Raw genomic sequence first — 115343 nt, 5'->3', positions numbered from 1 at the left:
TTTTATAAAAGATAAAAAACTTCAGGGATTAATATGTCTTGGAGGAAACTTTATAGATGTAAATGATGAATTATTTGAAAAAGTGAAAATTCCAGTAGTATTGACTTCTGTAAATACAACATATGATAGGCGTCATATAAATTTCTCTACTGTGGGAATAGAAAACGATAAGGCTAGCTATATATCTACTAGTTACTTAATAAGTATCGGTCATAGAAATATAGCTATAATTATTGGTGATGTAAACGATTATGGTATTAGTGGCCTCAGAATGAAGGGCTATATAGAGGCATTAAGAGATAATAATATTCCATATAATAAAAATTATGTTTCTGTTGGTAATTATAATAGTGAAGGTGCTTATAATGCTACTATAGAACTTTTAAAGAAATTTAAAGAGATAACAGCAATTTTTGCTATATCAGATGTTATGGCTATAGGCTGTGCTAAGGCTGCTAGTGATATGGGACTAGAGATAGGAAAAGATATTTCCATCATTGGATTTGACGGAATGGATGTAAGCAAATTTTATGTTCCGGCTATAACAACTACTGTTCAACCTAAGGAAGAAATGGCTAAGGTTAGTATTAATTTATTGATCAAATTGATAAATAAAGAAGAAAGTCATAAACATATTTTATTAAATACCTATTTAGTAAAAAGACAGTCCTGTAGTAAATTAAAAATATTAAACAATAAATTTTGAGAAAGTTATATTATTTTTATTATTAAATGATATAATAACATTGAAAAGTAAAAGTTAAACTGTAATAAAAGAAATTTAACTTACAAATTTAGAAGCGTTAGAGAGGGGATAATATGAAAAGAAGCAGTGGAATATTAATGCATATCTCGTCCCTACCAGGGAAATATGGAATAGGTACTTTTGGAAAGGAAGCTTATGAGTTTGTAGACTTTTTAAAGAAGTCAGGACAAAGTTATTGGCAAATACTTCCTTTAGGCCAAACTAGTTATGGAGATTCTCCATATCAATGTTTTTCAGCATTTGCAGGAAATCCATACTTTGTAGATTTTGATATCTTAGAAAAAGAAGGATTTTTAAGTAAAGAAGAATATGAAAACGAAGATTTTGGTGGGAACGATAAAAGCGTAGAATATGGTACATTATTTGTATCAAGAATGAAAGTTTTAAGAAGAGCTTATGAAAACTCTAAAGGAAAATTAGTTTCTGAAATTGAAAATTTTAAAAAGGAACAAGAACTTTGGCTTGAAGATTATTCTTTATATATGGCAATAAAAAATGATCATAATCTTGAGTCATGGCAAAACTGGGAAGAACCTATTAAATTAAGAGAAGAGAATGCTCTTAATGAGTGCAAAGTAAAATTAAAAGATGAAATCGAATTCTGGACATTTGTACAATATATGTTTTTTAAACAATGGTCAGCACTTAAGAAATATGCTAATGACAATGGAATAAAAATAATAGGTGATATTCCTATATATGTTTCAGAAGATAGTGCAGATATATGGAGTAATCCAAAATATTTTAAAGTAGATGAAAAGATGATACCAACTAAGGTAGCAGGGTGTCCTCCAGATGCATTTGCAGTTACAGGACAACTTTGGGGAAATCCTATTTATGATTGGAATGAATTAGAAAAAGACGGATTTAGTTGGTGGATTGATAGAGTTAGAGAAAGTTTAAAAATATATGATGTAGTTAGAATAGATCACTTCAGAGGATTTGAATCTTATTGGGAAATTCCTTATGGTGATGAAACAGCTATAAATGGAAAATGGGTTAAAGGTCCTGGAATTAAGTTATTTGAAGCTATTGAGAAAGCTTTAGGAAAAGTTGATATAATAGCAGAAGATTTAGGATTCTTAACTGATGAAGTGAAGGAGTTTTTAAGGGCAACCGGTTTCCCTGGAATGAAAATTCTTCAATTTGCTTTTGGTGATGATGATAGTAGTTATATACCATACAATTATCCAAGAAACTGTATAGCTTATACAGGAACTCATGATAATAATACATTCAGAGGTTGGTTTGAAACTATGACTACTGAAGAAGAAAGAAAGAATTGCGTGAAGTATCTTGGATTAAATGAAGAAGAAGGATATGGATGGGGATTCATTAGAGGAGTATGGGAAAGTATTGCTAACCTTTCAATTGCTACAATGCAAGACTTCTTAGATTTAGGAAATGAAGCAAGAATGAATGAACCATCAACTCTAGGTAAGAACTGGAAGTGGAGAGCTACAAAGGATCAGTTATCTGATGAATTAGCTGATAAGATTCATGATTTAACAAAGACTTTTGGAAGAATATAATTATAAGATAATAAAGAGTATTGTGAGGTTACTGTGGTAATTTTACAATACTCTTTTTTTCAGTGCACAGTGCTCAGGAGTGGTTGAAATTCCTGCGGAATTTCTTAAATCTTAGGGGTGGTGTCATAAGGTGTTTATTGAGTCTTATTTTCTTGTTAATATTGGGTTTCTAGTGGTGTTTTACAGGGAGCTAATGAAAGTTGAACTTTCATGTAGCTTGAGGATATTTCTTAGTGGGATAGAGATATAGTTAAAGTGAATATTGGCATCTGTTCTAGTTAAGTAGTGGTGGAGTTCAAGTAACAGGTTGCATGGCACATGGCACAGGTGTTTTTGTTTTAATAACAACACTTAAGTATAACAGTTTTGTATATGAGAAAAATTAATCAATATACAATTGTGAATTGAGAACTATGAAATGTGAATTGTTACTGTAAAGGTTTTAATAATTTTATATTAGTAGTAAATTTTTTTAGTTAAGGTGAGTATAATTATTATATAATCACTTATTTAGTATATTTTCTAAATTTTCAGGGAATACATCTAAGAGATATTATTTTAAAGATACTATAGTTTTTATAGGTGGTGAGGTTTTGCTACAATATATTGTTAGAAATAAAGATCAATTGAGGGAAGCGTATGATTTAAATTCTGTAGAAATAATTGTTAAGGGTAGCTTTGTTGAAAAGATTGCTAAAATTATATGGGGTAAAGATAGAATTTATTATAGTGATAAAAGATTGCTACCATTAATAATGAATGGTAGTAACTCTTCAAGGGTATCTACTTATGAATCATCACTAACTTCTAATATTCATTGTGATTATGTATTATGTATAAAATCTATGATATATAAAATGAAAGTGTTATATAATATTTTGAAAGTATATAAGATAACCTATTATAATGGGGACACAATGAAATTTATCATGAAAAGAAATAAAAGTTAACAAAAGGTTAATGTAGTAGTGATTAGTATTCATAGTATAATATGATAGTAAATAAGGAGAGCTAAATTGGCTTTCCTTTATTTGAATGGAAATTGTAAAGGTGATATAATAGAAATAATTTATAAAAATTAGAAGTTAATAAATAATATAAAACATATAAGGAGTGGTTGGTTTTTGGACCAGAGTAGTATTTTTAAGATAGGAATTTTAGTTATTCTTATAGGACTTTCAGGGCTTTTTTCAGCATCGGAAACAGCACTTATGTCTATTAATAAAATTAAGTTAAAGAAATTAGAAGATTCAAGAAGAAGCAGGGCTTTAAAAGATCTTATGAGTAATACAAGTAAGTTACTATCAACAATATTATTTGGTAACAATCTTGTTAATATATATGCATCATCTTTAACTACATCATTAGCTATTATACTTTGGGGAAATGAAAGTGTAGCATTAGTTACTATAGTATTAACTATAATAATTCTAATTTTTGGTGAGATTATACCAAAAACTTTAGCAAAGAAAAATGCAGAAAAGTTTTCTTTAAGTGTCGCATTAATAATTAAGTGGTTATCAGTTATATTAACACCGATAGTTTTCTTACTAGAAAAGATATCAAATTTATTTGTTAAGATAACAGGTGGGAATGTTGATGAAGATGATTCTGTTACTGAAGAAGAAATAAAGGACATTATAGAAGTTGGAAGTGTAGAAGGTGCTTTAGAAGAAGAAGAGAAGCAAATGATTTATAATGTTTTTGAATTTGGAGATATGAAAGCAAAAGACGTTATGACTCATCGTACTGAAATTGTAGCAGTAGAAAAGGATGCTACATATGAAGAAATCATGGAAGCTTTTTTAGAAGAGCAATTTTCAAGAATTCCTGTATATGATGAAAGTAAAGATAACATAATAGGCGTATTGCATGTTAAAGACTTTGTTTTCAAAAACATAACTAAAGAAAATTTTGAGATGAATAAAGTTATGAAACAACCTTATTTCACATATAAATATGCTTCTGTATCAGATTTATTTAATGATATGAGAAAAGAAAGAGCAGCTATGGCTTTTGTTATGAATGAGTATGGTGGTTTAGATGGTATCGTAACTATGGAAGACTTAATAGAAGAAATAGTTGGAGATATCGAAGATGAATTTGATGATGAGGAAGTAAAAATTGAAAAAATCAATGATAATGAATATATAGTTGATGGAGACATGGAATTAGATGAATTACTTGAAGAATGTAATATAGATATCTTAAGTAATATAGTGGATGAGGAGTATTTTTCTGATACTATAGGGGGACTAGTTATGGAGATACTAGGAGGAATACCTAAAGAGAAAGTTGTAATAGAAGTAGGTAACTATAAAATAAAAGTAGAAAAAGCTACAAGAAATGGAATAAGTAGAGTTAGGATAATGTTAAATACTAACGAAGTTTTTGAATAATAAAAGGGCTGTTGAATAAGAATCTAAGGATTCTATTTCAATAGCCTTTTTAAATATTATCTTATTCTATGTAATAATTTATATTCTTTTTTCTTAAATAAAAATCGTCCTATGGAAGAAACAAAAACAATTCCAAGTGCGATAGATCCAGCATTTATCAAAGTGGAAAATCCAAGTGATATTGCTTTTTCTAGACTTCCTGTTATCGATTCAAACATTGTATTATACATTCCACTACCTGGCACAAGTGGTATAATTCCTGCTATTACATAAATAGTAACAGGATTTTTTAATATACGTGCTAGAATTTCTGATAATAATGATACTGCTAAAGAGGCACCGAAGAGACTAACATTAATAGAATTTCCATTATCTATTAACATTAAATAAGTTAACCAACCAAACATCCCTGATAGTCCGGCAAATATTAAATTTTTTCCTCGTACATTGAATAATATACCGAAGGCGAATGAACCGAGACCAGCGTAAAAAGCGTATAGTAAATTCATTATATATTACCTCCTAGTGATATCCATAATTTAAATGCCATACCAGTACCTACGGCAATTGCAATAGCTATAAAGAAAGCCTCTAATGCTCTACTGATACCAGATACTAAATCACCAGCGATAGTATCACGGATTGCATTAGTTATAATAAGTCCTGGAACTAGAAGCATTATTGATGAGATTATAACAGTATCCATAGAAGATACTAACTTTAATCTTGAAAGTATTATTCCTAAAGTGGCGGCAACAGCGCCTCCTATTAAATTGATAAAGAAGTCGTTGAATTTTATTCTTGATAAATATGAAGTTATCAAATTTATTATCACACCAATAAAAAAGGCAAAGAAGCTGTCTTTTATAGTAGCACCTAATAGAAGGGCAAAAGATGTAACAGCAAAACCAGATATAAGTACATTTGTTAGTGGTTTATACCCAGGTGCTTTTTCTAATAGATCTAATTCCATCTTTACTTCGTCAATAGTAAGAGCCTTAGAAGAAATTTTTCTAGATAAGTCATTTACTTTAGAAATTTTATCTAGATTTACTTTTCTACTATGTATTCTTTTAATAATGGATATAGGTTTGTTATTTTCATCGGTAGCAGATATAAATATACCAGTGGGCATCACGATAGCTTCAGGATTATTAACATCGAAGGCCTTACAAACTCTGATTATAGTATCTTCCACTCTATAGATTTCTCCGCCATTTTCTAAGATTATCTTCCCTGCTTTAGCTGCAATTAATACTATTTCATTAACATTCATATGTACAAGTATCCTTCCCAATTAGTAGTTTAATTTTATTAACAATATTATATCAAAAAAACTATTCACCATTCACTCTTACTTCTTCATTACCTAGTCTTACTTCTTCACTATTAAATTATCAATTAATATTGTTAAATGTACGTTCTTGGATTATAATTACATATAAATAGCGTACTTTTTACATTACATAGTTTATAGGGTGCAAGTGCACAATTAGTAGTATGTGGTGTATATTAAAAAAATATTATAGGAGGGGCTAAAATGAATTTTGATAATTTAAAAGAAATAGATCCTGCCATTTATGAAGTAGTGGAAAAGGAGCATAATAGACAAGAAAGTAATATAGAGCTTATAGCTTCTGAAAACTTTACATCTAAAGCTGTTATGGAGGCTATGGGATCATTTTTAACTAATAAATATGCTGAAGGATATCCAGGAAAAAGATATTATGGTGGATGTCATGAAGTTGATATAGCTGAAAATATTGCTAAAGAAAGAATGCTTCAATTATTTGGTGGGGATCATGCAAATGTGCAACCACATTCAGGATCTCAAGCAAACATGGCTGTATATTTTTCAGTACTACAACCTGGTGACGTAGTTTTAGGAATGGATTTAAGTAATGGCGGTCACTTAACTCATGGATCACCAGTTAATTTTTCAGGAAGACTTTTTGATTTCAAGTCTTATGGTGTAGATGATAACGGAGTTATAGATTATGAAAATGTAAGAACCATAGCTAGAGAAGTAAAGCCTAAGCTTATTGTAGCAGGTGCCTCTGCTTATAGTAGAACTATTGATTTTGCAAAGTTTAGAGAAATTGCTGATGAAGTTGGTGCAATGCTTATGGTAGATATGGCTCATATCGCAGGGCTTGTAGCAGCTGGTGTTCATCCAAATCCAGTACCTTATTGTGACTTTGTAACAACTACAACTCACAAAACTTTAAGAGGTCCAAGAGGTGGAGCTATAATTTGTAAGGAAAAGTATGCGAAAGTACTAGATAAAAACATATTCCCAGGAATTCAAGGTGGACCATTGATGCATATCATTGCAGGTAAGGCAGTATGTTTTGGAGAAGCTTTAAAAGATGACTTTAAGGAATATGGAAAGAATATAGTTTCAAATGCTAAGACTTTAGCAGAAGAACTTATGAATTATGGATTTAATGTAGTTTCAGGTGGAACAGATAATCATCTTTTATTAGTAGATTTAAGAAATAAGGGAATTACAGGTAAAGAAGCAGAAAAACTTCTTGATTCAGTAAGTATCACAACTAATAAGAACACAGTACCAAATGAAACAGAAAGTCCATTTGTTACTTCAGGTATAAGAATAGGAACTGCAGCTGTAACTACAAGAGGTTTTGGTGAAAATGAAATGAAGGAAATAGCTAGATTTATAAACGATGCTATTGAAAATAGAGATAAAGATTTATCTGCATTAAAGGCAGAAGTTAATGCACTTTGTGCAAAGTTCCCTATTTATTAGTCATTTTATAGTGTAAAATATATGTGTGGTATCATCCACACATATATTTTTTATTTTTTTGAGGTGGAAAGATGGCATTAAATATAATTTTAGGGGCATCTGGTAGTGGAAAAACTACAAGGTGTTTTGAAGAGATAGATAAAAAAATTAAAAGCGAATCAAATAGTAAAATGTTTATGCTAGTGCCAGAACAATTTACTTTTGAAGGTGAAAAGAAACTTATTGATACATTAGGAGAAGAAGTCCTTCTTCGTGCAACAGTGATAAATTTTAAAAGATTAGGGCATAAAGTTTTTTCAAAAGTCGGTGGAGCTAAAGAAAAGTCTCTTGATGATTGCGGGAAAGCAATGCTTATTTATTACATATTAAATAGTGATAGGCTTAAGTTTGCAACATTTGGCACAGTAGCTCATCAAAAAGGTTTTGCTGCTTTAATAGGTGATATGATAGGGGAATTTAAAAGATATAATGTTACTTACGAGAATTTAGAAGAAGCATATGAAAAAATGAGCTCTAAGCCTACATTAAGAGACAAACTTTTTGATCTTAAAGAAATTTATAAAGTTTTTAATAATGAAACAGAAGGAAAATTTTTAGATAGAGATGATGAACTGAATGTTTTGATGAAGAAACTAGAGGAATATGACTATATAAAAGATAGTTATGTTTGGATTGATGAATTTTCATTTTTTACTCCTCAACAGATGAAAATAATAGAGAAGTTACTTGATTTATCTAAAGATGTGTATATTACATTGAACTATGAAAAATTAGAAAATCAAAATACTTTTTATTTAACAGAGACTACCTTAAACAAACTTCAAAGAATGGCAGAGAAAAATAATGTTCCTATTAATATTGAAGACTTAGATGGTAGAGGATATAAATTTTTATCTCAAGAGCTTAAGCACTTAGAAGAGAATATTAATAGTATCAATGTTGTGGCTAACAAAGAAGCTACAAAGGATATAGAGTTAAATGTTGCTTTTAATAGTTTTAAAGAAATAGAAATAGTGGCTAGGGATATTGTAAAAGAGGTACGAGAAAAAAATATAAGATATAAGGATATAGCAGTTATTTCAAGAGATATAGATTCTTATACAGAATATATAAAAGGTATTTTTAATCAATATGATATACCTTTTTTTATAGATAAAAAAACTAGTACAGAAAATAATAATTTTATTGTTTTTATTTCTTCTGCATTAGAGATAATCAATAAAAATTGGAGTTATGAGACGGTTTTTAGATATTTAAAGACTTATATTCTTGATATTGATATGGAAGATATAGATATCCTTGAGAATTATGTTTTATGTCATGGGATAAAGAGAAAGTCCAAGTGGGTTGATAAAGTATGGGATTATCCAGTTTATAATGAGTATAATCCTTTTGAAACTGATGAGGAGTTTTTAGAAAAAATAAATGAGATAAAAGAGACGGTGGTGGCTCCGCTTAGAAATTTATTAGAAATATCTAAGACAAAGGATACTGTTAAGAATATCGGAGAAAAACTATATCATTTTCTAGAAGAAGCTAATGTTAAAGATCATATAAAAGAACTTGTAGATAGCTATAGTGAAGAAGGAGAAATTGCTCTTAGTGAAGAATATTCCCAAATATGGAATAAAGTAATGGATATTTTAAATTCTTTTGTAGAAGTATTAGGTGAAGAGGAGATGTCTCTTAATGAGTTCGTAAAAATTTTTGCTGTGGGAGTTGATCATGCTGAAGTAGGGATTATACCTACGGCACTAGATCAAGTATTTATTGGTGGTAGTGATAGGTCAAAAAGTCAGGATGTAAAAAGAGTATATCTTATTGGGTGTAATGAAGGTGTTTTTCCTATGGTTTCAACTAATGAAGGTATTCTTAACGATACGGAAAGAGAAGAGCTTAATAGTATAGGTATGGAGCTGGGCAGTGACACTTTATCTAAAACTTATGAGGAAGAGTTTCTAGTATATACATCTCTTACAACAGCAAGGGAATCTTTAGTTATAAGCTATCCTGTTTCGGATCTTAATGGTAAAGGCAGACGACCATCAAGGGTAATTTCAAAGATAAAGAGAATTTTTCCGAAGATTACAGAAAATAATTATGTTTTAAGTGATAAATTTACGGATAAGATTTCATCACCAAAAGCAACTTTTAATGAAATGATATTACAAATAAATGATTGTGATGAAGAAGATTATCCTTATTTAAGAGATTTATACAAATGGTATGAGAATAGCAAAAATTATAATGAGACATTGAGTAAAATGGAAGAATATTTCTTGTATAAAAATGATCCAAAAGTGTTATCAAAGGAATCTATAAATAGTATTTATGGTGGCGATATAAAGGCATCAGTAACACAATTTGAGAAGTATGCAGCGTGTCCATTTGCTTATTATGTTACTTATGGATTGAAAGCAAAAGAAAGAAGAACTAATGAAGTATCATATCCTTCTATAGGGTCATTACTACATGAAGGTATAGATAAGTTTTGTAGTGATGCTGTAAAAAACAATATTGATTTTAGAGATATTACTGAAGAATATATTGGAAATGCTGTGGATGAGATAGTAGCAAAGCTTTTAGAAAAGAAGGAAAATTTCTTATTTTTGAATACAGCAAGGATGAGGTTCCTTGTAAGAAAGCTGAAGAGAGTTCTTAGAAGGTCACTAAAAATTATTGTTAAACAACTAGAAAATTCAGACTTTACTCCTATGGGCTTTGAGATGAAGTTTGACAAAGATGGTGAATTACCTCCAATGATAATATCAAAGGATGGTTCAACAATCTATATTGTAGGTAAGGTTGATAGAGTAGATTGTTATAGTTGTGATGGCAATACTTATATTAGAATAATTGATTATAAATTAGGTTCTATGGAGATAGACTTTTCTAAGATATATAATGGATTACAATTGCAACTTTTAACTTATTTAGAAGCAGTAATGGAATCATTAGATAAAAAAGGGGAGAATGCAGTTCCTTGTGGAGTATTTTATTATAAAATGGATGACCCTATTATAGAAAATAAGGAACACCTTACTAAAGAGGAGATTGAAGAGAAGATAAATGAATCATTAAAATTACAAGGTTTATTATTAAAAGACAAAGAAGTAATTTTAGCTATGGATAATGATTTTGAAAAGAGAAAAAAATCTATAGTTGTTAATGCTTCTCTTACATCAAAGGGTGAACTAGCTAAGAGTAATTCTAAGGGACAAATCACTGAGGCGGATTTTAGCTTTTTAAGAGAATTTGTAAAGGATAAGTTAGAAGAATTATGTTCTAATGTTTTATGTGGTGATATTTCCATTACACCATATAAGTTAAAAGAAGAAACTCCGTGTAAGTTTTGTTCATATAAGAGTATATGTCATTTTGATGATACTTTAGAGTTTAATAATTATAGAGTTATTGAAGAAAAGAAAAAAGTTGATGAAATGAAAGGGGAGTAGAGCATTGTGGAAAGAAAATGGACTAATGAACAACAGCTAGCTATAGATCATGATAAAAGTAATATTCTTGTTTCGGCAGCTGCTGGTTCTGGTAAAACTGCTGTGTTGGTAGAAAGAATAATAAAAAAGATTACTAGAAAAGAAAATGCTGTTGATATAGATTCATTACTTGTTATGACTTTTACTAACGCAGCAGCTATGGAGATGAAGGAAAGAATAGCAGCAGCAATTTCTAAGGAAATAGACAAAAATCCATTAGATACTAGACTTCAGAAGCAACTTATTAGACTTAATAAGGCTGATATAACTACAATGCATTCCTTTTGTAATAGACTTATAAAGAAATATTTTCATCTTTTAGATATAGATCCTTCTTTTAGAATTGGTGATGAAAATGAATGTAAGCTTATAAGAAGAGAAGCGGTTTTAGAAGTTATTGAAGATAGATATGATGAAGAAAATATGAGAGAATCTTTTTTACTTTTGGCAGAAGGTTATACAAAAAATAAAAGTGACGTAGAACTTGAAGAAATAGTTTTATCTTTATATAACGATGCTATGGCTATGTCTTTTCCTGAGAGGGATTTAAATAGATTATTAGAAAAATTAGATATTACTGATAAGAGTTTTGAAGAAACTATATTTTGTAAGATAGCTATGGAAGAAATAATAGAAGGATTGAGAGAGTATAGAGAAGGATACAAAGAAGTATTAGAAAGCCTTTATGATTATGGTTACAATGATAAGGTATATGACATAATAAAAAGTGAAAGTGAATTCATAGAAGAGCTTTTAGCAGAAAAAAAAGGCTTTTTTCAGCTAAGAAATGATGTATATAATTTTGAATTTTTAAGGATGCCGACAGTAAAAGGGGTAGACGAAGAAGGGAAAGCTATATTATCAGGTCTTAGAGATGGATTTAAAAAGTATATCAAAAGTATAAGTGAAAAATATTTTTATTTTTCTACAGAAGAAGAAATAAGTGAAGAAATGACATTCTTACATACTGTTTCAAAAGGTATTATAGAATTAGTTATAGATTTTAAAAAAGTCTATGAAGATAAAAAGAAAAAAAGAGGAATATTAGACTATAATGACTTAGAACATTATGGCTTAGATATATTAGTAGATTATAGTGAGGAAGGGGAAGTGATCCCTTCAAACGTAGCATTAGAACTTAGAGAAAAGTATAGTGAAGTGTTAATAGATGAATATCAAGATACTAATGAAGTACAAGAAACTATTATTAAAATGATAGGTAGAGTTGATGTTCCAAATATCTTTATGGTTGGTGATGTAAAGCAAAGTATTTATAGATTTAGAAATACAAATCCACAATTCTTTTTACAAAAATACTATGATTATAGTGAAGATACTAATGAAAGAGATGTTAAAATATTATTATATAAGAACTTCAGATCTAGAAAAGAGGTTCTTACAGGTATTAATTTTCTTTTTAAGAGAATAATGAGTAAGGAACTTGGTGATGTGGATTATACCGATGTAGAAGCATTGAATCCAGGAGCAAGTTTTAATGGGGAAGGTGAACCGATAGATTTAGTTCTTTTAGATTATAAAAACATAATAGCTGAAAGTGACGATGAGGATAAAAAGGAATTAGAAATAGAAGCAAAATATATCTGCAATAGAATCGAAAATATAGTAAGTGGGAAAGAACAATTGTATATTGATGATGCCTCAGTTCCAGATGGAAGACGTATACCAACCTATAAAGATATAGTTATACTACTTAGAGCCACTGCAGGGCATGGAGATATTTTAAAAGATGCGTTGATGGAAAGGGAAATACCAGTATTTTTAGATTCATCAAAAGGGTGTTTTGATTCTTTTGAAATTAATATAATGATGTCGCTTCTTGAGATAATAGATAATCCATTAAACGACATACCACTTATAGGGGTACTTAGATCTCCAATAGGGTCTTTTGATGAAGAAGAGCTTATAAAAATAAGAGGAGAAAAAGCAAAAGGTGGATTTTATAATTGTTTGAAGAAGTATAGCAAAGAAGAAAATTTCCTAGGAAATAAAGCTAAGATATTTTTAGAAAAATTGAAGATGTATAGAGAAAAAAGTATTAAGATGACCTTAGTTGATTTTTTATGGTACTTATATTTAGATACAAATTTCTATTCTTTTGTAGCAACTCTTAGCAATGGGGATATTAGACAAGAAAATTTAATGCTGTTATTACAAAAAGGTAGGGAATTTGAAAATACATCATATAAAGGATTATTTAATTTCATAAATTTTATAAATAAGATAAAGATATCTAAAGGTGACTTTGGTTCTGCAATAACTATTGGAGAAAATGAAAATGTAGTTAGGATAATGAGTATACATAAGAGTAAGGGACTAGAATTTCCTATTGTATTTATGCCTCATTTAAATAAAAAATTTAATATGATGGATCTTAGAGAAAATATACTATTTCACCCGAGACTTGGGTTTGGCCCTAAATATATAAGTGGTGAAGAAAGAGTTGCTCATGATACATTAGTTAGAAGTGTTATAAAGGATTCTATAGAAACAGAAGTAAAAAGCGAAGAGATGAGAATTCTCTATGTTGCCCTAACAAGAGCAAAAGAAAAGCTGATTTTGATATCTGCTAATAAAGATATTGATAACCTTATTAAAAAAGGTAAGGAAGCACTAAAAAGTAGTGATATTAGGTTACCTAGTTATATTGTAAAAAAATGCTCTAGTTATTTGCAATGGATAATTATATCTTTAATGGCTCATAGAGATGGTAATATTCTTAGAGAAAGAATAGAAGGGGACTTAAACTTTCCATCACCAATAGAAGATGAAAGTAAGTGGAATATAGAGATAATAGATTCTTATAATGATGATGATAGTGATATTGAAGAAGAAAATTCACTTACAGTAGTAGAGAAGCTTAAGGGAGAAGAAATAGGGGATAAGTATACAGGTATAGATAATATACTTAATTTTAGATACAAATATAAAGATGTAACTAACATATCACCATATATAACAGTTTCAGAAATAAAGAGAAAGTATCTTGAAGGAAATATTAAAATAGATAGTAATGGAGTTTTAACAAAAGGAAATTATATAGAAGAAATAGTAGCGCCTAAGTTTTTAAGAGATGAAAAATCTTTAACTAGGTCACAAATAGGTACTGCACATCATACTGTTATGGAGCATTTACCACTTAAAATGGATTCATCGGTAGAAACAGTAAAAGAATTAGTAGATATATTAGTAAATAAAAATATATTGACTGAAGATGAAGGAAAAGTAATAAATTGCAGTAAGATTTCAGATTTCTTAAGAAGTGATCTATGCAAGGATATGGTAGAAAATGAAGATACACTTTTAAGAGAATTTCCTATACAGCTAAGAATATCTCCAAGTGAAGTCTATGATGTAGAAGACGATGATGATAAATTGGTTTTAAATGGTATAGTAGATGCTTTTTATGAAAAAGATAATGAATTAATTATAGTTGATTATAAAAGTGATTATTATGTTGAGAAAAAGGAAATGGTAGAAAAATATCAAGTTCAGTTAAAGCTTTATAAAAAAGCCTTAGAAAAAATCACAGGTAAAAAAGTGAGAGAGTGTATATTATATTTATTTTATAAAAGTGAGTATGTAAAGATATATTAGGAGGAAGACGATGGGCATTAGTCAATTAAAAACTGGTGATAAGGTAGATGATTATTTTTTAATAAAGATTTGTAATGTTAAGGTTTCTACAACAAATAATAATAAGTATTTAGATATAGTAGTAATGGATGAAAGTGGAGAAATTGACGGTAAGTTTTGGAGATACAAAGATGGTGATGAAGAAAAATTTAAATCTGGAACTTTAGTTAAAATTAAAGGAGCTATTGTAAGTTGGATGAATTCTAATCAACTTAGAATTGACAAACTTTCTGAAGTAACAAAAGAAGATAATATATCTATAGAAAAATTTATTCCTTCAGCGCCATTTAAAGGTGAAGATATGCTAAAGGAATTAAAAGAATATATAGAGAAAATTAAAAATGAAGATATAGCAACTATTGTTGAATTAATAGTAGAAAAGAAAGAGGAAAAACTACTTATAGCACCAGCGGCTATGAAAAATCATCATTCTATAAGATGCGGATTATTGTATCATACAGTAACAATGCTGAAAGCAGGAGATGCATTAAGTAAAATTTATACTTACATTAACACTGACTTATTATTTGCAGGAATAATTCTACATGATATCTGTAAAATTGATGAGATGCATAATAATGAAGTGGGATTAGTAGATGAATATACAGTAGAAGGTCAACTTCTTGGACACATAATTCAAGGAATTAAAGAAATAGAAGTTATAGGTGATAAAGTTGGAGCTGATAAAGAAGTGATGATGATGTTAGAGCATATGATTTTATCTCATCACTACAATCCTGAATACGGTAGCCCTAAGAAACCAATGTTTCCAGAAGCTCAAATGCTTCATATTTTAGATTTATTAGATGCATCATTGTTTGATATGAAAAAAGCTATAGATGGTATTGAGGTAGGAACAATTTCAGAAGGAATATGGTCTCTTGATAAGAGAAGAGTTTATAAAAGCAAGATCAACAATTAAGTAGGGCACAAGTATGAGGGCACAAGGCACAGGGATATGTCAGTGCACAGTGGTGGAGGAAATTCCTGCGGAATTTCTTAGATTATTGTTTTAACATGTTGAGTTGAATGTTATAAGTTAGATTGTGTCTTTTATTTAGATTACAGTTGATATAAAAGTCATTACAGAGGGCTCATGAAAGTTGCACTTTAATGAAGCTTTGAATATATATTTGCATAGGATTATATAAAGAGAGTTAAGTTTATATTAGTACCTGTTCTAGTTAAGTAGTGGTAAAACTGTATTTCTCCCATAAAATACACTAGCTATCCGCAAGATTATAATAAAATTCCTCGCAAAGAGGAATTTTTACCTTACTTGTGCCCTGTGCCATGATTTACTTTGTTAAATCTTTATTAATGTTCAGACAATTCTGTTTAATAAATGATAAAAAGTAAAAATATTCAAAAACAAAGTAAGAGGTGGATTTCTTTAGTGAAAGATAGCTATAGAAATATTTCTAAAATATAGATAAATGAATAACATAAAAATACAAAAATGTATTAGTAATAGTTTACAAAAAAGAAATATGAAAAGTTGTATAAAAGTATTTAAAAAGGAAAATAGTTGTGTTAAAATAATAACAAGGTCAGAAATGACTGGGAAATTTGCGTGAAATGAACGATGATATGACATTATAATTGATGTTATAAAGTGTTCATATAATAAAATTTTTTTTAAAAATTAAAGGGGGAACTTATTAATGTTTAGTCAATGGGATGGATTTAAAATGGGACATTGGTGCGAAGATATCGATGTTAGAGATTTTATAGTTAAAAACTATACTCAATATAACGGAGATGAATCTTTCTTAGCACCTATTTCTGAAAAGACTTCTAAGGTTTGGGAAAAAGCAGAAGCTTTAATAATCGAGGAAATCAAGAAGGGTATCATCGATGTAGAGACAGACAGGGTTTCAGGAATCAATAATTTCGAACCTGGTTATATAGATAAAGAAAATGAAGTAATTGTTGGATTACAAACAGATGCTCCATTAAAGAGAATTATAAATCCATATGGTGGAGTAAGAATGGTAGAACAAGAATTACAAGAATATGGATATACTTGGAATCCAGAAGTACAAAAATATTTTAAAGCATTCAGAAAGAGCCATAATGAAGGCGTATTCGATGCTTATACTTCTGATATAAGAGCTGCTAGAAGTGCAGGTTTATTAACTGGTCTTCCAGATGCATATGGAAGAGGAAGAATCATAGGTGACTACAGAAGAATACCTCTATATGGAATAGATTACTTAATTGAAATGAAGAAAGCAGATTTTGCTGAAAAAGAATCTTTAGATGCTTCAGAAGATGTAATTCAATTAAGAGAACAAATTAGAATGCAAATTAAAGCATTAAATGAAATTAAGGCAATGGGATTAAGCTATGGTGTAGACATGTCTAAGCCAGCATCTAATGCTCAAGAAGCAGCACAATTCTTATACTTAGGATATTTAGCTGGTATTAAAGAAAATAATGGTGCAGCTACTTCAATAGGAAGAAATACTACATTCCTTGATATATTCATAGAAAGAGATATGGCTAAAGGAATATTAACAGAAGAACAAGCTCAAGAAATAATTGACCAATTAGTTATTAAATTAAGACTTGTTAGACATTTAAGAACTCCAGAATATAATGAATTATTCTCAGGTGATCCTGCTTGGGTTACAGAATCAATCGGAGGTACTACTATTAGTGGTCAATCATTAGTAAGTAAGACTTCATACAGATTCTTACACACATTAACTAACTTAAATCCAGCACCAGAACCAAACATGACAATTTTATGGAGTGAAAATCTTCCAGAAAACTTTAAGAAATACTGTGCTAAGATGTCTATAGAAACAGATGCAATTCAATATGAAAATGATGATATTATGAGACCAATTTATGGTGATGACTATGCAATTGCTTGTTGCGTATCTGCTATGGAAGTTGGTAAGAGAATGCAATTCTTTGGAGCAAGAGCTAACGTTGCTAAGACATTATTATACGCTATCAATGGTGGTGTAGATGAAAAGAAGAAGACTCAAGTTCTTAAAGGATTAGAACCAATAACTGGTGATGTATTAGACTTCGAAGAAGTTTTACCAAAATATAAGAAAGCATTATCTAAAGTTGCTAATCTTTATGTTAATACAATGAATACAATCCACTACATGCATGATAAATATGCTTATGAAGCAGGACAAATGGCTCTTCATGATACAGATGTTAAACACTTCATGGCATTTGGTATCGCAGGATTATCAGTTGCAGCTGACTCTTTAAGTGCTATTAAGTATGCTAAAGTTACTCCAATCAGAGATGAAAATGGATTAGCTGTAGACTTTAAGATAGAAGGAGATTTCCCTAAATACGGAAATGATGATGATAGAGTTGATGATTTAGCTGTAGAATTAGTTAAATACTTCTCAGATGAATTAAAGAAGACTCCAACTTATAAGAATGCAGAACATACATTATCAGCATTAACTATAACTTCTAACATTATCTATGGTAAGAAGACTGGTAATACTCCAGACGGAAGAAAAGCAGGAGAACCTCTTGCACCAGGAGCTAACCCAATGCATGGTAGAGATGTGAACGGAGCTTTAGCATCACTTAACTCAGTTGCTAAGATTCCATATAGAACTTATTGTCAAGATGGTGTTTCTAACACATTCTCAATCGTTCCAACTGCATTAGGAGCTGATAAAGAAACTCAAATTAATAACTTAGTTAATATGTTAGATGGATATTTTGCACAAGCTGCATTCCATTTAAATGTAAATGTATTAAACAGAGATACATTATTAGATGCTATGGAAAATCCAGAAAAATACCCAACACTTACAATCAGAGTATCAGGATATGCTGTTAACTTCACAAGACTTACAAGAGAACAACAATTAGAAATAGTAAAGAGAACATTCCACGAAAAGATGTAATAAATGAAGGGTAGAATACATTCTTTTGAATCTATGGGCCTTGTTGATGGCCCAGGTATCAGATCAGTGGTTTTCTTCCAAGGTTGTAACCTTAGATGTAAGTTTTGCCACAATCCAGATACATGGACCTGCGATGGAGGAACAGAAACAGATTCTTCAGAACTTGTTGCAAAGATAAGTAGGTTTAAAACCTATTATGATAAAAGTGGAGGGGGCGTCACCTGTTCAGGGGGTGAGCCCCTTCTTCAACCTTCGTTTTTAATTGAATTGTTTAAAGGTTGTAAGGAAATTGGAATTAATACATGTTTAGATACTTCCGGTGTTGGCGTTGGAAATTACGAAGAAATTTTGAAATATACAGATTTAGTTTTACTAGATATTAAGCATTATGAAAAAGATGGATATAAAGAAATAACTAGAAGAGATTTAGACGAATTTAATAATTTTTTAGAAGCTTTAAATAAAACTGATGTTAAGGTATGGATAAGGCAAGTAATTGTTCCAGGCTTTAATGATAGTGAAGAGTATATGAAGGGATTAGCGAACTATGTTAAGAACAACGTGAAAAATTTTGTTAAGTTAGAAGTGCTTCCTTATCATGTATTAGGAGTTTCTAAATATGAAGGATTAAATATTCCATACCCACTAGAAGGTGTTGAACCTATGAATAAAGAAGATGGAAAGATTTTCAGTGATTTCTTTTATAAATATTATTAGTAGAAAGTGCCGTAAGATAGCAACAGTTATCTTGGGGCACTTTTTTATTATTAGGGCACAAGGCACAGGGCACAGGGAAGGAAGAAATTTCTGTGGAATTTCTTGGATTGTAAGTGTTTAAGTTGAAGGTATGGAGTATACTAGTTTTTTTAAATTAGTTATGTTTAATAAAAAAGTCATTATAGGGGTTCATGAAAGTAGCACTTTCATGAAGCTTGGATTTAAATTTTTGCATTTATAGTAAATATGAAAACACATTGCCGTCCGCAGGACTTATAATATTTTCCCAGCAGGGGAAAATTAACCTTACTTGTGCCCTGTGCCTTCTAACCTGTGCCATAATAAAGGAACTATCGCTCACAAATTCTCATTTGTTAAATGACAGCTATATCCCCAAACTGTGCACCGATAGTTGTAAATTAATTTAAAACAATTTAAATTTAATACTATTAAAATAATATTTAGTATATAATATATAGTAATAAAATTATATTGAGGTGAAGAATATGAATGGTAATGTTGCTTACGATTCTGTAAGAGAACAGAATAAATACATAGCCAAGGTTTTTTCATGGATGGGAATAGCACTTTTAATATCAGCTATAAGTGCTCTTTATGTAGGTACCAATCCAACAATTTTTTATAGAGTTAATCCATTTGTAATATTAATTCTTGAAATAGGATTAGTTATGATATTAGTTGGTATGCTAAATAAAATATCACCAGTAACTGCTACAGCCTTATTTATAGTTTATTCTGCTATTAATGGAATATCGTTATCAGGTATATTTATGATGTATTCACAAGGAACAATAACTTCTGCATTTATAACAGCAGCTGTTATGTTTGGCGTTTTTGCAGTAGTAGGTTATACAACAAGAGTAGATTTATCTAAATACTCAAGTATACTTTTTATGGCATTAATAGGATTGATGATAGCAGGGTTAATAAATATATTTATAGGAAGTTCATTTTTATCTCTAGGTGTTTCAGCTGTAGGAGTTGTTGTTTTTGCAGGACTTACAGCATATGATATACAAACACTTAAAGAACATCAAAGAGTATTTGGGCAAAACCATAACATGGCTATATACGGTGCCCTTCAACTTTACTTAGACTTCATAAACATATTCTTATATTTACTTAGAATATTTGGATTTATGAATAGTGATGATTAATATTTAGAAGATAAAGCACTACGAAACAAAAGTTTCGTGGTGTTTTTTTTATAAATTAGTGAATAGGGGACATGTAACAGGGCATAAGGCACAGGAAAGGTTAATTCTTATTGCATCAATCTTTCAGAGATGTGCACTGTGCACTGATAATTGTGCACTGCTTACATATTTGTTACAATTACAGTAATAGAATTAATTATATGGATGTGATTTTAATGGAGCCTTTGGCTAGTAAACTTAGGCCTAAGACATTAGAGGATGTTTTAGGACAAAAACATTTATTTGGTGAAAATGGATCGTTAAGTAGCGCTATAAATAAAGGATTTATTCAAAATATGATATTTTATGGTCCTTGTGGTTGTGGTAAGACAACAGTGGCAAATATAATATCTGAAATGACTAATAAGACTTTATATAAAGTGAATGGTGCTACAGATACGTTGAAGGATGTAAAGGAAGCTATAAATGCTAGAAGTACTCTTATGGGAGCTAGGGGGATTTTATTATATATTGATGAGATACATTTATTTAATAAGAGAGCACAGCAAAGTCTTTTAGAGGTGTTGGAAAGTGGGGATGTAACATTAATTGCTTCAACAACAGAAAATCCGTATTTCTCTATATTCAAGGCATTACTATCAAGATGTGTTATATTTCAATTTAAGCCACTGGAATTTGATGACATAAAGAAAGGGTTACAAAGAGGTATAGATTATCTAGAAAAAGATTTGAATAGAGAAATAATTACATCAGATGAGGTTTTGAAAGATATATCTTATAGATGTAATGGAGATATGAGAAATGCATTAAATACCCTTGAATTTTTAGTATATTCTTTGAATAATGGAGAAAAAATAGAAATAAGTAAAGAAGTTGTTGAGAAAATCACGGGGAAAAAGATAATTTCTTTTGATAGAGATGGAGATAACCATTATGATTTACTGAGTGCATTTCAGAAGTCTATAAGAGGAAGTGATGAGAATGCAGCGATATTATATTTAGCAATGTTGTTAAAGGGTGGAGATTTACAATCTATATGTAGAAGATTATTAGTTATTGCTAGCGAAGATATTGGATTAGCATATCCTGCTGCAATTTCTATAGTAAAGGCTTGTGTTGATTCAGCTTTAATGATAGGAATGCCTGAAGCAAAGATACCATTAGCTGAAGCGACTCTTTTATTGGCAACAGCTCCAAAATCTAATTCTTCATGTGTCGCTATTGATAAAGCTATGAGCCTATTGGAAAAGAAGGATCTAGGTGAGATACCTAGTTATCTAAAAGATGGGCATTATTCAGGAGCTGGAAAACTTGGAAATGGTATAGGATATAAATATCCTCATAATTATAAAAATAATTATGTTAAACAGCAATATATGCCTTCAAATTATATAAATGAAGAATTTTATGTAGCAGGCGATAACAAATTTGAAAATAGTATTAAGAATTACTTATCAAAAATAAAATAAATAATTAAAACAATATGTATAAAATTACACTTAAGAAGTAAAAATGCACTTTTAGGAAATAAATGTAGAAATGTATCAAAAATTATTATATTATAGTGTCAAGATGAAACGGAAAGTAGGAGAAAAAGTCATGATGATTAATACTTGGGAAATGAAACGAAAGTTAAAGATTAATAAAAATATATTATATGTAACATTAGGAATAGAGTTAATAAGCTTAATCTTAATGATTTTTATTGATAAGTTATTTGCCATTATATTTGTTCCAGCTATTATAGTGCTATTTACTTCTTATATACAGGCACGATCATTAAAAAGAGAAATATCAGACTTGACATTAAATAGATACCCTATTTAATGTAGATTAAATATTGTAGAAGGTGTTAAAAGATATAGAGGGCTGCTATAAAGTAGAGTCATAATGATTCTCTTTAGGCAGTCTATTTTTATATTAGGATATTATTATTATTATAGATCATAGGATACATAAATAAATTTATAATATATAAAAAAAGGGCTGTGACAAATACAGAGCCCTTTTTAATATAACCATATGTATATATAATTATTTTAAAATTTCTAAAACTTCAACGTCATAATCACCATCTGGAGATGCAACGGTAATTTTTTTACCGATTGGCAATTTGAATAGTGCTTTACCTAATGGAGAATCGATAGAAATTTTCATATTCATAGTATCAGCTTCTACAGAAGATACTAAAGTAACTTCTTCAACCTCATCTAAATCATAAAACTTAACTTTAGCTGTTTTGTTAACATCAAAGATATTTTCATCTTCACTACCTTCTATAACTCTAGCACGTTTTAAAATGCTTTCAAGTTCTTGAATTCTAGTTTCAGTTATAGATTGATCATCTTTAGCGGCAGAGTAATCTGCATTTTCACTAAGATCTCCTTGAGCTCTAGCAGCTTTTAAAGCTTCTTTAATTTCTGCTCTTTTAGTGTTTTTAAGGAAATTTAATTCGTCTTCTAATTTTTGCTTTCCAGCTTCAGTTAATATAACTTCGTTATTCATAGTTCACCTCTAAATTATTTTCATATTACTCTTAATATATTATTATACCAAATAATTATCATAATATTAAATAATCAGAAAATTTTATAAATTGAGAAAAATCTATTGAAATGGAAATATACTAAGTTATAATAAATATATAGATATCGAGGTGAGGAATATGTGTAGAATTTATCTGGGCAAAGGGGTGGAAAAAATAGATTTTGAAAAATATTTCTTAATCCACTTAGAACAATCTAAAGAAAGTACTGTAAACGTTGTAAAAATAGTTTGGGATTATGATTTGACTACATTTGATTTTTTAAATACTACAGTTAAATATTTAGAAACAAATTTTCAAAATGTGAGAGCATTAGAAAATGGATATATTGATATCGAAGAAGAAATTATTTTAATAAAAGATTTTTATAAAATACCTTTAAGATCACAGAGAAAGATAGTAGATAATATCATGAAAGGAAAATTTCACAGAACTTTTATATTGATGGATAAAAAATGCAATATTAATAAGTATAATGATGATTTACTGGATGAATTTATACATTATAATGTAAAAGCTAGTATGTAGTAAGAAGGAATAGTGAATAGGAAATAGCTTAAGAGATATAATTGTTTCTTAAGCTACTTCTTTATAATCCTAAAGAGCGTTGAAATAAGTAATCTAAATCATATTCTGTATATATGACTCCACCCATAAGAGTAAGTATAATATCTTCCTTTTTATAACCTTCTTTATACTTTTTATATGGTGCAAGTGATTTTTTTAATTGTCTACAATTTATATCTAAAAGTTCTGATATTTCAGCAATTGTATAATACTGTTTATTTAGTAATAAATACAGAGTGTCCTGTAATTCAAGTTTGTATTTCATGTCTGTAAGTTTATCATTATGAGGACCATATTTTCCACGATGATGTTTATCACAAAGAAATTTAAAGTTTAATGGAAAATTCAGTCCACCTTCACTTCTAAATATAATATGATGTTTATCCGCATTAGCGCCGCAAATTTCACATTTACTCAATAAAAATCCCCCCACTATATACTTATATTAATATAATTATATGAATATATTTTACTACTTTCAATTGGAAAGTTAATGTATAATTGTAAATATACACAGGCCAACAAGTGTATGTGTATAAAAAACACTTGACTTTTTTAGAGAAACATAATATGATAATAAATAGAAAATAATACCGGGGGGCTATATTTATGTTATATAAAAGTACTAGAGGAAATACAGAGGTAGTTAATTCACAACAAGCTGTTGTAAAAGGACTTTGTGATGATGGGGGCTTATTCGTACCAGTTGATTTCCCAAATGTAAAATTAGATTTAGATGAGATGAGTAAGTATTCTTACAAAGAAGTAGCTTGTAAGATACTTGAAATATTTTTTGGAGATTTCTCTAAAGAAGAGATAAAAAATATTGTTGATAATAGTTATGATGGTAAATTTTCTTGTGAAGAATTAGTAGATGTAGTTAAGGGTGGAGATGGATTTTTTATAGAATTATATCATGGTCCAACTAGTGCATTTAAGGATATGGCATTATCAGTTTTGCCACATTTAATGATTGAAAGTTCAAAGAAAATTTCTGGAGATAAAGAAATTGTTATATTAACTGCTACTTCAGGGGATACAGGAAAAGCGGCATTAGAAGGATTCAGCAATGTAGATGGAATAAAAATTGTTGTATATTATCCAAGTGAGGGTGTATCACAAACTCAAAGACTTCAAATGGTATCTCAAGAAGGAAACAATGTTAAGGTATATGGGATAAATGGAAATTTCGATGATGCTCAAAGGGCTGTTAAAGAAATTTTCGTAAATAAAGAATTAAGAGAAGAAATGGCCCAAAACAATAAAGCGTTTTCTTCAGCAAATTCTATAAATATTGGTAGATTAGTGCCACAGATTGTTTATTATATATATAGCTATTTACAATTAGTAAATAGAAAAGAAATATCTTTAGGAGATAAGGTAAATGTAGTTGTTCCATGTGGAAATTTTGGTAATATATTAGCAGCATATTATGGAGAAAAATTAGGATTACCTGTTAATAAGTTTATTTGTGCATCAAATACAAACAAAGTTCTAACTGATTTCTTTAATACTGGAGTATATGATAGAAATAGAGATATGGATATAACAATATCTCCATCAATGGACATATTAGTTTCATCAAATTTAGAAAGATATTTATATGAAATAAGTGATAATGATGAAAATTTTGTTAAATCAGCTATGGAATCTTTACAAAAAGATGGACGTTATGAAGTAAGACCAGAACATATGGAAAAGATGAAGAAATTTTATGGTGGTTTCTGTAATGATGAAGATACTTTAACTGCAATTAAAGAAATGTATAATAATAATAAATACTTAATGGATACACATACAGCAGTAGCTTATAAGGTTTATGAAGATTATGTAAAAGAAACAGGGGATAAAACAAAAACACTAATCGCTTCTACAGCAAGTCCTTACAAATTTTCAGAAGCTGTTTGTAAAGGACTAGGAATATATGAAGATGGGCTTACTGATGATGAGATGATGGATAAACTTCATGAGTATACATCAGTATCTATTCCTAAAAACTTGTTTGAGTTAAGAAATAAAAAAGCTATTCATAATGACGTTATAGATAAGAGCACAATAATAGAAAATCTAAAAAAATATTTAGAATTAGGTGAGTAAAATGATAAAGATTACAGTACCAGCTACTAGTGCTAACTTGGGGCCAGGCTTTGATTGCTTGGGACTAGCTTTAGATTTGTACAATGATTTTTATATTGAGGAAATAGAAGAAGGCCTAGTTATTGAAGGTTGTTTAGAAGAGTTTAAAAATGAAAACAATTTGTTTTATGTTAGTTTTCAAAAAGCTTTAAGCGAATTAAATGAAGAGGTTAAGGGGATAAAAATTATTTTTGATTCAAGAATTCCTTTAAAAGGAGGACTTGGAAGTTCAGCTACTTGTATTATTGGGGGAATACTTGGAGCGTTCGCTATTAAAGGGATAGAAATAGATAACGATAAAGTGCTAAAGATAGCTAAAACTATAGAAAATCATCCAGATAATATTGTACCAGCTTTGCTAGGTGGAATAACTGTTGCAGTAATTGAAAATGAAAAGGTGTATTATGAAAAATTTACAACTAGTGAATCTTTTCAATTTATTGCGCTAAGTCCAGATATTGAATTATCAACAGAAGAAGCGAGAAGTATATTACCTAAGAATATATCTTTAAGTGATGGAGTTTACAATGTTAGTAGAGCAGCACTTTTAGCAATGTCTTTATCGAAGGGAAATAAGGAAAATATAAGAGTTGCTTGTAATGATAAGTTTCATCAAAATTATAGGGGAAAACTAATACCAGACTTCTTTGATATTTTAGACTTTGCAAAAGAAAATGGAGCAATTACATCGTTTTTAAGTGGAGCAGGCCCAACAATTATGATAATAAATGAAAAAGCTAATAATGAATTAGAGGGTAAATTAAAAGAGTATTTAAATAATTGCAAGAGAAAATGGAAGATATCTGTTCTAAATTTAGAAGTAGATGGGGCAAAAATTAATAATTATAAATAAGGGGGCTGAAAATATATGGGAAAATTAAAAGTAGCTTTATTAGGACTAGGAAATGTAGGTTCTGGAGTGTACAAAATATTAACAGCAAATAAAGCGGTTATAGAAAAACGTAGCGGATATGAAATTGAAGTAGGCAAAATTCTTGTAAGAGATAAAAATAAGCCAAGACCTGTAGATGTAGATGAGGATATAGTAACTACTAATATTGATGATATATTAAATGATGATGAAATTTCAATTGTAGTAGAGCTTATGGGTGGAGAAGAACCAGCTAAAAGTTATATTTTAAGAGCTATTGAAAAGAAGAAACATGTTGTTACAGCAAATAAGCTACTAATGGCTAAATGTGGAGTTGAGGTTTTTAACAAGGCTAAAGAAGTTGGTGGAGTTCATATACATTATGAAGCTTCTGTAGCTGGTGGAATTCCTATAATACAAGGTATAAATGAAGCATTGACAGGTAATAAGATAGAAAAAGTTATTGGTATAATTAATGGAACAACAAATTATATATTAACTGAGATGGAGGATAAAGGTCTTTCTTTTGAAGAAGCTTTAAAAGGGGCTCAAGAGAAAGGGTATGCAGAAGCAGATCCTACTTCAGATATAGAAGGATTCGATACATTATATAAACTAGATATATTAACAGCATTATGTTTTAATAAGAAAGTTCCTGTTGATACTATATACAGAGAAGGAATAACTAAAATATCAAAAGGTGATATTGAAATAGCTAAAGAATTCGGATATAAAATTAAGTTACTAGCTATAGGTTCTGAGGTAGACGGAAAAATTGAAGCAAGAGTGCATCCAACAATGATACCAGCAAAACATCCTTTGGCTAATGTAAATGATTCATTTAATGCAATCATGCTGAAAGGTGATGCTGTAGGAGACTTAATGTTCTATGGAAGAGGTGCAGGAGATTTACCTACAGGATCAGCAGTCGTTGGAGACATAATAGCTGTTGCTAAGAATTTAAATAATGAACCAAGTGGATTAGATTTATTTGAAGAAAATAATAAAAAAGCCTTAAAGGATATGAAAGATGTTGAATCAGAATATTATTTAAGATTGAATGTTTTGGATACACCTGGTACTTTAGCAGAGATATCAAGTATATTTGCTCTTCATAAGATATCTATTTTATCACTTATTCAAAGAGGAGATAGAAAAGAAGGAATGACAGATATAATTTTCATTACTCATAAGGCTAAGGAAGAGGCTATTAGAAATTCAATTGAGGCTTTTGAAAATTTAGGCGATAAGTATAAGGTAGAAAATATAATTAGAATAGAGAATTTTAATTAGGGGAAAGAGGCGAAAGCCTCTTTTTTTAATTCACAATTCGCAGTTTACAATTCACAATTATGGAGGAAATTCTTATCAGTGTACAACATCAAGGCACAAGTATGAGGGCACAAGGCACAGGTATGGATGAAATTCCTGCGGAATTTCTTAGATTATAAGTGTGGTGTCTTTAATTCATTATTAAGACTTATTTCATAATTAGAATTGAGTTTATAATACCGTCTTACGGGGCTAATGAAAGTTGCACTTTCATGTAGCTTGAGGATATATCTTTGTGAGATCGAGATATAGTAAAAGTTCATATTGAAACCTGTTCTAGTTAAGTAGTGGTAGAATTCAGATCACAGGTGCAGGGCACATGGCACAGGTAGATTTATTTAACAACACTTAACTATAATAGTTTTATATATGTATTTGATGTATAAATACATAGTATATATAATAAATTTCCATGCCAGCCGCAGGATTATAATAAAATTCCTCGTAAAGAGGAATTTTTACCTTATTTGTGCCCTGTGCCATGTTACATGTGCCCTGATAATATTTCCGATTAAAATACTCAGATTTTTTTAGTTTTAAAGTTGACAACTTTACTCAGATTTGATAAGATAAGTTCAAAAGTTAGAACTGGGGTGTTAAAGGTGAAGCTTTCTACAAAGGGCAGATATGGGGTTAAGGCTATGTTTTGTTTAGCAACTGAATATGGAGATGAACCTGTATCTATAAAAAGTATATCAGAGAAGCAAAATATAACTGTAGCATATTTAGAACAACTTTTTGCACCACTTAGGAAAGCAGGGCTAATAATAAGTATAAGAGGTGCTCAAGGAGGATATAAGCTTGCTAGAGAACCAAAAGATATAACAGTTGCTCAAATTATGGATGTTTTAGAAGGACCTATTGAGGTGTCAGAATGTCTAGAAGATGAATCTAAGTGTTCAAACTTAGACTGTTGTGCTACAAGAAGTTTATGGGCTAAAATTAAGAATTCAATAGATAATGTAACTCAAAATGTTACGTTACAAGACATGATAGATGAATCAAAAAAATTAATGGAGAAGAGGAGTGAGTAGAGTGAATGATGTAATTTACATGGATTATTCAGCAACTACGCCAACGAGAAAAGAAGTCATAGATGCAATGATGCCATATTTTGAAGAGAATTTTGGAAATCCTTCATCATGGTATTCAATAGCAAGAAATACTAAAAAAGCAATAGATGAAGCTAGAGATAAAGTTGCAAATGCTATAAATGCAAAGGCAGAAGAAATATATTTTACTGCTGGTGGTTGTGAAGCTGACAACTGGGCAATAAAAGGTGTAGCTTTTGCCAATAGAAAAAAAGGAAATCATATAATCACTACAACTATAGAACATCATGCTATTATGAATACTTTTAAGTATTTAAGTAAGCAGGGGTTTGAAGTAACTTATCTTCCAGTAGATAAAGATGGGTTAGTAAATCCAGAGGATGTAAGAAATGCTATAAAAGATACTACTATTTTAGTTTCTGTAATGTATGTTAATAATGAAATTGGTGCTATAGAGCCTATTAAAGAAATTGGTGCTATTTGTAGAGAAAAGAAAGTGTATTTCCACTGTGATGGAGTTCAAGCAGTAGGTCATATACCAGTAGATGTTGTTAATGACAATATTGATATGTTATCTATGGCAGCACATAAGTTTTATGGTCCAAAAGGTGTTGGAGCTTTATACATCAAGAAGGGTGTTCGCATAGATAACCTTATTCATGGTGGAGGACAAGAAAGAGGTAAGAGAGCTACTACAGAAAATATACCTGGAATAGTAGGTATGGGAGTTGCTATTGAACTTGCTGTTAAAGAAATGGAAGAAGAAAGCAAGAGAATAGGCGCATTAAGAGATAGATTATTAAATGGTTTAGTTGAAAGAATACCTCATACAAAAGTAAATGGACCTATTGGAGAAAAAAGATCATATAATAATGTCAATTGTTCATTTATAGGTATTGAGGGAGAAGCTATGTTACTTCTTTTAGATAGTAATAAAATATGTGCTTCTACAGGTTCAGCTTGTGCATCAGGATCTCTTGATCCATCACATGTATTACTTGCAATTGGATTACCACATGGTATAGCGCATGGATCTGTTAGATTAAGTTTAGGTAGATCTAATACTGAAGAGCAAGTTGATTACGTAATTGATAAATTAAGTGAAATAGTAAATAGATTGAGAGAGATGTCACCATACTGGGAGACATTTGTTAAAGGAGGAGAAAATTATGATGACTTATTCTGATAAGGTTATGGATCATTTCCAAAACCCTAGAAATGTTGGAGAAATAGAGAATGCCAGTGGTGTTGGTGAAGTAGGAAACCCAAAATGTGGAGATATAATGAAAATATATTTAGATGTTGAAGATAACATAATCAAAGATGTTAAATTCAAAACTTTTGGATGTGGATCAGCTATAGCATCTTCATCAATGGCTACTGAACTTATAAAAGGAAAGACAATAGAAGAAGCTTGGGAACTTTCTAATAAGGCCGTTGCTGAAGCTTTAGATGGTCTTCCACCAGTAAAAATGCATTGTTCAGTTTTAGCAGAAGAAGCTATTCATAAAGCAATAAATGACTATAGAGTTAAACATGGTTTAGAAGCTTGGGATACTAAAGAACATTCAGAACATATACATGAAGAAGTTCATGGAGAGTAGTAAAAATTAAATAAACTTTTGTGAAAAGTAGATGGGAGTAAGCATGAAAAAGAAGGTTTTACTAGGCATGAGTGGTGGAGTAGATTCCTCCGTTGCAGCTTATTTACTTATGAAACAAGGGTATGAAGTAATTGGTGCTACTATGCAAGTTTGGCAAAATGATGATTATTACGAAGGTATGGAAGGGGGCTGTTGCTCCCTTTCAGCTGTTGATGATGCTAGACGTGTAGCACAAAAATTAGGAATACCTTATTATGTTTTAAATTTTAGAGAAAAATTCAAAAGTTCAGTTATAGATTATTTTATTGATGAATATATGGAAGGAAGAACTCCGAATCCATGTGTCATGTGTAATAAAGTAATGAAATTTAAATACTTTCTTCAAAAAGCAAGAGAAATAGGTTGTGATTATGTAGCAACAGGTCATTATGCAAAAATTGAAGAGAGAGAAGGAAGACATTATTTAGTTAGATCTGATGATGATAGAAAAGATCAAACTTATGCTTTATATGGTATTACTCAAGATGAATTAAAACATACTTTAATGCCATGTGGAGAGTATACAAAGGATGAAATAAGAGAAATTGCTAAAGAGATAGGATTAGCAGTTCATAATAAGAAAGATTCCGAAGAAATATGCTTTATTCCAGATAATAATCATGGTGAATTCATAAAGAGAGCAAAGCCAAATCAAATTAAACCTGGGTATTTCGTTGATAAGGATGGAAATAAATTAGGTAAACATAAAGGTATTGTATTTTATACAATAGGTCAAAGAAAAGGGTTAGGATTAGCTCTTGGAACTCCAGTATTCGTTACAGATATAGTTCCTTTTAATAATACTGTTGTAGTTGGTAGTGAAGAAGATATATTTAAGACAGAACTTCTTGCTAAGGAAGTAAACTTAATATCTATAGATAAACTTGAAGCACCTTTAGAGGTAGAAGCAAAGATAAGATATTCTGGTAAACCAACAGCAGCTACAATATATCCATTAGAGGATGATAAAGTTAAAGTTGTATTTAAAGAAAAAGTTAGAGCTATTACTAAAGGGCAATCAGTTGTTTTTTATAAAGATGATTATGTTGTCGGTGGTGGCGTAATAGATAAGATTTTATAGTAAATAGAGCTGTCGTACGAAAGTACGATAGCTTTTTTTGTAAGCTTGATAGAGCAAAAATAGGGTGCAGGGTATGTAAAGGCACAAGTATGAGGGCACAAGGCACAGGTATAGATGAAATTCTTGCAGAATTTCTGAAATTTTAAGTGTTAAGTTAAATGTTATAAGTTGGACTATGTTTCTTATTTGGATTATAGTTGATATAAAAGTCAATACAGAGGGCTCATGAAAGTTGCACTTTCATGAAGCTTTGAATATATTCATCCACAAGAGGAATTTTCACCTAAATTACGAATTGTGAAATGTGAATTAAATATATGATATTTTTAATAGTTTTGGATATCATAATCATAAGGTGATGAATTATGTATAGTATTAATGATCTTCAAAATTTGAGAGTATACAATTTAAAAGGAAAATACATAGGATCAGTTTGGGATTTAGTGTTATCGTTTAAGGAAAATAAAGTAATTGGTTTATATATAAAAAGTAATGGAATGAAAAATAAGAAGGTTATGGCTTGCATAGAAGATATATTAGCTATAGGTGATAGTATCATAGTAAATAAAGTGGTAGATATAGAAGGGGTATTGTTTAGAGAAATAAAGTTTAAAGAAGTAGTAGATGATAGAAATTTTATATTAGGTATCATAGAAGATATTTATATAGATGAGATAGAGTTTAATATCTTGGGAGTAGTAATATCTACGGGAATAATTCGAAATTTTATAGAAGGAAAGAGAATAGTATTACCTTATGAAATTTTTATTGGGGAGGAACAATGTATATATAAGCCTAGAGTTGATATGGTTTTTATAAGAAAAGGTGGTGAGTTTAATGACTGTATTACCATTGACAGGAAGGAAAAGAGAAATATTTAAAATTGCAAAAAGAGTATTAATTATTGTAGCCACTATTTTTATTTTATATCTTTGTTTCAAAATAAAAATAATTAGAAGTTTATGCGAAATTGCAGTAATATCTTTCTTCTTGGCTTATCTTCTAAAGCCATCTGTAGAGTATTTAAATAATAAAGGATTAAATAAAAAACTAGCATCAATGATAATAGTAGGTACTTTAATAGGAATTTTTGCAATAACATTAGGTTTTTTTATACCTGAGGTCATTAGGGAAGCAAGTAATTTAAGAGAGGCACTTTACTCTATAGAAGGTACTATGGAAAAAATTGTGACTTCTTTTGATGACATACATAAAAATAAGTTCATTGGTAATATAGTAGATAAAGGATATATAAAGGCCCAACAATATGTACTTTTATTTAGTGAGAAAATCATAGATAGTGTTGTGAAAATAACTTCATATTTTATAGAATTGACAGTAATTCCTGTTGCTGTTTATTATTTTTTAAGTGAAGGAAAAAAGATGTTCAATAGAACTATGGTTCTAGTTCCAATAAGATATAGAGGTTTTTTTAAAAAGATAGCTAAAGATATAGATGTAAGTCTTACAAAATATATTAGTAGTCAATTAATTTTATCATTAGTAGTTGTCGTATTAACTTTTATATTATTAGTAGGATTTAAAATAAAATTTCCATTGATTTTATCAATAATAAATGGAATATTAAACATAATACCATATTTTGGACCTATAATAGGAACTATACCTATATTAATAATAGCTCTTATTAGCTCAAGAGGAAACTTTATATATTTACTAGTAGGATTATATATAATTCAAATGATAGAAAGTAATATAATTTCACCTAAAGTTACAGGAGACTCTATAGATATGCATCCTTTACTAATAGTAATTGTATTGTATATAGGTGGAGAAGTAGCTGGATTTATGGGAATGGTACTATCAGTTCCTGTAGCTGTTTTAATAAAAGTTATATATCAAGATGTAAATAGTTATTTTTAATATATTTGCAGAATATTAACAGAAGTTTTATTGAATAGAAATATTACGTATGCTAATATGAGGATATAGAGAAAAGGATGGTGGGATGTAAATGTTTTTAAGCAAATTATCAGTAAAGGAACAAAAATCATTTTTAGATTTAGTTGAAATAATTAATGATGAAAATATTAATGCAGAAGAAGAAAATTTAATTGCAGAATATAAAGAGGAGTTGGGATTAGATTATACTCCAAGTAAGAAAAATTATGATGAAGTAATATCAACATATAAAAATAGCTCAAAGGAAAATAAAGTTATTGTATATTTTGAGCTTATGGGATTAGCTCTTTGTGATGGAAATTATGAAGCTGATGAAAAAACTTTTATGGAAAATGTAAAAAAATCTTTTGAAATAAGTTATGATATAGAAAATAGAGTTTTTAATTGGTTTGCAGCAGTGAAAAAACTTTATGATGAAACTGAAATAGATTGGGTTTCAGCTATAGGAAGATTAGAAAGAGAAGCAGAAGACATTATTAGTATGTTAAAGTAATAGAGAATAGGCAAAAGTTTAAGAGGATTTCGTCTTGAGACGAATCCTTTTTATTTTTAGCATTACATAGAAAGACTATTTAACGATAAATTGAATTTTGTTAAATAGTCTTTTTTCAATAATAAAATATTTTTTGAGAAGTTTAATTTTTAACACAGAAAAAAATAAGTATTCTAAAGATGTATTTAGGTATAAATTTTATATAGATGGGGTAATAGTTGAGAAAGTGGAAAAAAGGAGTATATCTGATTAAAAAAATAAAATATGAAGATATTATGGGGATTATAATATATATTTTAATAAGTGTAGTAAAAAAAGCAATTGGTGTAGGAAGTTCTAAAAAAGGGATGCTAAAAATAGAACAAAATAAAAATACTAAGGAATTTTTTTATGGGCAATATTTTTTTTATGATGAATGGGTTTATATAAAAAGTATTGTTAATGGTGAAGAAAATGAGATGAAATTTCAATATAATGCAATAATAAATATAAAAGAAAAAAATAGTACTACAATATTAAAATTAGCTAATGGAGCAATAGTATGTATTGATAAAAATCAATGTGCTGAGGATTTTGATTTATTAATGGAGTTTTTAAGAGAAAAAACTAAAATGTTGCATATTAACACTGGGATGGTGAAGTGAAGGAAATTGGTAATTTAACACAGTAATAGACAATTTTTATGATAAGAAACATATAATATGAGATATGACTATACATTTAATAATGAAGAATTCACAATAGTAGCTGTTTCTAGTGGAAGTAAATCAAGTTCTATTGTTAAGTATGAAAAACTTAATAAAGTAAAAGAATCTAAGAATAATATACTTATATATATTACAAGAGAACAATTCTATATTCTAGATAAGAAGCAATGTGATGAAAATATACAAGAAGTTATAAAGTTACTAAAAGATAAAGTTAAGAAATATAAAACTATTTAGAAAAATTGCATTAACTGTGCACTGTGCACTGAAAACTGTGCACTGTGCACTGAAAACTGTGCACTGACCCAAAATTCTTCTATTGACAGAAAATATTCATATAATTATAATTTTAATAGATAATTTAAAAAAGACCATGATAAGAAGGAGTAGTTAGTGAGAGTTATTTAGAGAGGAAGTGGAGGGTGTAAACTTCTTAACGTAGCTAATGAAGGCTGTCTTTAGTCTTATTACTTTAAGTGACACTATTTAATATAGTGTAATTAGGGTGGTACCGCGGAATTATAACTTTCGTCCCTTAGTGTGGATGGAGGTTTTTTTGTTTATAGAAATATTTAGGAGGAAAAGAAAATGAAAAACATGGGTTTAAATGAATTAAGAGAAGCATATCTTAAGTTCTTCGAAGAAAAGGGTCATTATAGAATGCCATCATTCTCTCTTGTACCTAAAAATGATAAATCTTTATTATTAATAAATGCAGGTATGGCACCGTTAAAGCCATATTTTACAGGGCTTCAAACACCACCAAGTAAGAGAGTTACTACTTGTCAAAAGTGTGTAAGAACTGGGGATATTGAAAATGTAGGTATAACTAGTAGGCATGCAACTTACTTCGAAATGCTTGGGAACTTCTCTTTTGGAGATTATTTTAAAAAGGAAGTTATTCCATGGGCCTGGGAATTTGTTACTGAAGTTTTAGAGTTACCTAAGGATAAGTTATTTGTAACTATTTATTTAGAAGATGATGAAGCATATAAATATTGGACTGAGCTTACAGACGTTGATCCAAGTCATATTTTTAGATTAGGAAAAGAGGATAACTTCTGGGAACATGGTTCAGGTCCTTGTGGTCCATGTACAGAAATTCATTTCAATAGAACTGATGAAGAAATAAATACAGTAGAAGAGTTTTTAAAGGCTGCTGATGAAGATAAAGTAGTTGAATTCTGGAACTCAGTATTTACACAATTCGATGGAGATGGAAAAGGAAATTATACACCACTTGCTAATCCAAATATTGATACAGGTGTTGGTCTTGAAAGATTAGCTACTTTAATGCAAGGTAAAAACTCTATATTTGAAGTAGATACTATGGAAAATATCTTAAATGAAGTTTGTAAGATTTCTGGTGTTAAGTATGGTGCTGATAAGAAAAGTGACATATCAATAAGAATTATAACTGATCATATCAGAAGTGTGACATTTTTAATATCTGATGATGTAATGCCATCAAATGAAGGTAGAGGGTATGTACTTAGAAGATTACTTAGAAGAGCTGCAAGACATGGTAAGACTTTAGGAATAAAGGATGCCTTTTTATGTGAACTATGTGATGTAGTTATTAACGATTCACATAAGGCTTATCCAGAACTTATGACTAAGAGAGAGTACATTAAAAAGGTTATAAAGAACGAAGAAGATAAATTCAGAGAAACAATAGATAGTGGTATGGATATATTAAATGGATTTATTTCTGAGTTAAAAGAAAATAATAGTAAAATTTTAAGTGGAAGCAATGCATTTAAATTATATGATACTTATGGTTTCCCAATAGAGCTTACAAAAGAAATATTAGAAGATGAAGGTTTTTCAGTGGACGAAGATGGCTTTAAAGATGAAATGAAAGAGCAAAAAGAAAGAGCAAGAAGCGCTAGAAAAACTTCAAACTATATGGGTGCTGATGTAAAAGTATTAGATATGATTTCTAATGATATTGAAACTGTGTTTGACGGTTATAATAATGAAGTATTAGATTCAGAAATTAAAGTTTTAATTGATGCTGAAGGTTTTGTAGATGTATTAAAATCAGAAGATAAAGGTGTTATAGTTACAGCTGTTACTCCATTCTATGCAGAAATGGGTGGGCAAGTAGGAGATACTGGATTTATATATAATGATAACTTTAGAGCTAAAGTTGTAGATACTAAGAAAAATATCGGTGGAAAGTTTGTTCACTTTGTAGAAGTTATAGAAGGTGAAGTATCTGTTGGTGATACTGTAACATTAGCTATAGATAGTGAAAGAAGAGAAGCAATAAAGAAAAATCATACTGCTACACACCTTTTAGATGCAACTCTTAGAACAGTGCTAGGTTCTCACGTGCATCAAGCAGGATCATTAGTAAAAGCTGATGGATTAAGATTTGATTTCTCTCATTTAGAAGCATTAAGTCATGAAGAGATAATGAAAGTAGAAGAACTTATAAATGATGCAATAGTTAGTGTGACACCAGTTGAAACAAAAATCATGTCATTACAAGATGCTAAAGAATCAGGAGCTATTGGTATTTTTGATGATAAATATGCAGATGAAGTAAGAGTAGTATGCGCTGGTGAATATTCAAAAGAATTATGTGGTGGTACACATATTGAAAATATAGGTAAGATTGGATTATTTAAAATAATTTCTGAAAGCGGTGTAGCAGCAGGTGTAAGAAGAATTGAAGCTGTTACAGGAAAAGATGCATATAAAGTTATTAATGAAAAGAACGATGTATTAAGAGAGTTAAGTTCTAAGCTAAAATGTTCGGAAAAAGAAATTGTATCTAAAATAGAAAATCAAATAAAAGAATCAAAAGAAAAAGATAAAGAAATAGCAGTATTAAAATCTAAGTTTGCATCAATGGGAATAGATGATATCATAAAATCTAAGAAAGTAGTTAATGATATAAATGTAATCTCATATAAAGTTAACGATGTAGATGGAGAAGCATTAAGAAATCTTTGTGAGCAAGTAAGAGATAAAGTTGAAAATTCAATTGTATTACTTGGAAGTGATATAGATGGAAAAGTAGTTTTATGTTCTATGGCTACTAAAGATGCTGTATCAAAAGGAGCTCATTGTGGTAAGCTTATAAAAGAAGTTTCTGCACTTGTAGGCGGCGGTGGTGGTGGAAGACCAGACATGGCGCAAGCTGGTGGTAAGAAGCCAGAAAATTTAGGTGCTGCTGTAGAAAAGGTATATGAAATTGTTTTAAATTATACTAAATAAGTATACTTTTAAGATTTTTTCTTATATAATAGTATTATAAGATATGAAGGGGTGAATGTTATGAGTAATACCAACGAACATACAATTCAATTTGATGCTATAAAAACAAAACAAGAATTAACAAAGGGTATACTAAGTGAAGTTTATACATCTCTGGTAGAAAAGGGTTATAATCCTATAGATCAATTAGTTGGTTACTTGATTTCAGGGGACCCTACATATATAACTAATTATAATGGGGCACGTTCATTAGTTAGAAAATTAGAAAGATATGAAATACTAGAAGAAGTTATTAAATCGTACCTAAATATAGAAGATATTAAATAATAGATGGAAACTATAGAATAAATTATTAAAGATATGTCGCTCTAGTTCCTTACAATATTTAGGGATTAGAGCGATTAATTATAGTACGGAAAAAGTTGCTTACTACATCCTTTGATAAGAACGTATTACATAAATGATTATAAAGTGATAGAAACAGGAATCTTATATGGAGTTTAGTTCCATATAAATCTTAAAATATATATATTATTGTTAGAGATAATAAATTTTAATAAGATAAAGGTAAATATAGATACAATATATGAAGGATGGTTAAAATGAGAATATTAGGATTAGATTTAGGCGATAGAACTATAGGTGTTGCGGTAAGTGATCCATTGGGATTTACAGCTCAAGGAATAACAACAATAAGGAGAAAATCTTTGCAATATGATATAGAAGAATTAAAAAAGATATGCAAAGAATATAATATAGAAAAAGTTTTATTGGGGTATCCTAAGAATATGAATGGCACAGAAGGGCCAAGATGTGAAATAGTTAGAGAATTTGCAGAAGTTATAAAAGAACAGCTAGATTTACCTATACAGTTTTGGGATGAAAGATTATCAACAGTAGCTGCACATAGAGCTATGTTAGAAGCAGATCTTTCTAGAGCAAAAAGAAAAAAGATTGTAGATAAAATAGCTGCTGTATATATATTACAAGGTTATTTAGATAGTATTTAATTTATACCTAAAAAATAAGGAGGAAAATTTATGAAATATGAAACAATTCCACTATACGCAGAAGACGGAACTGAAGTATCAGCGAAGGTGCTTTCAATGGTAGAGAGAGATGGAGAAGAGTATTATTTAGTGACTCCAGATGATTCTTTAGATGAAGTAGATCTATATATATTGAAAGTAGTAGAAGATGAAGATGGCTCAAAATGCTTTGCAGAAGTAGAAGACGAAGACGAATATGATGAAGTTGCAGCTGCATTTGAGGAAGCTATAGAGGTTCTTAATGAAGAAGGACTTATAGAAGAGAATTAGGTATGTAGTATGTCAGAGATAATAAATGAAAAATTAGAAAAATTAAAAGTTCAATTAAAAGAAAAAGGGTATAAATTAACACCACAAAGAAGAGCAGTTCTTATTAAAATAATGGACTGTGAAGGAATGCATCTTACAGTAGAAGAATTGTATGATCTCGTGAAAAAGGAATGTCCAGAGATAGGATTAGCTACAGTTTATAGAACTATGCAACTTTTGGAGGAACTTGGATTTATATATAAGTTAGACTTAAGTAATGATGGATGTTCACGTTTTGAACTTGTTCATGATTGTGAAACACATCAACATCATCATCTTATTTGTACAAAGTGCAATAAGATTATAGAAGTTGAAGAAGACCTTCTTGAAACTCTTGAGACAAAGGTAGAAACAAATTATAAATTTAAGATAACAAATCATAGTGTTAAGTTTTACGGTATTTGTAATGAGTGCAACAAAGATGAAGAAGAGAATGGTAGGAGGGTAATTGATGAGAAAGGTAAGAGCTAAAGAAGCGGAAAGTGAAAAGGATATAATAAAAATCATACCACTTGGTGGTCTAAATGAAGTAGGAAAAAATATGACTGCTTTTGAATTTAGAGATGAGATTATAGTTATAGACTGTGGTTTGAAATTTCCGGATGATGAGATGTATGGTATAGATTTAGTTATACCAGATATAACTTACTTATTAAAGAATAAAGAAAAAATTAAAGGAATTTTCTTAACACATGGACATGAAGACCATATAGGGGCATTGCCGTATGTGTTAAAAGAAATTAATGTACCAGTATATGGAACAAAATTAACTTTAGGAATAGTGGAAACTAAATTAAAAGAGCATGGATTATTAAGTGTAGTTAATTTAGTTAAAGTTAGATCAAGAAATATTATAAAACTAGATAATATGGCAGTAGAATTTATAAGAGTATCTCATTCTATAGCAGATGCATGTTCTATTGCTATACATACACCAGCAGGTGTTATATTCCATACTGGAGATTTTAAAATAGACTATACACCAATTGATGGTGGAATGCCTGATCTTGCTAGATTTGCTGAACTAGGTAAAAGAGGAGTTTTAGCAATGCTTGCGGATTCTACAAATGTTGAAAAACCAGGATACACAATGTCTGAATCAAGTGTTGGAGATACAATTGTAGAGATATTTAGAAATACAAAAGGAAGAATAATTGTTGCTACATTTGCTTCAAATGTTCATAGAATCCAACAAATTATAGAAGCGGCTGAAATGTTCAATAGAAGAGTTGCAGTATCAGGAAGAAGTATGGAAAATATAGTTGCTGTAGCTATGGAACTTGGATATATAAAAGCTGAAAAGAACACAATGATACCTATTGATGCAATAAATAAGTATAATGATGAGCAAATAGTAGTTATAACTACTGGAAGCCAAGGAGAACCTATGTCTGCATTATCTAGAATGGCATCATCAGATCATAAAAAAATAAATATAAAACATGGAGATAAAGTTATAATATCAGCAACTCCAATTCCAGGAAATGAAAAATTGGTATCTAATGTGATTAATCAATTATTTAAAAAAGGTGCTGACGTTATTTATTCAAAACTTGCCAATGTCCATGTTTCTGGTCATGCATGTCAAGAAGAATTAAAGCTTATGCATACTTTAATAAAACCAAAGTATTTTATTCCTGTTCATGGAGAGTACAGACATCTTAAGCAACATGGAGAACTTGCTGTTAAGCTTGGTATGAAGCCGGAAAATGTATTTATTGGTGAAATTGGAGACGTAATTGAAGTTTCAAGAAGTGCTGTTAAAAAGAGTGGTACTGTTACTAGTGGTCAAGTTTTTGTTGATGGCTTAGGTGTTGGTGATGTTGGAAACATAGTTCTAAGAGATAGAAAGCATTTATCTAAAGATGGTATTCTAACAGTAGTTGTTACTATAGAAAAAGGATCAGGAAATGTTGTTGCAGGTCCAGATATAATTTCAAGAGGTTTTGTATATGTTAGAGAATCAGAAGATCTTATGGATGAAGCTAGAGAAATTGTAAAAGAAGCTCTAAGATATTGTGAAGAAGAACACTTAACTGAATGGTCTACTATTAAAGGTAACATAAAAGACTCTTTAAGAGATTTCTTATATGAAAGAACAAAGAGAAAACCAATGATACTACCAATAATAATGGAAGTATAAAGTTTATTTTACAATATAAATACAACAAAACATTAAAAAAAATCAAATTATACCAAAAGTATACTTAAAAAGAAATCAAATTAATTCTACTAAAGTTGACTTTTATTTCACATAATAATAAAATTAATAGAGATAATTATTATTGGATACTTTAAAGTATCCAATTTTTTTTAAAAAATAGGAGCTGGATTTTAATGATCTATGTATAACGATGTAGATTGTACGAAGTATTAGTTCTTTATTATATAAAATACTGGAGGAAAAATAATGAAAAATTTTAGCAGAGAAAATATTAGAAATATAGCTATAATAGCTCACGTTGACCATGGTAAAACTACATTAGTAGATGCACTATTAAGACAAAGTAATATTTTCAGAAGTAATGAAAGAGTTGAAGAAAGAGTAATGGACTCTAATGATTTAGAAAAAGAAAGAGGAATAACTATTCTTTCTAAGAATACAGCTGTAACTTATGGAGATACAAAGATTAATATAGTAGATACCCCTGGACATGCTGACTTCGGTGGAGAAGTTGAAAGAGTACTTAAGATGGTAGATTCAGTACTTCTAGTTGTTGACTCTTATGAAGGTCCAATGCCTCAAACAAAATTCGTATTAAAGAAAGCTTTAGAATTAGACCTTAAGCCAATAGTTGTAATAAATAAAATCGATAGACCAGATGAAAGAGCAGAAGAAGTTCTAGATGAAGTTTTCGATTTATTTGTTGAGCTTGGAGCAAGTGATGAGCAAACAGATTTTGAAGTTATTTACGCATCAGGAAGAGCTGGATTTGCTAGATATGACAAAGAAGATGCTAACGAAGATATGAAGCCACTTTTCGATACTATAATTAAGAATGTATCTGCACCACAAGGTGAATTAGATGCTCCACTTCAAATGCTTGTTACTACAATTGATTCTAATGAATATGTTGGAAGAATTGCTATCGGTAAGATTCATAGAGGAAAAGTTAAAAAGAATCAAAATATTGTAATTATGAGAAAAGATGGTACAACTACTAATGGAAAGATAGTAAATGTATATACTCATGAAGGATTAAATAGGGTAGAAGTTGAAGAAGCTACAATTGGAGATATTGTTGCAGTATCTGGTTTAGCAGATGTAAATATTGGAGAAACTATAGCTGATGCATCATGTCCAGAAGCATTACCATTTGTTGATATAGATGAACCTACACTTTCAATGCACTTTATGGTAAATAATTCACCATTTGCAGGAAGAGAAGGAACATTCTTAACTACAAGACATATAAGAGATAGACTTATGAAAGAACTTGAAACTAATGTTTCTTTAAGAGTTAAAGAAACTGAATCTCCAGATGTTTTTGAAGTTTCAGGAAGAGGAGAACTTCACTTATCTGTTTTAATCGAAACAATGAGAAGAGAAGGATATGAATTCCAAGTTTCTAAAGCAATGGTTATTTTCCATGAAGAAGATGGTAAGAAGTTAGAACCTATCGAACATTTAACTATTGATGTACCAGAAGAATTTATGGGAGTAGTTATGGAAAAGCTTGGACCTAGAAAAGGTGAAATGATAAACATGACTTCTGCTCAAAATGGATATACAAGATTAGAGTTTAAGATTCCAGCAAGAGGTCTTATAGGATTTAGAAATGAATTTATGACTGATACTAAAGGTAATGGTATAATGAACCATGTGTTTGAAGGATATGAGCCATATAAAGGTGAAATTCCAGAAAGAAGCAGAGGTTCTATAATTGCTTTTGAAACAGGAACTACTTTAGCTTATGGATTATTTAATGCTCAAGATAGAGGTACATTATTCGTTGGACCTGGTGTTGAAGTATATGAAGGTATGGTTGTTGGTGAAAGTTCAAGAGCTGATGATATAGAAGTAAATGTATGTAAGAAGAAACATTTAAGTAATACAAGAGCTTCAGGATCAGATGATGCATTAAAGCTAGTTCCAATTAGAGAAATGACTCTAGAAAGAAGCTTAGAATTTATAGCATCAGATGAGTTAGTTGAAGTTACTCCAGAAAGCGTAAGAATAAGAAAGAGAATTTTAAATAGTGACGAAAGAAAAAGAGCATCAAGAAAAAAATAGATTTTAGTTATGGGGTGTGAGAAGTGGGTAAAAAAGTATTAAGAGGTTTTTTAATTACTATTGTTTTTATAATAGTAGCATTAGAAATTGGATGGTATTTATATTCCAGTGCCATAAATAAACCTTTCATTAATATTGAGAAAGATGAAGTTATTGAAGTTAAGGAAAATGATACTTTAAATACTGTCTTATCAAGATTAAATGAAGAAGGAAAGATGAAAAATTTACTTATGGTGAAGGTTTATACTAAATTTTCATCTGGAGACAAGACTGTAAAAGTTGGAACATATGAGATTCACGAAGATGATAGCATACATGACTTTTTAGACAAACTTGTTTCAGGGAAGGATGGACAATATGCTCATAAAGTTACAATACCTGAAGGTTATGATATTGAAAAAATAGCCACAGCTGTTGATGAAGCTGGTATTGTTTCAAAGGATGAATTTTTAAATGCAATTAAGGAATACCCACTTCCATCTTATGTGAAAGAAAATCCAGAAAAGAGATACAATCTTGAAGGATATTTATTTCCAGATACCTATGGCTTTGATAAAGATGTGTCTGCTAATGAAGTAATAGAAAAGATGATAAAGAGATTTGAGTCAGTATTATTAGAGATTGAAAACGAGGAAGGCATAACATTAAGTGATGATGAAATAGAAGATATAATTATTCGAGCTTCTATAATTGAGAAAGAAATTAAAGTAGACGATGAACGTCCTATAGTTGCTGGGGTTATTAATAATAGATTAGAGCAAGGTATGAGACTTCAAATGGATGCCACTACAGTTTATGCAACTCAAAAAACTGCAGATACTGTTACAATAGAAGATACAAAAGTAGAGTCACCATATAATACTTATTATGTAAAGGGGTTACCAGTAGGACCTATTGCAAGTCCTGGAAAGGTATCTATTGAAGCAGTATTAAATCCTAAGAAATCAGACTATATATTTTATGTTCTTAAAAAGGGTGGCAATGGGGAGCATGTGTTTACTGATGATTATGAAGAACATAAAAAAAATATGGAAGAAAACGGATATTAATTGGAGGATAATATGGGTGGAATAACCTACGATTATATGGAAAGGTATATAAGAGATTTAATACCTGAAAATAATGATTTTCTTAAAGAGTTAGAAGAATATGCTACTGAATACAATGTGCCTATTATTCAAAAAGAAGGTGCACAGTTTTTAAAGACGATTGTGGCAATAAAAAAGCCTAAGAAGGTTTTAGAATTAGGAACGGCCATAGGATATTCTGCACTTACTATATACCAAAGCAATAAGTGCAAAATAACAACTATTGATAGAAGTGCTGATATGGTTGCTAAAGCAAGAGAAAATATAGAAAAAGCTGGTGCCAAGGAAGATATAAATGTAATAGAAGGCGATGTATTAGAAGTTGTAAAAGGACTTGATGAGAAATTTGATTTGATATTCATGGATGCGGGAAAGGGACATTATAATCATTTACTAGATGATATTTTAAGATTACTTTCGGAAGACGGCGTTATAGTTGCAGATAATGTTCTTTTTAGAGGAATGGTAGCTAATGATGACCTAGTTATAAGAAGAAAAATAACTATTGTGAAAAGAATGAGAGCATATCTTGAAATGATAAATGAGAGAGAGGAGTTAGTGACATCTATTATTCCTATGGGTGATGGTATTGCACTAACAACAAGGAGGAAATAAAAATGATTAAAAAACCAGAACTTTTAGCTCCGGCAGGAAACTTAGAGAAGCTGAAGGTTGCCATAAGATATGGAGCAGATGCTGTATATTTAGGTGGAAGTAAGTTAAATCTAAGAGCTTTTGCACATAACTTCGATAATGATCAATTAAGAGAAGGGGTAAAATATGCCCATGATAGAGGTAAGAAAGTTTACGTTACTTTGAATGTTATACCTCATAATGGAGATTTTGCCGGTATAGAAGATTACTTAAGAGATCTTTATGAAATTGGTGTTGATGCAATAATTGTTGCTGATCCAGGTATAATTGCTACAGCTAAGGAAGTTGTACCAGATTTAGAATTACATTTAAGTACTCAAGCTAATGCAGTTAATATAAGAACGGTAAAATTTTGGCATTCTATGGGTATAAAGAGAGTAGTTCCAGCAAGAGAAATGAGTATGCAGGAAATAAAAGATCTTATAAGAGAGATACCAGATACATGTGAAGTTGAATCTTTTGTTCATGGTGCAATGTGCATGGCTTATTCAGGAAGATGTATTATCTCTAATTATATGACTGGAAGAAGATCTAATAGTGGAGCTTGTGCTCAACCATGTAGATATAAGTATCATTTAGTGGAAGAAAGACGTCCAGGAGAATACTATGAAGTTAAGGAAGATGAAAGAGGTTCTTACATCATGAATTCAAAGGATTTATGTATGATTGAGCACATTCCAGACTTAGTAGAGGCAGGAATAGATTCTTTCAAAATAGAAGGAAGAATGAAGAGTTCTTACTATGTTGCGTCAGTAGTAAAAGCATATAGGGAAGCTATTGATACTTATTTTGAAGATCCTGAAAATTATAAATTTAATGAAAAATGGATGGAATATCTATTAAAGCCAAGTCATAGAAGATATACAACAGGATTCTATTATAATGATGAAGATAGACAATACTATGAATCATCTTCATATCTTAGAAACTTTGATATTGTGGGTATAGTTAAATCTTATGATAAGGAAACAAAGATTGCTACAGTAGAACAAAGAAATAGATTGTTTGCTGGAGATAAGGTAGAAATTCTAAGACCAAAGGGAGAATGCTTTGAAGTTACTATAGAAGATATGAAAAATGAAAATGGGGAATCTATAGAAGTTGCTCCAAATGCTCAAATGATATTTACCTTTAAGTGTGATGAGGAGTTAGAGGAAGATTACATGCTTGTAAAAGGTAAGGAGGAAAACTAATGAAAAAGCCTATAGTAATTGGTATAACTGGTGGAACTGGTTCGGGAAAGAGTACAATAGCTCGAGAAATCTATGAAAGTTTTAATGAAAAAAATATAACTATGATAGAACAAGATTCTTATTATAAGGATCAAAGTAATTTAGAGCCAGAAGAAAGAGTTAAAACTAATTATGATCATCCTAAAGCATTTGATAATGATCTTCTAATAGAACATATTAAAGCTTTAGTGGCTGGAGAAACAATAGAAAAGCCTATATATGATTTTTCTATTCATAATAGAGTTAAAGAGACAATAACCGTTGAACCAAATCAAATCATAATAGTTGAAGGAATACTTATATTTGAAAATGAAAGACTAAGAGATCTTATGGATATTAAGATATTTGTTGATACCGATGCTGATGTTAGAATAGTAAGAAGAATTGTTAGAGACATTAATGAGAGAGGAAGAACTCTTGAAAGTGTTATTAATCAATATCTTACTATGGTAAGACCTATGCACTTACAATTTACTGAGCCATCTAAGAGATATGCAGATTTAATAATACCAGAAGGTGGCGGTAATAAAGTAGCCATCGATCTTTTAGTTGCTAAGATAAAAGAAATTATAAATAATAAGTAATAAAAAAGCTTATGTACAATAAATTAACATTGTGCGTAAGCTTTTTTTATAATTCACAATTCACAAAGGGCAATTCACAATTAAGGTTAATTTTCCCCTGATGGGGAAAATATTATAGTCCTGCGGACAGCAATGAATAGGGCACAGGTTTGACGGCACAAGGAACAAGTAAGGTAAAATTCTGCGGATGGTATGGAAATTTATTATATAGACTATATATTTATACATCAAATACATATATAAAACTATTATAGTTAAGTGTTGTTAAATAAATCTACCTGTGCCATGTGCCCTAATACTTGTGCCTTGATGTTGTGAACTGACAAGAATTTCATCCATAATTATGAATTGTGAATTGAGCATTGTGAATTATCTTTAAGATTTCTATCATTTTTTTATAAGAGGTTAAATAGAATAATATAGAGCAATAAAAAAGGGGTCTCTTAAATGTTTATTGATGGACTTCTAAATATGTTAATAAATATGAATTTTGTTACAGGATATCTTTCTAATTCAAATTCCTTTCCTAAGCCTTTAGATGAGGAGGAAGAACGATATTATATTGCAAAATTAAAAGAAGGAGATATACATGCTAAAAGTGTATTGGTAGAAAAAAATTTAAGATTAGTAGCTCATATTGTAAAAAAGTATACATCTACAGGAAAAGATAATGATGAGCTTATATCTATTGGAACTGTCGGTCTTATAAAAGCAATTGATTCATTTCAACCTAATAAAGGGACTAGACTTGCAACATATGCAGCTAGATGTATAGAAAATGAGATACTTATGCTTATAAGAAATAATAAAAAGACTAAAGGAGAGGTATTTTTACAAGAACCTATAGGGGTAGATAAAGAAGGTAATGAAATATCTCTAATGGATGTATTAAGTGCCACAGAAGATTCAGTAATAGAAATTGTAGAAAATAGGGTACAAGTAAAAAAGTTATATGAAGAAATAGATAAGTGTCTTAAAGGCAGAGAAAAGACAATAATAATGATGCGATATGGATTATTAAATGGGAAGCCAAAGACACAACGAGAGATAGCTATGCATTTAGGGATTTCTAGATCTTATGTATCTAGAATAGAAAAGAGAGCTTTGAAGAAATTGTATAAGGGGTTAAATGCAGTTAATAAAATATAAATATAAACATCACAAGTATAATTTAACTTGTGATGTTTAACTTTTTTTATAAATATTATATAATTATAAATATAATGAAATAAAGAAGGTGAGATATTTGGCTACATTAAAAGATTTATTAAGAGAAATCGTTACCAAAAAAGGGTCGGATTTACATTTAACTGTGGGAGTTCCACCAGTGATAAGAATGAATGGTAAATTAGTGCATACTGATCATGACCCATTAACACATAACGAATTAGATGGTTATGTGAAAGAAATTTTAACCTTGGAAGAGTATAGAAGATATAATAATAAAGGAGAATTAGACAAATCATATTCACTTAATGGTGTAGGTAGATATAGAGTTAATGTATTTAAACAAAGAGAGCATGATGCTATAGCAATAAGACTTATAGGTTTAAAAGTTCCTGAATTAGATACTTTGAATTTGTCACCAGTAGTCAGGGACTTAACAACTAAAAAAAGAGGACTAGTTTTAGTAACAGGTCCAACAGGAAGTGGTAAGTCTACTACTTTAGCAGCTATGATAAATGAAATCAATGACACAAGAGCTGAACATATTTTGACACTGGAAGATCCAATAGAATATTTACATAGACATAAAAAATCTATAGTAAATCAAAGAGAAATAGGTAATGATAGTGCAAATTATAATAATGCATTAAAAGCTGCATTGAGAGAAGACCCAGATGTTATTCTGATAGGAGAAATGAGAGATTTAGATAGTATATCCATTGCTATAACTGCTGCTGAAACAGGTCACTTGGTATTTTCAACATTACATACCATAGGAGCAGCTAAAACAATAGATAGAATTATAGATGTATTTCCTCCACATCAGCAACAACAAGTTAAAGTACAATTATCAGGAGTATTACAAGGAGTAATTTCACAGCAATTGCTACCACTTACAGAAGGTAGAGGAAGATGTGCAGCGCTAGAAGTTATGACAATTACTCCAGCAATACAAAGTTTAATAAGAGAAGGAAAAACACATCAAATTCAGTCATCAGTTCAAACTGGATCAAAGTATGGCATGCAGACAATGGATATGGCTATTGCAGATTTATATAGAAAAAATGAAATTACGATTGAAACTGCTATGGAATATGCAGTAGACCTAGATGCTTTACAAAGAATGCTATATATTTAGAATATAATTATAATAATTAAGAATAGTGGATAGGCAATAAGGACATAATGTTAATAAAGACATTATGTCTTTATTATTTTTTACAGAAGAAAAAGTTGGAGAAAATATAAATTATATTGGCTCGATGAAGAACTAGGGGGAAAATAAATTGATTATTATAAGACATATAATTTCTTTTGTTATTGTTATTATATCAAAAATAACATTTATGTATTTGATATATCAATTAATTATGAGTTTGATGGGAATCTATATGAAAAAAGATGAAGAAGAAGTTAAAGAAAAAAAATCTTTTGCGTTATTAGTAGCAGCTCATAATGAAGAAAAGGTAATATCAGATATAATAAAGTCGTTAAAGCTTATGGATTATCCCAAAGACAAATATGATATTTTTGTAGTTGCAGATAATTGTGATGATAAGACGGCTAAGATAGCAAAAGACAATGGAGCGATAGTATATGAACGACATGATTTAAAAAATCAAGGAAAAGGATATGCTATGGAGTGGATGTTTAAGAAAATATTTAGTATGGATAAACAATATGATTCTATAGCAATTTTTGATGCGGATAATTTAGTATCAAAGAATTTTTTAAATGCAATGAATAAGAAGTTGTGCCAAGGGTATAAGGTTGTACAAGGATATTTGGATAGTAAAAACCCAGAAGATTCTTGGATAACAGGATGTTATTCATTAGCGTTTTGGCAGAATAATAGGACTGTACAATTGGCAAAACAAAATATAGGTTTATCTGCACAACTTGGTGGAACGGGTTTTTGTATAGATATTGATACTCTTAAGTCTTTAGGATGGGGAGCAACTTGTCTAACAGAAGATTTAGAATTTACTTGTAAGTTGGTAAGCAAAGGAGAAAGGGTAGGATGGGCTCATGATGCAGTAATTTATGATGAAAAGCCTCTAACATTAAGACAATCATGGAATCAAAGAAAAAGATGGATGAAAGGCTTTGCAGATGTATCATCGAGATATTTTGTAAAACTAATAAAATATGGAGTGACACATAGAAGTTGGACTGCTATAGATTGTGCTATATATAGTATTCAGCCATATTTTACTGTTGCTATGGGAGTAACATTAATATATAGTTTATATCAAGGTTTGGTAACTATAATCACATATGATGTAATGGATATTATAAATATAAAATTAAATATTGCAATGATATGTATGACGACATCAATGTTATTTTTATATTACATATATTACTTATTTATAATGTCATTAGATAAGAAATTGTCGTGTAAGATGATTTTTTATTATGTTGTGTTATACTATTTCTATTTATTAACTTGGATGCCTATTTCTTTCCTTGGAATAATAGAAAAGAATAATAAAGAATGGTGCCATACGATACATACTAGAAGTGTGGATATATCGGAAATGGATATTTAGAATTTGAATATTTTTATATAAAAAAGGAATTAAGAAGCAAATTATATTAAGGACCGAAGGAGGTCCTTTTATTATGGGGTATTTTAATTAATATAATTTAACTTATTTTACTAAATAAATTTTTTACTAATAAGAAGGAAATTAAAGGTTTGTGTTGAATAAAATATAAAGTGGGTTCTCTATAGAGAGGTGAAACTAAATGAAGGAAATGATAGTTGTGTTGGATATCGGGACAACTAAAATATCAATGACATATGGAGAGATAAATAAAGAAGGAGAATTAAGTATTTCTGGATATGAAGAGGTTACAGCAACTGGATTATCAAATGGAGTAATAGTAAATATAGATAAAACAGTAGAAGAAGTATTATTAGTTAAGAAAAAGCTAGAAAAATTTATTGGAATATGTATAGATAAAGTATATTTACTGCTGTCAGGAAATATTTGTAGTATATATAAAAACAGAGGGATGATAGCTATATCATCAGAAGAAAAGGAAATAACTCCTAATGATATAAAAAGGGTTATAGACGTTACTACAGCAATACCTACTAGTAAACATAATACTATTATTGGTGTAGATCCTTATGAGTATGTTGTAGATGGAATAAGAAATGTATCAGATCCAATAGGTATGATTGGTCATAGATTAGAATTAAAAGCTAATATTATTATATCAAAGACATCTATTATTACAAATTTGGAGAAGGTAGTTGAAAAAATAGGCCTAAAAGTATTAGGAAGAGTATTGCAACCTATTTCAATTTCTAATATTATATTAAGAAGAGAGAAAGTTAATTATGTGACTTCAATAGTAGATGTTGGAGGAGAAAGCACAGGAGTTTCTATTTTTGAGGGAAGTAATTTAGTTGATATGTACACAATTCCATTAGGTGGAAAGAATATAACTAAAGATATAGGTTATTTTTTTAAATTATCTTTCAATACAGCAGAGGCTATTAAGAAATCATTAATAGATTTTTCTATAGGTTACGATGAGGAAGAAGAAGTCTTAATTGAAAATTCATTCCACGAAAAGGTAACTATAAAGAAGTCTTTATTAAATGATGTAGCATATGATAGAGTTGAAGAAATTCTAAATATGATTAAAGATAGTTTTAAAAGATACGATAAATCTATAAATAGGGTTGTTCTTGTAGGCGGTGGACTTGGAGAATTCCCTGGGATAGAAGAAATTATTAAATATAATCTTAAGATACCGTGTATGGTATATAAAGAGAGGTTATTTGACGAAGAAAAAAGTCTGTTAGCACCGTCGATAGCGGCGATTAAAGATGAATATAATAATTACTTTCCTTTAAAAGAATTAAATCAAAAACATGGAGATAAGGAAGTTGAACAACAAGAGGTAAGTGGAAAAGTGGGAATAGTAACCAAATTAAGAGCTTTTATTGATGAGTTTCTGTGAGGAAGAGGAGGATAACATAGTGCTAGATTTTGATGTTGATGTAAGTGCATTTGCGCAAATAAAAGTAATTGGATGCGGTGGCGGAGGAAATAATGCCGTTAATAGAATGATTGAAGAAGGACTTAAAAATGTTGAGTTTATTGCTGTTAATACAGATAAGCAAGCATTAGCTTTATCAAAAGCAAGTCAAAAAATACAAATTGGAGATAAATTAACTAAAGGATTAGGAGCAGGTGCAAATCCTGAAGTTGGTGGAAAAGCTGCTGAAGAAAGTAGAGAAGAGATAGAAGCATCACTTAAAGGAGCAGATATGGTATTTATAACTGCCGGTATGGGTGGTGGAACAGGAACAGGTGCGGCACCAGTTGTTGCTGAAATTGCAAAATCAATGGGTATTCTTACTGTCGGTGTTGTAACTAAACCATTCCCATTTGAGGGTAGAAGAAGAATGATGCATGCAGAAATGGGAATAAAAAATTTAAAAGAGAGAGTAGATACATTAGTAACTATTCCTAATGAAAGATTATTATCAATAGTTGATAAAAAGACATCATTAGTGGATTCTTTTAAATTAGCTGATGAAATATTAAGACAAGGGGTTCAAGGTATATCTGACCTTATTACTATACCAGGACTTGTAAATCTTGACTTTGCAGATGTTAGAACTGTTATGTTAGATAAGGGACTAGCACATATGGGTGTAGGTACAGGAAAAGGTGATAACAGAGCAGAGGAAGCTGCTAAACAAGCAATATCATCACCACTTTTAGAAACTTCAATTAAAGGAGCTACAGGTGTACTTATTAATGTTACTGGTGGATCTGATTTAGGTCTATTAGAAATTAGTGAAGCGGCAGAAATAGTTCAAGATGCAGCAGATCCAGATGCACATATCATATTTGGTGCAGTAATAAATGAATCTATGAAAGATGAAATTAGAATTACTGTAATAGCTACTGGATTTGATGAGGCAAGTTCAATAAATAAAGAAAAACCAAGTTTATTTGGTAAACCAGAAAGAAAAGAAGAAGTAGAAGAAAAGAAAACTGTTCAAGAAGAAGTAGCAGCTACATCAACATCTTCTGAAAGAGATGATATAGATATACCTACTTTCTTAAGAAAGAGACATAGATATTAATAGAGTGATATAAAAAGGTGATTCATCGAGAGATGAATCACTTTTTTTAATTCACAATTGTGGTGGGAATTCCTGAGGAATTTCTTGGATTATAAGTACATAAGTTTGGGGTTATAGAGTAGACTAGTTTTCTTAAATTAGTTATTTTTTATACAAAAGTCAGTACGGGGGCTAATGAAAGTTGCGCTTTCATGTAGCTTGAGGATATATCTTTGTAAGATCGGGATATAGTAAAAGTTCATATTGAAACCTGTTCTAGTTAAGTAGTGGTGAGGGAAGAATGAATTGTTGTTTTATAACAACACTTAAGTATAACAGTTTTATATATGAAAAAAATTAAAGAATGATTAGGAAATCATATAATTACAATATATAACATTAATTTTGTATTAGTATGAAAAACAATCTTTATTGTAAATCATGAATTAATTCTAGTTGAGGATTAAGAAGTGATAATAATCAATTGATTTTAATTGTAGCTTGTGAATGGTGAATTATGAATTTTATTGATAAGTCAGTCGAAATAGAAAAATAAATAAAAAATAAAAAAAAAAGATTATTTCCAATAATTTACAAATTTTTGATTTAGTATAAACTATAATATATACAAAGGGAGGGAGTAAGATGATTGTTTACTTAGACATTTTACTCATAGAAAATTTTATTGTTAATTTTTTTCTCCTTTATATAACTATAAAAAGTTTATCTATAGAAATTAATTACAAAAGATTATTGGCTTCGTCTATGTTAGGAGCATTATATGTTATCACCTATTTTTATAATTTTAATGGAATTTTAACTAGTTTACCTTTTAAGATTATTGTGGGATATTTATTAGTTGCAATAGTTCTTAAAAAAAATACAATAAGGATGAAGATAAAAGGAAGCGTTTTATATCTTCTTTATACTGTATTGTTAGCGGGGATATGTTTTTTTCTAGCGCAAAATTCAAAAGTATATATATATAGGGGATTCATATTTAATTTTTCTTCGAAAAAATTACTGTTGTCTTTAATACTTATATTCTTTTTGTTAGATCGTATGTATAAATTTATTAAAGATTCTTTATTTGTAAATAAGTTTATATATAATATGGAATTAATTCTTGGAGATGAGATTATAAAGTTAAAAGGTTTTTTAGATACAGGTAATGAATTAAGAGAGCCCATTACTAATTTACCTGTAGTTTTTATAGAATCTACTCTAATAGATAAAAATTTAATTGATGAAGATCAAATGATAACAATAAGTTATAAAGTAGTAAATGATAGGAATTTGGAAGTTAAAGCCTTTAAGCCAAAGGCGCTAATAGTTCATAGAGGGGAAGAAAGAAAAGTAGTAGATTGTTTTATTGCATTATCTGAAGGTAGTTTAAGCAATGAAAATAAGTTTAATGCCCTTCTCTCAAGAGGAGTAATTTATTAGCGGGGGGAGTTATGATTAGATTAGTAAGATTTATAAAGAAGATATTAAAAGTTCTTAAAATAGAAAATATATTAGAAAAAAAGTCAGTACACTATATTGGAGGAAGTGATACACTTCCTCCACCATTATCTAAAGATGAAGAAGAAGAACTTATAGAAAGATTAAAAGCAGGGGAAGAAGATGTAAGAAGAATATTAATAGAACGTAATTTAAGACTTGTAGTGTATATTGCAAGAAAATTTGAAAATACAGGATTAACTATAGAAGATCTTATTTCTGTAGGAACAATTGGACTTATAAAAGCTGTAAAGACATTTGATCCAACAAAAAAAATAAAATTAGCAACCTATGCTTCTAGGTGTATAGAAAATGAGATATTAATGTACCTAAGAAGAAATTCTAAATTAAAGTCAGAAATATCTTTTTATGAGCCTCTTAATATAGATTGGGATGGAAATGAATTGTTATTATCAGATATATTGGGAACAGAAAATGATGGGGTATATAATGTTTTAGAAGATGAGGTAGATAAACAGTTGTTAGTTTTAGCATTAAAAAAATTAAATGTAAGAGAGAAAGAAATTGTAGAGTTAAGATATGGACTTAATGGGAAAGGTGAAAAGACGCAGAAGGAAGTGGCCGATATGCTTGGTATATCACAGTCTTATATATCTAGATTAGAAAAAAGAATAATTAAACAACTGAAGAAAGAAATTAATAAAATGGTTTGATGAATAAAAGTTGGCTTTAGAGGAGATAATGTAACTGTCATTACTCTTGAGGAGCTGATTATATGATAAACAAAGTGGAAATATGTGGAGTTAATACTGCGAAGCTTCCAGTTTTAAAGGAAGCAGAAATGACTAAACTGATTTTAGAGATGAAAGATGGCAATATAGAGAGTAGAGAGAAGTTTATTAGAGGGAATTTAAGACTAGTATTAAGTGTTATTCAACGATTCAATAATAGAGGAGAAAATGCAGATGATCTTTTTCAAGTTGGCTGTATTGGCTTGATAAAGGCTTTAGATAATTTTGATTTAAGTCAAAATGTTAAATTTTCAACTTATGCAGTTCCTATGATTATTGGAGAAATAAGAAGATATTTAAGAGATAATAATTCTATACGAGTTAGTAGGTCGTTAAGAGATATAGCATATAGAGCATTACAAGTAAGGGATAGACTTTTAAGTGAGACTAATGAAGAACCAACAGTATCTGTAATAGCTAAAGAGCTTGATCTGCCACGAGAAGAAGTAACATATGCTTTAGATGCAATTCAAGATCCTGTATCATTATTTGAACCAATTTATAACGATGGCGGAGATGCAATTTTTGTTATGGATCAAATAAGTGATAATAAAAATTTAGATGATTCTTGGTTAGAAAACATATCTTTAAAAGAAGCTATGAAGAAGCTAACAGATAGGGAAAAGATGATTTTAAATATGAGGTTTTTTGATGGGAGAACTCAGATGGAGGTAGCCGATGAAATCGGTATTTCTCAAGCACAAGTAAGTAGGTTAGAAAAGACAGCATTAAAACATATGAAAAAACATATCTAAATTAAATCTGAATATAGAAGAAGCTGTTGCACGAAAAGAAGTGTGGCAGCTTTTTTTCAGTGCACAAGTATAAATCAGTGCACAGCAAAAAACAACACTTAAGTATAATAGCTTTATATATGCGTTAAATATATAACTTTAATTGATAATTGTAATTTGACGTCCGCGGGACTATACTATTTTCCCCACAGGGGAAAATTAACCCTCACTGTGCACTGAAATTGTGAATTGTGAAATGAGAATTATCATATATATTATAATGGAGGTGAATAATATGGGAAAAGTGAATCTTAGTTACCTTAGAGAGTTAGAAGTAATTGAGCTAAATAGTGGTGTTAGACTTGGAAAAGTTGAAGATTTAATAATTGATACAGAAATGCACAAAGTTGTATCAATTTTAGTATCCAAACCAAAAGGTCTTTTTAAAATTAATGATTGTTTAGAAGTACCATGGAATAAGATAAAGAGAATTGGTAGTGATGTTATAATAATAGATGGTGTGGAATATATTGAAAAGGCTATTACTTAATGGCTAAATATTGTATAATGTAAAAAAGTAAACAAAAGGGAGTGAGGAATATGAAATGTCCTTTTTGTGGATATTTAGAAAGTAAAGTTATTGACTCAAGATCTACAGAAGAAAGTAATGCTATTAGAAGAAGAAGAGAATGTTCAAAGTGTAATAAGAGATATACTACATATGAAAAGGTAGAAGATATACCTTTGTTAGTAGTAAAGAAAAATTCCACTAGAGAGTATTTTGATAAAAATAAAATTATAAATGGAATATTAATAGCAGCTCAGAAGAGACCAGTTTCTAGAAATCAAATAGAAAAAATATCGGAAGATATTGAAAAGCAGTTATCGAATTCCATGGCTACAGAGGTCAAATCACAAGAAATTGGTGAAATGATAATGGATAGATTAAAAGAAATTGATGAAGTTTCTTATGTTAGGTTTGCATCAGTATATAGACAGTTCAAGGATATTAATACTTTTATGGAAGAAATAGAAAGTTTGATGAAGAAAAAATAGTCCTAGGGGCTATTTTCTTTTGTTAAATAAAAGTTAAATATAAATTTTAAATATTAAAAATATGTTATATTGAAGAGGTGGATAGTAATGTTAACTACTATAGAAGGTAAAAGATTTTTAGTTGAGAAGGATGATAATATAGATGTAGTAATATCAACTATAGATAATAATTTTAATATCAGTAGTGATAGTTTTCAGAGTAATATGGAGTTTTTGAAAAAGGCTCTAGCTGTGGATGAAATAGGATATTCAAGACAAATACATTCTACAATAGTTAACCGCTGGGATGGGGAGATTAAGGAAGGGGATGCGCTTGTATGTGAAAATAAAAATACAGCTATAGGTGTTTTCACTGCAGATTGTGTTCCTATTTTAATTTATTCTAAAAATAAAAATGTCATAGCAGCTGTTCATAGTGGATGGAGGGGAACTTTCGAAAACATTCTTAAAAAAACTATAGATAAAATATATAGTTGTTACGGAGAAATAGAGTTAAATGCTGTTATAGGTCCACATATAAAAAAATGTTGTTATGAAGTTTCAGAAGAATTAATAGATAAGTTTAAATCTATAGATTATCTTAAAGATAGAAATATTAATAACGGTAGAAATTTGGATCTTACAGCTATAATAAAAATACAATTAGAAAATTTAAATGTAAAGACTATAAAAGATTTATCTATGTGTACTTATTGTAGTGAAAGTATTAAATTCCATTCATATAGAAAAGAAAAAGAGAATAGTGGAAGAATTTTTTCAACTATTGTTATTAGATAAGGGGGATTATTATGAATAATGAAAAAGTACTTATTGTAGATGATGAAGAGCATATTGTAGAGCTTATAAAATTTAACTTAGAGGCTAATGGATATAAAGCAATAACAGCATCAAATGGATTGGAAGCTTTAGAATTAGCAAAGGATGAGAAACCAGATTTAATTCTTTTAGATATAATGCTACCAGGTCTTAATGGCAATGATGTATGTAAAGAAATAAGAAAAGACACAGAGATTTCTACTATTCCTATTATTATGATAACAGCTAAAGGAGAAGAATTAGATAGGATATTAGGCTTAGAATTAGGTGCAGATGATTATGTAACGAAGCCTTTTTCAGTTAGGGAATTAATGGCTAGAATTAAAGCAGTTTTAAGAAGGACTAAAGTTGAGGCTGTTAATAACACTTATAGTTTTGGTAATGTGTTTATAGATTTTAATAAACATGAAGTTGTGAAAAATGGAGAAAAAGTAGAATTAACACTTAAAGAATTTGAATTATTGCAGATTCTAATTAAGAATAGAGGAAGAGTATTAACAAGGGATTTGCTTTTAGATAAAATATGGGGTTATGAGTTTATAGGTGAGACTAGAACTATTGATGTTCACATAAGATATCTTAGAAAGAAGATAGAGGACGATGATAAAAATCCTAGATTTATTGAAACTATTAGAGGAATAGGATATAGGTTTAATAGAGATGGAGAATAGAAAATGAAAAAAAAACTTAGTATATATTTTATAAGTATTTTGATGATAACTACAGGTTTTTTATCAAGTATATTATATATAGGATCTAATTATGTAGTACAAAAAAATGAAGAGAAAAATTTAAAAAATATTAATGGATTGCTATGCAAAGTAGCAGAAGAAAATGAGGGAAAAAATTTTAGTGATATTTTTGACCCTATAATGAAAGAGAGAGAACAAAGATTAACTATCATAGGGAAAAATGGTGATGTTCTCTATGATTCAAAGAATGATATAAAAGAGTTAGAAAATCATAATGACAGACCAGAAGTTATCAATGCAAGAAAAAATGGTGAGGCAAGAAGTATAAGATTATCAGATAGTGATAATGAACAGACAATTTATGTTGCAAAGCTTATCAAAGATGACATAGTAGTAAGATTATCTATGCAGAATGTAAGTTTAAAAACAATAAATAATGTTTTTCTAAAATATTATTTATATACTTTCGTAATTATATCACTGATATCGGTGATCATATCTATGAAACTTTCTAATATATTCATAGTTCCAATAAAAGATTTAGAAGCCACTACATCTAGAGTAGCGAAAGGTGATTTCGAAAGAAAAGTAAAAGTATATTCCAATGATGAGGTTGGTCAATTAGCTACTACCTTTAATTATATGTCTGAACAGTTAAATAAATTATTGCAAGAGTTAAATGAAAAACAAACTAAACTAGAAGCAATTTTAAAGTCAATGGATAGCGGAGTTATAGCTATTGATAGAGAAGAAAAAATCATAATGATAAATCCTTACTGTGAAAAGATATTTGGTATCAAGCAAGATATAATTGGAGAAAATATAATCACCGCTATAAGAGATGCAGATTTATATGCAGTATTTAAAGATAGTACTACAGATGTTAAAGAGATAAAGGTTTATTATCCCAAGGAAAGGGAGTTTAGAATAAAAACAACAGAAATTATTAATGGATATGAAGTTATAGGAAAAGTTGCAGTACTTCAGGATATAACTGATATAAGACGATTAGAAAATATGAGATCTCAATTTGTTGCCAATGTATCTCATGAACTTAAGACTCCATTAACTTCTATCAAGGGGTTTGCAGAAACATTGAGGATTGTAGAGGATAAGGAAACAAAAGAAAGATTCTTAGACATTATAAATGGAGAAGCAGATAGGTTAACGACATTAATAAATGATATATTGACGTTGTCAGATTTAGAACAGGCAAAGGAAATGAATAATGAAGATGTTGATGTAAATAATATAATAGAATCAGTCTATATGATGTTAAAACCTTTGGCAGAAAAGAAAAATATAAGTATTACTAAAGAGTTGATAGGTACTCCTGTTATAGAGGGAGATGCCAATAAATTTAAACAGATGTTAATAAACTTAGTGGAAAATGCAATAAAATATACTGAAGATGATGGTGATGTGAAAATAATAACAAATGTTATAAATGAAAAAGTTATTATTAAAGTGCAAGATAATGGGATTGGTATATCAGAAGAGCATATTCCAAGGTTATTTGAAAGATTTTATAGAGTAGATAAGGCGAGATCTAGAGAGAAAGGTGGGACAGGATTAGGCCTTGCAATTGTAAAGTATATTGTGATTAACCTTGGAGGAACAATAAAAGTAGAAAGTAAGATTCATGAAGGAACAACGTTTACAACGGAATTTAATACTAAATAATGGAATGTTAAATTTATTTAACATTGATATAATATTTTCTTAACTTTAGTAACTTACAATGATAATTGTCAAAGGGAAATAATACAGCGATGTGAAAATGGAGGTAAGTTTTAAATGAGAAAAACTTTATTAAAAATAGTAGTATCAGCTTTAACAGTTACTATGTTAGGAGCATTTGTAGGATGTGGAGGCGGATCAGATCAAAGCGCTGACGGAGATACAATATCAGGTTCAATAATTGCAGGTGGATCAACAGCATTAGAACCATTAGTTAAGAAGACAAAAGAAGGATTTGAAGAAAAATATCCAGATGCAATTGTGGATGTACAAGGTGGAGGTTCAGGAAAAGGAATTTCAGGAGTACAAGAAGGAACTTTTCAAATAGGAAATTCCGATGTACCAGTAGCAGATAAGGTTACAGATGAAGCAGTATTAAAAGAATTAGTTGAAACAAAAGTTTGTGGAATTGGATTTGCTATGGTTGCAAACACAGATGTAAAAGTAGATTCATTAACAGTAGATCAAATTATAGATATATTTACAGGAAAAATTACTAACTGGAAAGAAGTTGGAGGAAATGATAAAGAAATTACAGTTATCGCTAGACCAACATCTTCAGGAACAAGAGCAGCATTTAAGAACACTATCTTAGGTGATGCAGAAGAAAAGAAAGATTTCCAAACAGAGGAATCATCAGGAGCTGTTAGTTCAAAAGTTCAATCAACTCCAGGTTCAATCTCTTACTTAGCTTTATCATATGTTGGTGATGGAAAAGACCTAAATGTATTAAAAATCAATGACGTTGAAGCAAATACCGAAAATATAGCAAATGGATCATATCCTTTCTGGTCTTATGAATATATGGTTACTAAAGGTGAGCCAACTGGAACTACAAAGGCATTTATAGATTACTTAATGTCAGATGAAAATAAGTCAGTTGTAGAAGAAGAAGGATATATTCCAATGAGTGAATTAAAATAGTAGGTAACTTTTAAATGTATAGCTAGGCTTGGGAGACATAAAAACTCATGCCTAGTATTATGTTACAAAAATATATCATAGGAGAAGTGACTATGAAAGAAAAAAATATGTTGTACAAATTAAAAACAGAATACTTAGGAAAAGGATATGCTGTATTTTGCGGTTTGCTAATAGTAGTAATGACTATAACAATAATGGGATTTATAATTTCAAAAGGTATGGCAACATTCACTAAAAATGGCGTATCATTAGGAGAGTTTTTATTATCATCAAATTGGTCACCTGAATCAGAAACTGATCCTAAATATGGAGCTTTAATATTTATAGTTGGATCAACTTTCGTTTCTGTAGGAGCAGTAATCATATCTGCACCTGTAGCTATAGCCTTAGCAATATTTATGAATATTATTTCACCGAAGTTAGGTAAACAGGTATTACAACCAGCTATAGAATTATTTGTTGGAATTCCATCAGTAGTTTATGGTCTTATAGGTGTTACAGTATTTGTACCTTTTATTAGAAATACATTAGGAGGTACAGGTTCATCACTATTAACTGCAATAATCATTTTATCAATTATGATTTTACCGACAATAACTTCTATTGCATATGATTCTATTAAGGTTGTTTCTAAAGATTATATTGAAGCATCATATGGACTTGGTGCTACAAGATGGCAAACTATTTATAAGGTAGTTGTACCAGCAGCAAAAAGTGGGATACTTACAGGAGTAGTTTTAGGTATAGCTCGTGCTTTTGGCGAAGCATTAGCAGTATCAATGGTTGTAGGTAATGCAATAAAATTTGCAAAAACATTAACAGAACCTACAAGTACATTAACAGGTATTTTGACTATGGATATGACTAACACTGTATCAGGAACAGCTTGGAATGATGCAATATGGTCTTTAGCTGCATTACTTTTAATAATATCATTTATATTCATATTAATTGTTAGAGCTATAGGAAAAAGAGGTGAAATGAAATAATGAATTCAAAAACAGTTGATAAAATTTGGACTTCGGTTTTATACGTAATATCTTTTGCAGTAGTTGCCTTATTAGTTTTCCTTTTAGCTGAAATATTTATAAAAGGTTTTGGATTTTTAAATCCTAAATTTTTATTTGGAACTAAAGGTGACGATGTAATAGGAATACAGCTTTTTAATTCTTTTTATCTTTTAATTTTATCATTAACAATAACTATAATTTTAGGCGTAGGAGCAGGTATATACTTAGCTGAATATGCAAAACCAGGTAAGTTTATGGATTTTGTTAGATTATGTATAGAAGCTATGGCTTCATTACCTTCTATAGTTGTTGGATTATTTGGATATCTTATTTTTGTTGTTTATACTAAATGGAGTTTTACTTTATTTGCAGGGGCAGTAACATTAACAATTTTAAACTTGCCTTCAGTGACGAGAGTTGCAGAAAACGCGATAAGAGATGCATCAGCAAATATTAAAGAAGCCTCTTTAGGACTTGGTGCTACAAAATGGCAAACAATTGTTAAATTAATATTACCAACAGCGTTTCCGCAAATATTAACTGGTATTATTTTAGCAGCAGGAAGAATTTTTGGAGAAGCAGCAGCGTTAATATATACAGCAGGAACTAATGCATCAAGAATAAATATGGCTGCAAGTATAACATCTAAAGCTAATCCATTTAATATTTTTAGACCGGCAGAAACATTATCTGTTCATATATGGAAGTTAAACGCTGAAGGTACAGCTAATAATGCAGTACAAATTGCAGCTCAATCAGCAGCGGTTTTAGTTGTAATGGTATTAATTTTCAATATATTAGCAAGGGTTTTAAGTAGAGTTGTACATTCAAGGTATACAGGAAGTAAGTAAGGGAGATAAATTATGAGTGAGAAGAATTATATAATAAAAAGTAAGAATCTAAATTTATATTATGGACAAAATCATGCTTTAAAGAATATAAATATGGATATAGAATCAAATAAGGTTACAGCACTTATTGGACCTTCTGGATGTGGTAAGTCTACATTCCTTAGAACATTAAACAGAATGAATGATCTTATTGATATAGTTAAAATAGATGGTGAAGTTATTTTTGAAAATGAAAATATATATAAAAATGATTACGATGTAATTGAGCTTAGAAAAAGAGTAGGAATGGTATTTCAAAAGCCAAATCCATTTCCAATGTCCATTTATGATAATATAGCATATGGTCCTAAAATACATGGAATAAAAAATAAGACTCAATTAGATGAAATTGTAGAAAAAAGTTTAAGAGGAGCAGCTCTTTGGGATGAAGTAAAAGATAGACTTAAAAAATCTGCTCAAGGACTTTCAGGTGGTCAACAACAAAGACTATGTATAGCTAGAACATTAGCTGTTGAGCCAGAGGTTATATTAATGGATGAGCCTACATCAGCATTAGATCCTATATCAACTTCAAAAGTTGAAGAACTTATGGAAAATATAAAAGAGAAATATACAGTAGTAATAGTTACTCATAATATGCAACAAGCAGGTAGAATTGCAGATAAGACAGCATTCTTCTTAAATGGGGAAGTTATTGAATATGGTGACACAGAAGAGCTGTTTAGAAACCCTAGAGATAAGAGAACAGAGGATTATATAACTGGAAGATTTGGTTAAAAATAGGGAGTGGTAATATGTCAAGAAAAGCATTTGATAAAAGTTTACACAATATGCATAATGCATTGTTAAGAATGGGAAGCAAGGTAGAAAAACAACTTAGAACTTCAATAGAATCTTTAGAAAAAAGAGATATAGAGTTAGCTAAACAAGTTGTAAAAGAAGATGATAAAGTTGATGATATGCAAAAAGAGATAGAAAATATGTGTATAAGTTTAATTGCTATGGAGCATCCGTTAGCGAGTGATCTTAGAGATGTATTTTCAGGTATTAAGATAGCAACAGATTTAGAAAGAATGGGAGATCATGCTGTTGATATCGCAAAGATAACTAAAAGAATTAGTGCAGATAATGAAATTGAAATTATGCCTGATCTTGTTAATATGACATCTATAGTAATTGAAATGATAAAAGGATGTTTAGATGCATATATAGATAAAAATTTAGATAAGTGTTATGAAATAGCGAATAAAGATAATCAAGTAGATGATATTTATAAAAAGGTATTTAAAGATATATTTGCTGCTATGGATAAAGATAAATCTTTTATAAATGAGCATTCTCAATTTCTATTTGTATGCAAGTATTTGGAGAGATTAGGGGACAGATGTACAAATATTTGTGAATCTACAATATATCTCATTACAGGTAAAATTGAAGATTTAAACGAATAATAAATTTTAAGATTTTGGGGCTGAAGCACAATGAACTGCTCCCTGTCAAGTAGACAGGTGAAATAATAAAAATATTTAATATAGCTAATCACTTTTGTGGTTAGCTATATTTTATGCTACAGATTTTAATAAATACTCCCTATATTCTAACGGAGTCATAGAGTTGAGACGTTTTTGATATCTACGATTATTGTAATAATCTATGTACTCTATAATTGCTGCTTCTAATTCTTCATATGAATTAAATTTCTTTAAATAATACATTTCTGATTTTAACATACCCCAAAATGCTTCCATTGGACCATTATCAATACAACGTGATACTCGTGACATACTTTGAATCATATTAGCTTCTTCAAGCTTTTTCTTAAATGTTTTTGAAGTATACTGAAAACCACGATCACTATGAAAAATAGGCGTAGCCTGCGGATACTCCCTACGGGCAATATCAAATGTTTGAAACACTAGATTATTATTATTTGAATGCCCAATTACAAAAGAGACAATACTCTTATCAGAAAGATCTAGAATTGCACTTAAATATGCTTTCTTTCCAATACCATACTTCATTTCCGTTACATCTGTGAGCCACTTTTCACCAAATTTATCTGCATAGAAATCTCTATTTAGAATATTATCAGCTACAGTTTCAGGTGTAGATTTTTTATAAGTTTTTCGTTTTCTACGACATACTGACTTTAGATTAAGAATACACATAAGCCTATAAATTCTCTTTGGATTTACATGAAAATCATTTTCACGATTTAATTTTATAGTCATTTGTCTATATCCTAATATTCCGTTTATTTCTTCATATGATTCTTGTATAAGTGATAATAACACCTCATTAAATTTTTCATTCATACTTACTTTGCGATTCGTCCATTTATAATATGCGGAGCGTGCAATACCGGCTATTTCACATAATTCTTTAATAGAAAAAGATTTTTGCTTATGCAACTCTTGTATTGCTAAATAGATAAATTCATTTTTTGTTTTACTTAAAATCGCCTCCTTTCTATTTCGTCTAACTTTTTTAAGAATTCTATCTCCATCTGTTGTCTACGATTTTCGGCTTCAAGTAATTTGTTTTTCGCTTTTAACTTTTCTATTTCAGACATTTCATCGGCAAGCTTTCGCTTTCCACGTTTATCTAATAGTGCTTCAATGCCATTGGTTTCATATTTCTTAATCCAACTATATATTTGTTGATATGATATTTGAAATTTTTCTGCTGTTTTAGCGTAATTTTTATCATTTTCTATATAATACTTTACAATCTCAATACGTTCATTATAAGTTGTAGTTCTACCTTTAGTCATAATTGCTGTCCCTCCAACTCCAGAAGATTTTAGTTTATTATGACTATTATATATTGAAATCCATCTTTGTAGTTGCGTTTTTGAACGTATTTTATATTTTGCACAAATTTCATCTTGAGAATATAAATTTGACAAATAAGCTTCTACTGCTTGTAATTTCAATTCTTTAGAATAGCCCTTATATCCTTCCATCGTAAAGGCTTCCGCGCCTATACTATTGTAGTTACGAATCCATTGACGAAAAGATTCTAAGGCAATCCCCAGCATAGATGAAAAATGACTCATACTATTTTTACTTTTTAGATATTCCTCAACATATTTAACTTTTTCTTCAGCACTAAAATTACGTTTTTTACACATAAAAAAATACTCCCTCTCATGATAGACATTTTAATTATTTTATGTGTCTACCATAAGGGGAGCATATCACAATGAAGTTTGTGTTTCAGTTTCTTTTTTGAGTGAATAAGTAAGAGGGAATGGTGAATAGTGAAGATTTCATCTATACTTGTGCCCTGTGCCATGATACCTGTGCCTTATTTCTGTGCTATGTAAACATAAATTTAGTGTGGGATATTCCCTTTTTTCTTGACTAAAATTATAGTAAAATGGTAAGATTACATGATGTTAATAGTATATAATTATGGATATACTATTAAGAAAACCTATGGAGGTAAGGTAATGAGAAATTTAATTTCTAAGGTACTTGATGGTAGCATTGCTGAAGAGGTTGGAATAGAACAAGGGGATAAATTACTTTCTATTAATGAAAGTGATGTTAAAGATATAGTTGACTATAAATATCTAATTGTAGATGAAGAAGTAGTATTAGAAATAGAAAAAGAAGACGGAGAAATATGGGAAATTGAAATAGAAAAAGAATATGGTGAAGATATAGGATTAGAATTTTCTGAAGGAATTCTAGATAAACCTATGAGATGTCATAATAAATGTATATTTTGTTTCATTGATCAAAATCCTAAGGGTATGAGAGAGACTCTATATTTTAAAGATGATGATAGTAGACTTTCGTTTCTTCAAGGTAATTTTATAACTATGACTAATATGAAGGAAGAAGATATAGATAGGATTATAAAATATAGAATAAGTCCTATAAATATATCAGTTCATACTACTAATGGTGAGCTAAGGAAAAAAATGCTTAATAATAGATTTGCAGATAATGTTTATCCAAGAATGCAAAGGTTAGCAGAAGCTGGTATTGATATGAATGCTCAAATAGTAGCTGTTCCGGGATATAATAACGGAGTGGAGTTAATTAATACAATAGAAGACTTATATAAGTTATATCCTCATATAAACAATGTTGCAGTAGTACCGATAGGTGTTACAAAATTTAGAGAAGGTCTTAAACAGGTAGAGACTTATGATGCTGAGAAAGCAAATAAAGAATTAGATTTAGTAAAAAGGCTACAAGATAAGTATTATAAAGAAATTGGAGAGCCTTTTGTAAGACTATCAGATGAATTTTATGTTGTAGCAGGTAGAGAAATACCTGAAACAGAATTTTATGGAGATTTCGATCAAATCGAAGATGGAATTGGTATGATAAGAACCTTCAGAGATGCCATAGATAATGATATACATAAGTTAAATGGGAAAGGCATAGGGAAGTTTACAATACCAACAGGAGTTTCTGCATATGAAGAAATAAAAAAAGGTGCAGAAAAAATTATGGATAGGAATCCTAACATTAAGATTGAAGTTATAAAGGTTATTAACAAGTTTTATGGAGAGAAAATAACCGTTACCGGGCTTATCGTTGGTGAGGATTTAATTAGTAGTCTAAGAAATAGAGATAATGGTATAATACTATTGTGTAGTTCTATGTTTAGAAAAGGATATGAGCCAGGAGACGAATCAGAAAAAATAATGTTAGATAATACTACATTAGATGATTTAAAAGAAACATTGGACACAAATGTAGTGATCGTTGATTTCACAGGTGAAGATTTAATAGATACTATAAACAAATATTGTCATGAGGAGGAATAAAAATGGCTATAGTTGCAATCGTAGGACGTCCTAATGTAGGAAAATCTACTTTATTTAATAAATTAGCTGGTAAGAGAATAGCTATCGTTGAGGACAGACCAGGAGTTACAAGAGACAGAATATATGCAAAAACAGAATGGTTAGGGAAAGAATTTACTATTATAGATACTGGTGGAATAGAACCACAAAGTGATGATATAATTCTTGCACAGATGAGAAGACAAGCACAAATGGCAATTGAAACTGCAGATGTAATTATGTTTTTAGTTGATGGAAAAACAGGTCTTACAGATACAGATAGAGAAGTTGCTCAAATGCTTAGAAAAAGTAATAAATCTATAGTTTTAGTAGTTAATAAGGTAGACAGAATTATAGAAGAAGAAAATAAATATGAATTCTATAATTTAGGTATTGGGGATCCTATAGCAATTTCTGCAGCACAAGGTCTTGGACTTGGTGATATGCTTGATGAAGTTGTTGCTAATTTCCCAGAAGATGAAGAGACTGAAGAAGAAGAAGAGAATATTAAAATAGCTATGATAGGAAGACCTAATGTAGGAAAGTCTTCTCTTATAAATAAAATTTTAGGAGAAGAAAGAAATATTGTTTCCAATATACCAGGTACTACTAGAGATGCTATTGACTCACCAATAGAAAATGAGTTCGGAAAGTTTACATTAATAGATACAGCTGGACTTAGAAGAAAGAGCAAAATAAAAGAAGAGATAGAAAGATATTCTGTTGTAAGAACACTAGCAGCGATAGAAAGAGCAGATATATGTATATTAATGATTGATGCAACAGAAGGGGTAGCAGAGCAAGACGAAAAGATTGTAGGCTATGCTCATGAATTAGATAAAGGTATAATTGTAATAGTGAATAAGTGGGATCTTATTGAAAAAGATGATAAGACAATGAAAAACTATACAGATGATTTAAGAACGAAATTATCATTTTTATCTTATGCACCATTTTTATTTATTTCAGCTAAAACTGGTCAAAGAACACAAAAAGTACTTGAATTAGCAAAGAGTGTGTATGATAATTACAATAAAAGGGTATCTACTGGGGTATTAAATGATGTAATAGCAAATGCAGTGTTAAGACAAGAGTCGCCATTAACACATGGAAGGAAGATGAAGATATACTATGTAACTCAAGTAGCTACAAAGCCGCCAACATTTGTATTCTTTGTTAATGATCCAAGTGCATTACATTATTCATACCAAAGATATCTTGAAAATCAATTGAGAGAGAATTTTGATTTTAAGGGGACAGGAATAAAAATGATCTTTAGGGAAAGGAAGGAATAATATGGCTGTTTTAACCTTTATAGGTGGAGGAAGCTTTGGCACTGCTCTTGGAGTGCATCTAGCTAAAAATGGGCACACAATAAAAATTTGGGATATAGATGAAAAAAATATAGAAGATATAAATGTGAAAAGGGAAAATATTAAATATTTACCGAAAGTCATGATACCTTTTAATGTAATTGCTTATAATAACTTAGTAGAAGCATTAAGAGATTCAAAATACATATTTTTATCAGTTCCTTCACATGTAATAAGAAGTGTTTGTAAGAATATTAAGCCTTATTTAAGTAGTGATCAAGTTATTATAAATATGGCGAAAGGAATAGAAGATAATACTTTTAAGAGACTTTCAGAGGTAATTTCAGAAGAGCTTACTGATAATAAGGTTGCTATTATATCAGGACCTTCTCATGCAGAAGAAATAGCACAAGATTTACCTACAACTTTTGTAGTTTCATCCCTTGATACAACAGTATCTAAGGAAATACAAGATATATTAACTACACCAAGAATAAGAAGTTATACAAATGATGATTTAGTTGGTATAGAAATAGGAGGAGCTTTTAAAAATATAATTGCTCTTGGTTGTGGTATTTCTGATGGTTTAGGGTTTGGTGATAATACTAAAGCTGCTATAATGACAAGATCTATGAATGAGATGATAAAAGTTGGAGAAGTTCTAGGTGGAAAAGATCAAACTTTTTATGGATTAACAGGTATGGGAGACTTAATTGTTACTTGCACATCAATGCATTCAAGAAATAGAAGAGCAGGAATACTTATAGGAAAAGGTGTAAATGTAGATGAAGCTTGTAAGGAAGTGGGAATGGTGGTGGAAGGTGTAAAAGCTACAAAAGCTTTCTATCATTTAGGACAAAAATATGGATTATCCTTACCAATTACAGAAAATCTATACGCTACACTTTTTGAAGGAAAAGATATTAATAAGGCAGTGTATGACTTGATGTCTAGAGAAAATAAATCAGAGTAAAAAAAGGTTGCTTAAAGGCAACCTTTTTTTTCAGTGCATAGTTCACAGTATCTGAAATCTTAAGTGCTAAGTTGAATATTATAAGTTAAACTATGTAGCTTACTTGTATCTTCTAACCTGTGCTATGATAAAAGGAACTATTGCTCATGAAATTTCATTTGTTAATACGATAGCTTTATAAAATTTAATTTTAATATGGATTAAAGATTAAATTATAAAATTAAACAATATACATACAATCTAAAAAATTCCGTGGGAATTTTATCCAAAACTGTGTACTGTGCACTGCATACTTGTGCACTGATTTCTAAAATAATTGGCATATAATTTTCTTTATCTTAATACATATATATTGTTAATAAAATATAAAACCACCGTTAGGAGGGAAAATATGGAGAATTTCGATATATACAAAGATATAGCAGAACGAACTCAAGGCGATATATATGTAGGTGTGGTAGGTCCTGTTAGAACTGGTAAATCTTCATTTATAAAAAGATTCATGGATCTTATGGTTATTCCTAATATTGAAAATGCATTTAAAAAAGAGAGAGCAAAGGATGAATTACCACAAAGTGGATCAGGGAAGTCTATCCATACAATGGAACCTAAGTTCGTACCCAATGAAGCTGTTAGCATGAGTATCGGGGATGGGGTAAATTTTAAGGTTAGAATGGTAGATTGCGTTGGCTATATTGTAAAGGGTGCTTTAGGATATAGTGAAGGGGAAAAACAAAAAATGGTTAATACTCCTTGGTTTGATTATGAGATACCTTTTGAAGAAGCAGCGGAAATTGGTACAAAAAAGGTAATAAATGATCATTCTACAATAGGATTATTAATTACTACAGATGGTTCAATTACTGATATAAGTAGAGAAGAATATGAAGATGCAGAAGAAAGGGTAGTTAATGAGTTAAAATCTATTAATAAACCTTTTATAATAGTGTTGAATTCTTCAAGAGCATATGAACCGGAAACTGTGGAACTTCGTAAATCTTTGGAAGAAAAGTATGATGTACCAGTTATAATTATGGATGTAATAAATATGAAGCAAGAAGATATAACTGCAATTTTTCAAAGGATACTTAAAGAATTTCCAGTTAAAGAGATCAACATTGATATGCCAGAGTGGATAGAAAATCTTAATATAAATCATTGGTTAAAAGTTAATATCATGAACATAGTAAAAGATATGAGTAAAAATATCTTTAAGGTTAGAGATATTAGGAAAACCATTGATTGTTACAAAGATGTTGATTTTCTAGAGGATACTTATATAGACGAAATGAATATGGGAGATGGAACAGCAAAGGTTACATTTGTTCCCGGTAAGGATACTTTTTATAAAGTTTTAAGTGAATCTTGTGGTTGTGAAGTAAATTGTGAAAGTAAACTTTTAAGTATACTGAATGATTTTCATCAAGCTAAAGTAGAGTATGATAAAATACAAAAAGCGTTAGAAGATGTGAAGGAAACAGGATATGGTCTTGTGGCACCACAACTTACAGAAATGAAATTTGAAATACCAGAGAAGGTAAAGAGAGGTAGCGGTTATGCTGTAAAATTAAAGGCTAGTGCTCCATCATTCCATTTTATTCGTGCTGATATAGAGACAGAAATTTCTCCGATAATTGGTACAGAGAAAGAATCAGAAGAAGTAATTCAATCTCTTTTAGAACAATTTGAAGGGGATATGAGTAGAATATGGGAAAGTAAGATTTTTGGTAAATCTTTGGAAGTTTTAGTTAAAGAAGGATTACAAAATAAATTATATAAAATGCCAGAAGATGTTCAGCATAAAATTCAAAGAGCATTGGAAAAAGTTATAAATGAGGGAAATGCAGATTTAATTTGTATTTTGTTATAGTAATAGAAAAAAGCAATATAAAGCAGTAAAAGGACTTCTGATATGGTAGGAGTTCTTTTATTTTATAGGGAATAATAAACAGGGCACAAGTATGAGGGCACAAGGCACAGGTATAGATGAAATTCCTGTGGAATTTCTTAGATTATAAGTGTTGAGTTCAAGTTTATAAGTTAGACTATGTGTCTCTTTTAGATTACAGTTGATATAAAAGTCGTTACAGAAAGCTCATGAAAGTTGCACTTTCATGAAGCTTGGGTTACGAATTATAATATAAATTCTGTATCTATAGTAAATATGAAAACACTTCACTTGTGCCCTGTGCACTGCCTAATTGTGCATTGATCTAATGATTCTTTCTCCATTCTTATAGAAAAATTTATCAATGATATCTTCGCTGAAGTGTTTTCTAAGTTTATCATGTAGTTTATATATTTCGGTGAAATTTTTCATTTCAACATCGCAATCAATACCATCGTAATCGCTACCTAGAGCTACAATATCAGATCCACCGACGTTATATAGATGAATAATATGCTTTACCATATCATCAATAGTAGATATTTTACTAGTTCCTAAGAATTTATTATAGAAGTTGATTCCTACAATTCCATTTCTATCACCTATAGCTTTAATCATATAGTCTTCTAAATTTCTAGGATGATTTACTAAGGCCCTGCAGTTAGAATGGGAGGCAATGACAATGCCTTTACTTTCTTCTATAACAGAATTAAAGCCACCATCAGATAGATGAGAAACATCTATTATCATATTAAGATTGTCCATTTCTTGAATAAGTTCTAGCCCAAACTTTTTCAAAGGTCTTTCTTTGAATTTATAGTCAATGTTTGGGTATCCAATTTCATTTTCAAAGTTCCATGTTAGAGTTAATAATCTAACACCTCTATTAAAAAAATGATATAGCTTATCTATAGATCCTTCTAAAGCTTCGCCTCCTTCGATAGAAAGAAATGCTGAGGTTTTATTATTACTTTTGTTTTTTAAATATTCATTAAAGCTTGTTGCTTTACAAAGATTATCACAGTCTTTAATGGTAGATTCAAATACATCAATTAAATTATTACAAAATTCAAATGGTCTAGAGGTGGTGTTTTTATCGATATAAGCTGCAAAAAATTGACCTAGTGAATTTTTAAGTTTTTTGCTATCGATAGAATAAGAATTTTCTTTTAAAGATCCTCCTTTTGTTGCAATTTTATATATTGTGTCACAATGAAAATCCATAAATTTCATAAAAATGCTCCTTTAAATTATTAATAAATTGGAGAAAATAATTATAGTTTATATATGATATATATGATATTGATAACAATATATCATTTGTTATTATATTATATTTACCTATGAAAGATAAGAGAATATAATATAAAAAACGGAAGAAGAGGCAGGGGTTTATATGAAAAAGATAGTTGTAATATTTAATGGTGGAACAATATCAATGAGAGTTGATGAAAGGATACAAGCGGCTATTCCTACTTTGAAAGGTGAAGAAGTAATGTCAATGGTTACTGGAATAGAAGAGTTTGCTGAAATAGAAAGTTATGATTTTTCTAATAATCCTGGACCACACATGACACCAAAAATAATGTTGGATCTTTCTAATTATATAAAAAATTTTTTAGAAAGAGATGATGTTGATGGGGTAGTAGTTACACATGGTACAGATTCATTGGAGGAAACTGCATATTTATTAGACCTAACGATAAATAGCGAGAAACCAGTTATAGTTACAGGGGCTATGAGAAATTCTTCAGAACTAGGATATGATGGTCCAGCTAATTTATCAGCCTCTATATGTACAGCAATATCTGATGAGAGTAAAAATCGCGGGGTATTAGTATGCATGAATAATGAAGTGCATTTAGCATCTCAGGTTACGAAAGCACATTCAATGCACTTAGATGCATTTAGAAGTCCAGAGTTTGGATCTATAGGTATTGTTGATAATAATAAGGTTCTATATTATAGAAGAGCATTTATGAAAAGAAAATTTATATCAGACAAAATAGAAGATAAAGTTGCTCTTATTAAGGTTGTTGCTGGCGACAATAGCGATGTTATGAAATACCTTATAAGTATTGGATATAAAGGTTTTGTAATAGAAGGTATGGGTAGAGGAAATGTACCACCAGCAATGTTAGAAGGAATAAAAATGGCTATTGATAATAATCTACCGGTAGTATTAGTATCAAGATGTTTTAATGGAAGAGTTTTAGATTCTTATGGATATGAAGGTGGAGGAAAAACATTAAGAAACATGGGAGTAATTTTTGGTGATGATTTATGTGGTCAAAAAGCCAGAATAAAATTAATGTTAGCCTTAGGAAAAATTAAAGACTTAGATAAGATAAAAGAAATATTTGAAGAAGGTCGTTATTAATAAATAGTATTGTTTTTATTATATATATTTACAATAATAAATATATAAACTATAATTTATTGAGATGGATGTTGCAAAGTGACTTAGGTTGTTTTGCAACATTCTATTTATGACAATATAAGAAACGGAGTAAAACTATAAATTAAAAATTCACAATTTCTACAGTTTTAAGATTATGATAAGTGGATTTAATATTATCAAAATTATGAAATATGAATTAATAATCGATAATTGTGAAATGTGAATTGTGAATTATAAAGAATATGTGATATAATCCATAGTATTGAATGATTTTTGCCAATCGGGAAGGATGGTACCATGCTAAAAAGTATGACTGGGTTTGGACGTGGTATATATTCAGAAGGAGATTTAGGATTTACAATTGAAATGAAAAGTGTAAATCATAGATTTCTTGATTTGAATATTAGAATGCCAAGAAGTCTTATGGCCACAGAAGATAAAATACGTAAAATAATATCTAAAAGTTTAACAAGAGGGAAAGTAGATATTTTTATAACTCAAAATAATAATGGAAAAAATTCAGGTGTCGCTACTTTTAATAAGGAGCTAGGTGATAGTTATTTTAAATGTTTAACTGATATGAAGGAAATATATAACTTAAATGATGAACCGACCTTATCTCTATTATCTAAATTCCCAGATGTAATTACAGTAGAGACTGCGGAGTTAGATGAGGAAGAAGCATTTAGAGTTCTAAAAGTAGCTTTAGATGAAGCAGTAGAAAACATTGTTTTAATGAGAGTTAAAGAAGGGGAAAAGTTAAAAGAAGATTTACTAAAGAAACTTCAAGGTATCGAGAAAAATGTTGACTTATTGTGTGAATTAGGTAAAGATACTGTAGAAAGTTACAGAGTTAAGCTTTCAGAAAGAGTTGAAGAACTTCTAGAAGGATCCAATATTAACGTAGATGAAAATAGAATTGCTCAAGAGGTAGCGATTTTTGCTGACAAAAGTTGTGTAGATGAGGAAACTGTAAGATTATATAGTCATATAAATCAAATGAGGGATAATCTTAATTTAGATGAGCCAGTAGGAAGAAAGCTTGATTTTATTGTGCAAGAGATGAATAGAGAAGCTAATACTATAGCATCAAAAGCTAATGATATTAGAGTAACTAATATAAGCATAAATATAAAAAATGAAATAGAAAAAATAAGAGAACAAATTCAAAATATTGAATAGTTTAGGAGGATTTTCATGGGCATTAAATTAATTAATATCGGATTTGGAAATATAGTATCTGCTAACAGATTAGTAGCTATAGTATCACCGGAATCAGCACCAATTAAAAGAATAATTCAAGAAGCGAGAGACAGAGGTATGCTAATAGATGCTACATATGGTAGAAGAACAAGAGCTGTTATAGTTACGGATTCAGATCATGTAATTTTATCAGCTGTACAACCAGAAACAGTAGCGCATAGATTAAGTACAAAGGGTGAAGAGCAAGGTATAGAAGAGGTTGATGAATAATGCAATACGATAATTACGATAAAGGACTTTTAATTGTAATATCAGGTCCATCAGGAGCTGGAAAAGGAACTATTTGTAAAGCTCTAGTAGAAAAAAAAGATTATTATATATCTGTATCTGCCACTACTAGAAATCCAAGAGCAGGAGAAATTGATGGGAAATCATATTATTTTCTAACTAGAGAAGATTTTATTAAGAAGATAGAATCCGGTGATTTTTTAGAGCATGCAGAAGTTCATGGGAATCTATATGGTACACCTAAATCAAGTGTTTTAGAAAAACTTGATGAAGGAAAAGATGTTATATTAGAAATAGATATACAAGGTGCCCTTAAAGTAAAAGAAACTTATCCAGATGGAGTGTTTATCTTTATTCTTCCACCATCTATGGAGGAACTTAAAAAGAGGCTTATTGGAAGAGGTTCAGAAACACCAGAGTCATTATTGACAAGGTTTAACACTGCATTTAAAGAAATAAATTATATATCTAAATATAATTATGCTGTAGTAAATGATGAAGTTAATGTTGCCGTTGAAAAAATAGAAGGTATATTATTAGCAGAAAGATGCAGAGTAGATAGAGTAAAAGAAATTATGTTGAATTCTAAGGAGGATTTTATAAATGAGTGATGCAATGATCAATCCATCAGTTTATGAATTAAAAAAGAGAACTGGAGATAGATATTCTTTAGTTGTAATAACTTCAAAGAGAGCTAGAGAAATTATAGATGGTGATGAACCACTAGTTAATATAAAATCAAATAAAGCATTAACAATTGCAATTAATGAAGTTAATGAAGATAAAGTTGAATTTGAAAAAGTTGACGAAGGTATAAAATAATACACCAACTTATAGCGTAAAAGAGGGATATTATGGGGAAAACTGTTGTTTTGGGAGTTACAGGTGGAATTGCTGCTTATAAAGCTTTAGATATTGTATCTAGGCTTAGAAAGAGAGATATTGATGTTCATGTAATAATGACAGAACATGCAAGGGAGTTTGTAACTCCATTATCTTTTCAATCATTAAGTTCCAACATGGTTATCTATGATATGTTTGAAGAACCAAGAGCTTTTGAAATACAACATATATCATTAGCAAAAAAGGCAGATGTTATTTTAGTAGCACCAGCTACGGCTAATATAATTGGTAAAATTGCCAATGGTATAGCTGATGATATGTTATCAACAACTATAATGGCTACTAAGTCAGAGGTTATATTTGCGCCAGCAATGAACACAAATATGTATGAAAATCCTATATTACAAAATAATATAGAAAAATTAAAAAAATATGGCTACAAATTCATAGAACCAGATAGTGGAAGGCTTGCTTGTGGAGATGTAGGCAAAGGGAAACTTGCGGATGTTGATGATATTTGTGAGATAGTAGAATCTGCATTATACAATAATAAAGATTTGGTAGGTAAAAGAGTATTAGTATCTGCAGGCCCAACAATAAGTAAAATTGATCCTGTAAGATATATTACTAATAATTCTAGTGGTAAGATGGGATATGAAATTGCCAAAGAAGCTAGAGATAGAGGAGCTAAGGTTACATTAGTTAGTGGACCAACTAATCTAAAGGCACCACTAGGAATTGATGTTATTAATGTATCTACAAATGAAGAAATGAAAGATGCTATAATGGATAGATATGATGAATTTAATATTATAGTAATGTCAGCAGCAGTAGCAGATTACAAACCTAAACATTATAGTGATAAAAAGATAAAAAAAGGCAATGAAGATTTAGTTATTGAATTTAAAAGAGATTCTGATATTTTAAAGCTATTAGGTGAAGTTAAAAAAGAGAATATTTTAGTAGGTTTTGCAGCTGAAAGTAATGATTTATTAGAAAATGCTAGAGGAAAACTTATAAAAAAGAATTTAGATTTTATAGTTGCTAATGATATTTCTACTAATGAATATGGATTTAAAAGTGATTTTAACAAAGTGACTATTATGTCTAGAGATGGAAACGAATTAGTTTTAGATAAAATGACGAAAAGAGAAGTTGCTAAAAATCTATTTGATACAATATTGAAAAAAAGCCTCTAGGGGCTTTTTTTTCAGTTCACTTAATTCAGTGCACTGGAAAAAGGAGGTGTTTATATGGAACTTTATGCAGGTATAGTAATTGAAGTAGATCATTATGGATTGGATAATATATTTACATATAAGGTGCCAAAGGAAATGAATGATACTATTGCTATTGGTAAAAGGGTTACTATTCCTTTTGGAGTTAGTAATAAAAAAATAGATGGATATGTATATGAAATATATTATTGTAGACCAGAAAGTAGTAATGGTTATAGAATAAAGTATATTAAAGAGATAAAAGATGATATAGAGCATTTTACAGAAGAGGATAAGAGGGTTATACAATTTATAAAAGATAAATATCTTGCTACATATATTGATTGTATAAGGTTAATAACACCGCCTGGGGCAGATAAAGGATCGAAGATAAAGATTGAAAAAAAATTATATATAGAAAAACCGTTAGATGGTAAATTTGCTAAAGAACCATATATGTCTATATATAATGAAGTACAATGCAATGAAGGTAAGTATAGTAAGAGTGCTCTTAGTAAGAGTAAAAGTTTATCATTGTCATCTATAAACACTCTGATAAAGCACCAGTATATAAAGGAAGAAGAAAAGAGAATACTTAGATATAGCAGTAGAAATTATATTAGAGAAGAAGAAAAGAATTTAACATTACAACAAAGTATGGCACTGACCACTATAAATGATAGTTTTTACAATAAATTTTTAATACATGGAGTTACCGGTAGTGGGAAAACAGAAGTATTTATAAGGCTTATAGAGGAAAATTTAAAAAAAGATAAAGATGTTATTATATTAGTACCAGAAATTTCACTTACACCGCAGATGGTGGAAAGAATAAAGGGAAGATTACAAATAGAAATCGGAGTTTTTCACTCAAAGATGAGTGTTGGTGAAAAATATGATTTTTGGTACTCTATAAAGAAGAAAGAGATAAAGGTTGCTATTGGACCAAGGTCGGCTCTATTTCTACCGTTTAGTAACTTAGGATTAATTATAATTGACGAAGAGCATGAAAATACATATAAATCTGAAACAGATCCTAAATATGATGCTAGAGAAGTAGCTGAATTTTTAATGGATATGAAGGGTGGAAAAGTTGTTTTAGCATCTGCCACTCCAAGTTTAGAAAGCTATACAAAAGGGAAAAATGGTCATTATAAGCTTATTGAAATGGAAGATAGAATTCCGGGAGCAGTAATGCCTAAGATTGAAGTAGTAGATATGAGGTCTGAATTAAGCAATGGTAATAGTTCTATTTTTTCTAAAAGTTTATATGAAAAGATAAATGATAGATTAGAGAAAAAAGAACAAATAATTTTATTTCTTAATAGAAGAGGGGATTCATCCTTTGTTTCTTGTAGAGCTTGTGGGTTTGTATATAAGTGTCCTAACTGTGATGTATCACTAACACTTCACAGGTCAGAAAATATATTAGAATGTCATTATTGTGGTTATAGAACTAGGCCACAAATTAAGTGTCCAAAATGTAAAAGTAAGTATATAAAGTTTTTTGGTATAGGAACAGAAAAAGTTGAAAGGTTAACTAAAAAGGCTTTTCCAAATGCTAATATAGAAAGAATGGATTTAGACACTATGAAGGGAAGAAATTCTTTTAGTGAAGTTTATGAAAGACTTAAGAATAATGAAATAGATATATTAATAGGGACACAAATGATAACAAAGGGATTTGATTTCAAAAATGTAACATTGGTAGGTGTTTTAGCAGCAGATTTAACACTTAATATTCCACAGTATAAATCTGCTGAAAGGACATTTCAGCTATTGACACAGGTTGCAGGAAGAGCTGGAAGAGGAACAAAGGAAGGGGAAGTAGTGATACAAACCTATACTCCAGGCAATTATGCAATACAGAGGGCTGAAAAAGTTGATTATAAAGGATTTTATAATGATGAGGTAGATATAAGGCAGGCAATGAAATATCCTCCTTTTGGGGAAATTTTATTAGTAAATTTATTTTATAGTAAAGAAGATGAAGTTATAGACACTATAAATGTTTTAGCAAAGGAAATGAAAGCTAAGTTTACTAATTTGTCAATTCTTGGACCGGTTCCTTGTCCTATTTTAAAAATAAATAATAATTTTCGATATCAAATTATTATAAAAGGGGAATTATCTCAAAATATTAATAAAAATATCAAAGATTTTGTGTATAATATAGTAAAGAAAAAAAATAGTAATATAAAAATTTCAGTAGACATAAATCCAAATGATTTACTGTGATAATATAGTATATATATTTTTATAGGAGGCATTAACATGGCAATAAGAAATGTTAGAAAAATAGGAGATCCACTTTTAAGAAAGAAGAGTAAAGTAGTAGAGAAGATAGATGAAAGAACTCTTATTTTAATAGAAGATATGATAGATACAATGTATGAAGAAGATGGAGTAGGTCTTGCAGCACCACAAGTTGGAGTTTTAAAGAGGATAGTTGTTATTGATATTGGAGATGGACCAATGGTATTAATCAATCCTGAAATAATAAAGACAGAAGGAAGCTATAGAGATTTCGAAGGATGTCTTTCAATACCAGGAGAGAGTAAAGAAGTAGATAGACCAATGAAAGTATGGGTAAAAGCTCAAGATGAGAATGGTAAAGTAAGAGAACTTGTGGGAGAAGAATTATTAGCAAGAGCATTCTGTCACGAAATAGATCATTTAGAAGGAATATTATTTGTTGATAAAGCGGTAGAAAGTGAGGAGTAATACTATGAATATAGTTTTTATGGGAACTCCTGAATTTGCAGTTCCTTCTTTAGAAGCTATGATTAATAATCATAATGTATTAGGTGTTTTTACACAACCAGATAGACCAAGAGGTAGAGGGAAGAAACTTGCTTTTTCAGCAGTTAAAGAAGTAGCAGTTAAACATAACATAGATGTATATCAACCTGAAAAACTTAGAAGTGAAAGAGAATATATTGATAAGTTAAAAGAGTTGGCACCAGATTTTATAATTGTTGTTGCATATGGGCAAATACTTCCTAAAGAAGTATTAGATATTCCTAAATATGCATGTATAAATTTACATGGTTCATTATTACCTAAATATAGAGGAGCGGCTCCTCTTAATTGGGCTATTATAGATGGTGAAAAAGTATCTGGAAATACAACTATGCTTATGGATGTAGCTTTAGATGAAGGTGATATGCTTTTAAAACAAGAAGTTGAAATCACAGAAAACATGACAGCAGGGCAATTACATGATATTCTAATGGTAGAAGGTGGAAAGCTATTGCTAGAAACTATAGACAAATTTGTGAAAGGTGATATAGTGCCTGAAAAACAAGATGATAGCTTATCTAACTATGCTTCTATGTTGTCTAAGGAAACTGGAAAAATAAATTGGAATAAAACAGCGGTGGAAATTCATAACTTAGTAAGAGGAGTAAATCCATGGCCTATAGCTACAACTATATATAATAATCAAGTAGTAAAGATATATGAAACAACTCCATTAGATGAAAAATGTAATGAAACACCAGGCACTATCTTAAAGGCTAATAATGATGGAATTCGTGTAGCAACAGGGGATAAAGTGTTATTAATAAAGAAAATTCAATTTCCAAATAAAAAACCTTTAGAAGTAAAAGAATACTTAAAAGGAAATTCAATAGAGGAAAAGGTAGTATTAATATGAAGAGTGGTAGAGAAGTAGCAGTAGAAGTTTTAGATGAAGTATTTTTTAAGAAAGCTTATTCGAATATAGCTTTAAATAATGCATTGAATAAGAGTAATGTTAGAGATATAGATAAAGGATTAATAACAGAACTTGTATATGGAACATTAAAACATAAATATACTATAGATGAGATTATAAAGGCTATAGCAGGTAGAAATATAAGAGATATAGATAAGTTTTCTATAAATATAATAAGAATAACTATATATCAATTAAAGTATCTTAGTAGGATTCCTGAATTTGCAGCAGTAAATGAAGCAGTAGAATTAACTAAAAAAAGAGCTGGAATAAAGATGGCTTCTTTTGTAAATGCAGTAGTAAGAACCTATATTAGAGGAGATAAAAAGCCTACATTTAAAAATATAGATTATAAAGAAGCTTTTAAGTATTCATTAGAACCATGGATGATTCAAAGCTTAAGAAGAGATTATGGAACATATTCTCCAGCTATATTCAAAGGGCTTAATGAGAGACCAGCAGTTACAGTAAGAGTTAATTGCTTAAAAGGTGATTATGATGATATTTTCACTAAGTTAGAAGAGCTTGGTTATGAAGCAAATGAAGGATTTGTATCACCAGATGCTATTGAGATTGTTAGAGGAAAGTCAATAGAAGAAAATCCATTATTTAAGGAAGGATATATAACAGTACAAGATGAATCTGCGATGCTTGTAGCATCAATAATGGATTTAGAAGAAGGCTTTGATGTTTTAGATGTATGTTCTGCACCAGGTGGTAAAACTACACACATAGCTGAACTTATGAATAATAAAGGTAAAGTAGTAGCTTGTGATATTCATGAAAATAAACTTAAGTTAGTAGAAGAAAATGCTAATAGGTTAGGAATCGATATAATTGAAACGAGAACCTATAATGGTGAAGAATTTAATGAAGAATTTGAAAATTCTTTTGATAGAGTGCTTATAGATGTACCTTGCTCAGGACTTGGTATTATAAGAAAAAAACCAGAAATTAAATGGGAGAAAAAAGAATCAGATATTTCTTCTATTCAAAATATTCAAAGAAATATTATGAAAAATGCTGCTAAATATGTAAAGAAAGATGGATTATTAGTATATTCTACTTGTACTTTAAACTTAAAAGAAAATGATGGAAATGTAAAGTGGTTTTTAGAAAATAATCCTGATTATGAAATAGAAAAGGTGTTTTTTGGTACACTAGATAATATGATATATGATAAATTAGGATATGTAACTATACTGCCAAATAAAGCAATGGATGGTTTCTTTATGGCTAAATTTAGAAGAAAGTAATAAAGCAAGGTGAGAGTATGATAAACATATTAGATTTAACTAAAGAAGAATTAAAACAATGGATGGTAGAAAATGGTGAGAGTAAGTTTAGAGGGGAACAAGTTATAGGATGGATTTACAAAAAGGTATTTAACTTTGATGATATGAAAAATATACCTTCATCATTAAAAGAAAAATTAAAGAATAATTTTTCTTTTTCGATACCAGAAATAGTAGAGAAATATGTTTCAAAAGATGAAAGAACAATAAAGTATTTGCTTAAACTTAGAGATAATTATATTATAGAAGCAGTACTTATGAAGTATGACTACGGAAATACAGTATGTTTATCAACTCAAGTTGGATGTAGGATGGGGTGTAAATTTTGTGCATCTACTATAGGTGGTAGACTCAGAAATCTTTCTAATGGTGAAATATTAAGTGAAATATTAGTTATGGAAAAAGATTGTAATGAAAGAGTATCTAATATTGTACTTATGGGAACGGGAGAACCTTTTGATAATTATGATAATGTTATGAAGTTTATAAAGGAAGTTAATGCAGAGTATGGATTAAATATAGGTCAAAGACATATAACAGTATCCACCTGCGGAATTGTTCCTAAAATTATAGATTTTGCCAATGAAAAAACTCAAGTTACATTAGCTATATCATTACATTCAACTACTGATGAAAATAGAAAAAAAATAATGCCTATAGCTAATAAATACTCTATAGAAGAATTATTAGAAGCTTGTAGGTATTATATTAAAGTTACCAATAGAAGAATAACTTTTGAATACTCATTAGTTAAAGGAGTAAATGACTCAATAGAACAGGCTAAAGAACTTAGTTTATTACTAAAAGGAATGCTTTGTCATGTTAATTTGATTCCTGTAAATGAAGTAAAAGAAAGTGGTTTTGTAAGGGCTACAGAAAAAGATATAGAAGGATTTAGAAAAGTATTGGAGAATAATGGCATTGAGGCAACTGTTAGAAAAGAAATGGGTGGAGATATCAATGCAGCATGTGGTCAGCTTAGAAGAGATTATGTGGAGAAAATGAGGGATAAGGATGTTTGGGTTCGTTAGTGATGTGGGAAATGTTAGAACTTTAAATGAAGATTATTATGGTTATTTACACGAGAAAGACTATAGTATTTATGTTGTTGCTGATGGAATGGGTGGACATAATGCTGGTGAAGTAGCAAGTAAAATAGCTGTAGAAGAAACAATAAAAAATTTTAAAGTAAATAAGAGTATAACAGAGTCTATAAGAAAAGCTAATGAAAAAATCTATCTTCTTAGTGTAGAGGATAAAAATTTAAGCGGAATGGGTACTACAATTACAGTAGCTGTAATAGAAAATAATAATATTGAGATTGGTCATGTTGGAGATAGTTCATGTTTTGTAGTAGATGGTAATAATATTATAAAGATAACTAGAGATCATTCTTTAGTTCAAGAACTTATAGAAATTGGGTCTATAACAGAAGAGCAGGCAAAGACACATCCAAATAGGAATATAATAACTAGAGCATTAGGAACTAATGATTCTATTGATATTGACGTATATAAATTAGAGCTTAGTGGCAGAGAAAAATTTATATTATGTACAGATGGATTAAGTAATTATGTCGAACAAGATGAGATGTTATCTATAGTAAGTAAAGAGAACTGTAAAGAAGCTTGTTTAGATATGGTGGAGTTAGCTAAATCTAGAGGAGGTAGGGATAATATTACGGTTATAGTATTTGAAGGAGAGGGTAGAGGATGTTAGGTATAGTTATAGCTGATAGATATGAGCTGTTAGAGAAAATTGGAGAAGGTGGAATGGCTCTAGTTTTCAAAGCTAAAGATTTGAAATTACAACGTGTCGTTGCAGTAAAAGTTTTAAAGGAAGAATATTTACAAGACAGTGAATTTGTAAAGAAATTTAAAGCAGAAGCTGTAGCAGCAGGAAGTATTTCTGATGGAAATATAGTTAATGTTTTTGATGTAGGTACTGATGGCAAGGTTAACTACATTGTAATGGAATATTTGCAGGGGAAAACCTTAAAAGAAATAATAAATGAAAAAGGAAAAATTCATTTTGAAGATGCTATAGAAATTTCAATACAGATAGCAAAAGCATTAGATTGTGCGCATAGGAGTAATATTATACATAGAGATATAAAGCCTCATAATATTATGATTACTGATTATGGTATAGTGAAAGTGATGGATTTTGGTATAGCTAAAGCGGTGAATTCTACAACTATAACAAATACTAATGTAGTATTAGGATCTGTTCACTATATATCGCCAGAACAAGCTAAAGGGCAATATGTAAATAAGACTTGTGATTTATATTCATTAGGAGCGGTAATGTATGAAATGGTTACTGGAGTAGTTCCTTATGACGGCGATACTCCTGTATCTATAGCAATTAAACATATACAAGAAGAGTTAATAGAACCAAAAACACTAAATCCTAATATACCAGAATCATTAAATAATGTTATAGTTAAGCTACTACAAAAAAATCCTGATATGAGGTATCAAAGTGCAAAAGAATTACAAGTAGATCTTATGAAAATCAAAAATGGTGAAACTTTAGATAACAATAATGAAGATGAGTTTACAAAAGTTTTACCTAGAGTAGATGATATAAATAGTATGATGAAAAATAATAATACTAATACAGGTAATAACACTAATGATGTTGAAGATTTTAACAGTGATAAAAGTAATATTGATTATGATGACGATGAGGATGAGGATATTAAAAAGAGAAATGTAGATAAGAAGAAAGCTATGATTTTTGCTATAGCCTTAGCAGCAGTATTATTACTTGTCGTAGGGTTTGTCGTTATGCCAGCATTATCATCAGATAGCAGTAGTGAAAAAGTTTCTGTACCATCTATATTAAATTTGGATAAAGCTGAAGCTAAGAAAAAGGTTGAAAAAGTAGGTTTAACATTTAAAATAGTAGAAAAAAAGAAGAGTTCACAAGAAGAGGGTAAAGTTATTAATGTAAGTCCAAAAGTAGGAACAGAAGTAAAAAAAGGTTCAGTAGTTAAAGTTACAATTTCCCTAGGACCTGGAGATGTAGAAGTTCCAGATGTCACTGGAAAGTCTCAAAAGGATGCAGAAGCAGAACTAGAGGAAGCTGGGTTCAAGATTGGTGATATAACAACAGAATATAGTGATGATGTTACTTATGGATTAGTAATGTCTCAAGATCCTGCAGGTGGAGATAAAGTAGATGAAGGTGAAACTATAAACTTAGTTATATCAAATGGTCCTAAAGCAAGAGAATATAATCTTGTAGGCAAAACTGTAGATGATGCAAAAAATGAAGTAGGTTCTTTTGCTAAAATAAGTGTATCAAATTCAACTACAGCTACAACTGATGAAAGTAAAGATGGACTTATTGCATCTCAAGATAAGACATCTGTTAAGATAAATGAAACAATTACAGTAACACTTTATAAGTATGAAAAAGCAAAAGAGATGGTGCAAGTGCCATACCTTAATGGACAAAACTTAAAGGATGTAATAAATTCATATAAAAACAAACTTACAATAGTGGCAACTGATGAGTATGGTCAAACTATAACTGGAAATTATGGAGACTATACTGTTTCAAAAGGTCCAGACAATGCTGGATCATCAGTAGAAAAAGGTTCTACTATTTATGTTACATGTAGCGGTAAGAATAATAGTAATGGTAATGGCAATAGTGGTGAAATAAATAATCCAGGAGATTTAGCAGGTGATAATTTAGGTGATGTTATATCTCAATATGGAGATAAGTACGATACAGAAATTAGAGACAGTTCTTGGAATCTAGTGACTTCAAATTATAAAAACTATACAGTTGCATCGGCTTGGTGGGGTAGTGATCCTCAAGGAAATAAGGTATTATTTATTCAAACAAAAGAATAAATATAGTGTAACTAAAATTTAAAGTATGGAGGTAACATGGAAGGAACAATAATAAAAGGAATAGGCGGATTCTATTATGTAGATGTTGATGGGGAAGTCATTGAGTGTAAGGCTAGGGGTAAATTTAGAAATGAAAAGGTATCGCCGATAGTAGGAGATAAAGTTAAAATAACTTTAGAGAACGGAAAAGGTGCTATTGAAGAGATTAAAGAAAGATCAAATATGCTGATAAGACCACTAGTAGCAAATGTAACTCAAGCTTTTGTAGTATTTGCTATAAAGAAACCGGATTTAAATATGGACCTTTTGAATAAGTTCCTTCTACTATGTGAATACAATCATATAGAAGCAATAGTTGTTTTTAATAAATGTGATTTAATTACAGAAGAAGAAAAGGAGCATTATAATGAGCTGCTAAAAAAGGCTCATTATAATGTGATATTTGTAGAAGGAAAATCAGGAAAAAATTTAGATAAGTTAAAAGAGCTTATGAAAGATAATATTACTGTATTTTGTGGGCCTTCAGGAGTAGGGAAATCCACCATATCTAATAAGTTAGTGGGAAGAGAACTTATGGAGACAGGAGAAATTTCAGAAAAGCTAAAGAGAGGGAAACATACTACTAGACATTCAGAACTTATAGAGTCAGACCATGGATTTTTAGTAGATACTCCAGGTTTCTCTAATTTAGATTTATCTTTTCTTAAAGAAGAAGAAGTTAAAGATTACATAAGAGATTTTCACGATTTTGAAGGTGGATGCAAATTTACTTCCTGTGCTCATGTATCTGAGCCTAAATGTGCAGTAAAAGATGCAGTAGAAGAAGGAAAAATTTCTAGAGAAAGATATGAATTTTATCTAGATGTTTTAGAAGAAGTTAAAAACAGGAGGAATAAACGATGATAAAAATTGCTCCTTCAATATTATCTGCTGATTTTAGTAGATTAGGAGAAGAAATAGAATTATTAGATAAAAGTGGTGCAGATATTATTCACATAGATGTTATGGATGGTCATTTTGTACCAAATTTAACTTTTGGAATGCCGGTAGTAAAGGCTATTAGAAAATATACTAAATTACCTTTTGATGTTCATTTGATGATAGAGAATCCTGCTATGTATGTTAAAGATTTTATTGATGCAGGAGCAGATATAATAACAGTTCATTATGAAAGTGATAGACATATAGATAGAACAATAAATCTTATAAAAGAAAATGGATGTAAGGCTGGTATAGTAATAAATCCAGGAACAGCTGTAGATGCAATAAAACATCTAATACCTATCGTTGATATGATTTTAATTATGAGTGTAAATCCAGGTTTTGGTGGTCAGAAATTTATAGAATATTCAGTAGAAAAAATTAAGGAAGTTAGAACTATCGCTGATAAGGTAAATAAAGATCTTATGATTGAAGTAGATGGTGGAATAACAACTGATAATATTGGAAAGGTAGTGGCAGCTGGAGCTGATGTTATTGTAGCAGGATCAGCAGTTTTTAGTGGTGGTAAAGTAAAAGAAAATATAGCTGCATTAAAAGCAGAGGTATAATGAGGGGCATCGTAATCTTAGGAGGAGATGCTCCTTCTTTAAAATTATTAAAAAAATATATTACTGATGATACTATAATTATTGCCGCTGATAGTGGAGGAGACTGCCTATATAGATATAATATTCTACCGACATATTTGGTAGGAGATTTAGACTCAATATCACAGGAAGCATTAGAATTTTTTATGGAAGGTATAAATATTAATGTATATCCTAGAGAAAAAGATGAAACGGATGGGCATATTGCTGTAGAACTAGCATTAAAATCTAATTGTAGTGAGATTTATATTTTTGGTGCTATAGGGGAAAGAATGGATCATGTTTTAGCTAACATAGGTCTTTTGAAAATAATTTTAGAATTTGGTGTTAAGGGATATATTGTTGATGAAAATAATTTAATATTTCTTATGAAAGAAAGTGGAGAGATAGAATATAAAAAAGATAAGAGACTTTCATTTACTGCTTTCGGTGATACTGTTAAAGGACTATCGATAATAGGTGCCAAGTATCCATTAGAGAGCTATGATTTAAAATTTGGAGACTCTAGAACTGTGTCTAATGAGTTTTTAGATAAGAATGTAACAGTAAAATTTAGTTCGGGAACATTATTAGTAATGATAACTTTTGATAAAAAATAGAAACAAAGGAATATTACCTACATATAATATAATACAATACAATGTACTTAGATTTATAAGGTGGGGGTATTTATGAAGATAATAGTATGGAAAGTTCCAAAATTCTTAAGCAAGATAATTAAAACTTTTAGAAAAAAATCTTGTTAGACATAATAATAAAGAAAAGTGGTAACCTAAAGGTAGCCACTTTTCTTTATGAACATAAAAAATTAGAACACTTAAAAGTATTCTAATTTATTTAACGCTATTATATAGCACGTTCAATCTTTCCAGAACGTAAGCATCTAGTACAAACATGAACAGTTCTTGGTGAACCTTTAACTATAGCCTTGATCTTTTTTACGTTTGGAGCCCAAGTTCTTTTAGAAGCTCTGTGAGAGTGGCTATATTGTGAACCAGATATAACGCCTTTTCCGCATACATCACATTTTCTTGACATTTAGTTACACCTCCCTTAAAGCAGTGTAGTATTTAAACTGAAATTAGACAATTCATATTTTAACACAAAGTTATTCTTATATGCAAGGGTGAAGAGAAATAATTCTTTATTTCCTTGAATATATCTTAGGTTTAATATAAAATTAGTATTATGGTTGAATATTTAAGGAGGAATCGGAATGATGAATATAAATAATGAAAATGGCAATATTATCTATTCAGATGAAGTTATTGCTAATATAGTAGGAATATCAACTATGGAATGCTATGGCGTTGTAGGAATGGCATCTAAAAGCCCTAAGGATGGATTATGGGAACTTTTAAAAGGAGAAAATCTATCTAAAGGTGTTAAAGTTAATTGCAAAGACGAAATATTAAATATTGAAATATATATTATTGTTGAATATGGCACAAAAATTTCTGTAATTGCCAACAATATTATTCAAAAGGTAAAATACAACGTTGAAAACTTAACAGGACTAAAAGTATCTACTATTACTGTTAATGTTCAAGGAGTAAGAGTTTAAGGAGGTACTACGGTTTGAGTATTAAGAAGATAAGCGGCGAAGACTTTTATTATATGATTATAAGTGGCTGCAATAATTTAGAGGAACAAAAGAACTATGTAAATTCATTAAATGTATTTCCAGTTCCAGATGGTGATACTGGGACTAATATGTCAATGACATTCAGAAGTGCCACAGAAGAAATATTATCTTCAAAACAAGAAACTATAGGAGAGGTAGCTAAAAAGCTTTCTAGAGGAGCTCTTATGGGAGCTAGAGGTAACTCTGGAGTTATCTTATCTCAAATTTTTAGAGGTATTGCTAAAGGATTAGAAGGTAAAAAGGAAGTTACTAGTTTAGATTTAGCTCATTCTATAGAAGAAGGAGCAAAGTCTGCTTATAAGGCTGTTATGAGACCAACAGAAGGTACAATATTAACAGTTATAAGATCAGCAGGAGAACATGCATTAAATTACAAAGGTGACGATGTAGTAGAATTACTTGAAGAAGTTATAAAAGGTAGTGAAGAAACTTTAAATAAAACACCAGAGATGCTTCCAGCATTAAAAGCTGCAAAGGTAGTAGACGCAGGTGGAATGGGACTTCTAGTTATCTTTAAAGGAATGCTTAAAGAATTAAAAGAAGGAAACAAACCTTCTTTAGACGGTGTTGGAGAAACTATAGAAGTTTCATCTAAGGCACAGTTAGATGGAGAAGCTGAAATCACTTTTGGATATTGTACTGAATTCTTTATAAATACTGAGTCAATTACTAGTGAAGAATTCAAAAAAGAAATAGAAGATATGGGTGATTCTCTAATTGCAGTAGGTAGTGATGGATTAATAAAAATTCATATACACACAGAACAACCAGGAGAAGTATTAAGTAAGGCATTAGCTCATGGTAGTTTATCAAAAATTAAAATAGATAATATGAGAGAGCAACATAGAAAAGTTTTAGAAGCTGAATATGAAGCAGGTACTACTGTAGATAATTCTGTACAAGAAGAAAAAGAATATGGATTTGTAGCTGTAGCTATGGGAAGCGGAATAAAGAAAATTTTTGAGAATGATTTGAACGTTGATGTAGTTATTGAAGGCGGTCAAACTATGAATCCAAGTACTCAAGATTTTATTGATGCTGTAGATAAAATTAATGCTAAGAATATAGTTATACTTCCTAATAATAAAAATGTTGTTATGGCAGCTAATCAGGCAAAAGATGTTTGCGAAAAGAATATAATAGTTATTCCAACTAGAACTATTCCTCAAGGAATTGCAGCTATAACAGTATTTAATGGAGAAGCTAGTGCAGAAGATAATGAATCTAACATGAATGAAGCAGTAAGTAGCGTAAAGAGTGCTTCTGTTACTTTTGCAGTAAGAGATACTGAAATAGAAGGTAAAGAAATAAAGGAAGGCGACATTCTAGGATTAATAGAAGGTAAAGTAAAAGTTGTAGGCAAGAATGTTAATGATGTTGTAAAAGAATTATTAGAAAATCTTGTAGATGACGAATCTTCACTAATATCTCTATATTCAGGAGAAGAGGTTAAGGAAGAAGAAAATTCTTTATATGAAGAGTTAGAAGATATATATGATGATATAGATGTTTTAACTTATAAGGGAGATCAACCATTATATTACTACTTGATTTCAGTAGAATAGTTATACAAAGAAATTGAAATAAATCCATGAATTTTACCAATAATATAATTGGATGATTCATGGATTTTTTATTGAGGTGTATAAAATATGAATATTTCTGATGATATAATAACGCTAAAAGGCATTGGAGAAAAAGCTAAGACGGAGCTTAATAAGTGTGGGGTATTTACTATATATGACTTGATGCTCTATTTTCCAAGAACATATGAGAATATTGAAAGAGTAAAATCCATAGATGAAGTAGAAGAAGGAGAAAAAGTTGTACTTATGGGAAGGCTTAAGAGCCTTAACCAAAGAAAGAGTGGATATAAGACTATAACTCATGGCGTTTTAGAAGGTGATGGTGGAACTTTTGAAGTGTATTGGTTTAATGTCACATATATAAGAAATGTCTATAAAGTAGGGAATACTTACATACTTATGGGAAAAGCAAAATTTTTGAGAGGGAAGGTAACGTTATCAAACCCTACAATTTTTAAAGGTGAAGATAATAAAAAAAATATAATGCCTGTTTATCCACTAAAAGGTTCTCTGAAAAATTCTTATATGATCAAGACTATAAAAGGTTTATTAGAAACTGTCAGTGTAGAAGAAAATTTACCAGAAAGAATAATAAAAAAGTTTAATTTTTGTTCGTTGGATGAGGCACTTAAAAATATACATTTTCCAGAAAGTTCAGAATCACTTAAAGAAGCAACAAGAAGACTTAAGTTTCAGGAGTTATTTTCTTATTCTTTAAAGGTATTGATGCTTAAAGATTATATAAATAACAATAAAAAAGGCATTAAATTTAATATAACAAAAGAGCTTTCAGATTTAAAAGAGCAATTACCCTTTACATTGACGTCAGCACAAAGCAGAGCTGTAAGAGAAATATTAAAAGATGAAAAGAAAGATACAGCTATGAATAGGTTATTGCAAGGAGATGTTGGGTCAGGAAAGACTGTAGTTGCCGCTATAGCTGTATTTAATGTAGTTATTAATGGATACCAAGGTTGTGTAATGGCACCAACGGAAATATTAGCTACGCAGCACTATGAGGAATTTAAGAAGTTATTTGCAAATTTTAATTTAAATATAGAATTGCTAGTAGGGTCAAGAACATTAAAAGAAAAAAGAGATATAAAAGAGAGACTTTATAATGGAGAAATTGATATATTAATTGGAACTCATGCATTAATAGAAGATGATGTAGAATTTAAAAAATTAGGAATTATTGTAGCTGATGAACAACATAGGTTTGGTGTAGCACAAAGAAATAAGTTATATTCTAAAGAAAATAAGGCAGATATATTAGTTATGACAGCAACACCAATTCCAAGGACATTAAGTTTATACATATATGGTGATTTAGATGTATCTGTAATTGATGAATTACCACCAGGAAGAAAAAAGATAGATACAAAGTTTATAGATAGTAATAGAAAGTATAAAGTGTATGAATTTTTAAAGCAGCAGTTAGAAGAGGGAAGACAAGGATATGTAGTATGCCCATTGATTGAAGAAGATAAAGATGGAGATTTGACATCTGTAGAGAAGTTGTATAAGGAGTTAAAAGAAGACTACTTTAAAGAAGAACCTATAGAAATTTTACATGGTAAAATGAAGCCAAAAGAAAAAGATGATATAATGAATAGGTTTAAAAATAAAGAGATAAAAATATTGATTTCTACAACAGTAATAGAGGTAGGAATAAATGTACCAAATTCCAATGTAATGATAATAGAAAATTGTGAGAGATTTGGTCTGTCACAATTGCATCAACTTAGAGGTAGAGTTGGAAGAGGTGAATATAAGTCTTATTGCTTTTTAGTAGGAAATTGTAAAAGTGAAAAGACACGTAGAAGAATGGCTATAATGGAAGAATCTAATGACGGATTTTATATATCACAAGAAGATTTAAAACTTAGGGGGACTGGAGATCTATTTGGATTTAGACAAAGTGGAGAAGATGGCCTTATATTAAGTGATATCTTTGAGGATTTTGATCTTTTAAGAGATGCTAATAATGAGGCAAAGGTACTTTTAAATAGTAAAGAAGAAGAAGATATACGAATAAAAGATGAGATGATTTTAAGGTTAGAAAGCTATGATGAGTATATATCTTTCAATTAGAGAATATATAGGGAAAAGTAAAAGGGTGGATAGTACCACCCTTTTATGAGGAGAATTATAGGAAGAGCCATTTGGCATCGATTATATTATTGACAAATTACAAGTATTTATACATATAATTTTGTATAAAATAATTCAATATGATAAAATAAAAAAAGAATGTAAAATAGGGAGGACAAATGATGAGAATAATTTCTGGTAAAGCGAGAGGAAGAAAGATATTATCTCCAGAAAGCATGGAAACAAGACCGACATTAGATAGAATAAAAGAATCAATTTTTAATATAATACAAAATAAAACACCAGATGCTGTGGCTTGTGATATATTCTCAGGAACAGGAAGTTTAGGACTTGAAACAGCTAGTAGATGGGCAAAAAGAGTATATCTTGTGGATAAAAGTCCAAGAGCATATAAAAATCTTCAAGCAAATGTAGAAAATTTAAAATTTCAAGATGTATGTACAACATTAAATATGGATGCTTATGATGCATTAAGAGAATTTAAGAGAAGAGGGGAGATATTTGATTTAATATTTATAGATCCACCTTATGCAAAAGAAATGATTCCTCCAGCTATGGAAATAATACATAATCTAGAGCTATTAAAAGAGGACGGAATAATAGTAACTAAGATAGATTCAAGTGAAGAAATCTATGAAGGATTTGAAAATATAAAGTTATATGATAAAAGAAAGTATGGGAATACTACAGTTATTTTTTATAGAATAGAAAATTAAAATAACTAAATTTATGTGTGGATAGGGAGAAAATTATGAGAATTGCGGTATATCCAGGAAGTTTTGATCCAATAACCAATGGACATTTAGATATTATAGAAAGAGCTCTAAAAGTCTTTGATAAGGTTATTGTTGCGATACTTATTAATCCAACAAAAAAAGGATTATTTTCAGCAGAAGAAAGGGTAGAACTTATAAAGAAGGTCACAAAAGACCTCGATAATGTAGAAGTAGAATCTTTTGAGGGATTATTAGTAGATTTCTTAGAAAAGAAGGAAACTAATATAATAATAAAAGGATTAAGAGCTGTTTCAGACTTTGAATATGAGTTTCAAATGGCTCTTATGAATAATAAATTAAATTCTAATGTGGAAACTGTTTTTATGATGACTTCGGCGGAATATTCATTTTTAAGTTCATCATCAGTTAAACAAGTGGCATTTTTTGATGGATCAGTAGAGGGGTTAATACCATCAATGATAATAGGAGACTTAAAGGAAAAAGTGAGAAAGGTTAAGGAGGCAGAGCAAGATGGAAGTAAATAAATTGGAAGTAGTTCAATTATTAGAGTATTTACAAGAAATTATAAATAATGCAGCTAAAGTGCCTATGAGCGGGAAAATTATGATTAGTAAAAAGGAAATCATGGAGGTTACAGAAGAAATTATAAATTTACTTCCAGAAGAATTTAGAAAAGCGCAATGGATGTTAGGGGAAAAAGATAGAATTTTAAGTGAAGCAGAGGCTCATGCAGAAGAAGTTAGAAGAGATAAAATAGAATACATAAAAAATGAAGTTGAAAATCATGATATAGTAAGTGATGCAAAAAAAGTAGCAGAAGAGATTATAGCAAAAGCTCAGTTAGAAGCAAAAGAAATAAGAATTGGATCTAGAGAATATTCTGCAGAAATAATAGAAGAACTAAATGCTGCAATATCTAGTAAAAAGGAAGAATACTTATCAGTTATTGAAATAGAAAGTAAGAAGTTTAGAGATAAAGTAAATAATATGCTAAACTCCACATCTGTGGAGCTTAGAGAAAATATAAAAGAATTAAAAGGTACAAGCAGTAATGTAACTAAATAAGTTAAATACTACAAAGGCCACTGCACTATTAATTAAACCAAATAAAAATTTATATTTAACGAAATATAAGAAATTTATTTTTAAATCATATATAAATGAATAGCATTGACTAAGTATACTTAATCCACCGAAGGTAAGGAAAAATGCAATTATAGGAATAATAATTTGCATTGAAATTGCTGAGGTGGATATTATTTTACAACCATTTGTCATTTCTAAAATTCCAGCTAAAATTCCTCCGACAAAAGAAAAAGGCAATTTTGAAAAAACTAAATCATTTAAAAAAGTACATAAAACATTAAAAAATATTATAAAACCACCTACCATAAGTACTGTAGATATACTTTGCTCAACAGAATTTAAAAAGCACTTACTAAAAGGAAGACTTTCTCTATTAGTTTTATTAATATTAATAGTATTTCTACTCTTATCTATTTTTAATATAAAAGATAATATAAATGCAGATATGTAAGATGATATAAGTAATATGTATCCTAATGTAACATTGTTTAGCATCAATACTCCAACAGATCCAATAACAAAAATAGGGCTAGGAGTAGAAGCTATAATAACTAGCCGTTTAAAAGTACTAAAATTTATATCACCATTTCTATATAAATCCCCAGAGTATTTTGTACCTAAAGGATAGCCACATAAGATGGAGATAATTACTGCAGTAGCACATTTCCTTGGCAGTCTAAGTGGTTTACAAAGAAGCCCACCAAATAATTTGCTATATAACTCTATACCACCTAAAGAAACGATTAAATTACAAAGAACTGAGAACATAAATAGTGCAGGAAACACATTGAAGAAAAATAATTTAGCACCATTTAAAGTAGCGGTTAAAGCAATAGTAGGACTTATCACCATCATTAGTATGAATATTGATATAAGTAAGATTAACAAGAGCACACCTCCTCTATAGAAATATATGAGAGAGGGATGTGAAAAATTCACGATTCACAATTCACAATTGTGGTGGAAATTCCTGCGGAATTTCTTAGAATTTAAGTATGGTGTCTGTAGGTGTTATTGAGTCGTGTTTTATAATTGAAATTAGGCCTTGGATGGTGTTTTACGGGGGGCTAATGAAAGTTGTACTTTCATGTAGCTTATTTTTTTATGATAGGTTAGATATATGAGTTTAGTAGCATAGTTGACTTTACCACTACTTATCTAGAACAGATGATAAATACGATTTTAAACATATAAAAGTAAATACTTTACAATATATCATTAAATGATATAATATTAAGTGATATATCATTTAATGATATAATAATAAAGAGAGGAAAATTTTATGCCAAGAAAAAATTCTATTGATACGAATCAATTAACAGATGCTGCGTTTTATATTTTATCTAGTGTTGTAAAAGAACAACATGGATATTTAATAATGAAAACTATTGAAAAATTTAGTGAAAATGAAGTTACTATTGGTCCAGCATCGATGTATACAACATTAAAGAAACTTTTAGAGTCAGGTTTAGTGGAACTGTCTGATTCAGATAAAAATAAGAAGATATACAAAATAACAGATAAAGGTATGGAGATGCTTTTAAAAGAAATAGAACGAAAAAAACAAATGATTAAATTTGCTGAAAGATTTTTAAAGTTAGATAAGGAGGGAGATTATGAAAAATAAGTATGTTGGTATTAGCGGGCTTGCATTTAATGAAGAAGAAGATATGAAAAAATTAAGTGAGTATGCTAAAGAAGGGTGGTTATTAGACTCTATAGTAGGTGGATTTTTTTATAAGTTACGAAAAGATACACCTCGAAATATAATATATAGTCTAGATTATCAAGATAATGCAGATGAGGAATACTTTTCGATATTTAAAGAAGCTGGATGGGAACTTGTAGTTTCAATAGGAAATAAAATGAATATTTTTTCAGCTCCAGCTGGGACTAAATCTATTTATAGTGATTTAGATACAGAAATAGATAAGTATTTATTAATGGAATATAAATGCAAAAAAGGAGTAGTAGTTTCTTCAATAATAGCTGTAATATTAACATTATCTATTATAGTTTCCATGGCTATTATAAGACCCATATTTTTCTTTTTAGTAGTCTTGTTTATGGCTGATATTATTGTTCTTATTTTTAATTTAATGCCTTACCTAGCATATAAGGCTAGAATTAAAAATCTGAATGGAAATAGCTCGATATTAAGTAATAAAAATTTCTGGAAGTTACATTTAATCGTTGGCATTTTATTTATTATATTTACAATAGAAGGTGTGTTAAAAAAAGATTATTTAGATTTGCTTTGGCTTTTTCCAAGTATTTTTAGTTTTATTGAGTGTAGAAAATATAAAAAATGCAACTGATATTTTTATGTATAAATAAGTGATAAAAAATGCAATTACTAATTTGATAGAAATTCATTAGTAATTGCTTTTTTTAATACACAAAATTCAACTTACTATATAATGTGCATTTACAATTGTGAAGTGCACATTTATAACTGTGAACTGTGCACTGACAACTGTGCACTGACATAAGGTCCTTTTTTATAGTCATCCATTGGATCAATGTTCTTATTTAGCATAGAATAAGCTTTTGTAGCTAGTAGATCTATTTCTAATGATGGATTTGAATATTTCCTAGGAAATTTTGTGATTATTTCTATATCAGATTTTTTCTTAATTTCTTTTATTATTTCTGCTCCTGTAGAATTAAGTCCTAAAATACGTGCATATTCTACTGGCTTTTTTACTATAGATTGAACATCAAAGTTTTCAAGTCCTATAAAAAGCTTGCAAAGAATACGGGATAGCCTAGTATAAGCATATCTTTTGCTCTTTATATTCATAAGTAATTCTTCTAGAGAATTTGAATTAATAATTTCTTTTAAAATTTTATTATCAATACCTTCAGAAACATCATATATTCTAGAAATACTTTCACTGTTAGTAAGTAGCTTATATTTTATATATGGAAACATATCAGAAGGAAAAACTAAGTTATCTAAGTTTTTGCCTGTTTCTAATATAGATGATTTTGGTAGTTTATCATTAAGAGTATTTATATTACCGCCATCTTTTAAAAATGCCCTTACTCCAGAGGCAGAAGGAAAACTAGATGATACTTCTGTAGAGTTATAACTAGCGCCTAGCCTTTTTATAGTAGTAGGTTCAATTTTACTATTTAAAGTTTTTATAGCTTTAAGGTATTCTAGGGACAATATATTATTTGATTGATTTAATATAGAAATCTCATTAGCTGATAAATTTAAAAAAGTTTTTATAGATTCCATGCGAGCCACAGGATAAGATAAACCACTATTTAAATTTTCTTTTAATAAATTTTTATATTCTAATGGTTCTTTAATAAGCAAATCACTTATTCGATCTATTAATAATAAGTTACCTTCTTCAGAACCAAAAGATATATAATCAATGACATTTAAGTTATTTAATAAAGATACTCCACCGAAAGCAAAATGCTCAGCAGAAGACACTGCAAAAACTGCAGGTAATTCTATTACTAAATCTACTCCTGATTCAATAGCTATTTTTGCTCTAGTCCATTTATCTAATATACTAGGGAGACCTCTTTGAACAAAATTTCCACTAAGAATGCATACGATGCCATCACAATTAGTTTTCTTTTTTGTTTCTTCTATATGATAAACATGACCGAGATGCATTGGATTATATTCGGCTATTATTCCACAAAGATTCATAATAACTCCTTTCAATTCTTTCACTTAAAAAAATAAATTAAACAAAGTATTCTAAATATTTTAACATTATCAAAAACGTTGTACCGCTATATTATAAGGTATATAATTAAAGAATAAAACATTATTATAGGGATTGTAAAAAAATTAAGTATCAAAGAATGCGGAGGTAAGTTTATATATGCAATTTATGCAAGCCATTTGGAAACAAGCAAGAGTTGAAAAGAGAAGAATTGTTCTTGCCGAAGGGGAAGAGAGAAGAAATTTAATTGCAGCAGGTAAGATTATAGAAAACTCTTTAGCAGACCTTATTTTAATAGGAAATGAAGAAAATATAAGAAATAACGCTAAAGAAATTGGAGTAGATATAGATGGAGCTACTATAGCTGACCCTGATAAAAGTGATAAACTACAACAGTATATAGAAGAGTTTTATGAAATAAGAAAAAATAAAGGTATGACATTAGAAAAAGCAGAAAAAATTGTTAGAGATCCATTATATTTTGGAACAATGATGGTTAAAATGGGAGATGCGGATGGAATGGTTTCGGGAGCTATTCATACTACTGGTGACTTATTAAGACCAGGTCTTCAAATAGTAAAAACTGCACCAGGCACAAAGGTGGTATCAGGATTTTTTGCTATGATGATTCCAAACTGTGATTATGGAGAAGCTGGAATGTTATTATTTGCAGACTGTGCAGTAAATCCTAATCCAACAGCGGAAGAATTAGCATCTATTGCAATAACTACAGCAGAAACTTGTAGGACCTTATGTAATACTGAACCTAGAGTTGCGATGTTATCCTTTTCAACTATGGGAAGTGCTTCTAATGAGTTAGTTGATAAAGTAAGATTAGCAGCTGAGATAGCTAAAAAACAAAGACCAGATTTAGATATAGATGGAGAATTGCAACTAGATGCAGCAATTGATAGAGAAGTAGCAGCACTTAAAGCGCCAAATTCACCAGTAGCAGGTAAAGCCAATGTACTTGTATTTCCAGATTTACAAGCAGGAAATATAGGATATAAATTAGTGCATAGATTTGCAAAGGCTAGTGCCATAGGTCCTATATGTCAAGGATTTGCAAAACCAATAAATGACTTATCTAGAGGATGTAGTCCAGAAGATATAGTAAATGTTGTGGCTGTAACAGCCGTTCAAGCTCAAAAATGTAATTAGAAGGAGGAAGACGATGAAGGTATTAGTTATCAATTGTGGAAGTTCATCAATAAAATATCAATTATTTGATATGGAAGGTGAAAAAGTATTAGCAAAAGGACTAGTTGAAAGAATAGGGATAGAAGGATCAATTCTTACTCATAAAGTAAATGGATCAAAATATGAAATAAAAGAAGAAATTAAGGACCATAAATATGGAGTGAAATTAGTTATAGATGCATTAACTAATAAAGATTATGGTGTAATTAGTTCAATGGATGAAATTTCAGGGGTAGGACATAGAGTTGTTCATGGTGGAGAAAAGTATTCTGAATCAGTACTTATAGATGAAAATGTTATTAAATCTATTGAAGAATGTATAGAACTAGCACCTCTTCACAACCCAGCAAACTTAATAGGAATTAATGCATGTATGGAGATAATGCCAAATACTCCAATGGTAGCTGTATTTGATACTGCATTTCATGCTAATATGCCCAAAGAGAATTATATATACCCAATACCATATGAATATTATGAAAAGTATGGAATAAGAAGATATGGTTTCCATGGTACTTCTCATAAATATATTTCTAATAAAGCTTGTGAGTTTTTAGGTGAAGATATTAAAAATTTAAAAATAATAACTTGTCATTTAGGAAATGGTGCTTCTGTAGCAGCAATACAAGATGGGCATAGCATAAATACGTCTATGGGATTTACACCATTAGAAGGTTTATGTATGGGTACAAGAAGTGGAGATGTAGATTTATCAATATTTACGTATTTGATGAAAAAAGAAAATCTTACTTATGAAGATGTAGATACAATAGTAAATAAAAAGAGTGGACTTCTAGGTATTTATGGAAAATCTTCAGACTTCAGAGATGTAAGAGCTGATAAAGTAGCGGGAAAAGAAGAAGCTATATTAGCATACAAAATTTTTGGGAATAGAATTAAAGGATACATAGGAAATTATGCTGCACAAATGAATGGTGTTGATTTAATAATTTTTTCTGGTGGAATTGGTGAAAATGATCCATCTATAAGAGAATATGTATGTGAGTCTTTATCATTCTTAGGTTTAGATTTTGATAAAGAAGCTAATATAGAAGGTGGAGAAATAAAGGTAATTACTAAGAAAGATTCTAAAGTTAAAGCTATGATTGTAACTACTGATGAAGAACTTATGATAGCAAGAGATACCAAAACAATAATAGCGAAATAACTTGACAATTTATCTTACCGTTTATATAATTGATTATGGTTATTTAAATGATAAGTTTTTTTAGGGAGTAACAATATGAAGTTAAATTTAAGAGAACTTAAAGAAAAAAATTCCTATAGTAAAGAAGTGGAATTACAGCTAGATAAAGAAAGCTTTACTTCTTTAAAAAATTACAAAATAGAAGAACCTTTGAAATTTGTAGGTACTATAGGAGAAAAAGATAACTTAATTTTTTTAGACGGGGTAGTTCAAGGAGTGTTAATACTTAATTGTAGTCGCTGTCTTGAAGAGGTAAATTATCCAATAAATGTGGAAATTCACGAAAAACTTTCCCGCAATAGTGGTAATGAGGATGAAGATATCATCTTTATTCATAATGATATAATAGACCTTGCTACAGTATTAGAAAATGATATATTATTTTCTATACCGCTGAAGGTTCTATGTAAAACTGATTGTAAAGGCTTATGTCAACAGTGTGGAACTAATAAGAATTTTGACACGTGCAGCTGTGAAGATTCCTCTATAGACCCTCGCTTTGAAAAGCTAAAAGACTTTTTGAACAACAACTAAGAGGAGGTGTTATTGATGGGAAATCCAGCTAGAAAATTCTCTAAAGGAAGAAGAAACTCTAGAAGAGCTCAAACTTTTAAGTTAGGTCTACCAGGAGTTGTTGAATGTCCAAAGTGCCATGAAATGAAGCTTTCTCACAGAGTGTGCAAAAACTGTGGTACTTATAACGACAAGGAAGTTATTGCTTCTACAGAAGAATAAGATAAAGGAAAGTCGTAAGACTTTCTTTTATTTTTTTGTTATAGAAATATCAATTGCACCTAGGTTAAACAAATAATATAATAGTTATAGAATTATTAATACTTGATAGGAGACGAAGTATATGATATTTGTTATAGATGGAATGGGTGGAGACAATGCTCCAGTAGATATAGTAAAGGGAGCTGTTGATGCTGTAAAAGAAAGAACAGACTTAAATCTTATTATTACAGGAAAAGAAGATGTAATAAAAAAAGAATTAAGCAAATATGATTATGATAAAGATAGAATAACAATAGTACATACAGAAGAAGTTATAAGTAATGATGAAAGTCCTACTGCTGCAATAAGAAAGAAAAAAGATTCATCTTTAGTAAAAGGTCTACAATTGGTGAAGTCAGGGGAAGCTGATGGTATATTATCTGCAGGAAGTACTGGTGCTTTTATATCTGGTTCTACTTTAATTGTAGGTAGAATAAAGGGAGTAAAAAGACCAGCACTAGCACCAATTATGCCGGGGCAAAATGGGCCATTTATGGTAGTAGATGTAGGTGGAAATGTAGATTGTAAGCCAGAATTTTTAAAAGATTTTGCAATGATGGGAAAAGTATATTATGAAAATGTAATGGGAATACAAAATCCATCAATAGGTCTTGTAAATATAGGTGCAGAAGAAGAAAAGGGTAATGAGCTGACAAAAGCCACATATGGGTTACTTAAGACTATGGATATAAACTTCGTAGGTAATGTAGAGCCAAGAGAAATACCTAAGGGAGATGTAAATGTAGTAGTATGTGATGGATTTGTTGGAAATACAGTGTTAAAAATGTATGAAGGTGTAGCATCTACTTTATTAAAAGGTATAAAGGCTGAAATTATCAGTAGCACTAGAGGAAAAATTGGTGGCTTGCTTTTAAAACCTATTTTTAAAAGTTTTCAAAAGAAATACGATTACAGAGAAACTGGTGGATCACCATTTTTAGGTGTTAAAGGAATCTGCGTTAAGGCACATGGAAGTTCTGATGCTTATGCAATAAAGAATGGAATCAATCAATGTATAGCACTATATGAAGGAAAAGTAGTAGATAAAATTCATAAGGGTATTAATGATAATAAAGAAGACAGTACAGATGTATAAATTAACATTTTTTTAGAATATATATTGACGAGATAAATTTATTATACTATTATCATTATAGAGTTAGGAGGTGTTTAGGATGATATTTGATAAAGTTAAGGCTATAATTGTTGATCAATTAGGTGTAGAAGAAAATGAGGTAAAATTAGAATCTTCTTTTGTAGATGATCTAGGTGCAGATTCATTAGATGTAGTTGAATTAGTAATGGCTATTGAAAATGAATTTGAAATAGAAATATCTGATGAAGACTACGATAAAGTAAGTAGTGTTGGAGATGTAGTTGAATACATAAGAGAACGCGTAGAAGGTTAAAATATAAGTCTCGCTTAAATGCGAGACTTAATTTTTATTTAGAGGTTATTCTTGAGATTATATGGTAATTTGAAGAATGGTCTTAAGTTAAAGGAGACATATATGGATAAAAAAATACTAATAGAAGAGTTGAGTAAGAGATTAAAAATAGAATTTAATAACAGACATTTGCTTTTAGAAGCAATTACACACTCATCATATGCTAAACCAAAGATAAAAGTAGAATATAATGAGAGATTGGAGTTCTTAGGAGATGCTGTATTACAAGTTGTAATATCAGATTATTTATATAATAAATATAAAGAAAAAAAAGAAGGAGAATTATCTAAGCTACGTTCTTTGATAGTTTGTGAAAATTCTTTATATAAAATAGCTACTAAGTGGGATTTAGGAAAATTCATAAGAATGAGTAAAGGTGAAGAACTTACTGGTGGTAGACACAGAGTTTCTATTTTAGCTGATGCTGTGGAAGCTATAATAGCTGCTATATATTTAGACAGAGGTATGGAAATAGTAAGAGGATTTGTCTTAGAAAATTTTGAAGAAATAATTAATTTAGCTACAGAGAATAAGATAATTATGGATTATAAATCAAAATTACAAGAATATTATCAGCAGTTAGGAGATTCAGAAATAGTATATGATACTATAAGATTTGAAGGTCCACCTCATAGAAGAAAGTTTTTTGTTAAAGTGTTAGTTAACAATGAAATAGAGGGTTATGGAGAAGGATACTCTAAAAAAGAAGGAGAACAAAAAGCTGCAAAAGATTTATTAAATCATTTGGAGGTAATAGATGAAAAGTAGAAATGTAATAATACCTATTTTTATTCCACAGGAAGGGTGTCCACATAAATGTGTATTCTGTAATCAAGAAACTATTTCTGGGGAAGAGAATAGAGTTACAGCAAAAGATGTAATAAATACTATAGAGGAATATTTGACTACAATAAATAAAGAAAATACTATAGTAGAAGTGTCTTTTTTCGGAGGTACTTTTACAGGGATACCTATAGAGAAGCAGAAGGAACTTTTATCTGTAGCTAAAGAATATAAAGACAATGGATTAATAGACAAGATAAGAATGTCTACAAGACCAGACTATATAGATAGAAAAATTTTAGAACATTTAAAAAAATATGATGTAGACATAATAGAGTTAGGAGTTCAATCTTTAGATGAAGAAGTGCTAAGAAAGTCCGGAAGGGGACATACAATAGAAGATGTATATAAAGCTAGTAGTCTAATAAAAGAATATGGAATTACTTTGGGACATCAAATGATGTTAGGGTTACCGGGAGATTCTTTTGAGAAAGATATAGAAACAACAAAAAAGATAATAGAAATGAAACCTGCATTATGTAGAATTTATCCTTCATTAGTAATAAAAAATACTCCTATGGAAAAGATGCTTAATATGGGAATATATAAGCCATATGCATTGGAAGAAGCTATAGATATATGCAAAGTTGTTTATAAGATGTTAGTTGATAATGATATAGAGATAATAAGAGTAGGTTTACAAACTACTAATGAAATAAATTATGATGGAGACATAATAGATGGGCCATTTCATCCTGCATTTAGAGAATTAGTAGAAGGATCAATCTATTGTGATATCATAAAAGAAGGATATATAGAGGGAGAAGGAGATATAAAAATTGAAATAAATGAAAAAGATCTCTCAAAATTATATTGTAATAAGAAAAAGTATTTTAATGAAATTAGAAATATGATAAAGGAAAAAGTTATCGTAAAAATTAACAATGATATATCTAGAGGAGAAATACTAATAAGTCAAGGGGAAAAGTGTAGAAAAATGGCAATAAAAAAATCTAAAGGATTACAGTAAAAAAAAGGATTTTATGCAACTATATAGAATTACTATATTATTGAAATAATAATTGATGTAATAGGGGGATATTATATGGAAGTATTAAAAGTATCAGCAAAATCACAACCCAAGTCTGTAGCAGGAGCATTATCAGCAGTATTAAGAGAAAACGTATCTGCAGAAGTGCAAGCTGTAGGAGCAGGAGCTGTAAATCAAGCTGTAAAAGCATTAGCAATTACAAGAGGATTTGTTGCACCAAATGGAATAGACCTAGTAGTAATTCCTGCTTTTTCTGAAATTACTATTGATGGTGAGGAGAGGACTGCCATTAGATTTATAGTTGAATCTAGATAATAAAATTTTAGTTAGTATTGAAGTTTTATCTTAAATATTGTCACTATTAGTAGTGAATAAAATTTTATGTAATCACTAAAAATAAATATAAAAGGAGTGATTAATATTAAAGGTAAAGTTAATATGAAGGCTATTGGAAATTTTACAAAGAATGCAGTTGAAGAGTTTGAAGAAAATATAGTAGAGCAAAAAGATTTTTTAGAAAAGGCAGATAGTAGATATAATAAAAATAAAAAGTAAAGAGTACTCTAAGAAAAGGATATAAACTTTTCTTAGAGTATTTTTATAAAAAATTTTATATTTAATAAACTATTTTATGGGGGAGACGAAAATATTATTGAAGTTAACAAAATGAAAGATTTATGTTAAATTTATTAAGGAATATTTCTAGAATAGTTTTAGGAGAAGAATATGTCAAGAAAAAGTAAATTATCTGCAAAAGAACAGAAAAAACGAAGGATAAGAAGAAGGGTTACTATAAGGTTAACTGTACTCTTTTTTGCTATTATTGGAGTTATAAGTACTTTTAATTTTATTTTCCAACAAGGAAAGAATTTTGTTACATATGTATTTAGTGAAGAGGAGGTGGAGAACGCTGAAGATATAGCATTAGCAAGCGTAGATGATGATAAATTTACCATATGTATAGATCCTGGTCATGGAAGTCATGATGAAGGTACGAAAAGTGCTTCTGGTGTAAAGGAGAAGGATATAAATTTAAAAGTTGCACTAAAGCTTGGAAAGATGCTGGAAAAAGAAGATGTTAAAGTAATATATACTAGAAAAAGTGATAATTTATCTTGGACTGGAGATGAGATTGAGGATCTTAAAGAAAGAGTAAATATATCTAATAGAGCTAAATCGGATGTTTTTATATCTATTCATTGTAATGGAGGGGAAGATGAAACTTATAATGGTATAGAAACTTGGTGTAGATATCCTAATACAGATGGAGCAAAGTTAGCGGAATTAGTACAAGCTAAGTTAAATGCTTTAAATTATAGTCCTGGTAGAGGGATAAAATATGAAAGTGATGGAGAATTAGCAGTATTAAAAAATAATAATGCAGCGGCAATTCTAGTTGAAATAGGATTTCTCACTAATAGTGATGATTTAGAGTATTTGAAATCTAGTATTGGTCAGGAAAATATAGCGGCAGCTATAGCTGATAGTGTTATGGAATATAAGCAAGAAAACTTTGATAATGATACAGAAAGTGAATAAATTATTTAGTACATATATTTAATATTTTTTAGTTAGAGAAAATAACGATAATGCTAATGTAAAATATGTAATAGTTTACAAAAAGACCTTATAAGGTCTTTTTTTGTTATTTATAGACAAACACTATGATATAATTTAAGTAAACTTTAATGTGAAAATATATCTATCAAAAAAGTTAATTTAATAATAGTTATAATTTCATATGTAAAGGTTTTTATAGTAAACTATTTGCAAATTTCTAAATAATCTGTAGGAGGAAAGTTATGGGAAGTATGAAAAAGAAAAATTTGAACAAATTTATTAGTTTATTTACTGCAATAGTGCTTTTTATTACGTTATTACCTTATAAAGGGAATGTTTCTGCTGAAGAAACTGATAAAATTTCAATGTTACAAGTTGAAATTAATGGCGTAAAAGAAACAATGAAAGTATATCAAAATGGTATTTATGAAACTTCTGTTGATGGTACTGGAAGTGATGTGAAATATACTGTTATAAAGGATGGCGAAACAGTAACATCTAAATCAGTAACAGCTGATAAAGACAGTAAAGTATATATAAGATACAGCAGTAAAGATGATGAGGTCTATGATTCAGTGAATGATAAAGATTCATTTAAATCTTGCGGAACATTAGTTGGTGGAATAGAATCATTTATTGTTGATGGACAAACATGGAAGCAAGATGATGCTAACATGGATATGGAATACATAGGTGGGGGATTTTATAAGAGAACTTTTGATGTAAAGCCAGGAGCAACTGGTAAAATGGAGTATAAAGTTTCTTATGGACATATATGGAGCAACGGTGAAATAGGTTCAAATGCTAGTATTACTTTAACAGGAAAAGAAACTAAGCTAACAGTGATAGGAAATTATTTAGATAATTATGTAATGGCATATAGTGATTTAGATGAGAACAATCTTAATGTTGTATATTCATTGATTGGTGGTGCAAGAGGAGGAGATGATGCATGGAATCCTGCTACTAAAGGTTATGAGTTTACAAATCTAAGTCAAGACGGAAAATTAGTGTATAGTAAATACTATGATGCTGGGACATATGAATATAAAGCAGTCGGTGATTATGCATGGGATGACGCATTAACATTACCAAGTGCAGGTTCTAATGGTAAATTTACAGTACCAGAAGGTGGTGCTTTTGTAGTATTTGTAATAGATCCTGTAGCACATAAGATGTACAATTCTATAGAGAATAAAGATACTGTTTTAGTAGCATTAGGGTTAAAAACAGGTACTGTAGAAGAAGAGCCAGAAGTGGTTAAATCTCAAGTTAATGCCAATGGTACAATAACATTTAAATATGAAAATAAAGATGCAGATTCTGTATATGTAGTAGGTAATTTTACTAACTGGTCAGATGGTAAAGTTGCTTTAGATGTAGATAATAATGGTGTATGGTCTTATACAACTAGACTTGGTGATGAAGCAAGAGAAATTGAGTATAAGTTTATAGTAGATGGAGATTGGATAGTTGATCCAACTAATAGCGATACAACTGCAGATGGAAATTCTTTAATCAGTTTTCCAGCATATAAAGGTAGAAAAGTAGTATTAGCTGGTGATATCCAAACAGCGTTGGGTGAATCAGGATCTTGGAATCCAGCTGGTGGATTAAAATCAACTATGACTTATGTAGGAAATGGTGTTTATGAATTAAGTGGTGATTTAAAAGCAGGTACTTATCTTTATAAAGTTGCTATGGGTGACTGGGGAGAAAATTATGGAGCCAATGCAGAAAAAGATGGAAAGAATATTTCTATAACAGTGCCAGAAGATATGAATGTTAAGTTTACGTATAATGATGATTCTCATGTAATAGTAAATTCTTTAGAGTATAGTCCTATTGAAATGAGTTTAAAAGATGGAGACACTATTGTAGGTTCATTAGAGGATAAATTACTTGATGGTAGATATTCAATAGATGTAACTTTAGACAAAGGTAGTTATAGTAATTACAAAATAGTTTTAAAGGATAAAGAAGTAGATGTGCCAACATTTACTGTAGCTAATAAAAAAGTTGTTACAATTTCTTATGATCCAACTTTAGATTTAGCATATACTAATGCAGCAGATATAAAGGTTAAAACTAAGGAACTTTATTATAATTCTAGAAGTACAGATTATAAAGAGCCATATGGAGCATTAGCAGATAATGAAACTGCAACATTTAAAATAAAAACTGGTGATGATGTAACTAAGGTTCAATTAGTGGTACAAGGTGATAATGGTGTTGAATATGTTGATCTAACTAAGGGTAAGAACAACATGTGGAGTGGAAAATATAAAGCTACTGAGATAGGTATTTATAAGTATTTCTTCTTAGTGTCAAATGGTGAAGATACTAAAGTATATGGTGATGATGATACTTACTTTGGAGAAGGAAAAGGTGGAGAACCTGGAACTGTTAAACCATATGAAGTTAATGTATATAAATCAGATTATAAGACTCCAGATTGGATGAAGAACGGAATAATGTATCAAATATTCCCAGATAGATTCTTTAATGGAGATACTAGTAATGATTATGCACAAACTACAGGAAGAGGAGAAACTAAATATACATTCCCAACAGATTGGTATAGCATGCCAGATAATCCTAACTGTGATGAAGATGGGGATGGAGAATGGAGTAATGATTTATTTGGCGGAGATTTAAAAGGTATAGAGGAAAAACTAGATTATTTACAATCTTTGGGTGTTAGCATTGTATATATAAACCCAATCAATGCATCAATTTCAAATCATAGATATGACATAAGTGATTATGAAGCTGTAGATGCAATACTTGGTAATTTAGATGACTTTACTAGTCTTATAAAGGCAGCTAATAAGAGAGATATGAAAGTAATATTAGATGGTGTATTTAATCACGTTTCTGATGATTCTGTATATTTTGATAGATATGGAAAATACAAAGCAGCAGGACAACCATTAGGTGCATATCAATATTGGTCAAAAGTATATGATATAATGAATGAAAAATCTGTATCTCAAGAAGAAGCAATTAAAGCTGCAGAAGCAGAATTTAAAGCAGAAGGAATAACTGACTTTACTTATAGTGAATGGTTCAAAATATACAATGAAAAAGCTGGTGATCATTATAGATATGAAGGATGGAATGGATTCGATTCAATGCCAATAATTCAATCTTTAGATGGATCAGAATTAAATGTTAAGTCTTGGGCTGAAGATATTATATCTGATGAAGATTCTGTAACTAATTTATGGCTAGATAGAGGTACTAGTGGATGGAGATTAGATGTTGCTGATGAAGTTTCAGATGAAACTTGGAGAGCATTTAGAGATGCTGTAAAAGAAGCTGGAGAAGATAATGTTGTTATTGGAGAAATATGGACAGATGCTTCTAAGTATCTTTTAGGCGATATGTATGATTCTGTTATGAACTATAGATTTAGAGGCTCAGTGTTAGGTTATGTTGGTGGAAGTAAGACAGCTGATTTAGCAATGAATGAACTTGAAAAGATGAGAGAACAATATCCAGAAGAAGCATTCCAAGCAATGATGAATTTAGTAGGTTCTCATGATAAGCCAAGAGTACTTTCTGCTCTTGATGGAGTAGACGATAGTGATCAATCTAGACATGTTGGTGAAGCTTCAGAAGCTGCAAGAAGTAAAATGAATTTAATACCATTCTTCCAAATGACTTATCCAGGAACTCCAACTATTTACTATGGTGATGAACTTGGTATGGTAGGAGCTGCTGACCCAGATAATAGAAGAGGTATGATTTGGGGTAAAGGTGATAAGGAATTAGTTGAAAGATATGCAACTTTAGCTGCAGTTAGAAATGCTTATTCAGCATTAAGAACAGGAGATATTAATTCAATAAGTACAGGAAATGATTCAGTAATTGCTTATGAAAGATTTGATAAAGATAATGAAATTTTAGTACTTATGAACAATAGTACTAAGTCTCAAAAAGTTACAATAGATCTTAAGAATATAGATGCTAAGAAATTATATGATGCTTTAGATGAAGATTCTGTTTATGAAATCGAAGATGGTAAGATAACAGTTAAAGTTCCGGCAATGGATGGATTAATCTTAGTTAAGAAATTCCAAAAACTAAATCTTAACTTAGATGGATTAAAAGATGGATATGATAGTTCAGCTATAGTAGCAGAAAGAACTGGTTATGTTGAACCAACAGATCCAAGCGAGCCAGTAGATCCATCTGAACCAACAAATCCAAGCAATCCAACAGATACATCGAATAATGGAAGCTCAACAGATAACAATGGAGGTTCCTCAAGTAATAATGAAACAGGAGAGAATGGATCTAAAAATAATGTAAATAAAAACAATGCTACAGTACTAAGTAAAACAGGGGGACTTGGTGTTACAGTTATAGTAGGTGCAGCAATATTGATAGTATTAGTAGGAGTTGTACTGATTAAAAGAAAAAAGAAAACTTCATAATTAAGTAAAAAAGAGCTGTGGCACTAAAAATAGTGCACAGCCTTTTTAATTTATGAGATAAACTTTTCATATAATATACACTTTTCATACAATGTACACTGTAGATGAAACAATTATAAATAATAAATATAACTATATAATAGCATATTATAAACTTTATATTGAAATCTTATGATATACGAGGTATAATTATAAAAAATACAAATATATTAGCAGAGGAGATTATTATGTGGAAAGGAATTTTGTACACTTTCTTAGCATTATTTGTAGTGCTATTTATAGTTAAAGCTTTAATTTGGTTATTACCTATAATAATAATTTTAGGTGTCGCGATATACCTTTATGGTAAATATAAATTGAATAAAGCAACAAAAGAGATAAATAATGAAATAAATAATAGAAATTTTAAAGAAGATAGAAAAAATAAATTTGATGTAGAAGATGTAATAGATGTAGATTATAAAGATGTATAAATATAAAAAGACGGCAATACATATTACTTTTGTATTGCCGTCTTTTTAAATTGCTTTAAGTACTTTACTGATATAGGGCATTGTTCGCCATTTATCATAGTAATAATACGAGATGTAGTATCAATATTTTCAATATTCTCTGTATTCACTAAAAAAGATTTATGACATCTATAAAAGCGTTGATCTACAAGCTTCGTAATATCTTTTAGTTGAGCATAAAATTCTATTTGACTATCTAATGTATGAAGTATTATTTTATGTATAGTATTTGAGGTTTCAAAGAAAGTTATTTTTGAAGGCTCAACATTAATTATCTTATCACCAGATTTTAATATAAAATTGGATTTAGGGGTATCACTTCTAAAAGTATACCTTTCATTAGCCAATTCTAAGCATTGTAAAATGCGATTTTCTATAAATGGATAATTATTTTTAACTATATAATCCATGGCCTCAACTTTATATGTAAAAGTAAGATAACTCATTTCTTCATGAGTAGTTATAAATACAATAAATCCTACAGGATCATACTTTCTAATAATTTGAGCGAGCTCAATACCATTAATTGTAGAATTTAAATCTACGTCAAGAAAATATAATCCAGTTGTTTTATTATTTTTTAAGTAATCTATTATATCTTGAGGGCATGGTGTTGAAAGAGTTAAATCCATATCAAAATTTTCTTTTTCAATCAAATTGTTGATTAATTTAGATATTGTATTTCTTTGATTAGAATTATCCTCGCATAAGAATATTTTAAGCAATTTGGACACTCCTTTTAAAAGTAGCTAGCAGTATAAATTATAATATAATAAAATTATATCATAATTATGCATAAATTAAAAATAAAAACTAAAAATACAATAAAATAATAAAATTATAACTAATTACATTGTTTTAAATATTTAAGAATTAAATAAAAAAAATACCAAAACTGTTTCGGTATGATATAATAATATTAAAACTATGGATTAAATAGGTGAGAATATGAAATTAGTAGTACAAGTAATTGCATCAATATCTTTAATGTATATTTCATTAATATCTTTAGTACCATTTAAAATTAATAAGAAGTATTTAATGTATACTTTATTTATAAGTTTAGTAGCAGTTGTCCCATTAAAGCTTCAAGTTGAATCTTTAGGGATAATAGTTTTAACATTTATACAAATAATATTCGTATATTTTCACAATCGAAATATATTTACTAGTGTATTCTTTACATTGATGGCTGTAGTTGTAATGATAATTAGTGACTATATTTTAAGTTTTTTATGTTTAAAATTAGTACATATTGAAGTTGCAAGATATGATGGATATTCTTTAGAAAGGTATTTCTTTTTATATTTAATAACAGTAATTATTATATTAATATTAAGCAGAATGGTTAAACTAACTATTACAAAATATTGGGATGTGTTAACTGCTAAGTTTGATAGAAGTTTTGCAATACTTATGATAGCAATTGTATTTTTAACTTTGTTAATTATTTATTCTAATGTTATTTTAGCTAACAAAATAGGAGTTGGAGGTACTGTAATAGAATTTAATAATATATTATTTATCTCATATTTTGTTTTATTACTTGTCATATTATTCACTATGATAAAAACGATAACAAAAGAAATGGAATATAGAAATAAGAAAGAACAATTGCGAAATTTGCAAGACTATACCAATAGCCTAGAAGAAGTATATACAGATATGAGAAAGTTCAGGCATGACTATATAAATATATTATCGTCTATAGTTGGGTATATAGAAGAAAACAATATGAATGGATTAAAAAACCATTTTTATAAAAATATAATGCCATTAGGAGAAGGAATAAAGAATAATAGTTTTAGAATAGGATTACTTAAAAATATAGAAGTAGTAGAATTGAAAGGATTATTATCTTCAAAAATTATAAGGGCTCAGGGTAAAGGAATAGATGTATTTGTAGATATATCTGATAAAATAAATAATATATCTATGGATATCATAGATATGGTTAGAGTAATTGGAATCTTGCTTGATAATGCTATCGAGGCTGCAGAGGTATGTGAGAAACCTATTATAAAATTAGGAATAATAAAAAAGAAGCAATCTATTCTTATTGTAATAATTAATAGTTGTATTGAAAATACTCCACCAGTATATAAGGTATTTGAAAAAGGGTTTTCAACAAAAGGAAAAGGTAGAGGAATGGGGCTTAGTAATGTGAGAGATATTTTAAATAAGTCATCTAATATTTTTTTAGATACAACTATAAATAATGGAGAGTTTATACAGAAGTTGGAAATAGAAAATATAAAATAGTAGGAACTTTGAAGGATATTATGGATAATATTTTTCAAAGTTTTTTATTTATAGCTTAATTAATACACGTAAAATTCACATGGCGTCCATATTAGAAAATTATAATAATATTTGGTTATTTAACAATTATTTAACATGAGTTTAATAAAAATTTAACAATATTATGGAGGTGATAAATTAGTGAAAAAAGAACCTAAATTTAGACATGAATTGAAACACTACATAACATATGGTGATTATCTTGTGATAAGACAACGGTTAAATGTAGTTGCCAAACATGATAGAAATGCTAATAATCATGGTAGATATAAAATACGTAGTCTTTACTTTGATAATGATGATAATAAGGTACTTAGAGA

At 29.6% G+C, this 115343-nt stretch carries 108 protein-coding genes and 1 other annotated feature (2 of these 109 only partly in view); of the genes, 97 read left to right on the top strand and 11 right to left on the bottom strand.

Annotated elements, in window-relative coordinates:
- The 4 genes from CM240_RS09860 to CM240_RS09845 form a co-directional block, all read left to right on the top strand.
- Positions 1-706 carry the 3' portion of a LacI family DNA-binding transcriptional regulator gene (locus CM240_RS09860; RefSeq protein WP_044038897.1) on the top strand. Its footprint begins 326 nt before the window's first position, so 706 of the gene's 1032 nt are visible here — the last part of the coding sequence; the start codon falls outside the window, past its left edge; it ends in the stop codon at positions 704-706.
- A 113-nt stretch (positions 707-819) separates the two neighbouring features.
- Positions 820-2298: a 4-alpha-glucanotransferase gene (malQ, locus tag CM240_RS09855; protein ID WP_044038896.1), complete on the top strand. Its 1479-nt coding sequence runs from the start codon at positions 820-822 to the stop codon at positions 2296-2298.
- Positions 2299-2891: 593 nt separating this feature from the next.
- Entirely contained in the window at positions 2892-3248 is a 357-nt protein-coding gene (locus CM240_RS09850) for a hypothetical protein (protein ID WP_044038895.1), read from the top strand.
- A gap of 174 nt (positions 3249-3422) precedes the next feature.
- Positions 3423-4697, top strand: a complete 1275-nt coding sequence (locus CM240_RS09845) for a hemolysin family protein (RefSeq protein ID WP_044038894.1) — start codon at positions 3423-3425, stop codon at positions 4695-4697.
- A 56-nt stretch (positions 4698-4753) separates the two neighbouring features.
- Here the strand turns inward: CM240_RS09845 and CM240_RS09840 are convergent, their stop codons facing one another.
- Together CM240_RS09840 and CM240_RS09835 are read right to left on the bottom strand one after the other, a co-directional pair.
- Entirely contained in the window at positions 4754-5206 is a 453-nt protein-coding gene (locus CM240_RS09840; protein ID WP_044038893.1) for a threonine/serine exporter family protein, read from the bottom strand.
- The gene (locus CM240_RS09835) at positions 5206-5973 is read right to left on the bottom strand and encodes a threonine/serine exporter family protein (protein WP_044038892.1); all 768 of its coding nucleotides are present in this window, start codon (positions 5971-5973) and stop codon (positions 5206-5208) included. Before CM240_RS09835 ends, CM240_RS09840 begins: the two co-directional genes overlap by 1 nt.
- A 264-nt stretch (positions 5974-6237) precedes the next feature.
- Here CM240_RS09835 and glyA point away from each other — a divergent pair, with 264 nt between their 5' ends.
- The 9 genes from glyA (at position 6238) to CM240_RS09790 (ending at position 22233) form a co-directional block, all read left to right on the top strand.
- Positions 6238-7467: a serine hydroxymethyltransferase gene (gene glyA / locus CM240_RS09830; protein WP_044038891.1), complete on the top strand. Its 1230-nt coding sequence runs from the start codon at positions 6238-6240 to the stop codon at positions 7465-7467.
- Between the two features lie 71 nt (positions 7468-7538).
- Positions 7539-10922, top strand: coding sequence for a helicase-exonuclease AddAB subunit AddB (gene addB, locus CM240_RS09825; RefSeq protein ID WP_051483792.1), 3384 nt, complete (start codon positions 7539-7541; stop codon positions 10920-10922).
- Between the two features lie 6 nt (positions 10923-10928).
- Positions 10929-14576, top strand: a complete 3648-nt coding sequence (addA, locus tag CM240_RS09820) for a helicase-exonuclease AddAB subunit AddA (protein WP_044038890.1) — start codon at positions 10929-10931, stop codon at positions 14574-14576.
- Between the two features lie 10 nt (positions 14577-14586).
- Positions 14587-15537, top strand: a complete 951-nt coding sequence (locus tag CM240_RS09815) for a 3'-5' exoribonuclease YhaM family protein (RefSeq protein WP_044038889.1) — start codon at positions 14587-14589, stop codon at positions 15535-15537.
- A gap of 742 nt (positions 15538-16279) precedes the next feature.
- Positions 16280-18511: a formate C-acetyltransferase gene (gene pflB / locus CM240_RS09810; protein ID WP_044038888.1), complete on the top strand. Its 2232-nt coding sequence runs from the start codon at positions 16280-16282 to the stop codon at positions 18509-18511.
- A gap of 3 nt (positions 18512-18514) precedes the next feature.
- Complete coding sequence (gene pflA / locus CM240_RS09805; protein ID WP_044038887.1) at positions 18515-19228, top strand: pyruvate formate-lyase-activating protein; 714 nt, start codon at positions 18515-18517, stop codon at positions 19226-19228.
- 506 nt (positions 19229-19734) lie between these two features.
- The gene (locus tag CM240_RS09800; RefSeq protein ID WP_044038885.1) at positions 19735-20406 is read left to right on the top strand and encodes a Bax inhibitor-1/YccA family protein; all 672 of its coding nucleotides are present in this window, start codon (positions 19735-19737) and stop codon (positions 20404-20406) included.
- 215 nt (positions 20407-20621) lie between these two features.
- Positions 20622-21875 carry a replication-associated recombination protein A gene (locus tag CM240_RS09795; protein ID WP_044038883.1) on the top strand — a complete coding sequence of 418 codons (1254 nt, stop codon included), beginning with the start codon at positions 20622-20624 and terminating at the stop codon, positions 21873-21875.
- 130 nt (positions 21876-22005) lie between these two features.
- Positions 22006-22233 carry a hypothetical protein gene (locus CM240_RS09790; RefSeq protein ID WP_044038881.1) on the top strand — a complete coding sequence of 76 codons (228 nt, stop codon included), beginning with the start codon at positions 22006-22008 and terminating at the stop codon, positions 22231-22233.
- Positions 22234-22440: 207 nt separating this feature from the next.
- On the opposite strand, the gene greA is transcribed toward CM240_RS09790, so the two are convergent.
- Complete coding sequence (greA, locus tag CM240_RS09785) at positions 22441-22911, bottom strand: transcription elongation factor GreA (RefSeq protein ID WP_044038879.1); 471 nt, start codon at positions 22909-22911, stop codon at positions 22441-22443.
- Between the two features lie 160 nt (positions 22912-23071).
- Between greA and CM240_RS09780 the strand changes: the two genes are divergently transcribed.
- Positions 23072-23479, top strand: a complete 408-nt coding sequence (locus tag CM240_RS09780; RefSeq protein ID WP_044038877.1) for a hypothetical protein — start codon at positions 23072-23074, stop codon at positions 23477-23479.
- A gap of 61 nt (positions 23480-23540) precedes the next feature.
- On the opposite strand, the gene CM240_RS09775 is transcribed toward CM240_RS09780, so the two are convergent.
- Positions 23541-23936, bottom strand: a complete 396-nt coding sequence (locus CM240_RS09775; RefSeq protein ID WP_044038875.1) for an HNH endonuclease — start codon at positions 23934-23936, stop codon at positions 23541-23543.
- A 191-nt stretch (positions 23937-24127) separates the two neighbouring features.
- Between CM240_RS09775 and thrC the strand changes: the two genes are divergently transcribed.
- From thrC to phoU, 41 genes are all read left to right on the top strand, one after another.
- Complete coding sequence (thrC, locus tag CM240_RS09770) at positions 24128-25615, top strand: threonine synthase (RefSeq protein WP_044038873.1); 1488 nt, start codon at positions 24128-24130, stop codon at positions 25613-25615.
- 1 nt (position 25616) lies between these two features.
- A complete protein-coding gene (thrB, locus tag CM240_RS09765; RefSeq protein WP_044038871.1) occupies positions 25617-26507 on the top strand; it encodes a homoserine kinase in 891 nt (296 codons plus the stop codon).
- A gap of 15 nt (positions 26508-26522) precedes the next feature.
- Positions 26523-27818: a homoserine dehydrogenase gene (locus CM240_RS09760; RefSeq protein ID WP_044038869.1), complete on the top strand. Its 1296-nt coding sequence runs from the start codon at positions 26523-26525 to the stop codon at positions 27816-27818.
- Between the two features lie 641 nt (positions 27819-28459).
- Positions 28460-28891, top strand: coding sequence for an RrF2 family transcriptional regulator (locus CM240_RS09755; protein ID WP_044038867.1), 432 nt, complete (start codon positions 28460-28462; stop codon positions 28889-28891).
- A 19-nt stretch (positions 28892-28910) separates the two neighbouring features.
- Entirely contained in the window at positions 28911-30095 is a 1185-nt protein-coding gene (gene nifS / locus CM240_RS09750) for a cysteine desulfurase NifS (RefSeq protein WP_044039880.1), read from the top strand.
- A complete protein-coding gene (gene nifU / locus CM240_RS09745) occupies positions 30082-30513 on the top strand; it encodes a Fe-S cluster assembly scaffold protein NifU (protein ID WP_044039879.1) in 432 nt (143 codons plus the stop codon). The genes nifS and nifU overlap by 14 nt, the downstream gene beginning before the upstream one ends.
- 31 nt (positions 30514-30544) lie before the next feature.
- A complete protein-coding gene (gene mnmA, locus CM240_RS09740; RefSeq protein ID WP_173400235.1) occupies positions 30545-31633 on the top strand; it encodes a tRNA 2-thiouridine(34) synthase MnmA in 1089 nt (362 codons plus the stop codon).
- A 365-nt stretch (positions 31634-31998) separates the two neighbouring features.
- Positions 31999-32514 carry a PRC-barrel domain-containing protein gene (locus CM240_RS09735; RefSeq protein WP_044038863.1) on the top strand — a complete coding sequence of 172 codons (516 nt, stop codon included), beginning with the start codon at positions 31999-32001 and terminating at the stop codon, positions 32512-32514.
- Positions 32471-33517, top strand: a complete 1047-nt coding sequence (locus tag CM240_RS09730) for an AI-2E family transporter (protein ID WP_051483791.1) — start codon at positions 32471-32473, stop codon at positions 33515-33517. The genes CM240_RS09735 and CM240_RS09730 overlap by 44 nt, the downstream gene beginning before the upstream one ends.
- A gap of 91 nt (positions 33518-33608) precedes the next feature.
- Complete coding sequence (locus tag CM240_RS09725; protein WP_044038861.1) at positions 33609-34049, top strand: hypothetical protein; 441 nt, start codon at positions 33609-33611, stop codon at positions 34047-34049.
- A 218-nt stretch (positions 34050-34267) separates the two neighbouring features.
- Complete coding sequence (locus CM240_RS09720) at positions 34268-34693, top strand: YcxB family protein (RefSeq protein WP_044038859.1); 426 nt, start codon at positions 34268-34270, stop codon at positions 34691-34693.
- 57 nt (positions 34694-34750) lie between these two features.
- Positions 34751-34993: a YcxB family protein gene (locus CM240_RS09715; RefSeq protein WP_044038857.1), complete on the top strand. Its 243-nt coding sequence runs from the start codon at positions 34751-34753 to the stop codon at positions 34991-34993.
- Positions 34994-35120: 127 nt separating this feature from the next.
- Positions 35121-35295: a binding site (T-box leader), on the top strand.
- Between the two features lie 49 nt (positions 35296-35344).
- Positions 35345-37984, top strand: coding sequence for an alanine--tRNA ligase (alaS, locus tag CM240_RS09710; protein ID WP_044038854.1), 2640 nt, complete (start codon positions 35345-35347; stop codon positions 37982-37984).
- Positions 37985-38044: 60 nt separating this feature from the next.
- The gene (locus CM240_RS09705; protein WP_044038852.1) at positions 38045-38311 is read left to right on the top strand and encodes an IreB family regulatory phosphoprotein; all 267 of its coding nucleotides are present in this window, start codon (positions 38045-38047) and stop codon (positions 38309-38311) included.
- A 275-nt stretch (positions 38312-38586) separates the two neighbouring features.
- Positions 38587-38994, top strand: a complete 408-nt coding sequence (ruvX, locus tag CM240_RS09700; protein WP_044038850.1) for a Holliday junction resolvase RuvX — start codon at positions 38587-38589, stop codon at positions 38992-38994.
- A gap of 30 nt (positions 38995-39024) precedes the next feature.
- The gene (locus CM240_RS09695) at positions 39025-39303 is read left to right on the top strand and encodes a DUF1292 domain-containing protein (RefSeq protein WP_044038848.1); all 279 of its coding nucleotides are present in this window, start codon (positions 39025-39027) and stop codon (positions 39301-39303) included.
- 9 nt (positions 39304-39312) lie between these two features.
- Positions 39313-39813 carry a Fur family transcriptional regulator gene (locus CM240_RS09690; RefSeq protein ID WP_051483790.1) on the top strand — a complete coding sequence of 167 codons (501 nt, stop codon included), beginning with the start codon at positions 39313-39315 and terminating at the stop codon, positions 39811-39813.
- Positions 39794-41485, top strand: a complete 1692-nt coding sequence (locus tag CM240_RS09685) for a ribonuclease J (RefSeq protein WP_044038846.1) — start codon at positions 39794-39796, stop codon at positions 41483-41485. The genes CM240_RS09690 and CM240_RS09685 overlap by 20 nt, the downstream gene beginning before the upstream one ends.
- 267 nt (positions 41486-41752) lie before the next feature.
- A complete protein-coding gene (typA, locus tag CM240_RS09680; protein ID WP_044038844.1) occupies positions 41753-43576 on the top strand; it encodes a translational GTPase TypA in 1824 nt (607 codons plus the stop codon).
- A 23-nt stretch (positions 43577-43599) separates the two neighbouring features.
- Positions 43600-44625 (top strand): endolytic transglycosylase MltG, encoded by a 1026-nt coding sequence (gene mltG, locus CM240_RS09675; RefSeq protein ID WP_044038842.1) that lies wholly within the window; start codon positions 43600-43602, stop codon positions 44623-44625.
- A 12-nt stretch (positions 44626-44637) separates the two neighbouring features.
- Positions 44638-45279 (top strand): O-methyltransferase, encoded by a 642-nt coding sequence (locus CM240_RS09670; protein ID WP_044038840.1) that lies wholly within the window; start codon positions 44638-44640, stop codon positions 45277-45279.
- Between the two features lie 5 nt (positions 45280-45284).
- Positions 45285-46511, top strand: coding sequence for a peptidase U32 family protein (locus CM240_RS09665; RefSeq protein ID WP_044039875.1), 1227 nt, complete (start codon positions 45285-45287; stop codon positions 46509-46511).
- On the top strand, positions 46511-47134 hold the full coding sequence (gene udk, locus CM240_RS09660) for a uridine kinase (protein WP_044038838.1): 624 nt from the start codon (positions 46511-46513) through the stop codon (positions 47132-47134). Before CM240_RS09665 ends, udk begins: the two co-directional genes overlap by 1 nt.
- 447 nt (positions 47135-47581) lie before the next feature.
- Positions 47582-48283 (top strand): RNA polymerase sporulation sigma factor SigK, encoded by a 702-nt coding sequence (gene sigK, locus CM240_RS09655; protein WP_044038836.1) that lies wholly within the window; start codon positions 47582-47584, stop codon positions 48281-48283.
- 97 nt (positions 48284-48380) lie between these two features.
- Positions 48381-49439, top strand: a complete 1059-nt coding sequence (locus CM240_RS09650; RefSeq protein ID WP_044038834.1) for a type IV pilus twitching motility protein PilT — start codon at positions 48381-48383, stop codon at positions 49437-49439.
- Positions 49440-49587: 148 nt separating this feature from the next.
- A complete protein-coding gene (locus CM240_RS09645; RefSeq protein ID WP_044038832.1) occupies positions 49588-50853 on the top strand; it encodes a glycosyltransferase family 2 protein in 1266 nt (421 codons plus the stop codon).
- 199 nt (positions 50854-51052) lie between these two features.
- Positions 51053-52282, top strand: coding sequence for a cell division protein FtsA (ftsA, locus tag CM240_RS09640; RefSeq protein ID WP_044038830.1), 1230 nt, complete (start codon positions 51053-51055; stop codon positions 52280-52282).
- Positions 52283-52301: 19 nt separating this feature from the next.
- The gene (gene ftsZ, locus CM240_RS09635) at positions 52302-53420 is read left to right on the top strand and encodes a cell division protein FtsZ (protein WP_044038826.1); all 1119 of its coding nucleotides are present in this window, start codon (positions 52302-52304) and stop codon (positions 53418-53420) included.
- Between the two features lie 624 nt (positions 53421-54044).
- Positions 54045-54845, top strand: a complete 801-nt coding sequence (locus tag CM240_RS09630; RefSeq protein WP_044038824.1) for a sigma-E processing peptidase SpoIIGA — start codon at positions 54045-54047, stop codon at positions 54843-54845.
- Positions 54846-54856: 11 nt separating this feature from the next.
- A complete protein-coding gene (gene sigE / locus CM240_RS09625; protein ID WP_044038822.1) occupies positions 54857-55576 on the top strand; it encodes an RNA polymerase sporulation sigma factor SigE in 720 nt (239 codons plus the stop codon).
- 62 nt (positions 55577-55638) lie between these two features.
- Positions 55639-56409: an RNA polymerase sporulation sigma factor SigG gene (gene sigG, locus CM240_RS09620; RefSeq protein WP_044038820.1), complete on the top strand. Its 771-nt coding sequence runs from the start codon at positions 55639-55641 to the stop codon at positions 56407-56409.
- Positions 56410-56683: 274 nt separating this feature from the next.
- Positions 56684-56938 carry a YlmC/YmxH family sporulation protein gene (locus CM240_RS09615; RefSeq protein WP_044038818.1) on the top strand — a complete coding sequence of 85 codons (255 nt, stop codon included), beginning with the start codon at positions 56684-56686 and terminating at the stop codon, positions 56936-56938.
- Positions 56939-56988: 50 nt separating this feature from the next.
- Positions 56989-57444: a transcriptional regulator NrdR gene (gene nrdR, locus CM240_RS09610; RefSeq protein ID WP_044038816.1), complete on the top strand. Its 456-nt coding sequence runs from the start codon at positions 56989-56991 to the stop codon at positions 57442-57444.
- 87 nt (positions 57445-57531) lie between these two features.
- Positions 57532-58221, top strand: a complete 690-nt coding sequence (gene pgeF, locus CM240_RS09605) for a peptidoglycan editing factor PgeF (protein WP_044038783.1) — start codon at positions 57532-57534, stop codon at positions 58219-58221.
- Between the two features lie 11 nt (positions 58222-58232).
- Positions 58233-58931 (top strand): response regulator, encoded by a 699-nt coding sequence (locus CM240_RS09600; protein WP_044038781.1) that lies wholly within the window; start codon positions 58233-58235, stop codon positions 58929-58931.
- A gap of 3 nt (positions 58932-58934) precedes the next feature.
- Positions 58935-60635: a two-component system histidine kinase PnpS gene (pnpS, locus tag CM240_RS09595; RefSeq protein WP_044038779.1), complete on the top strand. Its 1701-nt coding sequence runs from the start codon at positions 58935-58937 to the stop codon at positions 60633-60635.
- A gap of 114 nt (positions 60636-60749) precedes the next feature.
- Positions 60750-61616, top strand: coding sequence for a phosphate ABC transporter substrate-binding protein (locus CM240_RS09590; protein ID WP_044038777.1), 867 nt, complete (start codon positions 60750-60752; stop codon positions 61614-61616).
- 92 nt (positions 61617-61708) lie between these two features.
- A complete protein-coding gene (pstC, locus tag CM240_RS09585; protein WP_044038775.1) occupies positions 61709-62605 on the top strand; it encodes a phosphate ABC transporter permease subunit PstC in 897 nt (298 codons plus the stop codon).
- Positions 62605-63477: a phosphate ABC transporter permease PstA gene (gene pstA / locus CM240_RS09580; protein WP_044038772.1), complete on the top strand. Its 873-nt coding sequence runs from the start codon at positions 62605-62607 to the stop codon at positions 63475-63477. Before pstC ends, pstA begins: the two co-directional genes overlap by 1 nt.
- Positions 63478-63489: 12 nt before the next feature.
- Complete coding sequence (gene pstB, locus CM240_RS09575) at positions 63490-64254, top strand: phosphate ABC transporter ATP-binding protein PstB (RefSeq protein ID WP_044038770.1); 765 nt, start codon at positions 63490-63492, stop codon at positions 64252-64254.
- A gap of 17 nt (positions 64255-64271) precedes the next feature.
- Positions 64272-64928, top strand: a complete 657-nt coding sequence (gene phoU, locus CM240_RS09570; RefSeq protein ID WP_044038768.1) for a phosphate signaling complex protein PhoU — start codon at positions 64272-64274, stop codon at positions 64926-64928.
- A gap of 111 nt (positions 64929-65039) precedes the next feature.
- On the opposite strand, the gene CM240_RS09565 is transcribed toward phoU, so the two are convergent.
- Complete coding sequence (locus CM240_RS09565; protein ID WP_084485331.1) at positions 65040-65936, bottom strand: IS3 family transposase; 897 nt, start codon at positions 65934-65936, stop codon at positions 65040-65042.
- Complete coding sequence (locus tag CM240_RS09560; RefSeq protein WP_044035761.1) at positions 65930-66610, bottom strand: helix-turn-helix domain-containing protein; 681 nt, start codon at positions 66608-66610, stop codon at positions 65930-65932. Before CM240_RS09560 ends, CM240_RS09565 begins: the two co-directional genes overlap by 7 nt.
- A gap of 321 nt (positions 66611-66931) precedes the next feature.
- Here CM240_RS09560 and CM240_RS09555 point away from each other — a divergent pair, with 321 nt between their 5' ends.
- The 4 genes from CM240_RS09555 to spoIVA all read left to right on the top strand — a co-directional run bounded on the left by CM240_RS09555 (position 66932) and on the right by spoIVA (position 72440).
- On the top strand, positions 66932-68266 hold the full coding sequence (locus CM240_RS09555) for a radical SAM protein (RefSeq protein ID WP_044038766.1): 1335 nt from the start codon (positions 66932-66934) through the stop codon (positions 68264-68266).
- Positions 68263-69579 carry a ribosome biogenesis GTPase Der gene (gene der / locus CM240_RS09550; RefSeq protein ID WP_156930536.1) on the top strand — a complete coding sequence of 439 codons (1317 nt, stop codon included), beginning with the start codon at positions 68263-68265 and terminating at the stop codon, positions 69577-69579. The genes CM240_RS09555 and der overlap by 4 nt, the downstream gene beginning before the upstream one ends.
- Position 69580: 1 nt before the next feature.
- Positions 69581-70570: an NAD(P)H-dependent glycerol-3-phosphate dehydrogenase gene (locus CM240_RS09545; protein ID WP_044038762.1), complete on the top strand. Its 990-nt coding sequence runs from the start codon at positions 69581-69583 to the stop codon at positions 70568-70570.
- Positions 70571-70961: 391 nt separating this feature from the next.
- Positions 70962-72440 carry a stage IV sporulation protein A gene (gene spoIVA, locus CM240_RS09540; protein WP_044038760.1) on the top strand — a complete coding sequence of 493 codons (1479 nt, stop codon included), beginning with the start codon at positions 70962-70964 and terminating at the stop codon, positions 72438-72440.
- 327 nt (positions 72441-72767) lie between these two features.
- Here spoIVA and CM240_RS09535 read toward each other — a convergent pair whose 3' ends face one another.
- Positions 72768-73691 carry a dipeptidase gene (locus tag CM240_RS09535; protein WP_044038758.1) on the bottom strand — a complete coding sequence of 308 codons (924 nt, stop codon included), beginning with the start codon at positions 73689-73691 and terminating at the stop codon, positions 72768-72770.
- A gap of 163 nt (positions 73692-73854) precedes the next feature.
- Here CM240_RS09535 and CM240_RS09530 point away from each other — a divergent pair, with 163 nt between their 5' ends.
- The 16 genes from CM240_RS09530 to CM240_RS09455 all read left to right on the top strand — a co-directional run bounded on the left by CM240_RS09530 (position 73855) and on the right by CM240_RS09455 (position 89480).
- On the top strand, positions 73855-74838 hold the full coding sequence (locus CM240_RS09530) for an asparaginase (RefSeq protein WP_044038756.1): 984 nt from the start codon (positions 73855-73857) through the stop codon (positions 74836-74838).
- Between the two features lie 318 nt (positions 74839-75156).
- Complete coding sequence (locus tag CM240_RS09525; protein WP_044038754.1) at positions 75157-76041, top strand: YicC/YloC family endoribonuclease; 885 nt, start codon at positions 75157-75159, stop codon at positions 76039-76041.
- Between the two features lie 15 nt (positions 76042-76056).
- A complete protein-coding gene (gene remA / locus CM240_RS09520; protein WP_044038752.1) occupies positions 76057-76332 on the top strand; it encodes an extracellular matrix/biofilm regulator RemA in 276 nt (91 codons plus the stop codon).
- The gene (gmk, locus tag CM240_RS09515; RefSeq protein ID WP_044038750.1) at positions 76332-76961 is read left to right on the top strand and encodes a guanylate kinase; all 630 of its coding nucleotides are present in this window, start codon (positions 76332-76334) and stop codon (positions 76959-76961) included. Before remA ends, gmk begins: the two co-directional genes overlap by 1 nt.
- On the top strand, positions 76954-77172 hold the full coding sequence (gene rpoZ / locus CM240_RS09510; RefSeq protein ID WP_044038747.1) for a DNA-directed RNA polymerase subunit omega: 219 nt from the start codon (positions 76954-76956) through the stop codon (positions 77170-77172). Before gmk ends, rpoZ begins: the two co-directional genes overlap by 8 nt.
- 29 nt (positions 77173-77201) lie before the next feature.
- Positions 77202-78392 carry a bifunctional phosphopantothenoylcysteine decarboxylase/phosphopantothenate--cysteine ligase CoaBC gene (gene coaBC, locus CM240_RS09505; RefSeq protein ID WP_156930535.1) on the top strand — a complete coding sequence of 397 codons (1191 nt, stop codon included), beginning with the start codon at positions 77202-77204 and terminating at the stop codon, positions 78390-78392.
- Between the two features lie 54 nt (positions 78393-78446).
- Positions 78447-80648: a primosomal protein N' gene (gene priA / locus CM240_RS09500; protein ID WP_044038742.1), complete on the top strand. Its 2202-nt coding sequence runs from the start codon at positions 78447-78449 to the stop codon at positions 80646-80648.
- 36 nt (positions 80649-80684) lie between these two features.
- Positions 80685-81134 (top strand): peptide deformylase, encoded by a 450-nt coding sequence (gene def, locus CM240_RS09495; RefSeq protein WP_044038740.1) that lies wholly within the window; start codon positions 80685-80687, stop codon positions 81132-81134.
- Positions 81135-81138: 4 nt separating this feature from the next.
- Entirely contained in the window at positions 81139-82068 is a 930-nt protein-coding gene (gene fmt, locus CM240_RS09490) for a methionyl-tRNA formyltransferase (protein WP_044038738.1), read from the top strand.
- Positions 82065-83384, top strand: a complete 1320-nt coding sequence (gene rsmB / locus CM240_RS09485; RefSeq protein WP_044038736.1) for a 16S rRNA (cytosine(967)-C(5))-methyltransferase RsmB — start codon at positions 82065-82067, stop codon at positions 83382-83384. Before fmt ends, rsmB begins: the two co-directional genes overlap by 4 nt.
- Positions 83385-83401: 17 nt before the next feature.
- Positions 83402-84454, top strand: coding sequence for a dual-specificity RNA methyltransferase RlmN (gene rlmN, locus CM240_RS09480; RefSeq protein ID WP_044038734.1), 1053 nt, complete (start codon positions 83402-83404; stop codon positions 84452-84454).
- Positions 84438-85142 carry a Stp1/IreP family PP2C-type Ser/Thr phosphatase gene (locus tag CM240_RS09475; RefSeq protein ID WP_044038732.1) on the top strand — a complete coding sequence of 235 codons (705 nt, stop codon included), beginning with the start codon at positions 84438-84440 and terminating at the stop codon, positions 85140-85142. The genes rlmN and CM240_RS09475 overlap by 17 nt, the downstream gene beginning before the upstream one ends.
- On the top strand, positions 85136-87292 hold the full coding sequence (pknB, locus tag CM240_RS09470) for a Stk1 family PASTA domain-containing Ser/Thr kinase (protein WP_051483789.1): 2157 nt from the start codon (positions 85136-85138) through the stop codon (positions 87290-87292). The genes CM240_RS09475 and pknB overlap by 7 nt, the downstream gene beginning before the upstream one ends.
- A 36-nt stretch (positions 87293-87328) precedes the next feature.
- The gene (gene rsgA, locus CM240_RS09465; protein WP_044038730.1) at positions 87329-88195 is read left to right on the top strand and encodes a ribosome small subunit-dependent GTPase A; all 867 of its coding nucleotides are present in this window, start codon (positions 87329-87331) and stop codon (positions 88193-88195) included.
- Positions 88192-88842: a ribulose-phosphate 3-epimerase gene (gene rpe, locus CM240_RS09460; RefSeq protein WP_044038728.1), complete on the top strand. Its 651-nt coding sequence runs from the start codon at positions 88192-88194 to the stop codon at positions 88840-88842. Before rsgA ends, rpe begins: the two co-directional genes overlap by 4 nt.
- The gene (locus tag CM240_RS09455; protein WP_044038726.1) at positions 88842-89480 is read left to right on the top strand and encodes a thiamine diphosphokinase; all 639 of its coding nucleotides are present in this window, start codon (positions 88842-88844) and stop codon (positions 89478-89480) included. Before rpe ends, CM240_RS09455 begins: the two co-directional genes overlap by 1 nt.
- A gap of 247 nt (positions 89481-89727) precedes the next feature.
- Here CM240_RS09455 and rpmB read toward each other — a convergent pair whose 3' ends face one another.
- Positions 89728-89919, bottom strand: coding sequence for a 50S ribosomal protein L28 (rpmB, locus tag CM240_RS09450; protein ID WP_044038724.1), 192 nt, complete (start codon positions 89917-89919; stop codon positions 89728-89730).
- A gap of 178 nt (positions 89920-90097) precedes the next feature.
- Here rpmB and CM240_RS09445 point away from each other — a divergent pair, with 178 nt between their 5' ends.
- The 6 genes from CM240_RS09445 to CM240_RS09420 all read left to right on the top strand — a co-directional run bounded on the left by CM240_RS09445 (position 90098) and on the right by CM240_RS09420 (position 96029).
- Positions 90098-90445 (top strand): Asp23/Gls24 family envelope stress response protein, encoded by a 348-nt coding sequence (locus CM240_RS09445; RefSeq protein ID WP_173400234.1) that lies wholly within the window; start codon positions 90098-90100, stop codon positions 90443-90445.
- 53 nt (positions 90446-90498) lie between these two features.
- A complete protein-coding gene (locus tag CM240_RS09440; RefSeq protein WP_051483851.1) occupies positions 90499-92091 on the top strand; it encodes a DAK2 domain-containing protein in 1593 nt (530 codons plus the stop codon).
- An 87-nt stretch (positions 92092-92178) separates the two neighbouring features.
- Positions 92179-94206: an ATP-dependent DNA helicase RecG gene (gene recG / locus CM240_RS09435; protein WP_044038720.1), complete on the top strand. Its 2028-nt coding sequence runs from the start codon at positions 92179-92181 to the stop codon at positions 94204-94206.
- 182 nt (positions 94207-94388) lie between these two features.
- Positions 94389-94943 carry a 16S rRNA (guanine(966)-N(2))-methyltransferase RsmD gene (gene rsmD, locus CM240_RS09430; protein ID WP_044038718.1) on the top strand — a complete coding sequence of 185 codons (555 nt, stop codon included), beginning with the start codon at positions 94389-94391 and terminating at the stop codon, positions 94941-94943.
- 35 nt (positions 94944-94978) lie between these two features.
- A complete protein-coding gene (coaD, locus tag CM240_RS09425) occupies positions 94979-95488 on the top strand; it encodes a pantetheine-phosphate adenylyltransferase (RefSeq protein ID WP_044038715.1) in 510 nt (169 codons plus the stop codon).
- Complete coding sequence (locus CM240_RS09420) at positions 95475-96029, top strand: hypothetical protein (protein WP_044038713.1); 555 nt, start codon at positions 95475-95477, stop codon at positions 96027-96029. Before coaD ends, CM240_RS09420 begins: the two co-directional genes overlap by 14 nt.
- Here CM240_RS09420 and CM240_RS09415 read toward each other — a convergent pair.
- Positions 95997-96938, bottom strand: a complete 942-nt coding sequence (locus CM240_RS09415; RefSeq protein ID WP_051483788.1) for a hypothetical protein — start codon at positions 96936-96938, stop codon at positions 95997-95999. The genes CM240_RS09420 and CM240_RS09415 overlap by 33 nt on opposite strands.
- Positions 96939-97332: 394 nt before the next feature.
- On the opposite strand from CM240_RS09415, the gene CM240_RS09410 reads away from it, so the two are divergent.
- Together CM240_RS09410 and CM240_RS09405 are read left to right on the top strand one after the other, a co-directional pair.
- Positions 97333-97677 carry a PadR family transcriptional regulator gene (locus CM240_RS09410; protein ID WP_044038712.1) on the top strand — a complete coding sequence of 115 codons (345 nt, stop codon included), beginning with the start codon at positions 97333-97335 and terminating at the stop codon, positions 97675-97677.
- Positions 97667-98368, top strand: coding sequence for a DUF2812 domain-containing protein (locus tag CM240_RS09405; RefSeq protein ID WP_044038709.1), 702 nt, complete (start codon positions 97667-97669; stop codon positions 98366-98368). Before CM240_RS09410 ends, CM240_RS09405 begins: the two co-directional genes overlap by 11 nt.
- Positions 98369-98499: 131 nt before the next feature.
- Here the strand turns inward: CM240_RS09405 and CM240_RS09400 are convergent, their stop codons facing one another.
- Complete coding sequence (locus CM240_RS09400; protein WP_051483787.1) at positions 98500-99726, bottom strand: nucleotidyltransferase; 1227 nt, start codon at positions 99724-99726, stop codon at positions 98500-98502.
- A 178-nt stretch (positions 99727-99904) separates the two neighbouring features.
- Between CM240_RS09400 and pta the strand changes: the two genes are divergently transcribed.
- The 12 genes from pta (at position 99905) to CM240_RS09340 (ending at position 112683) form a co-directional block, all read left to right on the top strand.
- Positions 99905-100906: a phosphate acetyltransferase gene (pta, locus tag CM240_RS09395; RefSeq protein ID WP_044038707.1), complete on the top strand. Its 1002-nt coding sequence runs from the start codon at positions 99905-99907 to the stop codon at positions 100904-100906.
- A gap of 13 nt (positions 100907-100919) precedes the next feature.
- Positions 100920-102113 carry an acetate/propionate family kinase gene (locus CM240_RS09390; RefSeq protein WP_044038705.1) on the top strand — a complete coding sequence of 398 codons (1194 nt, stop codon included), beginning with the start codon at positions 100920-100922 and terminating at the stop codon, positions 102111-102113.
- 75 nt (positions 102114-102188) lie between these two features.
- Positions 102189-102686: a YceD family protein gene (locus CM240_RS09385; protein ID WP_044038695.1), complete on the top strand. Its 498-nt coding sequence runs from the start codon at positions 102189-102191 to the stop codon at positions 102684-102686.
- Positions 102687-102701: 15 nt separating this feature from the next.
- Positions 102702-102887, top strand: a complete 186-nt coding sequence (gene rpmF / locus CM240_RS09380) for a 50S ribosomal protein L32 (protein ID WP_044038693.1) — start codon at positions 102702-102704, stop codon at positions 102885-102887.
- Between the two features lie 121 nt (positions 102888-103008).
- Positions 103009-104022, top strand: a complete 1014-nt coding sequence (gene plsX, locus CM240_RS09375) for a phosphate acyltransferase PlsX (RefSeq protein WP_044038691.1) — start codon at positions 103009-103011, stop codon at positions 104020-104022.
- Between the two features lie 79 nt (positions 104023-104101).
- Positions 104102-104335: an acyl carrier protein gene (acpP, locus tag CM240_RS09370; RefSeq protein ID WP_044038682.1), complete on the top strand. Its 234-nt coding sequence runs from the start codon at positions 104102-104104 to the stop codon at positions 104333-104335.
- Positions 104336-104437: 102 nt separating this feature from the next.
- Positions 104438-105142 carry a ribonuclease III gene (rnc, locus tag CM240_RS09365; RefSeq protein ID WP_044038680.1) on the top strand — a complete coding sequence of 235 codons (705 nt, stop codon included), beginning with the start codon at positions 104438-104440 and terminating at the stop codon, positions 105140-105142.
- Positions 105132-106187, top strand: coding sequence for an elongator complex protein 3 (locus CM240_RS09360; RefSeq protein WP_044038678.1), 1056 nt, complete (start codon positions 105132-105134; stop codon positions 106185-106187). The genes rnc and CM240_RS09360 overlap by 11 nt, the downstream gene beginning before the upstream one ends.
- A gap of 75 nt (positions 106188-106262) precedes the next feature.
- Complete coding sequence (locus CM240_RS09355; protein ID WP_044038675.1) at positions 106263-106523, top strand: stage V sporulation protein S; 261 nt, start codon at positions 106263-106265, stop codon at positions 106521-106523.
- A 411-nt stretch (positions 106524-106934) separates the two neighbouring features.
- Complete coding sequence (locus CM240_RS09350; protein WP_044038673.1) at positions 106935-107747, top strand: N-acetylmuramoyl-L-alanine amidase family protein; 813 nt, start codon at positions 106935-106937, stop codon at positions 107745-107747.
- 263 nt (positions 107748-108010) lie between these two features.
- Positions 108011-112210 (top strand): alpha-amylase family glycosyl hydrolase, encoded by a 4200-nt coding sequence (locus CM240_RS09345; RefSeq protein ID WP_051483786.1) that lies wholly within the window; start codon positions 108011-108013, stop codon positions 112208-112210.
- Positions 112211-112437: 227 nt separating this feature from the next.
- Positions 112438-112683: a hypothetical protein gene (locus tag CM240_RS09340; RefSeq protein WP_044038671.1), complete on the top strand. Its 246-nt coding sequence runs from the start codon at positions 112438-112440 to the stop codon at positions 112681-112683.
- A 23-nt stretch (positions 112684-112706) separates the two neighbouring features.
- Here the strand turns inward: CM240_RS09340 and CM240_RS09335 are convergent, their stop codons facing one another.
- Positions 112707-113447: a LytR/AlgR family response regulator transcription factor gene (locus CM240_RS09335; RefSeq protein ID WP_044038669.1), complete on the bottom strand. Its 741-nt coding sequence runs from the start codon at positions 113445-113447 to the stop codon at positions 112707-112709.
- 223 nt (positions 113448-113670) lie between these two features.
- On the opposite strand from CM240_RS09335, the gene CM240_RS09330 reads away from it, so the two are divergent.
- The gene (locus CM240_RS09330) at positions 113671-114984 is read left to right on the top strand and encodes a sensor histidine kinase (protein ID WP_044038667.1); all 1314 of its coding nucleotides are present in this window, start codon (positions 113671-113673) and stop codon (positions 114982-114984) included.
- A 180-nt stretch (positions 114985-115164) separates the two neighbouring features.
- Positions 115165-115343, top strand: the beginning of a protein-coding gene (locus tag CM240_RS09325; protein ID WP_044038664.1) for a polyphosphate polymerase domain-containing protein. Its footprint extends 520 nt past the window's final position; 179 of the gene's 699 nt are visible here — the first part of the coding sequence; its start codon is at positions 115165-115167; the stop codon falls past the right edge of the window.

The organism is Clostridium bornimense (assembly GCF_000577895.1).
Lineage (GTDB): Bacteria > Bacillota > Clostridia > Clostridiales > Clostridiaceae > Clostridium_AN > Clostridium_AN bornimense.
This window is presented reverse-complemented; position numbering and strand designations above follow the sequence as displayed.

What these genes read in the sequence shown, in the direction of transcription:
- malQ (WP_044038896.1), top strand. Translation starts at nt 820, where the DNA reads ATGAAAAGAAGCAGTGGAATATTAATGCATATCTCGTCCCTACCAGGG.
- CM240_RS09840 (WP_044038893.1), bottom strand. Translation starts at nt 5,206, where the DNA reads ATGAATTTACTATACGCTTTTTACGCTGGTCTCGGTTCATTCGCCTTC.
- CM240_RS09835 (WP_044038892.1), bottom strand. Translation starts at nt 5,973, where the DNA reads ATGAATGTTAATGAAATAGTATTAATTGCAGCTAAAGCAGGGAAGATA.
- glyA (WP_044038891.1), top strand. Translation starts at nt 6,238, where the DNA reads ATGAATTTTGATAATTTAAAAGAAATAGATCCTGCCATTTATGAAGTA.
- addB (WP_051483792.1), top strand. Translation starts at nt 7,539, where the DNA reads ATGGCATTAAATATAATTTTAGGGGCATCTGGTAGTGGAAAAACTACA.
- CM240_RS09815 (WP_044038889.1), top strand. Translation starts at nt 14,587, where the DNA reads ATGGGCATTAGTCAATTAAAAACTGGTGATAAGGTAGATGATTATTTT.
- pflB (WP_044038888.1), top strand. Translation starts at nt 16,280, where the DNA reads ATGTTTAGTCAATGGGATGGATTTAAAATGGGACATTGGTGCGAAGAT.
- pflA (WP_044038887.1), top strand. Translation starts at nt 18,515, where the DNA reads ATGAAGGGTAGAATACATTCTTTTGAATCTATGGGCCTTGTTGATGGC.
- CM240_RS09800 (WP_044038885.1), top strand. Translation starts at nt 19,735, where the DNA reads ATGAATGGTAATGTTGCTTACGATTCTGTAAGAGAACAGAATAAATAC.
- CM240_RS09795 (WP_044038883.1), top strand. Translation starts at nt 20,622, where the DNA reads ATGGAGCCTTTGGCTAGTAAACTTAGGCCTAAGACATTAGAGGATGTT.
- CM240_RS09790 (WP_044038881.1), top strand. Translation starts at nt 22,006, where the DNA reads ATGATGATTAATACTTGGGAAATGAAACGAAAGTTAAAGATTAATAAA.
- greA (WP_044038879.1), bottom strand. Translation starts at nt 22,911, where the DNA reads ATGAATAACGAAGTTATATTAACTGAAGCTGGAAAGCAAAAATTAGAA.
- CM240_RS09780 (WP_044038877.1), top strand. Translation starts at nt 23,072, where the DNA reads ATGTGTAGAATTTATCTGGGCAAAGGGGTGGAAAAAATAGATTTTGAA.
- thrC (WP_044038873.1), top strand. Translation starts at nt 24,128, where the DNA reads ATGTTATATAAAAGTACTAGAGGAAATACAGAGGTAGTTAATTCACAA.
- thrB (WP_044038871.1), top strand. Translation starts at nt 25,617, where the DNA reads ATGATAAAGATTACAGTACCAGCTACTAGTGCTAACTTGGGGCCAGGC.
- CM240_RS09760 (WP_044038869.1), top strand. Translation starts at nt 26,523, where the DNA reads ATGGGAAAATTAAAAGTAGCTTTATTAGGACTAGGAAATGTAGGTTCT.
- nifS (WP_044039880.1), top strand. Translation starts at nt 28,911, where the DNA reads ATGGATTATTCAGCAACTACGCCAACGAGAAAAGAAGTCATAGATGCA.
- nifU (WP_044039879.1), top strand. Translation starts at nt 30,082, where the DNA reads ATGACTTATTCTGATAAGGTTATGGATCATTTCCAAAACCCTAGAAAT.
- mnmA (WP_173400235.1), top strand. Translation starts at nt 30,545, where the DNA reads ATGGGAGTAAGCATGAAAAAGAAGGTTTTACTAGGCATGAGTGGTGGA.
- CM240_RS09735 (WP_044038863.1), top strand. Translation starts at nt 31,999, where the DNA reads ATGTATAGTATTAATGATCTTCAAAATTTGAGAGTATACAATTTAAAA.
- CM240_RS09730 (WP_051483791.1), top strand. Translation starts at nt 32,471, where the DNA reads ATGACTGTATTACCATTGACAGGAAGGAAAAGAGAAATATTTAAAATT.
- CM240_RS09725 (WP_044038861.1), top strand. Translation starts at nt 33,609, where the DNA reads ATGTTTTTAAGCAAATTATCAGTAAAGGAACAAAAATCATTTTTAGAT.
- CM240_RS09715 (WP_044038857.1), top strand. Translation starts at nt 34,751, where the DNA reads ATGAGATATGACTATACATTTAATAATGAAGAATTCACAATAGTAGCT.
- alaS (WP_044038854.1), top strand. Translation starts at nt 35,345, where the DNA reads ATGAAAAACATGGGTTTAAATGAATTAAGAGAAGCATATCTTAAGTTC.
- CM240_RS09705 (WP_044038852.1), top strand. Translation starts at nt 38,045, where the DNA reads ATGAGTAATACCAACGAACATACAATTCAATTTGATGCTATAAAAACA.
- ruvX (WP_044038850.1), top strand. Translation starts at nt 38,587, where the DNA reads ATGAGAATATTAGGATTAGATTTAGGCGATAGAACTATAGGTGTTGCG.
- CM240_RS09695 (WP_044038848.1), top strand. Translation starts at nt 39,025, where the DNA reads ATGAAATATGAAACAATTCCACTATACGCAGAAGACGGAACTGAAGTA.
- CM240_RS09690 (WP_051483790.1), top strand. Translation starts at nt 39,313, where the DNA reads ATGTCAGAGATAATAAATGAAAAATTAGAAAAATTAAAAGTTCAATTA.
- CM240_RS09685 (WP_044038846.1), top strand. Translation starts at nt 39,794, where the DNA reads ATGAGAAAGGTAAGAGCTAAAGAAGCGGAAAGTGAAAAGGATATAATA.
- typA (WP_044038844.1), top strand. Translation starts at nt 41,753, where the DNA reads ATGAAAAATTTTAGCAGAGAAAATATTAGAAATATAGCTATAATAGCT.
- CM240_RS09670 (WP_044038840.1), top strand. Translation starts at nt 44,638, where the DNA reads ATGGGTGGAATAACCTACGATTATATGGAAAGGTATATAAGAGATTTA.
- udk (WP_044038838.1), top strand. Translation starts at nt 46,511, where the DNA reads ATGAAAAAGCCTATAGTAATTGGTATAACTGGTGGAACTGGTTCGGGA.
- sigK (WP_044038836.1), top strand. Translation starts at nt 47,582, where the DNA reads ATGTTTATTGATGGACTTCTAAATATGTTAATAAATATGAATTTTGTT.
- ftsA (WP_044038830.1), top strand. Translation starts at nt 51,053, where the DNA reads ATGAAGGAAATGATAGTTGTGTTGGATATCGGGACAACTAAAATATCA.
- CM240_RS09630 (WP_044038824.1), top strand. Translation starts at nt 54,045, where the DNA reads ATGATTGTTTACTTAGACATTTTACTCATAGAAAATTTTATTGTTAAT.
- sigE (WP_044038822.1), top strand. Translation starts at nt 54,857, where the DNA reads ATGATTAGATTAGTAAGATTTATAAAGAAGATATTAAAAGTTCTTAAA.
- sigG (WP_044038820.1), top strand. Translation starts at nt 55,639, where the DNA reads ATGATAAACAAAGTGGAAATATGTGGAGTTAATACTGCGAAGCTTCCA.
- CM240_RS09615 (WP_044038818.1), top strand. Translation starts at nt 56,684, where the DNA reads ATGGGAAAAGTGAATCTTAGTTACCTTAGAGAGTTAGAAGTAATTGAG.
- nrdR (WP_044038816.1), top strand. Translation starts at nt 56,989, where the DNA reads ATGAAATGTCCTTTTTGTGGATATTTAGAAAGTAAAGTTATTGACTCA.
- pgeF (WP_044038783.1), top strand. Translation starts at nt 57,532, where the DNA reads ATGTTAACTACTATAGAAGGTAAAAGATTTTTAGTTGAGAAGGATGAT.
- CM240_RS09600 (WP_044038781.1), top strand. Translation starts at nt 58,233, where the DNA reads ATGAATAATGAAAAAGTACTTATTGTAGATGATGAAGAGCATATTGTA.
- pnpS (WP_044038779.1), top strand. Translation starts at nt 58,935, where the DNA reads ATGAAAAAAAAACTTAGTATATATTTTATAAGTATTTTGATGATAACT.
- CM240_RS09590 (WP_044038777.1), top strand. Translation starts at nt 60,750, where the DNA reads ATGAGAAAAACTTTATTAAAAATAGTAGTATCAGCTTTAACAGTTACT.
- pstC (WP_044038775.1), top strand. Translation starts at nt 61,709, where the DNA reads ATGAAAGAAAAAAATATGTTGTACAAATTAAAAACAGAATACTTAGGA.
- pstA (WP_044038772.1), top strand. Translation starts at nt 62,605, where the DNA reads ATGAATTCAAAAACAGTTGATAAAATTTGGACTTCGGTTTTATACGTA.
- pstB (WP_044038770.1), top strand. Translation starts at nt 63,490, where the DNA reads ATGAGTGAGAAGAATTATATAATAAAAAGTAAGAATCTAAATTTATAT.
- phoU (WP_044038768.1), top strand. Translation starts at nt 64,272, where the DNA reads ATGTCAAGAAAAGCATTTGATAAAAGTTTACACAATATGCATAATGCA.
- CM240_RS09560 (WP_044035761.1), bottom strand. Translation starts at nt 66,610, where the DNA reads ATGTGTAAAAAACGTAATTTTAGTGCTGAAGAAAAAGTTAAATATGTT.
- CM240_RS09555 (WP_044038766.1), top strand. Translation starts at nt 66,932, where the DNA reads ATGAGAAATTTAATTTCTAAGGTACTTGATGGTAGCATTGCTGAAGAG.
- CM240_RS09545 (WP_044038762.1), top strand. Translation starts at nt 69,581, where the DNA reads ATGGCTGTTTTAACCTTTATAGGTGGAGGAAGCTTTGGCACTGCTCTT.
- spoIVA (WP_044038760.1), top strand. Translation starts at nt 70,962, where the DNA reads ATGGAGAATTTCGATATATACAAAGATATAGCAGAACGAACTCAAGGC.
- CM240_RS09535 (WP_044038758.1), bottom strand. Translation starts at nt 73,691, where the DNA reads ATGAAATTTATGGATTTTCATTGTGACACAATATATAAAATTGCAACA.
- CM240_RS09530 (WP_044038756.1), top strand. Translation starts at nt 73,855, where the DNA reads ATGAAAAAGATAGTTGTAATATTTAATGGTGGAACAATATCAATGAGA.
- CM240_RS09525 (WP_044038754.1), top strand. Translation starts at nt 75,157, where the DNA reads ATGCTAAAAAGTATGACTGGGTTTGGACGTGGTATATATTCAGAAGGA.
- remA (WP_044038752.1), top strand. Translation starts at nt 76,057, where the DNA reads ATGGGCATTAAATTAATTAATATCGGATTTGGAAATATAGTATCTGCT.
- gmk (WP_044038750.1), top strand. Translation starts at nt 76,332, where the DNA reads ATGCAATACGATAATTACGATAAAGGACTTTTAATTGTAATATCAGGT.
- rpoZ (WP_044038747.1), top strand. Translation starts at nt 76,954, where the DNA reads ATGAGTGATGCAATGATCAATCCATCAGTTTATGAATTAAAAAAGAGA.
- priA (WP_044038742.1), top strand. Translation starts at nt 78,447, where the DNA reads ATGGAACTTTATGCAGGTATAGTAATTGAAGTAGATCATTATGGATTG.
- def (WP_044038740.1), top strand. Translation starts at nt 80,685, where the DNA reads ATGGCAATAAGAAATGTTAGAAAAATAGGAGATCCACTTTTAAGAAAG.
- fmt (WP_044038738.1), top strand. Translation starts at nt 81,139, where the DNA reads ATGAATATAGTTTTTATGGGAACTCCTGAATTTGCAGTTCCTTCTTTA.
- rsmB (WP_044038736.1), top strand. Translation starts at nt 82,065, where the DNA reads ATGAAGAGTGGTAGAGAAGTAGCAGTAGAAGTTTTAGATGAAGTATTT.
- rlmN (WP_044038734.1), top strand. Translation starts at nt 83,402, where the DNA reads ATGATAAACATATTAGATTTAACTAAAGAAGAATTAAAACAATGGATG.
- CM240_RS09475 (WP_044038732.1), top strand. Translation starts at nt 84,438, where the DNA reads ATGTTTGGGTTCGTTAGTGATGTGGGAAATGTTAGAACTTTAAATGAA.
- pknB (WP_051483789.1), top strand. Translation starts at nt 85,136, where the DNA reads ATGTTAGGTATAGTTATAGCTGATAGATATGAGCTGTTAGAGAAAATT.
- rsgA (WP_044038730.1), top strand. Translation starts at nt 87,329, where the DNA reads ATGGAAGGAACAATAATAAAAGGAATAGGCGGATTCTATTATGTAGAT.
- rpe (WP_044038728.1), top strand. Translation starts at nt 88,192, where the DNA reads ATGATAAAAATTGCTCCTTCAATATTATCTGCTGATTTTAGTAGATTA.
- CM240_RS09455 (WP_044038726.1), top strand. Translation starts at nt 88,842, where the DNA reads ATGAGGGGCATCGTAATCTTAGGAGGAGATGCTCCTTCTTTAAAATTA.
- rpmB (WP_044038724.1), bottom strand. Translation starts at nt 89,919, where the DNA reads ATGTCAAGAAAATGTGATGTATGCGGAAAAGGCGTTATATCTGGTTCA.
- CM240_RS09445 (WP_173400234.1), top strand. Translation starts at nt 90,098, where the DNA reads ATGATGAATATAAATAATGAAAATGGCAATATTATCTATTCAGATGAA.
- CM240_RS09440 (WP_051483851.1), top strand. Translation starts at nt 90,499, where the DNA reads ATGATTATAAGTGGCTGCAATAATTTAGAGGAACAAAAGAACTATGTA.
- recG (WP_044038720.1), top strand. Translation starts at nt 92,179, where the DNA reads ATGAATATTTCTGATGATATAATAACGCTAAAAGGCATTGGAGAAAAA.
- rsmD (WP_044038718.1), top strand. Translation starts at nt 94,389, where the DNA reads ATGAGAATAATTTCTGGTAAAGCGAGAGGAAGAAAGATATTATCTCCA.
- coaD (WP_044038715.1), top strand. Translation starts at nt 94,979, where the DNA reads ATGAGAATTGCGGTATATCCAGGAAGTTTTGATCCAATAACCAATGGA.
- CM240_RS09420 (WP_044038713.1), top strand. Translation starts at nt 95,475, where the DNA reads ATGGAAGTAAATAAATTGGAAGTAGTTCAATTATTAGAGTATTTACAA.
- CM240_RS09410 (WP_044038712.1), top strand. Translation starts at nt 97,333, where the DNA reads ATGCCAAGAAAAAATTCTATTGATACGAATCAATTAACAGATGCTGCG.
- CM240_RS09405 (WP_044038709.1), top strand. Translation starts at nt 97,667, where the DNA reads ATGAAAAATAAGTATGTTGGTATTAGCGGGCTTGCATTTAATGAAGAA.
- CM240_RS09400 (WP_051483787.1), bottom strand. Translation starts at nt 99,726, where the DNA reads ATGAATCTTTGTGGAATAATAGCCGAATATAATCCAATGCATCTCGGT.
- pta (WP_044038707.1), top strand. Translation starts at nt 99,905, where the DNA reads ATGCAATTTATGCAAGCCATTTGGAAACAAGCAAGAGTTGAAAAGAGA.
- CM240_RS09390 (WP_044038705.1), top strand. Translation starts at nt 100,920, where the DNA reads ATGAAGGTATTAGTTATCAATTGTGGAAGTTCATCAATAAAATATCAA.
- CM240_RS09385 (WP_044038695.1), top strand. Translation starts at nt 102,189, where the DNA reads ATGAAGTTAAATTTAAGAGAACTTAAAGAAAAAAATTCCTATAGTAAA.
- rpmF (WP_044038693.1), top strand. Translation starts at nt 102,702, where the DNA reads ATGGGAAATCCAGCTAGAAAATTCTCTAAAGGAAGAAGAAACTCTAGA.
- plsX (WP_044038691.1), top strand. Translation starts at nt 103,009, where the DNA reads ATGATATTTGTTATAGATGGAATGGGTGGAGACAATGCTCCAGTAGAT.
- acpP (WP_044038682.1), top strand. Translation starts at nt 104,102, where the DNA reads ATGATATTTGATAAAGTTAAGGCTATAATTGTTGATCAATTAGGTGTA.
- rnc (WP_044038680.1), top strand. Translation starts at nt 104,438, where the DNA reads ATGGATAAAAAAATACTAATAGAAGAGTTGAGTAAGAGATTAAAAATA.
- CM240_RS09360 (WP_044038678.1), top strand. Translation starts at nt 105,132, where the DNA reads ATGAAAAGTAGAAATGTAATAATACCTATTTTTATTCCACAGGAAGGG.
- CM240_RS09355 (WP_044038675.1), top strand. Translation starts at nt 106,263, where the DNA reads ATGGAAGTATTAAAAGTATCAGCAAAATCACAACCCAAGTCTGTAGCA.
- CM240_RS09350 (WP_044038673.1), top strand. Translation starts at nt 106,935, where the DNA reads ATGTCAAGAAAAAGTAAATTATCTGCAAAAGAACAGAAAAAACGAAGG.
- CM240_RS09345 (WP_051483786.1), top strand. Translation starts at nt 108,011, where the DNA reads ATGGGAAGTATGAAAAAGAAAAATTTGAACAAATTTATTAGTTTATTT.
- CM240_RS09340 (WP_044038671.1), top strand. Translation starts at nt 112,438, where the DNA reads ATGTGGAAAGGAATTTTGTACACTTTCTTAGCATTATTTGTAGTGCTA.
- CM240_RS09330 (WP_044038667.1), top strand. Translation starts at nt 113,671, where the DNA reads ATGAAATTAGTAGTACAAGTAATTGCATCAATATCTTTAATGTATATT.